Annotated in this window: 131 protein-coding genes, 1 other RNA gene and 1 riboswitch (2 of these 133 cut by a window edge); of the genes, 15 read left to right on the top strand and 117 right to left on the bottom strand. The window is 42.5% G+C overall.

Translation table 11 applies throughout. The annotated features are described in order from the left end of the window. From E4663_RS06300 to E4663_RS06200, 21 genes are all read right to left on the bottom strand, one after another. On the bottom strand, window positions 1–287 hold the 5' portion of the coding sequence (locus E4663_RS06300; protein ID WP_079480029.1) for a histidine phosphatase family protein. It extends 262 nt beyond the left edge of the window; the window shows 287 of its 549 coding nt (coding positions 1–287); it begins with the start codon at window positions 285–287; its stop codon lies off the left edge, out of view. Between the two features lie 83 nt (window positions 288–370). Further along, on the bottom strand, window positions 371–1,966 hold the full coding sequence (locus E4663_RS06295) for an amidohydrolase (RefSeq protein WP_135326977.1): 1,596 nt from the start codon (window positions 1,964–1,966) through the stop codon (window positions 371–373). Window positions 1,967–2,121: 155 nt separating this feature from the next. Further along, window positions 2,122–2,325, bottom strand: coding sequence for a DUF6501 family protein (locus E4663_RS06290; protein WP_079480027.1), 204 nt, complete (start codon window positions 2,323–2,325; stop codon window positions 2,122–2,124). A gap of 58 nt (window positions 2,326–2,383) precedes the next feature. Next, window positions 2,384–3,001, bottom strand: coding sequence for an alpha/beta hydrolase (locus E4663_RS06285; RefSeq protein WP_135326976.1), 618 nt, complete (start codon window positions 2,999–3,001; stop codon window positions 2,384–2,386). Window positions 3,002–3,070: 69 nt separating this feature from the next. Continuing rightward, window positions 3,071–4,090, bottom strand: a complete 1,020-nt coding sequence (locus tag E4663_RS06280; protein ID WP_135326975.1) for an AbrB family transcriptional regulator — start codon at window positions 4,088–4,090, stop codon at window positions 3,071–3,073. A 36-nt stretch (window positions 4,091–4,126) separates the two neighbouring features. Continuing rightward, window positions 4,127–4,708: a TetR/AcrR family transcriptional regulator gene (locus E4663_RS06275; protein WP_079480024.1), complete on the bottom strand. Its 582-nt coding sequence runs from the start codon at window positions 4,706–4,708 to the stop codon at window positions 4,127–4,129. A 96-nt stretch (window positions 4,709–4,804) separates the two neighbouring features. Continuing rightward, window positions 4,805–5,764, bottom strand: a complete 960-nt coding sequence (gene msrB / locus E4663_RS06270) for a peptide-methionine (R)-S-oxide reductase MsrB (protein WP_079480023.1) — start codon at window positions 5,762–5,764, stop codon at window positions 4,805–4,807. A gap of 128 nt (window positions 5,765–5,892) precedes the next feature. After that, on the bottom strand, window positions 5,893–6,456 hold the full coding sequence (vrrA, locus tag E4663_RS06265) for a VrrA/YqfQ family protein (RefSeq protein ID WP_079480022.1): 564 nt from the start codon (window positions 6,454–6,456) through the stop codon (window positions 5,893–5,895). A gap of 68 nt (window positions 6,457–6,524) precedes the next feature. Beyond that, complete coding sequence (locus E4663_RS06260; RefSeq protein WP_079480021.1) at window positions 6,525–7,193, bottom strand: uracil-DNA glycosylase; 669 nt, start codon at window positions 7,191–7,193, stop codon at window positions 6,525–6,527. 117 nt (window positions 7,194–7,310) lie between these two features. Next, window positions 7,311–10,427 carry an AAA family ATPase gene (locus E4663_RS06255; protein WP_135326974.1) on the bottom strand — a complete coding sequence of 1,039 codons (3,117 nt, stop codon included), beginning with the start codon at window positions 10,425–10,427 and terminating at the stop codon, window positions 7,311–7,313. A gap of 1 nt (window position 10,428) precedes the next feature. Then, entirely contained in the window at window positions 10,429–11,583 is a 1,155-nt protein-coding gene (locus E4663_RS06250; RefSeq protein ID WP_135326973.1) for an exonuclease SbcCD subunit D, read from the bottom strand. Between the two features lie 18 nt (window positions 11,584–11,601). Then, the gene (locus E4663_RS06245) at window positions 11,602–11,820 is read right to left on the bottom strand and encodes a YozE family protein (RefSeq protein ID WP_079480018.1); all 219 of its coding nucleotides are present in this window, start codon (window positions 11,818–11,820) and stop codon (window positions 11,602–11,604) included. A gap of 119 nt (window positions 11,821–11,939) precedes the next feature. Then, entirely contained in the window at window positions 11,940–12,662 is a 723-nt protein-coding gene (gene tatC / locus E4663_RS06240; protein ID WP_079480896.1) for a twin-arginine translocase subunit TatC, read from the bottom strand. Between the two features lie 110 nt (window positions 12,663–12,772). Then, window positions 12,773–12,958, bottom strand: coding sequence for a twin-arginine translocase TatA/TatE family subunit (gene tatA / locus E4663_RS06235; protein WP_079480017.1), 186 nt, complete (start codon window positions 12,956–12,958; stop codon window positions 12,773–12,775). Window positions 12,959–12,991: 33 nt separating this feature from the next. After that, window positions 12,992–13,165, bottom strand: coding sequence for a twin-arginine translocase TatA/TatE family subunit (locus tag E4663_RS06230; protein WP_079480016.1), 174 nt, complete (start codon window positions 13,163–13,165; stop codon window positions 12,992–12,994). Window positions 13,166–13,236: 71 nt separating this feature from the next. Further along, complete coding sequence (gene mobA / locus E4663_RS06225) at window positions 13,237–13,836, bottom strand: molybdenum cofactor guanylyltransferase (RefSeq protein WP_135326972.1); 600 nt, start codon at window positions 13,834–13,836, stop codon at window positions 13,237–13,239. Further along, window positions 13,833–14,327, bottom strand: coding sequence for a dihydrofolate reductase (locus tag E4663_RS06220; RefSeq protein ID WP_079480014.1), 495 nt, complete (start codon window positions 14,325–14,327; stop codon window positions 13,833–13,835). The genes mobA and E4663_RS06220 overlap by 4 nt, the downstream gene beginning before the upstream one ends. Before the next feature lie 20 nt (window positions 14,328–14,347). After that, a complete protein-coding gene (locus E4663_RS06215) occupies window positions 14,348–15,307 on the bottom strand; it encodes a thymidylate synthase (RefSeq protein WP_135326971.1) in 960 nt (319 codons plus the stop codon). An 11-nt stretch (window positions 15,308–15,318) separates the two neighbouring features. Continuing rightward, window positions 15,319–15,915, bottom strand: a complete 597-nt coding sequence (locus E4663_RS06210; RefSeq protein WP_135326970.1) for an HD domain-containing protein — start codon at window positions 15,913–15,915, stop codon at window positions 15,319–15,321. Window positions 15,916–15,924: 9 nt separating this feature from the next. After that, a complete protein-coding gene (locus E4663_RS06205) occupies window positions 15,925–16,779 on the bottom strand; it encodes a DUF72 domain-containing protein (protein WP_079480011.1) in 855 nt (284 codons plus the stop codon). 97 nt (window positions 16,780–16,876) lie between these two features. Next, window positions 16,877–18,547 carry a formate--tetrahydrofolate ligase gene (locus E4663_RS06200; protein WP_135326969.1) on the bottom strand — a complete coding sequence of 557 codons (1,671 nt, stop codon included), beginning with the start codon at window positions 18,545–18,547 and terminating at the stop codon, window positions 16,877–16,879. Window positions 18,548–18,844: 297 nt separating this feature from the next. Here E4663_RS06200 and E4663_RS06195 point away from each other — a divergent pair, with 297 nt between their 5' ends. From E4663_RS06195 to E4663_RS06185, 3 genes are all read left to right on the top strand, one after another. After that, entirely contained in the window at window positions 18,845–19,045 is a 201-nt protein-coding gene (locus E4663_RS06195) for a cold-shock protein (RefSeq protein ID WP_079480009.1), read from the top strand. A gap of 137 nt (window positions 19,046–19,182) precedes the next feature. Next, window positions 19,183–19,863, top strand: a complete 681-nt coding sequence (locus tag E4663_RS06190) for a queuosine precursor transporter (RefSeq protein WP_079480008.1) — start codon at window positions 19,183–19,185, stop codon at window positions 19,861–19,863. 14 nt (window positions 19,864–19,877) lie between these two features. Continuing rightward, on the top strand, window positions 19,878–20,282 hold the full coding sequence (locus E4663_RS06185; RefSeq protein ID WP_135326968.1) for a ribonuclease HI family protein: 405 nt from the start codon (window positions 19,878–19,880) through the stop codon (window positions 20,280–20,282). Window positions 20,283–20,304: 22 nt separating this feature from the next. On the opposite strand, the gene E4663_RS06180 is transcribed toward E4663_RS06185, so the two are convergent. From E4663_RS06180 to E4663_RS06170, 3 genes are all read right to left on the bottom strand, one after another. Continuing rightward, entirely contained in the window at window positions 20,305–20,598 is a 294-nt protein-coding gene (locus tag E4663_RS06180; protein ID WP_079480006.1) for a DUF6123 family protein, read from the bottom strand. 378 nt (window positions 20,599–20,976) lie between these two features. Continuing rightward, a complete protein-coding gene (locus E4663_RS06175; RefSeq protein WP_135326967.1) occupies window positions 20,977–21,486 on the bottom strand; it encodes an isoprenylcysteine carboxyl methyltransferase family protein in 510 nt (169 codons plus the stop codon). Beyond that, window positions 21,486–22,568 (bottom strand): type III polyketide synthase, encoded by a 1,083-nt coding sequence (locus E4663_RS06170; RefSeq protein WP_079480004.1) that lies wholly within the window; start codon window positions 22,566–22,568, stop codon window positions 21,486–21,488. Before E4663_RS06170 ends, E4663_RS06175 begins: the two co-directional genes overlap by 1 nt. 116 nt (window positions 22,569–22,684) lie before the next feature. Between E4663_RS06170 and E4663_RS06165 the strand changes: the two genes are divergently transcribed. Beyond that, entirely contained in the window at window positions 22,685–23,146 is a 462-nt protein-coding gene (locus E4663_RS06165) for a chemotaxis protein CheX (protein WP_135326966.1), read from the top strand. A gap of 30 nt (window positions 23,147–23,176) precedes the next feature. On the opposite strand, the gene E4663_RS06160 is transcribed toward E4663_RS06165, so the two are convergent. Continuing rightward, the gene (locus tag E4663_RS06160; protein ID WP_079480002.1) at window positions 23,177–23,944 is read right to left on the bottom strand and encodes an SDR family NAD(P)-dependent oxidoreductase; all 768 of its coding nucleotides are present in this window, start codon (window positions 23,942–23,944) and stop codon (window positions 23,177–23,179) included. 132 nt (window positions 23,945–24,076) lie between these two features. Between E4663_RS06160 and E4663_RS06155 the strand changes: the two genes are divergently transcribed. Then, the gene (locus E4663_RS06155; RefSeq protein ID WP_135326965.1) at window positions 24,077–24,622 is read left to right on the top strand and encodes a hypothetical protein; all 546 of its coding nucleotides are present in this window, start codon (window positions 24,077–24,079) and stop codon (window positions 24,620–24,622) included. 99 nt (window positions 24,623–24,721) lie between these two features. On the opposite strand, the gene E4663_RS06150 is transcribed toward E4663_RS06155, so the two are convergent. From E4663_RS06150 to E4663_RS06120, 7 genes are all read right to left on the bottom strand, one after another. Next, window positions 24,722–26,215, bottom strand: coding sequence for a carboxypeptidase M32 (locus E4663_RS06150; RefSeq protein WP_135326964.1), 1,494 nt, complete (start codon window positions 26,213–26,215; stop codon window positions 24,722–24,724). Between the two features lie 15 nt (window positions 26,216–26,230). After that, window positions 26,231–27,394, bottom strand: a complete 1,164-nt coding sequence (locus E4663_RS06145) for a THUMP domain-containing class I SAM-dependent RNA methyltransferase (protein WP_079479999.1) — start codon at window positions 27,392–27,394, stop codon at window positions 26,231–26,233. Window positions 27,395–27,497: 103 nt separating this feature from the next. Continuing rightward, an RNA gene (gene rnpB / locus E4663_RS06140) (RNase P RNA component class B) lies at window positions 27,498–27,871 on the bottom strand. Between the two features lie 76 nt (window positions 27,872–27,947). Continuing rightward, window positions 27,948–28,262 carry a cell division regulator GpsB gene (gpsB, locus tag E4663_RS06135; RefSeq protein ID WP_079479998.1) on the bottom strand — a complete coding sequence of 105 codons (315 nt, stop codon included), beginning with the start codon at window positions 28,260–28,262 and terminating at the stop codon, window positions 27,948–27,950. Window positions 28,263–28,339: 77 nt separating this feature from the next. Further along, window positions 28,340–28,906, bottom strand: a complete 567-nt coding sequence (locus tag E4663_RS06130; RefSeq protein ID WP_079479997.1) for an SLOG family protein — start codon at window positions 28,904–28,906, stop codon at window positions 28,340–28,342. A 69-nt stretch (window positions 28,907–28,975) separates the two neighbouring features. Continuing rightward, the gene (locus tag E4663_RS06125; protein ID WP_135326963.1) at window positions 28,976–29,431 is read right to left on the bottom strand and encodes a CotD family spore coat protein; all 456 of its coding nucleotides are present in this window, start codon (window positions 29,429–29,431) and stop codon (window positions 28,976–28,978) included. 144 nt (window positions 29,432–29,575) lie between these two features. Then, complete coding sequence (locus tag E4663_RS06120; protein ID WP_079479995.1) at window positions 29,576–29,983, bottom strand: cytidine deaminase; 408 nt, start codon at window positions 29,981–29,983, stop codon at window positions 29,576–29,578. A gap of 173 nt (window positions 29,984–30,156) precedes the next feature. Here E4663_RS06120 and E4663_RS06115 point away from each other — a divergent pair, with 173 nt between their 5' ends. Further along, window positions 30,157–33,225: an efflux RND transporter permease subunit gene (locus tag E4663_RS06115; RefSeq protein WP_135326962.1), complete on the top strand. Its 3,069-nt coding sequence runs from the start codon at window positions 30,157–30,159 to the stop codon at window positions 33,223–33,225. A gap of 34 nt (window positions 33,226–33,259) precedes the next feature. Here E4663_RS06115 and E4663_RS06110 read toward each other — a convergent pair whose 3' ends face one another. Next, on the bottom strand, window positions 33,260–33,625 hold the full coding sequence (locus E4663_RS06110; protein WP_135326961.1) for a DUF1798 family protein: 366 nt from the start codon (window positions 33,623–33,625) through the stop codon (window positions 33,260–33,262). A 55-nt stretch (window positions 33,626–33,680) separates the two neighbouring features. Beyond that, window positions 33,681–33,938 carry a hypothetical protein gene (locus E4663_RS06105; RefSeq protein ID WP_135326960.1) on the bottom strand — a complete coding sequence of 86 codons (258 nt, stop codon included), beginning with the start codon at window positions 33,936–33,938 and terminating at the stop codon, window positions 33,681–33,683. Between the two features lie 435 nt (window positions 33,939–34,373). On the opposite strand from E4663_RS06105, the gene recU reads away from it, so the two are divergent. Together recU and E4663_RS06095 are read left to right on the top strand one after the other, a co-directional pair. Continuing rightward, the gene (recU, locus tag E4663_RS06100) at window positions 34,374–34,964 is read left to right on the top strand and encodes a Holliday junction resolvase RecU (RefSeq protein WP_079479991.1); all 591 of its coding nucleotides are present in this window, start codon (window positions 34,374–34,376) and stop codon (window positions 34,962–34,964) included. A gap of 16 nt (window positions 34,965–34,980) precedes the next feature. Further along, a complete protein-coding gene (locus E4663_RS06095) occupies window positions 34,981–37,593 on the top strand; it encodes a penicillin-binding protein 1A (protein ID WP_135326959.1) in 2,613 nt (870 codons plus the stop codon). 41 nt (window positions 37,594–37,634) lie between these two features. On the opposite strand, the gene nth is transcribed toward E4663_RS06095, so the two are convergent. The 16 genes from nth to E4663_RS06015 all read right to left on the bottom strand — a co-directional run bounded on the left by nth (window position 37,635) and on the right by E4663_RS06015 (window position 52,202). Continuing rightward, window positions 37,635–38,294, bottom strand: a complete 660-nt coding sequence (nth, locus tag E4663_RS06090) for an endonuclease III (RefSeq protein ID WP_135326958.1) — start codon at window positions 38,292–38,294, stop codon at window positions 37,635–37,637. Between the two features lie 15 nt (window positions 38,295–38,309). Next, window positions 38,310–38,990, bottom strand: coding sequence for a DnaD domain-containing protein (locus E4663_RS06085; RefSeq protein ID WP_135326957.1), 681 nt, complete (start codon window positions 38,988–38,990; stop codon window positions 38,310–38,312). A 91-nt stretch (window positions 38,991–39,081) separates the two neighbouring features. Then, complete coding sequence (gene asnS, locus E4663_RS06080; protein WP_079479987.1) at window positions 39,082–40,374, bottom strand: asparagine--tRNA ligase; 1,293 nt, start codon at window positions 40,372–40,374, stop codon at window positions 39,082–39,084. Window positions 40,375–40,398: 24 nt separating this feature from the next. Continuing rightward, entirely contained in the window at window positions 40,399–41,583 is a 1,185-nt protein-coding gene (locus tag E4663_RS06075) for a pyridoxal phosphate-dependent aminotransferase (RefSeq protein WP_135326956.1), read from the bottom strand. 13 nt (window positions 41,584–41,596) lie between these two features. Next, entirely contained in the window at window positions 41,597–42,127 is a 531-nt protein-coding gene (locus tag E4663_RS06070) for a cell wall elongation regulator TseB-like domain-containing protein (protein WP_241657119.1), read from the bottom strand. After that, entirely contained in the window at window positions 42,087–42,257 is a 171-nt protein-coding gene (locus E4663_RS06065) for a YpmA family protein (protein WP_079479985.1), read from the bottom strand. Before E4663_RS06065 ends, E4663_RS06070 begins: the two co-directional genes overlap by 41 nt. A 98-nt stretch (window positions 42,258–42,355) precedes the next feature. Next, window positions 42,356–45,151: an ATP-dependent DNA helicase DinG gene (dinG, locus tag E4663_RS06060; protein WP_135326955.1), complete on the bottom strand. Its 2,796-nt coding sequence runs from the start codon at window positions 45,149–45,151 to the stop codon at window positions 42,356–42,358. An 86-nt stretch (window positions 45,152–45,237) separates the two neighbouring features. Next, complete coding sequence (gene panD / locus E4663_RS06055; protein WP_079479983.1) at window positions 45,238–45,639, bottom strand: aspartate 1-decarboxylase; 402 nt, start codon at window positions 45,637–45,639, stop codon at window positions 45,238–45,240. A gap of 20 nt (window positions 45,640–45,659) precedes the next feature. Beyond that, entirely contained in the window at window positions 45,660–46,526 is an 867-nt protein-coding gene (gene panC, locus E4663_RS06050; RefSeq protein WP_135326954.1) for a pantoate--beta-alanine ligase, read from the bottom strand. An 11-nt stretch (window positions 46,527–46,537) separates the two neighbouring features. After that, complete coding sequence (panB, locus tag E4663_RS06045) at window positions 46,538–47,359, bottom strand: 3-methyl-2-oxobutanoate hydroxymethyltransferase (protein ID WP_079479981.1); 822 nt, start codon at window positions 47,357–47,359, stop codon at window positions 46,538–46,540. After that, the gene (locus E4663_RS06040) at window positions 47,352–48,356 is read right to left on the bottom strand and encodes a biotin--[acetyl-CoA-carboxylase] ligase (RefSeq protein WP_241657118.1); all 1,005 of its coding nucleotides are present in this window, start codon (window positions 48,354–48,356) and stop codon (window positions 47,352–47,354) included. Before E4663_RS06040 ends, panB begins: the two co-directional genes overlap by 8 nt. After that, window positions 48,320–49,516 (bottom strand): CCA tRNA nucleotidyltransferase, encoded by a 1,197-nt coding sequence (locus E4663_RS06035; protein WP_135326953.1) that lies wholly within the window; start codon window positions 49,514–49,516, stop codon window positions 48,320–48,322. Before E4663_RS06035 ends, E4663_RS06040 begins: the two co-directional genes overlap by 37 nt. Continuing rightward, the gene (gene bshA, locus E4663_RS06030) at window positions 49,503–50,636 is read right to left on the bottom strand and encodes an N-acetyl-alpha-D-glucosaminyl L-malate synthase BshA (RefSeq protein ID WP_079479978.1); all 1,134 of its coding nucleotides are present in this window, start codon (window positions 50,634–50,636) and stop codon (window positions 49,503–49,505) included. Before bshA ends, E4663_RS06035 begins: the two co-directional genes overlap by 14 nt. 20 nt (window positions 50,637–50,656) lie before the next feature. Beyond that, window positions 50,657–51,055: a methylglyoxal synthase gene (gene mgsA / locus E4663_RS06025; protein ID WP_079479977.1), complete on the bottom strand. Its 399-nt coding sequence runs from the start codon at window positions 51,053–51,055 to the stop codon at window positions 50,657–50,659. A gap of 12 nt (window positions 51,056–51,067) precedes the next feature. Beyond that, complete coding sequence (gene dapB, locus E4663_RS06020) at window positions 51,068–51,868, bottom strand: 4-hydroxy-tetrahydrodipicolinate reductase (RefSeq protein ID WP_135326952.1); 801 nt, start codon at window positions 51,866–51,868, stop codon at window positions 51,068–51,070. Beyond that, window positions 51,861–52,202 carry a nucleotide pyrophosphohydrolase gene (locus E4663_RS06015; RefSeq protein ID WP_079479975.1) on the bottom strand — a complete coding sequence of 114 codons (342 nt, stop codon included), beginning with the start codon at window positions 52,200–52,202 and terminating at the stop codon, window positions 51,861–51,863. Before E4663_RS06015 ends, dapB begins: the two co-directional genes overlap by 8 nt. Before the next feature lie 157 nt (window positions 52,203–52,359). On the opposite strand from E4663_RS06015, the gene E4663_RS06010 reads away from it, so the two are divergent. Next, the gene (locus E4663_RS06010; protein WP_079479974.1) at window positions 52,360–53,235 is read left to right on the top strand and encodes a YitT family protein; all 876 of its coding nucleotides are present in this window, start codon (window positions 52,360–52,362) and stop codon (window positions 53,233–53,235) included. A gap of 57 nt (window positions 53,236–53,292) precedes the next feature. Here E4663_RS06010 and E4663_RS06005 read toward each other — a convergent pair whose 3' ends face one another. From E4663_RS06005 to prsW, 40 genes are all read right to left on the bottom strand, one after another. After that, window positions 53,293–53,967 carry a zinc metallopeptidase gene (locus E4663_RS06005; RefSeq protein ID WP_079479973.1) on the bottom strand — a complete coding sequence of 225 codons (675 nt, stop codon included), beginning with the start codon at window positions 53,965–53,967 and terminating at the stop codon, window positions 53,293–53,295. A 68-nt stretch (window positions 53,968–54,035) separates the two neighbouring features. Continuing rightward, entirely contained in the window at window positions 54,036–54,725 is a 690-nt protein-coding gene (locus E4663_RS06000; protein WP_135326951.1) for a hypothetical protein, read from the bottom strand. A gap of 28 nt (window positions 54,726–54,753) precedes the next feature. Then, on the bottom strand, window positions 54,754–55,365 hold the full coding sequence (gene lhaT / locus E4663_RS05995; RefSeq protein WP_135326950.1) for a lipoprotein heptaprenylglyceryl N-acetyltransferase LhaT: 612 nt from the start codon (window positions 55,363–55,365) through the stop codon (window positions 54,754–54,756). A gap of 81 nt (window positions 55,366–55,446) precedes the next feature. Continuing rightward, entirely contained in the window at window positions 55,447–56,301 is an 855-nt protein-coding gene (locus E4663_RS05990; protein ID WP_135326949.1) for a menaquinol-cytochrome c reductase cytochrome b/c subunit, read from the bottom strand. A 29-nt stretch (window positions 56,302–56,330) separates the two neighbouring features. Next, window positions 56,331–57,005 (bottom strand): menaquinol-cytochrome c reductase cytochrome b subunit, encoded by a 675-nt coding sequence (gene qcrB, locus E4663_RS05985; RefSeq protein ID WP_079479969.1) that lies wholly within the window; start codon window positions 57,003–57,005, stop codon window positions 56,331–56,333. A gap of 3 nt (window positions 57,006–57,008) precedes the next feature. Beyond that, a complete protein-coding gene (locus E4663_RS05980; RefSeq protein ID WP_079479968.1) occupies window positions 57,009–57,515 on the bottom strand; it encodes a QcrA and Rieske domain-containing protein in 507 nt (168 codons plus the stop codon). A 131-nt stretch (window positions 57,516–57,646) separates the two neighbouring features. After that, window positions 57,647–58,102 carry a DUF2487 family protein gene (locus E4663_RS05975; RefSeq protein ID WP_079479967.1) on the bottom strand — a complete coding sequence of 152 codons (456 nt, stop codon included), beginning with the start codon at window positions 58,100–58,102 and terminating at the stop codon, window positions 57,647–57,649. Between the two features lie 96 nt (window positions 58,103–58,198). After that, window positions 58,199–58,759 carry a ReoY family proteolytic degradation factor gene (locus tag E4663_RS05970; RefSeq protein WP_079479966.1) on the bottom strand — a complete coding sequence of 187 codons (561 nt, stop codon included), beginning with the start codon at window positions 58,757–58,759 and terminating at the stop codon, window positions 58,199–58,201. A 30-nt stretch (window positions 58,760–58,789) separates the two neighbouring features. Then, window positions 58,790–60,046 (bottom strand): tetratricopeptide repeat protein, encoded by a 1,257-nt coding sequence (locus E4663_RS05965; RefSeq protein ID WP_135326948.1) that lies wholly within the window; start codon window positions 60,044–60,046, stop codon window positions 58,790–58,792. A 17-nt stretch (window positions 60,047–60,063) separates the two neighbouring features. Beyond that, window positions 60,064–60,924 (bottom strand): hypothetical protein, encoded by an 861-nt coding sequence (locus E4663_RS05960; RefSeq protein ID WP_135326947.1) that lies wholly within the window; start codon window positions 60,922–60,924, stop codon window positions 60,064–60,066. Window positions 60,925–60,976: 52 nt separating this feature from the next. Then, on the bottom strand, window positions 60,977–62,278 hold the full coding sequence (aroA, locus tag E4663_RS05955; RefSeq protein WP_135326946.1) for a 3-phosphoshikimate 1-carboxyvinyltransferase: 1,302 nt from the start codon (window positions 62,276–62,278) through the stop codon (window positions 60,977–60,979). Window positions 62,279–62,291: 13 nt separating this feature from the next. Further along, window positions 62,292–63,392, bottom strand: a complete 1,101-nt coding sequence (locus tag E4663_RS05950) for a prephenate dehydrogenase (RefSeq protein ID WP_135326945.1) — start codon at window positions 63,390–63,392, stop codon at window positions 62,292–62,294. A 1-nt stretch (window position 63,393) separates the two neighbouring features. After that, window positions 63,394–64,488, bottom strand: a complete 1,095-nt coding sequence (gene hisC / locus E4663_RS05945; protein WP_135326944.1) for a histidinol-phosphate transaminase — start codon at window positions 64,486–64,488, stop codon at window positions 63,394–63,396. A 14-nt stretch (window positions 64,489–64,502) separates the two neighbouring features. Beyond that, complete coding sequence (aroH, locus tag E4663_RS05940) at window positions 64,503–64,865, bottom strand: chorismate mutase (RefSeq protein ID WP_135326943.1); 363 nt, start codon at window positions 64,863–64,865, stop codon at window positions 64,503–64,505. Further along, window positions 64,865–65,941 (bottom strand): 3-dehydroquinate synthase, encoded by a 1,077-nt coding sequence (gene aroB, locus E4663_RS05935; RefSeq protein ID WP_135326942.1) that lies wholly within the window; start codon window positions 65,939–65,941, stop codon window positions 64,865–64,867. Before aroB ends, aroH begins: the two co-directional genes overlap by 1 nt. Beyond that, window positions 65,941–67,107 carry a chorismate synthase gene (gene aroC, locus E4663_RS05930; protein ID WP_135326941.1) on the bottom strand — a complete coding sequence of 389 codons (1,167 nt, stop codon included), beginning with the start codon at window positions 67,105–67,107 and terminating at the stop codon, window positions 65,941–65,943. The genes aroB and aroC overlap by 1 nt, the downstream gene beginning before the upstream one ends. Window positions 67,108–67,247: 140 nt before the next feature. Further along, window positions 67,248–68,018, bottom strand: a complete 771-nt coding sequence (locus E4663_RS05925) for a CheR family methyltransferase (protein WP_135327577.1) — start codon at window positions 68,016–68,018, stop codon at window positions 67,248–67,250. A gap of 191 nt (window positions 68,019–68,209) precedes the next feature. Beyond that, a complete protein-coding gene (gene ndk, locus E4663_RS05920) occupies window positions 68,210–68,656 on the bottom strand; it encodes a nucleoside-diphosphate kinase (protein WP_135326940.1) in 447 nt (148 codons plus the stop codon). Window positions 68,657–68,746: 90 nt separating this feature from the next. Beyond that, on the bottom strand, window positions 68,747–69,718 hold the full coding sequence (hepT, locus tag E4663_RS05915) for a heptaprenyl diphosphate synthase component II (protein WP_135326939.1): 972 nt from the start codon (window positions 69,716–69,718) through the stop codon (window positions 68,747–68,749). A gap of 19 nt (window positions 69,719–69,737) precedes the next feature. Then, a complete protein-coding gene (locus tag E4663_RS05910) occupies window positions 69,738–70,442 on the bottom strand; it encodes a demethylmenaquinone methyltransferase (protein WP_079479955.1) in 705 nt (234 codons plus the stop codon). Window positions 70,443–70,444: 2 nt separating this feature from the next. Further along, the gene (locus E4663_RS05905; protein ID WP_079479954.1) at window positions 70,445–71,245 is read right to left on the bottom strand and encodes a heptaprenyl diphosphate synthase component 1; all 801 of its coding nucleotides are present in this window, start codon (window positions 71,243–71,245) and stop codon (window positions 70,445–70,447) included. A gap of 81 nt (window positions 71,246–71,326) precedes the next feature. Further along, window positions 71,327–71,554 (bottom strand): trp RNA-binding attenuation protein MtrB, encoded by a 228-nt coding sequence (gene mtrB, locus E4663_RS05900; RefSeq protein WP_079479953.1) that lies wholly within the window; start codon window positions 71,552–71,554, stop codon window positions 71,327–71,329. A 184-nt stretch (window positions 71,555–71,738) separates the two neighbouring features. Next, complete coding sequence (locus E4663_RS05895; protein WP_079479952.1) at window positions 71,739–72,011, bottom strand: HU family DNA-binding protein; 273 nt, start codon at window positions 72,009–72,011, stop codon at window positions 71,739–71,741. A 461-nt stretch (window positions 72,012–72,472) separates the two neighbouring features. Next, a complete protein-coding gene (gene spoIVA, locus E4663_RS05890; RefSeq protein WP_079479951.1) occupies window positions 72,473–73,951 on the bottom strand; it encodes a stage IV sporulation protein A in 1,479 nt (492 codons plus the stop codon). A gap of 339 nt (window positions 73,952–74,290) precedes the next feature. Further along, window positions 74,291–75,019 (bottom strand): hypothetical protein, encoded by a 729-nt coding sequence (locus E4663_RS05885; RefSeq protein ID WP_079479950.1) that lies wholly within the window; start codon window positions 75,017–75,019, stop codon window positions 74,291–74,293. Between the two features lie 16 nt (window positions 75,020–75,035). Next, complete coding sequence (locus E4663_RS05880) at window positions 75,036–75,233, bottom strand: DUF2768 domain-containing protein (RefSeq protein ID WP_079479949.1); 198 nt, start codon at window positions 75,231–75,233, stop codon at window positions 75,036–75,038. A gap of 246 nt (window positions 75,234–75,479) precedes the next feature. Beyond that, entirely contained in the window at window positions 75,480–75,737 is a 258-nt protein-coding gene (locus E4663_RS05875; RefSeq protein ID WP_079479948.1) for a stage VI sporulation protein F, read from the bottom strand. A 61-nt stretch (window positions 75,738–75,798) separates the two neighbouring features. After that, complete coding sequence (locus tag E4663_RS05870; RefSeq protein ID WP_079479947.1) at window positions 75,799–76,839, bottom strand: NAD(P)H-dependent glycerol-3-phosphate dehydrogenase; 1,041 nt, start codon at window positions 76,837–76,839, stop codon at window positions 75,799–75,801. Window positions 76,840–76,862: 23 nt separating this feature from the next. Continuing rightward, on the bottom strand, window positions 76,863–78,173 hold the full coding sequence (der, locus tag E4663_RS05865; protein WP_079479946.1) for a ribosome biogenesis GTPase Der: 1,311 nt from the start codon (window positions 78,171–78,173) through the stop codon (window positions 76,863–76,865). Window positions 78,174–78,351: 178 nt separating this feature from the next. Continuing rightward, window positions 78,352–78,537 (bottom strand): capping complex subunit for YIEGIA, encoded by a 186-nt coding sequence (locus E4663_RS05860; RefSeq protein WP_079479945.1) that lies wholly within the window; start codon window positions 78,535–78,537, stop codon window positions 78,352–78,354. A 12-nt stretch (window positions 78,538–78,549) separates the two neighbouring features. Then, a complete protein-coding gene (locus E4663_RS05855) occupies window positions 78,550–79,419 on the bottom strand; it encodes a YIEGIA family protein (protein WP_079479944.1) in 870 nt (289 codons plus the stop codon). Then, window positions 79,416–80,000, bottom strand: a complete 585-nt coding sequence (locus tag E4663_RS05850; RefSeq protein ID WP_135326938.1) for a YphA family membrane protein — start codon at window positions 79,998–80,000, stop codon at window positions 79,416–79,418. Before E4663_RS05850 ends, E4663_RS05855 begins: the two co-directional genes overlap by 4 nt. Before the next feature lie 82 nt (window positions 80,001–80,082). Continuing rightward, window positions 80,083–81,108: a type 2 isopentenyl-diphosphate Delta-isomerase gene (gene fni, locus E4663_RS05845; protein ID WP_135327576.1), complete on the bottom strand. Its 1,026-nt coding sequence runs from the start codon at window positions 81,106–81,108 to the stop codon at window positions 80,083–80,085. Between the two features lie 17 nt (window positions 81,109–81,125). Next, window positions 81,126–82,268, bottom strand: coding sequence for a 30S ribosomal protein S1 (gene rpsA / locus E4663_RS05840; protein ID WP_079479941.1), 1,143 nt, complete (start codon window positions 82,266–82,268; stop codon window positions 81,126–81,128). A gap of 101 nt (window positions 82,269–82,369) precedes the next feature. Further along, a complete protein-coding gene (locus E4663_RS05835; protein WP_135326937.1) occupies window positions 82,370–82,951 on the bottom strand; it encodes a lysophospholipid acyltransferase family protein in 582 nt (193 codons plus the stop codon). Between the two features lie 3 nt (window positions 82,952–82,954). After that, window positions 82,955–83,635 (bottom strand): (d)CMP kinase, encoded by a 681-nt coding sequence (cmk, locus tag E4663_RS05830; RefSeq protein WP_135326936.1) that lies wholly within the window; start codon window positions 83,633–83,635, stop codon window positions 82,955–82,957. Between the two features lie 112 nt (window positions 83,636–83,747). After that, window positions 83,748–84,410, bottom strand: a complete 663-nt coding sequence (locus tag E4663_RS05825) for a flagellar brake protein (RefSeq protein ID WP_079479938.1) — start codon at window positions 84,408–84,410, stop codon at window positions 83,748–83,750. A 155-nt stretch (window positions 84,411–84,565) separates the two neighbouring features. Further along, window positions 84,566–85,906, bottom strand: coding sequence for a germination protein YpeB (ypeB, locus tag E4663_RS05820; RefSeq protein ID WP_079479937.1), 1,341 nt, complete (start codon window positions 85,904–85,906; stop codon window positions 84,566–84,568). Window positions 85,907–85,918: 12 nt separating this feature from the next. Next, window positions 85,919–86,755, bottom strand: a complete 837-nt coding sequence (sleB, locus tag E4663_RS05815; protein ID WP_135326935.1) for a spore cortex-lytic enzyme — start codon at window positions 86,753–86,755, stop codon at window positions 85,919–85,921. A gap of 142 nt (window positions 86,756–86,897) precedes the next feature. Beyond that, complete coding sequence (prsW, locus tag E4663_RS05810; RefSeq protein WP_079479934.1) at window positions 86,898–87,557, bottom strand: glutamic-type intramembrane protease PrsW; 660 nt, start codon at window positions 87,555–87,557, stop codon at window positions 86,898–86,900. A gap of 95 nt (window positions 87,558–87,652) precedes the next feature. On the opposite strand from prsW, the gene E4663_RS05805 reads away from it, so the two are divergent. After that, complete coding sequence (locus E4663_RS05805; protein ID WP_135326934.1) at window positions 87,653–88,621, top strand: asparaginase; 969 nt, start codon at window positions 87,653–87,655, stop codon at window positions 88,619–88,621. Window positions 88,622–88,660: 39 nt separating this feature from the next. Here E4663_RS05805 and E4663_RS05800 read toward each other — a convergent pair whose 3' ends face one another. From E4663_RS05800 to E4663_RS05770, 7 genes are all read right to left on the bottom strand, one after another. Continuing rightward, window positions 88,661–89,638 carry a YpdA family putative bacillithiol disulfide reductase gene (locus tag E4663_RS05800; protein ID WP_079480893.1) on the bottom strand — a complete coding sequence of 326 codons (978 nt, stop codon included), beginning with the start codon at window positions 89,636–89,638 and terminating at the stop codon, window positions 88,661–88,663. Between the two features lie 107 nt (window positions 89,639–89,745). Then, window positions 89,746–91,026, bottom strand: a complete 1,281-nt coding sequence (locus E4663_RS05795) for a Glu/Leu/Phe/Val family dehydrogenase (RefSeq protein WP_079479931.1) — start codon at window positions 91,024–91,026, stop codon at window positions 89,746–89,748. Between the two features lie 129 nt (window positions 91,027–91,155). Continuing rightward, window positions 91,156–92,094, bottom strand: coding sequence for a D-alanine--D-alanine ligase (locus tag E4663_RS05790; RefSeq protein ID WP_079479930.1), 939 nt, complete (start codon window positions 92,092–92,094; stop codon window positions 91,156–91,158). A 129-nt stretch (window positions 92,095–92,223) separates the two neighbouring features. Then, entirely contained in the window at window positions 92,224–92,805 is a 582-nt protein-coding gene (locus E4663_RS05785; protein WP_135326933.1) for a genetic competence negative regulator, read from the bottom strand. A gap of 125 nt (window positions 92,806–92,930) precedes the next feature. Beyond that, window positions 92,931–93,833 carry a MerR family transcriptional regulator gene (locus E4663_RS05780; protein ID WP_079479928.1) on the bottom strand — a complete coding sequence of 301 codons (903 nt, stop codon included), beginning with the start codon at window positions 93,831–93,833 and terminating at the stop codon, window positions 92,931–92,933. An 89-nt stretch (window positions 93,834–93,922) separates the two neighbouring features. Then, window positions 93,923–94,633, bottom strand: coding sequence for a metallophosphoesterase (locus tag E4663_RS05775; RefSeq protein WP_277752108.1), 711 nt, complete (start codon window positions 94,631–94,633; stop codon window positions 93,923–93,925). A gap of 182 nt (window positions 94,634–94,815) precedes the next feature. Beyond that, a complete protein-coding gene (locus E4663_RS05770) occupies window positions 94,816–95,448 on the bottom strand; it encodes a CBS domain-containing protein (RefSeq protein WP_135326931.1) in 633 nt (210 codons plus the stop codon). A 130-nt stretch (window positions 95,449–95,578) separates the two neighbouring features. Between E4663_RS05770 and E4663_RS05765 the strand changes: the two genes are divergently transcribed. Genes E4663_RS05765 through E4663_RS05755 form a run of 3 tightly spaced genes read left to right on the top strand, consistent with a single transcriptional unit; the run spans window position 95,579 to window position 96,638 of the window. Further along, window positions 95,579–95,812 (top strand): spore coat associated protein CotJA, encoded by a 234-nt coding sequence (locus E4663_RS05765; protein WP_079479925.1) that lies wholly within the window; start codon window positions 95,579–95,581, stop codon window positions 95,810–95,812. After that, a complete protein-coding gene (locus E4663_RS05760) occupies window positions 95,790–96,053 on the top strand; it encodes a spore coat protein CotJB (RefSeq protein WP_079479924.1) in 264 nt (87 codons plus the stop codon). Before E4663_RS05765 ends, E4663_RS05760 begins: the two co-directional genes overlap by 23 nt. 15 nt (window positions 96,054–96,068) lie before the next feature. Next, window positions 96,069–96,638: a manganese catalase family protein gene (locus E4663_RS05755; protein ID WP_135326930.1), complete on the top strand. Its 570-nt coding sequence runs from the start codon at window positions 96,069–96,071 to the stop codon at window positions 96,636–96,638. A gap of 33 nt (window positions 96,639–96,671) precedes the next feature. Here E4663_RS05755 and E4663_RS05750 read toward each other — a convergent pair whose 3' ends face one another. The 4 genes from E4663_RS05750 to E4663_RS05735 are packed head-to-tail and all read right to left on the bottom strand — an operon-like array spanning window position 96,672 to window position 100,128. Further along, window positions 96,672–96,980: a hypothetical protein gene (locus E4663_RS05750; RefSeq protein ID WP_135326929.1), complete on the bottom strand. Its 309-nt coding sequence runs from the start codon at window positions 96,978–96,980 to the stop codon at window positions 96,672–96,674. After that, window positions 96,964–97,569 carry a CPBP family intramembrane glutamic endopeptidase gene (locus E4663_RS05745; protein WP_135326928.1) on the bottom strand — a complete coding sequence of 202 codons (606 nt, stop codon included), beginning with the start codon at window positions 97,567–97,569 and terminating at the stop codon, window positions 96,964–96,966. Before E4663_RS05745 ends, E4663_RS05750 begins: the two co-directional genes overlap by 17 nt. After that, entirely contained in the window at window positions 97,566–99,086 is a 1,521-nt protein-coding gene (locus E4663_RS05740) for a RecQ family ATP-dependent DNA helicase (protein ID WP_135326927.1), read from the bottom strand. The genes E4663_RS05745 and E4663_RS05740 overlap by 4 nt, the downstream gene beginning before the upstream one ends. After that, entirely contained in the window at window positions 99,070–100,128 is a 1,059-nt protein-coding gene (locus tag E4663_RS05735; protein WP_135326926.1) for a YpbB family protein, read from the bottom strand. The genes E4663_RS05740 and E4663_RS05735 overlap by 17 nt, the downstream gene beginning before the upstream one ends. A 92-nt stretch (window positions 100,129–100,220) precedes the next feature. On the opposite strand from E4663_RS05735, the gene E4663_RS05730 reads away from it, so the two are divergent. Beyond that, a complete protein-coding gene (locus tag E4663_RS05730; protein WP_079479918.1) occupies window positions 100,221–100,472 on the top strand; it encodes a ferredoxin in 252 nt (83 codons plus the stop codon). A 30-nt stretch (window positions 100,473–100,502) separates the two neighbouring features. Here the strand turns inward: E4663_RS05730 and E4663_RS05725 are convergent, their stop codons facing one another. From E4663_RS05725 to E4663_RS05650, 16 genes are all read right to left on the bottom strand, one after another. Continuing rightward, window positions 100,503–100,958, bottom strand: coding sequence for a helix-turn-helix transcriptional regulator (locus E4663_RS05725; protein ID WP_079479917.1), 456 nt, complete (start codon window positions 100,956–100,958; stop codon window positions 100,503–100,505). Window positions 100,959–101,065: 107 nt separating this feature from the next. Further along, window positions 101,066–102,205, bottom strand: coding sequence for a hypothetical protein (locus E4663_RS05720; RefSeq protein WP_135326925.1), 1,140 nt, complete (start codon window positions 102,203–102,205; stop codon window positions 101,066–101,068). Continuing rightward, window positions 102,195–102,734, bottom strand: coding sequence for an RNA polymerase sigma factor SigX (gene sigX, locus E4663_RS05715; RefSeq protein ID WP_135326924.1), 540 nt, complete (start codon window positions 102,732–102,734; stop codon window positions 102,195–102,197). Before sigX ends, E4663_RS05720 begins: the two co-directional genes overlap by 11 nt. Window positions 102,735–102,887: 153 nt before the next feature. Beyond that, window positions 102,888–103,403 carry an ECF transporter S component gene (locus E4663_RS05710; protein ID WP_241657116.1) on the bottom strand — a complete coding sequence of 172 codons (516 nt, stop codon included), beginning with the start codon at window positions 103,401–103,403 and terminating at the stop codon, window positions 102,888–102,890. After that, window positions 103,400–103,804 (bottom strand): DUF4430 domain-containing protein, encoded by a 405-nt coding sequence (locus E4663_RS05705; RefSeq protein WP_079479914.1) that lies wholly within the window; start codon window positions 103,802–103,804, stop codon window positions 103,400–103,402. The genes E4663_RS05710 and E4663_RS05705 overlap by 4 nt, the downstream gene beginning before the upstream one ends. A 169-nt stretch (window positions 103,805–103,973) precedes the next feature. Further along, window positions 103,974–104,152, bottom strand: a riboswitch (cobalamin riboswitch). Between the two features lie 39 nt (window positions 104,153–104,191). Then, on the bottom strand, window positions 104,192–105,976 hold the full coding sequence (locus E4663_RS05700) for an ATP-binding protein (RefSeq protein WP_135326923.1): 1,785 nt from the start codon (window positions 105,974–105,976) through the stop codon (window positions 104,192–104,194). Continuing rightward, on the bottom strand, window positions 105,976–106,692 hold the full coding sequence (locus E4663_RS05695; protein WP_079479912.1) for a response regulator transcription factor: 717 nt from the start codon (window positions 106,690–106,692) through the stop codon (window positions 105,976–105,978). Before E4663_RS05695 ends, E4663_RS05700 begins: the two co-directional genes overlap by 1 nt. Window positions 106,693–106,777: 85 nt before the next feature. Next, entirely contained in the window at window positions 106,778–107,965 is a 1,188-nt protein-coding gene (ccsB, locus tag E4663_RS05690) for a c-type cytochrome biogenesis protein CcsB (RefSeq protein ID WP_079479911.1), read from the bottom strand. A 30-nt stretch (window positions 107,966–107,995) separates the two neighbouring features. After that, complete coding sequence (resB, locus tag E4663_RS05685) at window positions 107,996–109,621, bottom strand: cytochrome c biogenesis protein ResB (RefSeq protein ID WP_079479910.1); 1,626 nt, start codon at window positions 109,619–109,621, stop codon at window positions 107,996–107,998. Between the two features lie 28 nt (window positions 109,622–109,649). Then, window positions 109,650–110,198 carry a thiol-disulfide oxidoreductase ResA gene (resA, locus tag E4663_RS05680; RefSeq protein ID WP_079479909.1) on the bottom strand — a complete coding sequence of 183 codons (549 nt, stop codon included), beginning with the start codon at window positions 110,196–110,198 and terminating at the stop codon, window positions 109,650–109,652. A gap of 53 nt (window positions 110,199–110,251) precedes the next feature. Then, complete coding sequence (locus tag E4663_RS05675; protein WP_135326922.1) at window positions 110,252–110,980, bottom strand: pseudouridine synthase; 729 nt, start codon at window positions 110,978–110,980, stop codon at window positions 110,252–110,254. Window positions 110,981–111,182: 202 nt separating this feature from the next. Next, window positions 111,183–111,698, bottom strand: a complete 516-nt coding sequence (locus tag E4663_RS05670; protein ID WP_079479908.1) for a spore maturation protein — start codon at window positions 111,696–111,698, stop codon at window positions 111,183–111,185. Continuing rightward, window positions 111,695–112,285, bottom strand: a complete 591-nt coding sequence (locus tag E4663_RS05665) for a nucleoside recognition domain-containing protein (RefSeq protein WP_079479907.1) — start codon at window positions 112,283–112,285, stop codon at window positions 111,695–111,697. The genes E4663_RS05670 and E4663_RS05665 overlap by 4 nt, the downstream gene beginning before the upstream one ends. Beyond that, window positions 112,279–113,349, bottom strand: a complete 1,071-nt coding sequence (locus tag E4663_RS05660) for a D-alanyl-D-alanine carboxypeptidase family protein (RefSeq protein WP_135326921.1) — start codon at window positions 113,347–113,349, stop codon at window positions 112,279–112,281. The genes E4663_RS05665 and E4663_RS05660 overlap by 7 nt, the downstream gene beginning before the upstream one ends. Window positions 113,350–113,513: 164 nt before the next feature. Further along, window positions 113,514–114,116 carry an SMC-Scp complex subunit ScpB gene (gene scpB, locus E4663_RS05655; protein ID WP_135326920.1) on the bottom strand — a complete coding sequence of 201 codons (603 nt, stop codon included), beginning with the start codon at window positions 114,114–114,116 and terminating at the stop codon, window positions 113,514–113,516. After that, window positions 114,113–114,871 (bottom strand): segregation/condensation protein A, encoded by a 759-nt coding sequence (locus E4663_RS05650; RefSeq protein ID WP_135326919.1) that lies wholly within the window; start codon window positions 114,869–114,871, stop codon window positions 114,113–114,115. The genes scpB and E4663_RS05650 overlap by 4 nt, the downstream gene beginning before the upstream one ends. Before the next feature lie 134 nt (window positions 114,872–115,005). Between E4663_RS05650 and E4663_RS05645 the strand changes: the two genes are divergently transcribed. Beyond that, window positions 115,006–115,343: the 5' portion of a DUF309 domain-containing protein gene (locus tag E4663_RS05645; protein WP_135326918.1), read on the top strand. Its footprint extends 127 nt past the window's final position; 338 of the gene's 465 nt are visible here — the first part of the coding sequence; the start codon lies at window positions 115,006–115,008; its stop codon lies off the right edge, out of view.

Genomic DNA, 115,343 nt, shown 5'->3' with positions numbered 1-115,343 from the left:
AAAGTGTCGTGAAGGACTTCTTCCCAATCATCCAACGGTTCATGACTTAAAATCCGCTCTTCCAGTCGTTCATCGGTCTCGATGGTAAGGCCTTTCATCGAAGCGTATGGTTTTATGGTTTCCACCGCTCTCAAATAGGGACTGGATACGATTCGGTCGATGTCATAACCAGACTGATCAAGAAATTGAGCCAGCGCTCTCGATTGTCTAACGCCATGCTTTGATAATGGGGAATCTTCATGCTGACCTTCTGCCTCACTATGTCGCACTAAAATAAGCTTTACCATTTACTTTCTCTCCCCTTTCCTTCACCTTATAGTTTATTATCGCCTATGGAACAAAGTCTGACAAGGAAAGCAAGGGAAAAATGTCACTTCTTATATACTTGTTTTCCTCTATGCCACGTTCTACAAACTTGTATATTGTGCAGTTGGTCCTCTTCTACTTCGAGTGGATGTTGATCTAACAAAACTAAATCAGCTTGATAACCAGCTTCTAGTCTGCCCTTCTCAGAATCTTTATATTCGAGTTCTGCTGGAAGATTCGTAAATCCTTGAAACGCGTGATCGACCGTCAGCTTCTCTTGTGGCATCCAGCCACCTTCTGGCTTCCCGTCTAAATCCATGCGTGTTACAGCTGCGTACATGCTCTCCAGAGGGTCAAGTGAACCAATCGGCAAATCAGAACTTAGAGTCATAGGGATGTGTTCTTTTCGAATGCTCTCGTAAGCGTCGCAATAAGGAACCAATTCTTTCGGTGTCCATTTATCTTTTTCGCTCCATTCACTTAGCAAAAAGGAGGGTTGAGTTTCAATATAAGGCTTGACTTCCCTTAATTTTTTAATTAAATCTGGTGCCAAAGTTTGTGCATGTATGATCCGGTGTCTTAACTGTGCCGTATGCGCTTCAGATTGTCCAAGCGCCGTCACCGCTTGCTCAACGGCGCGATCACCAATTGCGTGCATGGCTACCTGCATTCCGTTCTCACTGGCTACTTTCACCATTTCATTCAGTTGATCTTGATCATAGATTAGCGTCCCGTGTGTATTTGGATTGTCTGGGTAAGGATTACGCATTGCGGCTGTATGAAGTCGCTGCGTTCCATCAAGAAAGATTTTCACCGAACCTACTCTCACTTGATCGGTTCCATCCCCAGTTCTTTTCGTGTTCGTTTCTAAGTATTTGTGTAGATCATCAATGTTGAAGATATAGTGATGGAGATGAACATCGATCGGTAGGTTTCCTTCTTGTTCTAATTCTGTGTAGGCATGCCACAACTTATCATAAGATCCGATGAAATTGATGTCATCCGTGTGCACAGACGTGATTCCTACTTCACTTAAATATGGCGTAGCACACTTGATCGCTTCTTTAGCATCCTCTACGGACCTTCCCCAAAAGTGATGCTTGATGTAATGGACTGCAGTGTCTTTGAATCGGCCTGTCCAGTTACCTTCTTCATCCTTTTCTTTGAATTCTTCCGGTTCTTTTTCAAAATCTTTTTCTTTTTTCAATAGCTCCATTGCTTTCTCACTGATGACACACTCATGACCGTCTTGGTGCATGAAGTAAATATAGGCATTCACATGAATTTCGCTGAGGTCTTCAGGCGTGAGGAGTCGGTCCATATCCGTAAAGTTTGCATCATTGAACCCTTTACCGAAAATCCAATCATACTCTTGAATCTTGTCATAGTGATTTTCCACCAGCTCTTTCATTTCTGCCCAGCTCGTCACTTCAGTCAAATCCAATTCTTTTTTCAACAATCCGAACCTGAGCAAGTGCATGTGGCTGTCATTGAAGGCAGGTGCCAACACCTTGCCTCTTCCATCTATAACGTCTTCCTGTCCTTCATAAGGCTGATCATAGATGTGAGTGATTTTACCATCCTGGTATTCTACTGCATGTAGACCTTGTGTTTGAATTGCTTGAGCGGGTTGGTAGAGACGAACATTATTAATAATCATGGTTTCACTCCTCTTACTGTTATCTAGTTTGCCTTCCCCGAAAACGTAAACACATAAACGTTTTTTCCATAGGGCTTGTGTGGAGGAGCACCATGTTATACAGGCTAAATGATAAATAAAACCATAAAAAAAACAGAGAGGGATAACCCTCTCCGTTATACTTCTTTGAAATAATCCTTATAAAATCCACCGATTCGACCACTATTGTCGATAACAAAATAAAATTCTTCACTTTCATTCTTCACATCATATACTTTTCCAGGTGTCAGCACAGAATCAACAACGAATTTCTCTGCATCATTGTGGACACACTCAATTTGCTTGATTGTCGGGTTATTTTCCCAATTTTTATGAATCATCATTTTCCTCCTTCTGCTTACGTCTTTCTATCATACAGAAAAGAGAAAAAGGTCTCAATCATTGTTTAACATTCTCAAGGTACCAGCTGGCTCCTGCTTTCACTTCCGATTCCGTTAAGCGGTGGCCCATTTGCTCCCAGTGATCGGTTACATTGGCATTAGCACCTTCCAGAAGCTCTTTCAGATCGACGGTTTCTTGTGCCGGGCAAATGGGATCGTTCTCGCCTGCACCGATGAATACAGGAACACCGTCTTGATCAGGAAGTTGGATGCCTCTTCTTGGCACCATCGGGTGGAACAATAAAGCCGCATTCAGACTATTCTCATAGTGGAACAGAAGACTTCCCGCAATATTGGCACCATTCGAATAACCGACAGCAATCACTTTATTACGGTCGAACCCGTATGCTTTTGCTGCTTCAGACAAGAAGGAATTCAATTCTTCCGTTCTTTCGATCAAATCTTCCTCATCGAAGACACCTTCTCTTAAACGTTTGAAAAACCTTGGCATTCCGTTTTCTGATACGTTCCCTCTAACGGAAAGTACAGAGGCATCGGAGTCGATCATCTGCGCAACAGGAAGGAGATCTTGTTCTGTTCCTCCGGTCCCGTGTAATAGTAATAAGACAGGAGCGTCCTTTGACTTTCCCTCTTTGAAAATGTGATTAAGTTGCATAATACTCCTCCTCTCTAATGGAACTTGCATTGATTTTATCTTTAATTCGAGATAATGTCAATCAATCTGTCACTTCACTTTGGGTAGCCACCATTTAAAGATCATAGGTAGAATCAATACAATGGTCAATAAACGGATTGTTTGCAGCGAACTGACAACAGAAGGCTCTGCTCCTGTTTGTTGTGCTGTAAGTGCCATTTCTACTAAGCCACCTGGAGCAAGTGCCAGTAAAGCAGTTAATACCCCCATACCTGTCCATGCAGAAAGTAAAAGACCGAACAAACATCCGATCCCAATCATTAATAGAGAGAGGCCAGCGAATAGAAAACTATACTTTCCAGCAGCTTTCACATCTTCCATACTTACAGAAGTACCTAGATGAACGCCTATTAACACTTGCGCAGCGATAAATACGTAATTCGGCCATTGATACAACGACAGACCGTATGCCTGAAAGCCACCGACGACGAGCATTGGGATGATGACAAGCGCAGCGGGTATCAACGATCTCAGTTTATACGCAACGAGAAACAGCAATACATATACTAAGAGCGTCCAAATCGGTCCGTTATTCACTGCCTCATCCGCATTTACAGCGGAGAAGCCCGTGAACCAATGGGTAGCTATGAAAGGGACGACAAACAAGACAGCAACTAGCCGCAGTGTATGGAAGATTGTCACCAGGACCGTTCTCCCCTGAAAGGATTCACTGACTGCAATCATAGCAGACAGTCCACCTGGGGCAGCACCTATAAGACTTGTCGTCGTATCTAGCTTCGTTTGTCTCGCAATCCAATAGGCAACAGCCATGCTGATGGCAATCATGGTTAGACTAAGAAACGTATAAGGGAAAAAGTAAGGGCCAATGACGGAGAAAGTCTTTGAAGTGAAAGTTAAACCGATCTGAACTCCGAGCACCAGATAAGCGATATTCTTCCCACCCGACCATTGCTCCATTTCCTTATCAATGAAGATTTTGTATAGAAACAACCCGACAACAGGACCCAAAATAAACGGAAGCGGGATATGTACAAGAGCGAATAAGATTCCAAAAGTCAGTGCAATCAGATAGGTCAGGATTGTCTTCATCATCTACCTCCTTCCATTCAACAAAAGAAACCGCTCTCAATTTACAGAGCGGTTTACCATTCCTTTTTCAATCATTTCGAACAATTGCCGTGCCATTGTTTCCACGCCTAATCTGTCCCTATTCGGAAACAGAATGGAGTGGAACATAAGATCACCAATCAACGAAGAATCAATGGTAGTCTTCCAAATCCGTTGATCTTTAGCCTCCTCAATCCAGTTCGTCATAAGACTATACGTATGCATCAGATCCGCATGCAGTTGCTCCCTATAGAAATCGGCCGCATGTTTATTACTGGACTGTACATCTCGTATCATTTGATCAATTTGATGAAGCTGCGAGTGTTCAAGTAAAATCAAGAGAAGGTGATATAACTTTTCATTAGGCGGAAGGTCATCTTCTATTCCATTCACCTTATCATTCATCTCTTTCATGAGATTTTGCATATAAGCAAGCAATAAATCGTCTTTGTTGGAGAAGTATTCGTACAACGTACTTCTACCAACCTCAAGCTTCTCCGAAATATTTTTAAAATGCACCCCATGAAGTCCTTCTTCTTTCAATATGTTTTTTGTGACTTCAAAAATCTCACATTTAGTCAACACTTTTTTTCTGCCCATGGGTGTCACCTCACATCTTCTTTTATTATAGCATGTAATATAATAAACCAAGTACTGTAAGGCATTAAAAAAAGAGGGGAGTGACCCCTCTTTTGATTACTTGAACAAGTAGGATAGATACCCGTATCCTCGATCTTCCATTTCTTCTTTCGGGATAAACTCAAGCGCAGCTGAGTTTATACAGTAGCGTAGTCCTCCTTGGTCTTTCGGTCCATCCTCGAATACGTGCCCTAAATGGGAATCAGCCTGTCGACTACGTACCTCCGTGCGTATCATCCCGTGGGTAGTATCCATTTCCTCTTCCACTTGCTGTTTTTCTATCGGCTTCGTAAAGCTCGGCCATCCGCAGCCAGCGTCATACTTCTCTTTTGAACTGAATAAAGGTTCTTTGGAGACGATATCTACGTAGATTCCTTCTTCTTCATGATCATGGAACTCATTGGCGAATGGTCGCTCAGTAGCGTTCTCCTGTGTCACTTTGTACTGAATGTCAGTCAGTTGCTTTTTCAATTCTTCTTTATTCTTATTCATTTTCCAATGATCATTAATGAAATCTGCTCTTCCGGAACCTTTCTTGTAACGTTTATAGTGGAAAGCATTTTTCTTATAATAATCCTGATGTTTATCCTCTGCCGGATAAAACGTTTCGGCAGGAAGGATCGATGTCACGATTGGGGCTTTGAAAATACCGGATTCCTGCAAGCGCTTCTTGCTTTCTTCTGCAATGACACGTTGCTCTTCATTATGATAGTAAATGGCGGTTGTATAAGATTCCCCTCGATCGGCAAACTGCCCCCCGGCATCTGTAGGGTCGATCTGCTGCCAGAACAATTCCACCAGCCGTTCATAAGGAAACTTCTCAGGATCATACTCGATTTGAACAGCCTCTTTGTGACCTGTCGTTTCCGTTATCACCTGCATGTAGGTCGGGTTCTCTGTGTGTCCACCTGTGTAGCCTGAAACAACGCTTTCTATACCTGGTCGCTCATCGAATGGTTCGACCATACACCAAAAGCATCCTCCTGCAAACGTAGCAAGTTGTAATGATTTATCCATGTCTGCATTTCCTCCTCAAGTTCAATCCATCACAAATGGACGTCCTTTTGAATCAAGACTCAGCTTAAGTAGAGCCTTTCTCCTATTCTTTAGGATTCAATAAAAAAAATCAAGCCACATGCACAGCCTTAGATGTATAATCTTGGCTGTGATGTACCTTGACGTTTAACTTTCTTCTCTGCAACGCTCTCTTCCTTAGATGAGGAGGATTCCCAATTGAAAGAAGATTCCTCTTCAGTAGATGATTTACTCTCATTCTCTTCTTCATCATCATCTGGTGCATTCATGATTTTCATCATATTGATCATTGCAGGAATGTTTTTCATCATCGGCCCATACTGCTGGACCATCGGCGCTGCGCTCTGCATTGCCTTAAGTGCAGTTTGCATGTGAGAAAGCCAGCCGACTCCCCCGGTTTTTGCCGCTCCTGCTGCCGCATTCGCTACTTGAGAACCTGCATTCGCTCCGCCAGCAAGCCCCGGGATAGAAAATCCTGCTGATGGAAAGCCAGCCGGTGCAAACCCCGGTACACCGAGTGCCCTTGCACCTGTCTGAGCTGCCTGATTCATCAATGGAGAAAATGAACGCGCAAGTCCTGGGGTGAGTGCCTGTTGTATTCCTGGGTTAAACGCTTGTTGCAAACCTGGAAAAGAACCGCCGGGAGGAAAGGGTGGTTGCCCTATAGGAAACATCTAAATCCCTCCGTATATCTGGAATACTGTAGCATATGCCCTAATTTGATTCTGGTTTGGGCTGGATGTCAGTCTAGTTGCCAATCAACCGGCACTTCTCCCATTTCTTTCAAAAATTGATTGGACCTTGAAAATGGCTCACTACCAAAGAAGCCTCGATGCGCTGCTAAGGGGCTTGGGTGTGGGGACTCAATGACAAGGTGTTTTTCTGTATCAATATCTTTTCCTTTCTTCTGTGCATGCCTTCCCCAAAGAATAAATACAACAGGACGCTCTCTTCTGTTCAATGCATGAATAACAGCGTCAGTGAACCTCTCCCAACCTAACCCTTGATGGGAGTGTGCCTTATGTGCTCTGACTGTGAGTACATTGTTTAGAAGCAGCACACCTTTTTTTGCCCATGCCGTTAAATTACCATGGGCAGGTGGTGTAATACCCAAATCGCTGTTCAACTCTTTATATATATTTCTAAGCGAAGGAGGAATAGGGACATCTGTCTGCACACTAAAACTGAAACCATGCGCTTGGTGAGGCCCATGATAAGGATCTTGGCCGATGATTACAACCTTGGTTCCCTCATAGGAAGTATGATCCAAAGCTGCAAAGATTTGTTCCATTGGTGGATAAATGGTGTGGGAACTAAATTCTTTTTTCAATGATTCCCGTAACTCTTGATAGTAATCTTTTTCAAATTCAGGCTCAAGAATCTGAGCCCAGTCGTTATCGAATTGTTTCATATTTTCACTCTCCTTAGATTTCCGGTAATCCTCCACTATTTCCCGGGCAAGCGCAGGAGATGACAAGCCCACCATTTTACAGTGGTCTGTTTTTGAAATATGATGCCGGATTCTCACTTATTGAAAGGTAAATTGTACAGTTGAACCTTGTGGACCAGATTCAATTTGTAATTTGGCAGGTATTTCTTCTTTCAGTTGTGCCACGTGGGAAATAATACCGAGCATTCTATTACCATCCTGAAGACCCCTCAAACAATCGATCGCCTGTTCCAAGGAAATATCATCAAGTGTACCAAAGCCTTCATCTATAAGGAGTGTATCAAGTTGCACGCCTCCTGCATGGGCTTGAACGACGTCTGCCATTCCTAGAGCGAGGCTTAAGGAAGCTTTGAAACCTTCTCCACCGGACAATGTTCGAACAGACCGCTTCTGCCCGGTATGATGATCAATTACCTCAAGATCGAGGCCGCTTTGTGCCCCTCTCTTCGCAATTTCATCACTGCGAACCAATTGATAGCGGTGATCTGTCATTTGATCAAGTCGCATATTCGCTTGAACGAGGATCTCATCAAGAAATGCAGCCAGCACGTACCGTTCGAGTGATAAACGCAAAGTGTTGTCGCCTCTAGCAAGTGCTGCAAGTTCTGCAATGTCATAATACTTCTTAGCAAGCGTCCCCTGGTCTTCCAGCAACCCTTTAATCTGAATGTGGACCGACTCGTTTTGTTGATACATAACCGTTTGTTCGTTCAGTCGTTGCTGTAACTCTGCTAAGTTATGTTTTTCTTCCTCCAGTTTCTCAAGTAAAACCGTCAGATCAGGTCGCTCTTTTCCTTGTAATTGTTCATAAATGTCATTTAAGCGTCCCTCTATACTTGCCTGCTTCGTCCTGAAGCTATCAATTTCTTCTATGATTTGCTGCATTTCAGGCTTGGTCAGAACTGCATTTTGATAGTCTTCGTATGAAGCGAATGCAGATTGGTCAAACGTTTGATCAAATGATTCTCTTGTGCTTTTTACGGTCTCTTCTGTTTGATCTACATAGTTCTTTATTTCTTTTTCTGATGCTTGAATTTGCTGCAGTTGATCACGGAGCTGATGATAACGCGCGTAAATATCCTCCCAAAGAGAGACAGCATGTTCATAAGTCTTCTTGGCTTGGATGATTTTATTATCCAATTCCCTAGGATCTATAGTATCCATTTGACCCTGTTCAAGTAACTGATTCAACTGCGTTTCTTCACGAACAGTTGATTCTTTTAACGAGGCGAATTTGGACCTAGTATGTTCGATGCTTTCTGCTAACGACTGATCTTGTTGATCCAGTTCCTCCAGTTTTCTTTCATTTGCCTCTAAACGGTTTCTTTCCTTCTGAATCCGCTCCAATTCCCGTTCGTGCTTTTCTTTTTCCGTCATAGATTCCCGAATCCAAGTAGTTATCATACGTTCACTCAGTTCTGTATCCTTTGAAGTGATATCTTGTTTCAAGGCATCTACTAACTGACGCTGTGACTCACCTTCTGCTTTCACCTCTACAAGTTTTCCTTGTGACTTTTGGAATCGTGCATAAGCAGCTTCCATTCTACCTTTAAGCTCATCCAACTGATGGTCATCCGGCACAGTAGAAGGCTTTGCTGCAGGGGAAGGGTGATGCAAAGACCCACAGACAGGACAAGCACTGTCCGCTGATAACTCCCTTGACAAAGTATAGGCATGATGAGATCTTATCTCTTCCAATGCTTCTTCATACTGCCCTCTCATCTTCTGTTCTTCCTGTTGGATTTGTTTGTAAGAAGTCATAAAGGTGTGATAAGTCTGTCTAAGTTCTGTTAATTTATTCGACTCTTTTTGAAGACGGGTCAGTTTCTGCAGCTCTTCCTGTGTTTCGCTCAACTTGCTTTTCCATTCATATAGTCGGTTCGCTATCGCTCGCTGCTCTTTCACTTGAGAGACCAGTTGATCTTTTTCTCCCATTACTTTCTGTTTTTGTTCTTGCTGTTTTTTCAATTGCTTTTCAAGTTCATCCATTTGTTTTTGAGAGGCTTCGAACTTCTTCTTCTGTTCTATATACTCTTTCAGTCTTTCCTTCTCTAGTTGCCGCTCCTCCCACTGCTTTTTGAAGGTCTGCCGTTCATCTTCTCGGTTCTTCTCTTTTTCGAACTCTGCTTCCGCCTTCCTATAAGCAACTTGTATATCTTCTTTTTCTTTCCTCTTGGCAGAAAGGGAGTGCTGCAGACGCTCTAGTTCTTGCTTTTTCTCTTTCCACTGGTGTTCAAAAGGCTGTACCTCTTGTGCTTCCTGTGCGCTTTTCAGCTGTAATCCCTTTTCTTTGATTCGTTCTTTATCTTCGGTAAGCTCTCCATTCTCCTTCTCTAATTTCTGTTTCGTTTGAAAAAGAGAATCGAGGTGTTTAGCTTCCTGATAGGCTTCTTGCTGTTTTTCTACTTTATTAGACTGCTCTTTCACTTGTTCTTTTTGTTCTTCGATTAGAGCTTGTTGGCTATTAAGTCTTGCAGAGAGCAGTTCCAAATATTCTTCCGGTTGCAGCGAACTCGGGTCTTCTGGAAGGTCCATCCCCCAATGAGCCTTAGACAGCTCCTGATCGATTTTCCATTCGAACTGATTCATTTCAGTTTTCAATTCTGAACTCTCTTTTTTAAAATAATCGGTTAGATCCGCATAGAAATGCGTTTTGAATATCCTTTGAAGAATTTCTTCGCGCTCTTTACTGTTCTCAGATATCAATCTACGAAACTCGCCTTGAGGAATCATAATCATCTTTCTGAACTGCTCATAATCAAGCCCTAATATATCCTCAATCTGTTCATTCACTTCTTTGATCTTAGTAGCGAGCAACTTCTCTTCACCATCTGTTACCATATACAAATCACTTCTAGCAGGATCTTCTTTATAGCCTTCTCCACGTTCTTTCTTACGTCTTTGCTTGGGCATTCTTACAATCCTGTATTGTCTATTTCTCAGTTCAAATTGGAAATCAACATACGTCGTTTCATCTTCATCTGCAAAATGACTGCGCATGGAATCTTGATCACGATCACTGCCACTCGCTCTTCCATACAAAGCAAAACACATAGCATCAAAAATTGTCGTTTTCCCTGCACCGGTCGGACCAGTAATCAGAAAGATCGATTCATCTCCAAGCGCTGAAAAATCCACGACTTGTTTCTCCCGATATGGTCCGAAAGCATTCATCGTCAACGTCAAGGCTCGCATATCATTTCCCCCTTTCAGACTCCCGTAATTGTTGAATTGCTTCTTCTAGTATCTCTTTTCGATTTTCAGGCATTTCTTCACCTTTCATGTCTTCATAAAAGGATTGGAACAGCTCCTCGGGTGACCGTTTCTGCCTCTCTTTTACCTGCTCAAGCTCTTCTAAATTTGACTTGGCATGCAATTGGACTCTCTCTAAGTGGAGGACATTCGGATACACTTTTCTCAATTTCCCCATTGGGTCGAGCAGCTGACCATCGTCCAGCAGCCGAACATGCAGGTAATTGGAAGGGTTATCCGCTGCCTCTCCTCCAAGCAACTCTTCAAAATAGCCCTCGACGACTTCAAAATCTCGCTCAGGAGTAAGCGGAATTTGCTCAATTGAGGCCACACCTGAGTTATCTAGTTGAATGGCTGCTACAGATTTCTTATGGTTAGCTTCTGAAAAAGAATATTTGAGGAGAGAACCACTGTAACGAATCGTATCTTTCGTAACGCGTTGCGGCTGGTGAAGGTGGCCAAGAGCCACATAGGTGAAGTCATGATACAGTCTTGCATCCACATATGGACTACCACCGATCATAGAAAGTCGCTCTTCTGATTCAGACTCCATACCACCGGCAAGAAAGGCGTGCCCTACCCAGACGTGACGTTCATCACTAGAGTAACGCTCTCGAATATCTTCGACGATCCTTTCCGCAGCTTGCTGGTGTGTTTTTATAGAATCATCCTCGAATGCGTATGCTACCTCGGCAGGCTCTACATATGGGATCAGGTGAAAATGAACAGGGCCATGATCATCATATAACGTTACAGCTTCACGATTTTTTCTAAGTTTTGTATCCAAGAACAGCCCCTGATTTCTGAAAAGGCTCGTACCAAATTGGAGACGATCAGGGCTGTCGTGATTACCGGATATCGCAAGGACAGGAACTTGGATATCGTTGACCAATTCTGTAAAGGTATCGTTCAATAACTCTACCGCCTGTTTCGGAGGAATGGAGCGATCATAAAGATCTCCTGCGATAATAACGACATCTGGCTCTTCACGCCTTACAATTTGCATGAATTGTTCAAGCATGCCTTTTTGGTCCTCTGTCATATGAACGTTGTGCACGATTTTTCCCAAGTGCCAGTCTGCTGTATGTAATAGTTTCATAAGCCTCTTCCTTTCTATTTAGCCTTCCTCAACCTGATAAGATTCGTAGAGTCGATCAAAGGCGGATAATGCCGATGGGAACGGAGCATTCCACTCCAAATAGCGACTGATTTCATCGTACGATTTCGATTGCTTCGGAAAACTATGGTCCTTGAACATCCATTCTGCCAACTGTTTTTCATCATCCATTTCTTTATTTCCTCTAAATCTCATCATATAGTGATAAAACGAACGCATGCGATCTTCTCCTTCTCATTAGTGATACTTCTTTTTTACCACGGATCCTTCTGTCATTCAAAAGAATTGTCCGTCCTTATAAAAAAAGAATCCCCCAGCATAGAGGGATTCTTCTAGGTTCAATCTTCTTCTTCCATAAACTCTCTATGGGCCTTCAACTTCCTACGATAAACAATTCTAGATAAAACTATACTGACTTCATATAAGATAATCAAAGGCACAGCAACGACAAGCTGCAGAATAAAATCAGGTGGAGAAATGATTGTCCCGATGATCACTAATATGAAGTAGGCATACTTTCTCACCTTTACTAAGAACATCGGATTCACTATCCCTAAACTTGTCAAAAACATAACAATGATCGGAATCTCGAACAATACAGCAAATGGAATCGTCACCCGGAATAAGAATCGGAAATAGCGTTCCACCGTAAACAGTTCATTGAAGACCCCATTATTCAAGTTAAGTAAAAATGGCAGAATAAACTGAATGAATACGACATATCCGAATGTAAGCCCCAAAAGGAACAAAAAGAATATGGCGGGAATATAAGAAAGCGAAACCCGTGTTTCTTTCGGAGTTAAGGCAGGTTTCACAAATAGCCATACTTGCAGGCTCAGAACGGGTAGCGTTCCAATAATCGCGACAATACTAGCTATGGTAAATACAATCCAGATAATTTCTCCTGGACTCGTCATATTTAATTGGAACGATACATCATCAATAAAGAAACCGCTTATATCTTCATAATAGACAAGACCTACAATGAAGAATCCGATAAAAAAGACGAGTGTCCAAATTATACGTTTGCGAAGTTCTTGCAAATGATCCGTAACATTCATTTCTACATCTCTTGATACTTCATCTGACACTACTATACACCTCCAGGCACGTCTCCGCCTGACACAAAGAAGATGTAAGAGGAAGCCCCCTTACACCTTTGTTATTTATTTTATTGATTCTTATCCTTGTTATCAGCCTTGTCCTCATCTGACATAATGTCACCCGTTGCCTTCTTAAACTCTTTCAAAGAGCTGCCGAACGCCTTCCCTATTTCAGGAAGTTTAGAAGGTCCGAATATGACAAGAGCGATAATCAAAATCAAGATAAGACCTGGTACACCGATGCTTGATAACATGGTCGATCACTCCATTTTCAGTGGGGTTGTCCACTAGTTTTTCTTCTTTTCATCATGGTCTTCAGTTAAGTCACGAGCAGAGTTCTTGAACTCTTTCAACGTTTGACCAGCCGCTTTACCGATCTCTGGAAGCTTCTTAGGTCCGAATATAACGAGGGCAATCGTCAAGATAAGTATTAAGCCAGGGATGCCGATACTTGACAGCATGGTTTCACCGCCTTTATACGAAATAATCGCAAGTTAGTCTAAGTATTACATTCTCATCATATCATGTTTCCTTATAAATGTCTTCGGGCTTGGGAAGTTTTTAACATCTGTTTAGCTTCTTCGTAATCCTGAAGTGTATTCATGTTAAAGAAATGCTCTTCAAGAATGGGGGCTGGTACACTTCCATATCTCACGACGGGTTGAACCTGTACCTCGTCGAACAACCGACTCACCTTACGCTCCCCTTCTTGCAAGATTCGCTCAAGAGGAGCGAGACAGCTTTGATGAAATATAGCTGAAGTGGGTTGGTGCCTACCTTGATAATAAGGAACAACCACCTGGGTGTTCGGCCCCTTTGACTGTAGTAATACTTCATATACTTCTTTAGAGATAAACGGCGTATCGCAGGCAGAGACGACTAGCCAGTCCGCTTCTGTATGAAGGAGCCCCGCATGAATGCCTGCGAGTGGTCCGCCATCCTGAATTACATCAGACACATTTTCATAACCATTCCGCTCCACATTGCTATTTACTACCACGTGACTAGTCACTTTGTTGAGTTGCTCGTAAATTAGGCGAAGAACTGTTTTATCTCCAAGAGGCAGTCCAGCCTTATCCTGCCCCATTCGTGTGGAACCTCCACCTGCTAGTATTAGTCCGGCCGGAGTCATGATACCGGTCTTTCATAGATACGGAAATAGTAGTCGTATGGATTTTGCTCGTTCTTTTCCCCTTTCGTTTCCGAGACCATTTTCCACTGGCTCTCTTCGAATTCAGGGAAGTGTGTGTCACCTTCGAATTCATGATCGATGTATGTCAGGTACATCCGGTCCGCATAAGGCAGCATCTTCTCGAATAAAACCGTTCCACCGATGACGAACCACTCTTTGTCCGGCTGATTGTTCTCCATTTCCAGAATTTCATCAATGGAGTGGATGATGGTACATCCCTCTCTATTATATTCCTTGTTCGAAGTAATAACGATGTGCTCTCTTTCTGGCAAGGGTTTGCCGAAAGATTCAAACGTTTTCCGTCCCATAATGATCGTCTTACCGATCGTCATGTCTTTGAAAAACTTAAAGTCATTCGGAATGTGCCATGGTAAATCATTGTCTTTTCCGATCAATCGATTCTTATCCATTGCAAAAATAAACGAAATCATCTCTTCTACCTCCTAAAAATTCAGACAGCAACGGGAGCTTTAATTCCTGGGTGTGGATCGTAGCCTTCTAACTCGATATCCTCCATCTCCACATCAAACACACTTTCGACTTTCGAATCAATGTTCAGTTGTGGTAAAGGTTGCATTGTTCGTGATAATTGAGTCTTCACTTGTTCTAAGTGATTACTATAAATATGTGCATCACCTAACGTATGAATGAACTCCCCTACTTCAAGTCCACATTCGTGTGCAATAAGATGGGTCAGCAAGGCGTAGCTAGCTATGTTAAAAGGAACGCCAAGGAAAATATCAGCACTTCTTTGGTATAATTGACAAGATAGCTTGTCATCAGCAACGTAAAATTGGAACATTGTGTGACAAGGGGGAAGGGCCATGTTTGAAGGAACATCTTCTGGGTTCCAAGCAGTTACTATATGACGACGGGAGTCCGGATTCTCTTTGATAGTCTGGATGACTTGTTGCAATTGATCGATAATATCTCCCTGTGACGTCTTCCACGCTCTCCACTGTTTTCCGTAAACTGCTCCGAGATCACCATATTTAGAAGCAAAAGCATCGTCTTCTAATATGTTTTGTTTAAACAAGGACATCTGTTCATCATATATTTCTTTAAACTTTTCGTCTTTTTGGCTCCGGCGTCCGAAATCTGTCATGTCTGGTCCTTTATATTCTTCACTATTGATCCAATTCTGAAACGCCCACTCATTCCAGATGTTATTATTATGCTGTAACAAATAACGAATGTTCGTATCTCCTTTGATAAACCACAGCAGTTCACTTGCGATTAATCGAAACGGAATCCGTTTTGTTGTCAAAAGCGGGAAGCCTTCTTGTAAGGAGAACCTCATCTGATACCCGAATACAGAATACGTTCCGGTTCCTGTGCGGTCTCCTTTATAGGCACCATTCTCAAGAACATGGTGGCATAAATCTAAATACTGTTGCTCATTCTGACTCATATTAGTTCCTCCTAAACCATCGTTTCCCTTTCGAATTCTACTAGGAAACGTTCAATTGTCTTATGTCTATATTCTGCTTCTTTCCTTCCGGTATCTGTGTTCATCTTCTCTTTAATATGCAGAAGTTTTTCGTGAAAATGCGAGATGGATGTTTTTTCCCCATCATCCTTACTATGTATCTTTTGCCCTTTAGCCCCTCCGAAGGCAAATGTCCGGGCAATCCCGACGGCTCCGATCGCGTCCAATCGATCCGCATCCTGCAACACTTTACCAAGCATCGTTTGAGGAATCCTTCCCTTCTGGAACGAAACTGTTTCAATAGCATTCTCGATTCTATCACAATTTTCCTTGGATAATCCCCACGCCTGCAATTTAGCCTTCCGGTCTGCTTTTGCCCTTTGCGTATTAGAACTTAACTTCGCATCATCTAGGTCGTGAAGGAGTCCTGCAAGTTCTGCTAAAAAAGGGGATTCCTCCTCTTGTATTGCGAGTCGTTTAGCCCAAAGCGCGACTCGCTTCATATGATCGACGCCGTGACCGGTCACATCTTCTTCGAAAAAGGGTTCTATATACTCGTGCGCTTGCTTAATGACATGCTCTTGGTCCATAGCTCCTCCTCAAAATTGAAATAAGTCCATTTGCCTTGGATTTAGATCATTGTACTGGATATTTAATAGAGACTGCATCTTCTTTGCGTTAGCGGCAGCATCTCCACCGGAGTTATTATTGAATAACAGGGTGATGTGCGGGGTCTGCTTCTTTAGTTCATGGATGCGTTCTGCCCACTCCGTTAGTTCTTCTTCATTATAATTATATAGAAAGCGAACTTTCCGCCAATCTTTTCTACCATTCTTGTTCCATCCGTGAATATTTCTTCCGTGAAAACGCACTAATGTTTTTTCAGGGTGAGTCGTTTCCAATACTCTCGGAACAGAGCCAATTCCAGCTTGAGGTTCATCGCATATCGTATGAATCCATTCTTCTTCCCTCATAAACTCGATCGTCTTCTCCAGGTTCCCGTTCTGAAACCAGGTTCGGTTACGGAATTCCAGCGCCATCGGATAGTCACGCAACCATTCTCTTAAAAGCCTGAGCTTTTTAATATGCTGTTTATTCACATCAAACCATGGTGGAAACTGAAACAACAATGCGTTCAGCTTCCCTTTCTCGACAACGGGTTGAATGGATTCTTCGTAAGCTTTCACTAGATCTTTTGCTTCCTGTATCGTTCTTGACTCCCTGTCATGTCCCGTTAATCCGTTAAAAGCTTTCACTATAAAGGAAAAAGAGGACGGGGTTTGTGCCACCCATTTTTCATAATGGGTTGGAGGCTGGATGGCATAGAAAGCGGTATCTACTTCAACAACCGGAAAATGAGAAGCGTAATCGGATAACTTATCTTGTGATCTGGAACTCTCTGCATACAAATCGGCATGATCACTCCATCCCGTTAATCCAATTTGAATACTCAATGCTATGCCCCCTTTCTTTACTCAATCTTTCTGTTAGTTTACCAAACAAAATGGTTCCTGTGAAAATATAGTTCACAGGAACCTAAGAGGTAAGAACTTAGAACAGACCTTTTATGACCCCTTCTTCTGTTACATCCATATTCAATGCTGCAGGCTTCTTTGGAAGTCCAGGCATCGTCATGACATCACCCGTAAGAGCAACAAGAAAACCGGCTCCAACTGAAGCTCTCAACTCTTGAACAGTAATAGTGAAGCCTTGCGGGCGTCCTAATGCTGTCGGGTCATCAGATAATGAATATTGCGTTTTAGCCATGCATATAGGGAGCTGTCCGTAACCTAGCTCCTCGAATTGTTTCAACTGTTTTTGCGCTTTGGAAGAAAACTCTACAGCCTCTCCTCCATACACTTTCGTAACGATCTTTTCTATTTTCACTTCAATTGAATCATCTAAATCATACGTATACTGTAAGGATCCTTGTTTGGATTCACAGGCTTCCATGACTTGTTTTGCAAGATGGATTCCTCCACTTCCTCCTTCAGCAAATACTTTTACAAGAGAAACAGGTGCCCCCTCCTGTTTACACCAATCTAATAGAAACTCCGTCTCAGCCTCTGTATCTTTAGGGAATTGGTTGACTGCTACAACGTAAGGAAGGTTGAATTGCTCGATTGTCTCGATATGTTTCTTCAAATTCTCCATTCCTTTTTCTAATGCAGCAAGATTTTCTGCTTCCAATTCCTTTTTATTAACGCCTCCATGCATTTTCAATGCTCGTATCGTAGCAACTACAACGACAGCATCAGGTTCGAACCCTCCTGCTCTCGTTTTGATATCAAGGAATTTCTCAGCTCCAAGATCTGCACCGAATCCCGATTCAGTAACCACATAGTCTCCAAGCTTTGAAGCAATCTGGGTAGCCATCAAACTATTACAACCATGAGCGATATTGGCAAAAGGGCCACCGTGAATCACAGCTGGAGTGTTTTCCAAAGTCTGTACGAGATTAGGCTTCATGGCATCCTTCAATAATAAGGTCAGTGCTCCTTCATATCCCAGCTGTTCAACCGTTACTGGCTTTCTGTCGAATGTATAGGCTACCACCATACGGGAGAGGCGGCTCTTTAGATCCTGTAAGCCACTGGCAAGACACAATACAGCCATTATTTCAGAAGCTACCGTAATCGTGAATTGATCTTCCCTAGGAATTCCTTTCACGGGTCCTCCAAGTCCTACGACAACCTCTCTCAGCGCCCTATCATTTATATCCAGCGCTCTCTTCCATTCAATACGACGCGGGTCTATGTTCAATTCATTTCCTTGATGAATGTGGTTATCAATAAAAGCAGAGAGAGCGTTGTTCGCGGTCGTGATGGCATGAATGTCGCCTGTAAAGTGAAGGTTGATCTCATCCATCGGTACCACTTGCGAATAACCACCTCCACAGGCACCACCCTTGATTCCCATAGTCGGTCCAAGGGATGGCTCTCTTAAGGCAATGACCGCTTTTTGATCCAATTGATTCAAAGCTTGTCCTAGTCCGACTGTGACGGTCGACTTACCCTCACCTGCAGGCGTCGGATTGATCGATGTAGTCAAGATGATTTTCCCGCTCGGGCGATCCGATAATTTATTCAATAACTGGTCGGACAGCTTGGCTTTATAATGTCCATAAGGCTCCCAATCATCTCGGTCGAGATTCAATTGTCCTGCAATTTCTTCGATTGGCTTCATATCAGCTTCTAAAGCGATTTCAATATCCGTTTTCATCATTCCAACTCCTTTACAATTCTTTCTTTATCTATTGTACATGACATCCTCTCCCAATGCAGATAACGATGCACATATTCACCCTAGAAAAATGCCGCTCATTTGTTGACGATAGCCATAGAATACGATATTATTTGAAATAAGCAAATAAGTAGATCGGAATCATAAATGACAGTAGTTCCCATAGAAGCTCCCGGTGTTTAGATTCCGCAGCCTCTATGGGATTTTTTATGGGTTTTCCGCTACCTATTTGTAATTCACACGTTACACGTGAAAGTTTTTAGGAGGAATCATATCATGCAAAACGGTACAGTAAAATGGTTCAACGCAGAAAAAGGTTATGGCTTTATTCAAGTTGAGGGCGGAAACGATGTATTCGTACACTTCTCCGCAATCCAAGAAGAAGGTTTCAAGTCTCTTGAAGAAGGACAAGAAGTAACATTTGAAATCGTAGAAGGCGACCGTGGCCCACAAGCGGCTAACGTTGAGAAAAAATAAATGAAACCTGAAGCGGCAATCCATTAAGTTGGATTGCCGCTTTTTTTAGTTTTCTTCATCTTCCCCTATCTTGAAAAAATAGCATTTACCACTTATAATAGACTGCTGTTCATTCTACTTTGAAAGGAGGTTTGGACATGAGTAACGAATGGTTATGGATTGTTTTTGCTCTTATAAATTTCGGATTATTATTGACTATGTATCGATTGTTCGGAAAATCAGGTCTTTTTGTTTGGATCGGAATGTCTACCGTCGTAGCGAATATCCAAGTGGTAAAAACGGTAGAGATGTTCGGTCTGAATGCAACGCTTGGGAATATTTTGTACGGTACCGCCTTCTTAGCTACCGATATCCTTAATGAGAAATACGGGAAGAAGGAAGCTCGAAAAGCTGTTTGGATGGGCTTCTCAACACTCATTCTTCTAACTTTGATCATGCAGTTTGCGTTGCAGTTCACGCCAGGTGAAAATGATATAGCCCAGCCTGCATTAGAAACACTGTTCGGTATTGTACCCTCCATTGCTATTGGCAGCCTCACAGCATATATTATTAGTCAGTATTTCGATGTATGGCTTTATGCACGGCTGAAAAGGGTATTCACTTCTGACAAGACGCTATGGATTCGTAACAACGGAAGTACGATGGTAAGTCAGTTGGTTGATACCGCCATATTCTGTGGTATAGCATTCTACGGACTATACCCTGTCGACGTTTGGCTCGAAATTTTCTTCACGACTTATTTAATAAAGTTTGTAGTTGCAGCACTTGATACACCGTTCTTGTACGTAGCGAAACGGTGGAATAAGACTGTCCTCTAAAGGGGTGTTTCCAATTGATTACCGTATTTACAGATGCAGCTGCCAGTGGCGACCCGGGCCCTGCTGCCTGTGGCATCATAATAAAGGAAGGCAGTTCTTTTACTGAACATTCCTTCTATCTCGGCGAATACTCTAACCATGATGCAGAGTTTCTGGCTGTTGAGAAAGCATTAGAGTTATGTAAGGAAAAGTATTTTGGAGATATCATCTCGATTCGTTCTGATTCCAAAACAGTCGTAGAAGCTCTAGATCAAGGGTACACTAAAAACAAGTCTTTCCAATCTTATCTATACTCTATCAAAGTACTTGAGGAAAGCTTCCCAATGGTTTTCTACAAATGGATTCCGGAAAAACAGAATAAACAAGCGGACCTTCTTGCGAAAAAGAAGCTTCATCAGCCAAAAAAGCCCAAGAACTAAAGTTCTTGGGCTTTTTTGGTTATTATCTGCGCAATTTCTTTTTCGTCTTCAGTCCTCGCTCCTCCAGTGACCGGTACACTTGTCTTTTTGTTATGATGCTAGGCTTTGCAATATGCTCTAAGACCCCTATAAAGAAACTCGGATCAAATTCGTGCTGATACTTGAGTGTTACTCTCACAGCAATAATTGTTTTCCATTCTGTTGCATTCGTTGAGTTTTTACCGAAGTATATGAATCGTATATCCTCATCCTGCAGTTTGAAGCCTTTCGACCATAGATCCTCTAAAAAATATGCTAGTGCAAACTCATTCTCCATAAGACGCTCCTTATCCTCGCAAGGTTCGAACTATGCTTACATATATGTATCGTCATTATTCTACTAATCTCGACATCAACTATGTCCATAGTATAACAAAAAAACAACCAGATGAAGGTCATCTGGTTGAAATCTTCTGTTCGTATGCCTGTCTTTTTTGATATTCGGATATCCTGCCCTTCCCAGTAAAGGCTGCCACGACAGATTGAGCAGGGGCAGAACCCAATTTTGCCAAAAGGAAAACGGTCAGCACGCTATATACGAGAACGACAGTAAAGATAAGTAACATCACGTTCCTTCACCTTCTAACTGAAAATGATTTTCATTTCTAATTAGATTATAGCAAACCCCTATCCTAAGAACAAGACCCTGTGCTTCCTAAACTCTTTCCTTTAGTGCCCGATTTTCAGCAGGTATTCTTATTCTTAAAATGAGAAGGTGGAAAACAGGGAATATTACAGCGGTTATATAAGCGTGGAACAACAATGGTATTGCTATCAATTCAAAGAATACAATGGTGTAATTAGGATGACTCATAAATCGATATAAGCCTTTTTGGATAGGTTTTTCTTCAGGAATTATGATAATTCGAGTGTTCCACCTCCTGCCGAGCGTAGCTATACAGTAAATTCGCAACAACTGCAGAACCGAAAAAAAGGTTAAGGCAATCCACGTGACGTAAGACCAGCTAAAATCCGTTAAACTGAACTCGACTAAAATCGATACAAAGAATAATGTATGCAAAAGGATAAAGAGAAAGTAGTGTTCTTGACCAATTTCTCGTCCTCCTCTTTCCAGCATCCACTTCTTATTTGATTTTGCTATGGCAAGTTCGCTGAGCCGCTGAAAAATCAGAAAACTGAACAAACCGATCAATAGCCAATCCATTATACCCACTCCAAACTGACTATCTCTGAACTGAATCCAGGCCCTAAAGAAGTCATCATTGATTTTGTGCCTCGCTCTGGTCGATCGAGCATGGCATCGTGCAGAACAAAATGTACAGTTGGCGAAGACATGTTGCCATGACGTGCGAGTACGTTACGAGAATGCTTCAAAGCTTCATCTGACAGTTGAAATAGATCTTGATAGGCTTCAAGCACCTTCCTCCCTCCAGGATGTGCCACGACGAAGGCGAGATTATCTGTTGTCCAGTTTTTCTCGTTTAAGGCATCACGCATATGGTGACTCCAAAAATCCTTGACTAGGCGGGGGATACTCTTATTAAAGATGACCTCAAACCCTGTGTCTACTACTCTCCAACCCATGACATCCATACTGTCCCTTCGAATTCGTGAGCTTGTCTCCCCTAGCCTTATTGGTGCCTTAGCATTTTTCAAAAGTGGAGATTCGTCTCCAGCCATCAGTACCGCAGAAGCTCCATCTCCAAAAAGGGCAGTTCCTACAAAATTTGAAACTCTTCTATCCTCTACTTGAAAGGTCAAGCTGCATAACTCAACACATACGACCAGCACATTTTGTCCTGGGTGTCCTTTCAGCCATTCATACGCACGAGAAACACCACTCGTTCCACCTGCACAACCGAGACCGAACAATGGAGTTCTTTTTATTGAGTCCTTAAATTTCAAGTCGTTGATCAAATACGTATCTACAGTAGGTGTTGCTATGCCAGTAGAAGATACAAAGATTATATGATCTATTTCTTCTGGAGCAACGGAATGCGACATGAACGAGGAATGTGATAAACAGGACTCAACCGCAGATTTGGCATATTCCACTGCTTTTTCCATATAGATGTGGTTTCGTTCCGCCAATCCATGAGGTTTGTTGAACCAGTCCAAACCAGCTGCAAATTGGCGGCTTGTTATCTGAGCATTCTCAAAAATAGGAAGCAGTCTCTTCTTCTCATGATCTTTCAACGGGAAAAGTTTATAGACTAATTCTTGAACGGCAGGCTGGCTGAAAGAGTATTCCGCTTCTTTCACTCCAGAAGAAAGAATATAAGGCATCGTAATCCTCCTTTTTCTTTATTCTGTATAAAATCAAAGAATTTATCCCGGTTCATGTCGAATTATGTGGTATGATTAACCTAAGTCAATGGTATGCTTATTAGGAGGGTTACATAGTGTCCAATAGTCAATCTATCACAGAAGTCCTCAATGGAAGTCTTGACTCTGTCCATTCCATACTCCCATTTGAATTATCCATCGATCGGCCAAGCAGATCTGAAGAACCGATCCAACAAAATGGACTAGGCGTTCTGATTGGGATGACTGGTGATTTAACGGGAAGATTACTGATTGATGGAAGTCACACAAGCTTTGGTTACGTAGGGGAAAAAATGTTCGGAATGCCACTAGAAGGAGAGATGCTTTACTCCTTCACAGGGGAACTCGCCAATATGATTGCCGGCCATCTCTCCACAAAAGTGTCAGAGCGCAGTATTTCAATTGATATCACCCCTCCTACTGTCATTCAAGGTGAATCTAGTATCCGCGGTTTCGACCTCGCCTTTCATGTTCCTCTCACCCTACAGGATGACCATCAATTAAAATTGATATTAATGATTGACAAAAAAAGCATGTAGCCTCAAAGCTACATGCTTTTTGTATACCTATTAGAATCCGTAGATAGTCATGCCCCCGTCTACAAGTAATGTTTGACCCGTCATATAATTGCCAGCGTCCGAGGCAAGAAATACAGCCGCGCCAGTCAACTCTTGTAACGTTCCAATCCGTTTGAGTGGTGTTCTATCAAGAATGGACTGGACATATTCCTCATCTTCAAGGAGCTTTTCTGTTAAGGAAGTAGGGAAATACCATGGACCGATGGCATTTACATTAATTTGGGAAGGCCCCCACTCCAAAGCAAGGTTTTTAGTCATTTGAATGAGAGCACTTTTCGTCATGGCATAAACCACACCTGTCCTAAGCGCAACGTGGCCGCCTACAGAAGAAATATTGATGATTTTCCCTTTTCCTTTTTCTTTCATGACAGAACCGGCATATTGAGAAAGAAAAAAAGCACTCTTCATATTTGTATTGATGATCTGATCCCATTCTGCTTCCGTGACATGCTCTGCTTCACTTCGAATATTCATACCTGCATTGTTCACCCATATATCGATTCCTCTTTCGCCGCGAACCGAGTCAACTTCGCGCTTGATCTCCTCATACTCGACGATATCTTTCTCAATCGTGTAGGCATTCCTACCGAGCGCTTCAATGTCTTCCTTTACCGCTTGTAGATCTGAATGGTGTCTTGCAATAACAACCACATCTGCTCCAGCTTCAGCAAAAGCCAAACTGATAGCTCTTCCAATTCCTTTTGTGCCACCTGTCACGACAGCTAATTGATCAGTTAAAGAAAAGCTTGGTAGATACATATGTATTCCTCCTTTGAATTGTCCGATTTAAGGAAATTTTCAGCATTTTATAAATTTTCCCAGATTGATTTACATCCGGATGCGCTTACACTAGAATGATAAAGGTATGAAATTAGAAGGGGGACCATTAACATGAAAAAATGGCTATTAGCACTAGGAATCACAAGCGCTCTTGTCCTTGCTGGATGCGGCAGCGACTCATCCTCAAACGGAGACGATTCCTCAAAAACTGAAGAAAAAGAAAATGAATCAACACAAGATGAAGCAACAACAAAAAAAGAACTTCTGGCTACTCAAATGAACATTAAAGATACATTCAAAGGTCATCAAGCAAAAATCACAACGTACCAAGAGGCTGTATCTGCAGAAGAACCAGATCAAGAAGCGATTAAATCTGCAGCAGAAGAAGCAAAAACGGCTGCTAAAGAAGCAGCAGACACTGCAGCTAACTACACAGTTGAAACTGACCTACCGGATAACGTGACATCACAAGTGACGGAGTCTCTTGCTTCCCTACAAGCATACTACGAAGAAGTAGCGAATGTACTTGAAGAAACACCAGAAGAAGCAGACTTTACGAAAGCAGAAGAACAATTCACTCAATTCATTGACCAACTAGGCGCACTATATGAAGAGGTTGGCCTGCTGGCACCAGATATGATGAAAGAGTTATCATAATATCACTTAAAGTTCAGGTATAGAGAACGACACCTCTTCCTTGACTTTCTTTACAAAGACCCCCCTTAATCAACATGATTTAGGGGGGTCTTCTCTTTATTAGAATTTATAAATCGTTTGGTATTTCTCCGTTAAATAAGCAACGATGTAATCAGGATTCAACCCTTCCCCTGTTACATCCTTGACGATTTCAAGCGGTTTTTTCATCTTGCCATACTGATGAATGTGTTCTGTTAACCACGCTTTAATCGGCTGGAAATCTCCATTCTTGATATGTTCCTCTACGTCTATCTCTTTCTGCATCTGATTGGCAAACTGAGCAGCATACATATACCCAAGAGCATAGGAAGGGAAATAACCGAATGCCCCACCAGCCCAGTGAATATCCTGCAGAACGCCTTCAGCGTCAGTAGGTGGCTCTATTCCAAAGTATTCTTTCATCTTTTCATTCCATAAGGTTGGCAAGTCAGCTACTTCGATCTCGCCGCCGATCAAAGCCTTTTCCAGTTCATATCGGACCATGATATGCAGGCAATACGTCAGCTCATCTGCTTCAATACGGATGAATGATGGTTTCACTTCGTTTATCGCTCGATAAAAATCATCCAACGGAAGATTTTCAAAAGAATTCGGTGCATATGATTTGAACAGGTCATAATGGTTTTCCCAGAAAGCTTCTGTTCGTGCGATGAAGTTTTCCCAGAAAAGTGACTGAGACTCATGGATCCCCATCGACGTTCCATCTGCAAGTGGGGTGAACGCTAAACTTTCGTCTATGTTTTGCTCATACAATGCATGTCCACCTTCGTGAATCGTACCGAAGATAGCCGTGCGGAAGTCTTTTTCATCGTATTTAGTCGTTACGCGAACGTCATTTGTATTCAGCCCTATCGCAAAAGGGTGTACGGTTTCATCCAACCTACCCGCGTCGAAATCGTACCCCATACGACTGAGTATTTCTTCACTGAACCGCTCTTGCTTCTCTTTTGGAAAATGACCTTCCAAGACGGAGGGATCAGGTTGATTGGGAGCTTGTTGTACCTTTTCCAGTAGTGCGGTTAAAGATTTGCGAACTTTAGGGAATACTTCATCTAAAACTTCGACCGTTACACCGGGTTCGAAGTTATGTAATAGCGCATCATATCTATGGTTTTCATAGCCCCAATAATCAGCGAAACGACGGTTGTATTCGACAAGCTCTTCTAAGTACGGGCGGAAACTATCGAAGTCATTTTGGTTCTTCGCTTCCTCCCACATCGATTCTGCTTTAGACTGCAGGGTTACATATGCTCGGTATTCCTCTACCGGAATCTTTGCAGTTTTATCATACGTTTCTTCCGCTTCTTCGACAGAACGCTTCATCACGTCATCCAAGTCGCTGGCTTTTAACTCATCGATACAACTTTTCATCTCTTCTGAAGTCTGAATCTCGTGCACTTTTTGCGAAAGTACTCCAAGCACCTCTGAACGGTGTTCAATGCCTTTTTTCGGAGCTTTCGTACGCATATCCCACCCCATGAGGGCAATCGCCTCACTATAAGACGCCTGCTCTTTCAAAAGGGATTTAAACTGGTCTAACTTAGATTGTGACATACATAGTCCTCCTTATTAGAAACCTTTATTGTGTGTGGGGGTAGATCGTATTTTCTTCCCGAAATACTGATAATAATCTGTCTTGATAAAGCCGTTGAAAAGCTTTCTTTTCTTCGTAGCTTTCTTACCGTACAGACTTTCAAACCCTTCGTGCGATGTTAATACATATACACTCCAAGAAGGATCATCTCGCATGATGGTTCCTAAATCACGATACATTTTTTCTACTTCAGGCTTTTCATTCAATCTTTCCCCATAAGGAGGGTTCGTCACAACGTATCCGTTCTCCTTCTTCGGTTTGAAATCGGAGACTTGCATTTGTTTCCAAGTGACCAAATCACCTAGCCCTGCTTCTAGTGCGTTTCTTTCTGCCACTTTAATCATTTCCGGATCAAGATCAGAACCGGTGATATCAAGAGGTTGATCATAATTCGCATGTTCTTCCGCCTCACGGAATGCTTCGTCCCAAACCTTTTGAGGGATGAAACCCCAATTCTCAGAAGCGAATTCCCTGTTAAATCCAGGCGCGATATTTTGTCCGATCAAAGCCGCTTCAATGGCAATCGTGCCAGATCCACAGAAAGGATCTACAAACGGTTCATCCGGCTTCCAATTCGTAACCTGTACGAGCGCTGCAGCCAAAGTCTCTTTCAAAGGTGCTTCCCCTTGTCCAATTCTATAACCGCGTTTATGAAGACCAGTTCCAGATGTGTCAATAGTCAGGACCGCTTCATCTTTATGGATAGCTACTTCTACCCGGTAAAAAGCACCCGTCTCTTTTAACCAGGAAGCAATGCCGTATTTTTTCTTCAACCGTTCCACAATGGCTTTCTTCACAATAGATTGACAATCCGGCACACTGTAAAGTTTTGACTTTACAGATTTACCAACGACCGGAAATTCTCCATCTTCTGATATAAAAGCTTCCCAAGGCAATGCCTTCGTCTCTTCAAACAATTGATCAAAGCTCGTCGCCTTGAACCTTCCTACCAATAACTTCACACGATCAGCTGTTCTTAACCATAGATTGGTCCTCGGGATTGCCGAGACATCTGCCGTGAAAATGACTCTTCCGTTTTCCACTTGAAGATCTTCATAGCCGAGCGCTTTAACCTCATTCGCTACGATTGACTCAAGCCCCATGGCAGCAGTTGCAATCAATGTTACTTTATTAGACATGATAACCCTCCACCTCGATAAGATATGTATTCATAAAAAACCCTCCTAAAAAGCAAGACTTTTCAGGAGGGTATAGTTTCATTGATAAAATGACCATTGAATACTTTGTAAGCCATGTTCTGTTCCATTGTACTGCAAGCGGCGGTCAACCTCGTACTCCGGTGGTAATCATCTATCTGTCGATAAACGACCTCTTCATCGGTTCATTTCCCATAGAAGAGTGCCCCTACCTATATTTGGGTTGCTCACTCGTGGGGTTTACCTCGTTCCACCCAAAATATTTCTATTTTGGCTCCGTCACTGTGGCACTTTCAAGGTATTCATTCCATATCATGAAGACGTAGGAATTTTCCCTGCCGTTAGCTATTGCTACCCTGACTTATGGTTTCGTCAGGCACGAACACTACAAGCATCTCAGCTTGTGTGAGCATGGACTTTCCTCTGTATGATAAAGTCATACAGCGATTACCCAAGTATTCAATTTGCAAACGTTCTTTAAACGCACTCGTATAGTATAGCAGTTCTAAGATCGTTTGTCACAAAGAAAATTACGTTAATCTGCGTATTTCTTTCCAAATACGGCTTTTTCCAAATTCGATACACGTTTCAAAATATCATAGTTTACTTGATGATTGTTTGTGTTCGTATTCGTGTTTTGCGTCCTTGTAGGCATTTCTCTGGAAGTGTTTTTCCTAAGACGTTCATTTTCTTGTTGAAGTCTCTCCAATTCCTGGGTGAACCGATCATAGTCCTGAATGATCAAATCTAGGTACTCATCCACTTCTTCCTGGTTATAACCACGCATAGACGTTTTGAAATCTTTTTCTAAAATCTCTTTACTTGTCAGTTGAAAACGTTCTTCACTCATTTTCATCACCTCTGTCTGCCACATTAACTCTATTTTTTCAAAACATGCCTAAATTGTCAATTTTCTTTGTGGATCAGTTATTGGCTCCAGTAATCAGGATCAGACATCCTCATCTCCTCTACCGTCTCATCGAGATCCATCGGCGTTATGTAAAGGATGGAATAGTCCGCTTTCTCCTTTTGATCTTTCGCTTTATTCAAAAAGAATTTAGGGCTCCCATCTGTCTCTTCATCAAACAACACTAGACAACCATCGGAATGTTCTACAAGAAACTGATCCTTAGCTTTGAACTGATATGGCCCTTCATATTCTTTATTAAATACAGGTTTAAAGAAGTCTGCAGTCATGGTAAGTTCTTCATACATCATTTGCAGGTCCTCCGGCCAACGTTTCTCCTGATCCTGAAACGGCGGAATAACCCCAAGTTTGATATCATAGCCATTTTCTCTTAAATCAAGAACAACTTGAGCGGCCCACATTTCCACTCCCATTTGTCCAGAAACCAATACCCATTCAAGTCCGCCATCCAATAATCCAGCAATTCTTCGTTTGATTGTTTCTTTTACAAATTCTATTTTGGGATCATCTGGTTTAAATATCCCCATCTCAATGGGTTTATATCCCGTTATAACGATCGTTTTCATTTAATCACTTCCTAAACTATATTCTATAAAAAATAGAAGAAAGCCACAACTCAAGTTGTGGCTTGTTATTTATTCCATCATGCCGCCTTGAGGCATCATTGGCATCATCGGCATTTGACCTTGCATTGGCATTTGACCTTGCATTGGCATTTGTCCCTGCATCGGCATTTGCCCCTGCATTGGCATTTGTCCTTGCATTGGCATTTGACCTTGCATCGGCATTTGTCCTTGCATCGGCATTTGCTGCATCTCTTGAGGGTTTGCAAACTGCATCCAGTCGTAATCTGGTGAAGACCCTTGTGGATAAGCGAAGTCTTGTGTTTGGAAGAAATCCTGTTCGGACATCATATATGGGAAGTAGTGGAAGTTGTTTAGTAAGTGATTATTTTTAACAAGCACATGTGTTGGGTGGATGTAATCTTGATTTTCAACAAAGCAATTTTCCATGACACATTGCTGCATCGGGCAGACAATTGGACGACGCTGACAATTTGGTGACATTTGACCTTTCATTGAATGGTGCATGCGTGTTTCACTCCTTAGCTGTTATTCTCTATCAGCGTATGTCACGGAGACCATCATCGTACTGGGCTAAATCATCAATATCGTACTTTTTTATTCAAAAAAAGCAGCACACAAAGCTTGAGCTCTGGGTGCTACGAATTCGAATCATGATTCTTCAGATGGTAGATCAGATGCTGCAAACGAAAATGGTAGGAGCTCGTCCATAGAAAGTGACTTTGTTTCTCCACCTAGATTAGAGGTGTGAATCATCACATCTGGACCAAAGAATTCGCTCATTACCTGACGACATGATCCACACGGCGGCACGGGACGTTTAGTATCAGCCACCACCGCTAATTGTGAAAAGGAATGATGCCCATCAGAGATTGCTTTAAATATCGCTACACGCTCTGCACAACACGTAACAGGGTAGGCAGCGTTCTCTATATTACAGCCTGTGTATAACGACCCATCCTCTGTAAGTAAAGCCGCGCCTACTGGAAACTTCGAATAAGGTGTATAGGCACGTTCTCTCATTTTTGTTGCTTCTTGGATTAAATCTTGTTGCTTCATCTCGTTCCCTCCCTTTCAATTGGGAAAATCATTATATAAGAAATCCCGCAACATGTAAAGCGATTTCATAATTTCAGATGAGTAGCACATTCGGCAATCAAAATAAATGACACTCGTGTCAAAAATACTTATACTATGTGTAGTTCAACTTAAAAGATAAAGGAGGAAAACATGTGTCAAAGCTATTGGAATTCAAGAAAATTGTATGGGTATTCATTGCTCTTCTTGTTTTTACCGGAATTTTTACTTATTTACAATTACCTAAGCGTGAAATTCCCGAAATCAATGTAAATATTGCACAAATATCAACCGTTTATCCTGGTGCAACACCTCAGGAAGTCGAACGCACTGTGACAAACCCGCTAGAATCTCAATTATTGAATGTGAAAGGGATCACAGACGTCACATCCGCTTCTACAACAGGATTCGGATCATTGACCGCAACATTGGACGGTGGAGTTGACCGAGACAGCGTCAACTCGAAGATACGGCAAATCGTCTCGGATGCATCTCGTTCGTTCCCTGATGAAGTACAGGATCCCACTGTACAAACTGATTTAACAACCTCTTCTGTTGCACTATACCACTTACTTGCAGATGACAGGAAGCAGTTGAATCAACTAAGAGATGAGGTGGAAACTTGGAGAGACTCTATAACGAGTCTGTCAGGGGTTGAATCCATTCTTGTCAAAGGACTGCCTGAACAACAAGTAACTGTATCACTGGACAACGAAGCCTTAAATGAAAACCAATTAGCTCCGTTCTCCATCATTTCTACGATCCAGAAAGAGATCGCACCATCTGCCATCGGAAGTGAACAACAGGACAACACGATTTATCAACTTATTTTCAATAAATACTCTGATATCGAAGAGCTCTCGACATTAGCTGTTGGGACGACGAATGAAGGAGATGTCATTACGCTCGAAGATGTAGGAGAAATTAAGGTTGATAATAAACCTGTCGAAGACTTGATCACTTACAAAGGAAAAGCTGCTCTCTCGTTGACTGTATTCGCCAAAGAAGGTGTGAACATCTCCACTCTTCAAGAGGATCTCACATCTAAAATTGATGATTTGAAAGGAGATTTACCTGAGGGGATTACTGTTGATCGTTTCTACACTCAAAGTACCATTATCGAAGAAGTGTTCACTAATCTCATCACTTCATTAGGAATCAGCTTCTTGGCCGTTATCGTCATCATGGTGCTCGGGTTACCATTGTCATCAGCCATATTGGTCGCTCTAGCCATTCCAATATCCATCATTATCGGACTAATCCCTCTACCCTATGCAGGCGTAGACTTGAACCAGATATCGGTAATTGGCATGATCATTGCAATCGGGATTCTAGTGGATGATGCCATCGTGGTAAATGATAATATCCAACGAAGGTTCCAATTAGGAGATGGTCCGCTAGAGGGAACCATTCGAGGAGTAAAAGAGGTAGCAAAATCGATTATTACATCGACCCTTATGATTATTTTCAGCTTCCTTCCTCTTACGTTCCTCTCTGGGACAAATGGAGACTTTATACGTGCCCTACCTTCTGTGTTGATATTTACCATCGTTGCATCAACTATCATTTCTTTGACGTTGATACCGACAGTTCAATACGCACGAAAGAAACGAAGCAAGCAGAAGTCACGTGCTAAAGAAGGTCTCTTAGGTGGGGCATTCAATGGAATGGAGAGACTATACGCAAATCGAATACTTCCAAAGACAACCAAGCGACCATGGACGACTTCCATTATAGGTTTAGTACTTTGCCTGTTGCTGGCTACACTCGCGATTAGGATACCATTTGAATTTTTCCCTGCCGCTGATCGTCAGGAAGTGACGATTTCTGTAGAGTATCCACAGGGTACGCCAATAGAGGAAACTGATAATAACCTCCAAGACATTCAGCAATTTCTAACAGACCAAGAAGATAACATTACTGAATCAACAATATACACAGGCTCAGGACTACCGAACATATTCAGCTCTGGTCTAACGCGTTCCGGAGAGAACACGGGCCAAGTATTAGTAAGAGTGAATCGAGAAGAGACTAGCGCTACTGACTTCATGAATAAATGGGAAGCGCCGTTACGTGAAGAGTTCAGTGATGCTGAGATCTTCCTTGAAACAATCGTTTCTGGTCCACCGCCTTCTCCTCCGGTTCAAGTGCAGATTCAAGGACCTGAGCTTGAACCTTTAGTTTCTGAGGCAAATCAGTTAAAAGAACAATTAGAAAGTTTATCACCAACAGAGATCGTAACTTTAAATGCTACAACGCAACCGTTCCTACAATACAATCCAGACCGCGATTTGTTAGCCGAAAACAATATTCCAATCGATACGGTAACTTCACAATTACAAATTGCGAATACTGGCATTCCTTTAGGCACGTTTGATAATGGAGTAGAACGCTTACCTATTAATGTGCTATTGGATGATGGAGAAGAAAACGGTGTAAACTTGGAGGAGTTGCAAGTTGTCTCCCCTAATGCACAAGGAGCACCGAACCAGCCTCCTAGCACATTTAGTTTAGATGAAGTTATTACAACAGAAGAAAAAGAACAAATTGGCGCTATTCCTCACCTCGACGGAGAGCGTACCATTACAGTGAACGCTTATCCTAAAGAAGGTGAAAGTCAAGATTTCACATCAGAAGCAACCGATTTGATTGATTCCTTCAAAGAAGAGCTGCCTGAAGGATACACTGTTGTCGAGAGTGGTCAGACTGACGCTCAGACAGAATTCTTCATAGAAGTTTCCAAGCTGTTCGTTATCGTGTTGTTCTTGATCTATCTGACTATCGCAGTTCAGTTCAATTCTCTGCTTATGCCGCTTCTCATAACAGGAACCGTATTCCTGGCCATTACTGGAGCGATCGTAGGACTGTTTGTATCAGGAGAGCCATTAAGCTTCCTTGCTACACTGGGAATTGTTTCCTTATCGGGAATTGTAGTAAGAAACTCCGTCATTTTAGTCGAGTTTATCGAACAGAACCTCGGAGAGTATGGATCGACGGTTGAAGCCGTCATTGAAGCAGGTCGAGCGCGGATTCGTCCGATTGTGCTTACGTCCCTGACTTCTGTGGCCGCTTTGACACCGATTATCTTTACTGGAGATGTACTGTTCAAGCCACTTGCGATATCTATTGTGTCAGGACTTGTATTCTCGACTGTGCTGACATTACTACTTGTTCCAACATTTTATTTGATCATCGCCAAGTTCACAGGAAGATTAAAAGCATAAAAAAGAAGCCAGAGCATAGTTGCTCTGGCTTCTTTTATACTTCCTGATTCTTGTTTATGTCATCTAAGATCATATCTAGTACGTAGTGAACCGATTGGTACAATTCTTTAAATCGCTTGCGGTGAACGTCTAAATAATAACTGTGTAAGATGATCATTTCTATATTCTCATGCGTGGACTTCACTTGATTAGGGTGCACACTTGTGTGCCGGTTTTTCACAAAGACCTCGGCATTTTCCAACCACGAATTATTGAGATCGAACATGGGCTTTGTCTCTTCTTTTACCCGCTCGAATAATTCGCGGTCTGTTTTGTCTACAGGGCCTTCGCTATTTATAAAAAGTTTGTGGCGCTCTTCAATGATTTGTTTGAGTTGCTCTGTCTCCCGCTGTAATTCCATGTATCTCACCTTTTTCTTCTTACCATAGCACGATTTACAATCGTCATTCAATTATTCAAACTACACGACGCTGTCTTTTGATGACCCCACCAGTGAAGTTCCGTTTCTGTTCTTTGCGTACCTTTTTCAGCTCTTCTCTCAGTCGGAACACTTCATCTTTGAGCCCATCAATTTCTCTTCGGTGAGAAACCGCCATGGTGTGGACAACTTCATCCGCTTTTAAAGACAGCCGACGTTCAAGTAGTGAGAATTTCTCTTTTAATCGGACTAACTCTGCTTCAAACTCATTTTGAGCAACGGAACGATTCTTCATACGTCCATCTCCCCCTTTTATTGGTATTGCTATATTTCGCCCTGTTTTGTATAACTCCTTTGCTTCTGACAAGACTAGAAGTAAAGCAACAAAACAAGCCATAAAACTCCGGAAAGGGAGACTATAATATGCCAAAGAAAAAGCAACCGAAGAAAAAACAGCCGACTCCGGCTAAAACAGATAACCCGAAACTTGCTGGTGAAGATCGTCCGGCAACTTAACGTCGTACTGCTGCTATGTGCTCATAGCAGCAGTTTTTTATATATATCCCCCCTTAAACGATCATGAGTTGTCGAAAAAAATAATTGGAGTGCCTACCCAAATATTTGTTGAAACCTTTTAAACCCTCAAACGTCTAATATCTTGATGGTTTTAATAGGCTTGGCTTCATTTTTTTGATATGATACTCTCATGGAATCAGGGAGGGAGTATCCATTGAACTACCCAAACGGCAAACGGAAGACACAACAAAAGACAAGAACACCGCAAAAAAACAAACCTGACTTCAGTAACCGTGGGATGACTTTGGAAGAAGACATTTCCGCGACGAACCAGTTTTACCTAGAAGCAGGTATTGCTGTTGTTCACAAGAAGCCAACACCCGTTCAAATTGTCCAAGTGGATTATCCAAAACGAAGTGCAGCTGTAATCAAAGAAGCGTACTTCAAACAGGCGTCAACCACTGACTTTAATGGAGTTTATCAAGGTAAGTACATTGACTTCGAGGCGAAGGAAACGAAAAATAAAACCTCTTTCCCACTGAGCAACATCCATCAACACCAAATTGACCACATGAAGGCAATCATAGAGCACGGAGGCATAGCTTTCCTAATTGTAAAGTTCACCCCTCACGACGAGGTGTACGTTCTGCCTGCCCATTGTGTATTCGAATACTGGGATGGTCAATTTAAAGGTGGAAGGAAATCTATTCCTTACCAGGTAGTTCACGAGGAAGGCATCCTTGTCCCTTTCCACTTCCAAGCTCGAGTCGATTATGCAAAAGCATTAGATAAGCTCTATTTCTGAAATGGAGGAAGCAACAATGGCCAATGAAAGCCAATCTAGATCAGCTAGAAAAAAACAGCTGAAGCAAACGAAAAAAGGAAAGCGAAAACCACGATTTAGAAAGTTTTTGATGACGATTTTCATCTTAGGAATTCTCGCCTTGATCGGGGGCGGATCATTATTTGCCTATTATGCCTTTACTGCACCTGAGCTTAATGAAGAGCAATTATCCGTTCCCTACTCATCGAAAGTTTATGATAAGAACGACAACTTGATCGCTGATTTAGCCGGAGTGGAAACCCGTACGAAAGTAACGTACAACGATCTGCCGCAAGCCACTGTTGATGCAGTAATTGCAACAGAGGACTCCCGCTTTTTCGACCATATTGGAATTGACTTCAGAAGAATCTTAGCAGCCGTATGGGCGAACGTCACGCAAGGTTTCGGTGCTGAGGGAGCAAGTACAATCACACAGCAGGTCATCAAGCAATCATTCCTATCATTCGATAAAACGCTTGAAAGAAAAGTACAAGAACAGTACCTTGCTATTAAATTGGATCAGCAATATTCGAAAGAACAAATCCTAGAAATGTACTTGAACAAAATATATTATGGTGCGAGCGCATACGGCATTGCCGAGGCAGCAGACACATATTTTGGTAAAGAAGATTTAAAGGAACTTACTTTAGCTGAGAATGCCTTACTTGCAGGGCTTCCACAAAGACCTTCCGGGTATAATCCATATGAACACCCTGAGGCGGCCCAGAAGAGAATGGAAACCGTTCTTAGCTTAATGGTTCAACACGACAAAATCACGCAAGCAGAAGCAGATGAAGCAAGGAAGACGGATGTAAAAGACCTACTCGTACCTTCCGATTCTAGAGAGAAATCTCCATACGATGCCTTCATTGACGTTGTTGAACAAGAAGTACGTGAGAAACTAGATGGTGCAAACATTAATGAAGATGGTTTGAACATCTATACGACACTCGACCCGAACGCTCAGGAATCTGTCGAGAATATTTTGAGCGGTAACGGACCGGTTAGCTGGCCGGACGAGGAACTAAATGCGGGTGTTGCCGTAACAGACACGAAAACGGGCGCTATCCGTGCAATCGGTGGTAACCGTAACTATCAGAACGGGAATTTTAACTATGCAGCTCAACTGAGTCGTCAAGGCGGCTCTACTATGAAACCTTTACTCGCATACGGTCCCGCAATTGAGCATGAAAAGATGTCTACCTATCACCAAATTTTAGATGAACCATACGAAGTGAACGGGAAAGAAATTAGTAACTTCGACAACCGTTACAGAGGCTGGGTTTCTGCACGTTATGCACTGAGCCGATCCTTGAACATTCCGGCGATGAAAACCATTGAAGAAGTGGGAACAGATCGTGCTAAAGAGTTTGCGGAAGGTCTAGGTATCGAGTTTCCAGAAGACCAGATTTACCCTATTGAAGCGATTGGTGGAGGAAGCGCAACTGTTAACCCTATCCAAATGTCTGGAGCATATGCGGCATTCGGTAACAAAGGGGTATATAATGAACCTTACACCGTTAGGAAAGTAGAGGTTCCAGGTCAAGAAACCATTGATATGAAACCGAAACCGAAAGCAGCGATGAGCGAATATACTGCTTATATGATCTCCAATATGCTTCAAACGACGATGTCTGAAGGATCGGGTCGTGCAGCAAACATTTCTGGCTTACCCGAAGCAGGAAAAACAGGTACGACGAACCGTCCGACAGACAACGGAGACATTGCACCTGACTCCTGGTTTAACGGATACACAACCAATTATTCCATTTCCGTTTGGAGTGGCTATCAAGACAATGATAAAGGATTATCATCTGCCGCAAAGGATGTACCGAAGCAGATCTTTAAGCCGTTGATGACGGAATTGTCATCTGACGTAGATACAGCTGACTTTTCGAAACCTGACTCTGTTGTATGGGTCGATGTAGAAGAAGGTTCCCGTCCAGCGAAGCTTCCTAGTGATTTCACACCTGGCAGTCGAATCGTGACGGAGTTATTCCATGTCGACAACCAACCTTCTAAAGTTTCACAAGTGTATCAGAAACTGGACCCTGTCCAAGGCTTGACTGGTACCTACAACGAGGACACACAATCCATCGATCTTAGTTGGTCTTACGGTGAGACAGATGGTGTTACCTTCCGAGTAGATGTATCCGTCAACGGTGGTCAGCCTAGTGAACTGACTTCAACAAATGAAACGAGTCTCAACATCTCAAATATTGAATCAGATTCTAACTATTCATTTAGCGTAACAGCCATCAGTTCTGGGCAGGATGCGCAAGACAGTGATCCATCAAGTGTTCAAGTACAAACTCCGTCTCTAGATCAAGAGGAAGAAGAAGACGAAGACCAGAACAATGATGAGAATCAAGATAATAATCAAGATGACGAAAATACAGACGAGAACAATGACCAAACTGAGGATCCTAACAACGACGAAAACAACAATCCAGAACAGGATCCGAACAATGGTGAAAATACCGACCAAAATCAAGACCAAAATGACAGCGGTGATGGAAATAACAACTCAGGCGGAACTGGTGATTCCGGTTCCGATACCGGAGACAATCAGGATACACCACCTGATACCGAAGAGGAACCAGCCGCATAAAAAAAACGTACGATCAGGCAATCACCCTGATCGTACGTTTTTTATTTTTCCTTTTCTCTTTTTTTCATCCGTTTCTGCCCTTCTCTGCATAGTTCGAGAAGCTTGCACTCCTCACAGTTGGGACGCTGCGCTTTACAATGATAGCGCCCGAAGAAAATCATGCGGTGGTGGGTTACACTCCACAGATCTACGGGGACTTTACGCATTAAAGTCTTTTCTACCTCCAAAACAGAATCCTTCCACCTGCAAATGCCTAATCGCTTGGATACCCTCTCGACGTGGGTATCAACAGCTATGGCAGGTTCATCAAAAGCTACCGAAGCAACTACGTTAGCTGTTTTTCTCCCTACCCCTGCAAGACTCTCTAATTCCATTTTCGTTTGTGGTACTTGACCATCAAATTGATCGAGAAGAGTCTGGGATAGTTTTTGAATGTTCTTTGCTTTGTTTCGGTACAATCCGATTCTCTTGATGTCTTGCTGCAGTTCTTCTAAAGGTACGGAAACATAATCCTGAGGGGTCTTATACTTTGCGAATAAATCAGGTGTCACCTTATTTACAAGTGCATCTGTTGCTTGAGCGGATAACACAACTGCAACAAGAAGCTCGAAAGGGTTTCTATGATTCAGTTCACATTCTGCTTCTGGAAACATTTCTTCGAATACATCAAGGCAATAGTCGATTTGTTTTCTGTTTAACATAGAACTCCCCCTAGATTATTCTTCCTCCAACCAGTTGTAGTACAAGGAAACATCCCTCTTACCCTCTGACGATGTCTTCTTCATTTGAGAACCTTGCCTGAACTGTTTACCATGCTCACGAGCCTGCTCTACCGTTCGAACACCTTTTTTGGACCATTCTCTCAAAATGCGATCGATATACTTGAAGTTCAACTTACCCATTAGCACTGCTTCACGCAGGGCCGCTTTAATCAAGGCAGGGGATTGTTCATCTTCATCAAGCCAAATGCTGACCGTTTCAATTTCAAATGGTGACAAAGGACGTCCGAATTCTTTTTCGAATAAGGGAAAGATGTTTTCATCATAGTTCGTGTCTTGTCGAACCGTTTTTTCCTCGAATAATTTTTCCCACAATGGTTCCAAAGAGTACGTTTCATTTATAATCTGACGTTCATTCTTTTCTTGTTCGATCGTTAGGAAGTGTTTCTGAATGAGTCTTCTTAAAATTTGTGAGCATTCCTGACTAGACATCGTTACATTTCCCGCCAATTGTTCAGGGGTTGGAAAGGCATTACCTTCCCAACGGAATCTGTGAAGTTGCAATAAGACCACGAGCTCCTGTTCCTGTATACCTAGTGATACATAGTTCGTCAACAATTGGCTCGGAACAGTTAGTTGTTTGTCCATCATCTGTTGAAAGCTTTGAAATTTAGCCATGTTGTTTCACCTCGTTTCTCGTGATGTTGCACAGAGAAAAGCACCGATGACGTCAAGCGACGAAACACCGGTGCTCTTTGATCTCCGCGCATTAAGGGTAAAGGCGATTAAGCAGGCGTGGGAATGGAATCGTTTCACGAACGTGTTCTACACCTGAAATCCAAGCGACTGTTCGTTCTAGACCAAGTCCGAAACCTGAGTGTGGAACACTACCATACTCACGAAGCTGCAAATACCATTTATAAGCATCGCCAGTTAAATCGTGTTCTTCATAACGCTGTTTCATCAACTCTAGATCGTCGATTCGCTGAGAACCACCAATAATTTCTCCATATCCCTCTGGTGCAATCAAGTCCGCACAAAGTACGACTTCAGGACGCTCTGGGTCTGGTTTCATGTAGAATGCCTTGATCTCAGCTGGGTAGTTCGTAATGAAGACCGGTTTGTCGTAAGCTTCTGCGATAGCTGTTTCATGAGGAGCTCCAAAGTCTTCTCCCCACTCTATGTCATCAAAACCTTTGTCTTTTAAAAGTTGAATGGCATCATCGTAACTGATACGTGGGAATGGTGCTTGAATTTTAGCGAGCTGGTCCGTGTCACGTCCAAGTGTATCCAGTTCGATTTTGCAATTCTCTAGAACAGACTGCACGACATGAGAGACGTACTGCTCTTGCACTTCCAGGCTTTCCTCGTGATTCATAAATGCCATCTCTGGTTCAATCATCCAGAACTCAATTAAGTGCCTGCGAGTCTTAGATTTCTCAGCACGGAAGGTCGGACCGAAACTGAACACTTTGCCGAATGCCATAGCCGCTGCTTCCATGTACAGTTGACCACTTTGAGAAAGATAAGCATCTTCATCAAAATATTTTGTATGGAAGAGTTCTGTAGTACCTTCTGCAGAAGACCCTGTTAAGATTGGTGGGTCGACCTTTACATAACCTTTATCGTTGAAAAATTCGTAAGTTGCACGGATGATTTCATTACGAACTTTCATAACAGCGTGTTGACGGCTTGAACGAAGCCATAAGTGGCGGTGGTCCATCAAGAACTCTGTTCCATGCTCTTTTGGTGTGATCGGGTAATCAACAGCTTCGTGAATCAGTTCGAAATCCGTCACTTGCATCTCGAAACCAAGTGGAGAACGGGTATCTTCTACAATTTTACCGGTTACATACAAAGAAGATTCCTGAGTCAGTGCTTTGGCCTCTTGGAATTTATCCTCACCAATATCCGCTTTGACGACAATCCCTTGCATAAATCCAGTTCCATCGCGCAATTGCAAGAACGCAATCTTTCCACTTGACCGTTTATTGGCAAGCCACGCTCCAATTGTGACTTCTTCTCCTACATGTTTTGCTACTTCAGCAATCGTTGTTTTCACAATAATACCTCCAACAATGACAATTTAAGATTGATATTTTAGTACAAATTGTTTTATTCTAGATGCCGCTTCTTCCAATTGCTCTAGTGATGTGGCATAGGACAAACGGACGTTTTCCGGTGAGCCGAACCCTGAACCGGGAACAAGCGCGACTTTTTCTTCATCAAGTAATGCCTTCACCCAGCTATCCACATCTTCGAATCCACAAGCTTTTGCCGTATTCATGACGTTAGGGAACAAATAGAAAGCCCCAGACGGTTTTTCACATTCGACTCCCGGAATAGAGGTCAACCAACCATGGAGAGCATCTAATCTTTCAGAAAATGCTTTCCGCATCTCTTCTACCGCTTTTTCATCCCCAGTATAAGCAGCAAGTGCAGCGTACTGCGCAATGCTAGTCGGATTTGATGTCGAATGAGAGGCCATGTTAGACATTGCTTTTATAATGTCTTTGTGGCCAGCAGCAAAACCGATTCGCCATCCTGTCATAGAGTGTGATTTCGAAACTCCGTTGATGATGACAGTCCGGTCGTAAAGTCGGTCAGATAGCTGTGCAATAGAAACGTGCGGCTCATCTGTATAGATAAGCTTCTCATAAATCTCATCTGAAATGATGAGAAGGTCATGCTTCTCACAAACTTCACCGATAGCCGCAAGCTCTTCCTTGGAATACATCATGCCAGTCGGGTTACTAGGTGAGTTGATGATAACGGCCTTCGTCTTTTCCGTAATTGCACTTTCCAACTGTTCTGGTGTCACTTTAAAGCGATTCGCTTCTTCCGCTTGGACTATCACAGGTTTACCTTCTGCAAGCTTGATCTGTTCAGGGTAGCTCACCCAATACGGAGCAGGTACGATGACTTCATCATCCTTATTCAAGAGTACTTGAAATAAGGTGAAGAGCGCATGCTTAGCGCCTGTCGTTACGATAATTTGTTCATTCGTGTACGTCAATTCCTGATCCCGGTTCAACTTGGTTACAATGGCATTTTTAAGTTCGGGTATTCCACCAGCAGGCGTATATTTAGTAAGTCCTTCATCCATTGCACGCTTTGCTGCATCAAGAATGTATTCCGGAGTGTTAAAGTCCGGCTCTCCTGCTCCAAGACCAATTACGTCATGTCCTTCTGCTTTGAGCGCTTTGGCTTTCGCTGTTATCGCAAGTGTACTTGATGGGGTTAGAGATTGTACGCGCTTTGCTAATTCCATATCCGTCACTCCTCTAATTATTCTGTTTAAAAGCGAATCGTTGATCAAACGATTCACCAGTCAACGTGAAGTAATCAAACACATATCGATTCTGTTCATCGATGTATGTCAATTCAAAAACCGGCTCTCCCTCTTCAAAGGCATACTGAACCTTTTTGAAGTTACAGCTTTCACACGAACTTCTCCACTGACTTTTCATGCCGTCCATGGACAGGACGTCTTTAGCCTTTACATATTCTAAGACTGATTGCTGATCGGCTTGTACAAAAGCTAATCCTTCACTTCCATTCTCCTCAGTTCCTTCTACGATATGTACCGTTTCTTCACCATGGTAAACGGTGACGTTCTGAACAGTGGAAAGGGCAGTGTTCTGAATGGCTAAAGTCCTTGCTTCTTGATCTTGGCTGTTTTTATCATTTTGAGCATCGCTATAAAGCCAAACACCCATTACAGCCGTAATGAAAAACAAAATCAACAACACGATGATCGGCCATTTTAACCAATCAGGTACGGTAAATCGTGAAGACTGCTGTTTCATCGTCATCTTCATCTAACGACATTCCAAACATTAGATTTTGATCTTTTAACGTGCGGTTCAATGTATCCACTACCTTGTATAAGTCATCTGATTTTTGTATGCGGACAGTTGATAATGTTTCAAGCTTATTTGTCATGTCCGTTCCCCCCAAAACAATCGCTATTAGTTCATTGCTACGCTCTACATTATAACAGTTTCTCACCCATAAGTTTATAGAAAGAAACGGAAAATGATTTAGATCCATTCTTCCGTTTCATTCATTAATTCTCTGGTGGAACGATAAGACACCGGTATCTTCGGTATCGATGATAAAAAGTATTTGCCATACCGCGCCTCCATAATACGTTGATCACAAATGAATACAACACCTCTGTCCGTACTGGACCTGATCAATCGTCCGAACCCCTGTTTGAATCGTAAGATCGCGTGTGGCAAAGACCTCTCCATGAAAGGGTTCAAACCCGCTTCCTTCAAGTTCTGATTCTGCAAGTTCTGTAAAGGTTGATCCGGTGGTTGGAAAGGTAGGCGTACCATCATGAGACAGGATAAATCGTCTCCAGGAATATCTACCCCTTCCCAGAAAGAACTGGTTCCGAGTAGAATAGACTGATCGAAAGATTGGAAGTTCTTTTTCAACCGATCTCTACTTCCGCTTGATATGCCTTGTGCAAATATCATGAATTCTTCTGGGTCTATGAATTCTTTCAACAAGTAATAGGTATTCTTAAGCATTTCATAGGAAGTGAATAAGACCAGCATGCGACCTTTCGTCACATGTGCCATGGAATAAATAGCTTCGCTTAACGCTTCTACAAACGACTCTGGATCTTCCTTAATATTCGGGAAATCGCTCGGGACCATTAAACGGACTTGTTTATCAAATTGGTATGGAGACTCAATGACAGACTCGACCAACCTATCCATACCGAAGAGCCCCAAAGTTTTTTTGACATAGTCGAAATTACGATTTGTTGAAAGTGTAGCACTTGTAAGCACGACGCTTCTTTTCTTCTCAAATAGTTGCGTCTTCAGTAATTCCCTTACATCTAGTGGCTCGCTGAACAAGTAAACGGCATTAGAAGCTCCTTCCCCTTCTGTCTCGAGCCATTTAGCTGCTGCTGAATCATTCATGAAAAAGGCATTCAGTCGTTCAATGATTTGTTTACAGAAAGTAATTTGACTTTCCAACCTGGAAAGCAGAACTTGTAAAGAAGGTGCTTCGACGAGCTTTACTGTCAATGCAAGGTGGTTATGCATCCTTTCCATCCGGTATACCAGTTTGCGAATGGAAGATAAGAAACGATGGCACATTTCCTTTGAGGTCTGATAAAGCGGATCCTTCTCATCTAATGTGCACTGAATGCGACCTACATCACTTTTCGCTTTGTTTGACTTCCTATGCTTCCGTTTCGCCTGCTGGAACATATAGCGCGACCATTGATTCAATTCCTCTTTCGCTTCGTCCACTAAACGCTGACAGCTACCTGCATCCTTAAAGAACTCTTCCGGTAGAGAAAGTTGTTTGTATAACGATTTCTGGTAGATTTCTGTCAGTTGGCTCAGCTGTCTCTGTAATTCCCTATAATTGAACTGTACACCGAAATAACGACTTGCTACAGACTCTAAATGGTGGGCTTCATCGATAATTACCCTGTCGTATGATGGTAATCGGTCTTCTTCAGAGATCAAGTCCAAACTAAAGAGGGCATGGTTTGTAATCAATAGATCGGAATGTTCCGCTTTCTTTCTGGCGAGATCATAATAGGAGTCTTCTCCCATATCTAGATGCACCGACTTTGTCGACTGTTCAGAAGAGACTTTGTGCCAGAACTGCTTACCATTAGAAGGTAATTGTATCTCATCCATATCACCCGTTGACGTTTCGGTTAACCATACAAGAATCATTGCTTTGGTTAACGAAATGTCGTAGTTGTCACTTTCCGATTGCTCAAGTTCGTAGCGGAAATGCACGAGACTTATATAGTGGGACCTCCCTTTATACAGGACGGCCTGAATCGGTCGGTCAAAAAGTTTTTCTACTCTCGGAATCTCCTCATCAAGAAGCTGCTTCTGAAGGGAGGTTGTATGCGTCGTGATAAGGATCCTTTCCTCTTTGCAGATGGCGACGTACAACGCTGCAAGAAGATAAGCGATCGACTTTCCTGTGCCGGCTCCTGCTTCAATCAGCGCATGCTGCCCCCCCGTCAATGCCCGGTACGTGTCTTCGCTCATTGATTTTTGACCAGTTCTCCACTCGTAATTCGCCATCAGTTTCTGAAGACCTTCGCTTGATTCATAAACTTGCGTAACCCACTCCTCAAAAGGGGGAAGGTTTAGCACTTGTTTAGCTTGTGAACGGTTCACTTTCTTGACAGGAATGCCATGCCACAGCTCGTACTTCTCATCTACGGTCGTGCTATACCTATTGTCTGCAATGGCAGATTGAATAAACGGTCTCAGTTCACTCTTCAATTTCGGTTCAATCTTTAATAGGTAATCCAGCGTACGCTCTGGTAATTGTTTTAGGCGCTCCATAAGATATAGAAGCAGGTCACTTGTAGCTTGCGCATCTGATAAAGCTCTGTGAGGACGGTCATGTCCCATTCCCAGCATTTCAGATAATTGACCGAGTTTAAATGAAGGAGACATCGGCAGCATGATTCTCGATAACTCGACCGTATCAATAATTTGATTATGTATGGAGGGATATCCCGCACGTTCTAATTCATGGTTTAAAAAGCCCAGGTCGAATTCAATGTTGTGAGCCACAATACAGCTGTTCTTCACAATAGAATAGACTTCCTCTACGATTTCAGAGAACAAAGGAGCATCTAGGACATCCTCTTCTTCTATTCCCGTCAACGAAGATATGAAAGGCGGTATATCTCTTTCGGGATAAACAAGTGATGAGAACTCATCGATTACGTTACCATCTTCCTGAATAAGGACGATCCCGATCTCGATGATTCTGTCCCCTTTCGAGGCAGCATTTCCTGTTGTTTCTAAATCTACAATCGCAAATGTTGTCATGATTACCCCTCTTTCCGGACGTTACAAAGCAGATGGTTATAAAAAGGAAAGACCTTGCCCGGCTTACTAGGCAAGGATCCTATCTGCTAACTGTTAATGGTATATGGAATAGAGGTCAAAGGAGGCTCTTCCTCAATAACCTCATCGATTCTATTTCCTTCCCCCATTAATGCAATTCTTGGTTTGAAGTCTGCAAGTTCTTCTTCACTTAGCATCGCATACGATACGATGATTACAATATCATCAGGTTGGACAAGACGTGCCGCTGCACCGTTCAAGCAAACAACGCCACTACCTCGTTCTCCAGCGATGACATACGTCTCAAGACGTGCACCGTTATTGTTATTTACAATCTGAACCTTTTCATGAGGCAATATGCCGACCTCATCTAAAATATTTTGGTCAATTGTAACGCTGCCTACGTAATTCAAATTAGCTTCCGTCACGCGCGCGCGATGTATTTTTGCTTTCATCATGGTGCGAAACATTCTATTTCCTCCTTGCCTTCTTATCCTATTTCTACGGTTCCGTCACTCTTTAAAACAACATTATCTATCAGCCTTGCCTTTTCATAAAACACGGCAACAGCCAAGATGACAGGTTGGTTAATATTCGTGACAGGTTCCAATTCAGGATACGACAGTAACTCAATATAGTCTATTTTACCATGAGTTCGGCTGTCAAGAAACTTTCTGGTGGCATCTTTGACCTTTTCCGCGCTTCTTTCACCATTCTTCACAAGGGTCTGGCCATATTGAAGTGCTTCTTGGATAGCTGGTGCCTCTTCTCTTTCTGTAGGAGTTAGGTTAACGTTCCGGCTGCTTTTTGCCAGTCCATCATCTTCTCTTACCGTCGGTACCTTTACCAAACGGATCGGGAAATTGAAGTCTGTAAGGAGTGCATCGACAACCGCTACTTGCTGGGCATCTTTCATTCCGAAGTAAACCTTTGTAGGCTGGCAAATGTTAAACAATTTCGTGAGTACGGTTACAACTCCCTCAAAATGACCTGGTCGGCTCTTTCCACAAAGTACATCCGCCCTGCGTGCAACAGTGAGTTTTACAGATAACGGATCCGGGTACATCGTGTTTTCAGTTGGCAGAAAGACCATGTCGACGCCAAGACTCTCTGCTACATGCTGATCATGTTCATTATCACGAGGATATTTGTCCAAGTCCTCATTTTCCCCAAACTGAAGAGGGTTAACAAAGATACTCAATATCACTTTATCGTTTTCTTCTCTGGCTTCTTTTATTAATTGCTCATGTCCTTCATGAAGATATCCCATAGTCGGAACAAAACCTATCGATTTTCCTTCTCTGACCCATTTTGACGTCCTTTCTTGAACGGCCAGAACTGATTCTAGTACATCCATCATAAAACCCCTTATCTTTTCGGCAGTAAGCCCTCATCCATTGTAAACGTATGCTTCTCTTCTGGAAAAGCACCAGATTTCACTTCGTGGACATAGGAGGCAACCGCTTCACCGAGCAGATGATTACTATCCACGTAACTTTTCACGAACTTCGGTAACCTTTCCACTCCGTATTTCAATATGTCATGATATACGAGTACTTGTCCGTCGCACTCTGCACCTGCACCGATTCCGATTGTAGGGATGGTCAATTTCGAAGTGATCAATTCAGCAAGCTGCCTAGGTACACATTCAAGCACGATAGCCATAGCTCCTGCTGATTGAATTTGCTCCGCTTCATCTAGGAGGCGTTGGGCTTCTTCTTGGTCTTTTCCCTGAACCTTGTAGCCCCCTAGTACATTGACTGATTGCGGAGTTAGACCAATATGACCAACAACTGGAATCCCTGCTGCAACTAGTCTTTCAATGGTCTGGAGAACTTCTCCGCTCCCTTCGACTTTCAAAGCTTGTGCACCCGTTTCCTGAAATAATTTCCTAGCGTTCTTCAAAGACTCTTCCAAGGAGATGTGATAACTCATAAACGGCATATCCACTACTTTAAAAGTATCTGGAGCCCCTCTGGTGACAGCCTTCCCATGATGGATCATATCTTCTATAGTGACTGGTATCGTCGAATCATAGCCTAAGACTGTCATTCCCAAACTGTCACCCACTAGTATCATATCCGCCTCAGCAGCTTGTGCCATTTTAGCTGATGGGTAATCGTACCCTGTAATCATTGCAATCTTGATCTGTTCTTCCTTCATCTGACGAAAAGACTTCGTACTATGCATGATATCCTCCTTCTCCCCAGTGAATTTCCGCTGAGTACAACTTTTCCATTTCACCTTGCTCATCTTTTGCTAATAAAGCACCGTCTGCCTCTATCCCTAAAAGCGTTGCTTTGAAGTCCCGTCTCATTGTCGAGATGGTAACTTTCTCTCCGATTTTGTAGCCATAGCGTTCCCACTCTTGCTTTATTTCCTGGAACCCTTCTTCAATGAACGAATCATACGTCTTTTCGAACGTGCTCAGGATGGACTGGACAAACTCTTGTATATCCCATTTTTCTCCTGACTCCATTTTCAAAGAAGAAGCTTTATGAGCAATCATGGACGGTATCTCTCCATCTTCCTGATTGACATTGATACCAATACCAAGCACCACATACTGAATCCGGTCCTGTTCTGCCTGCATCTCCGTAAGGATACCTGCCACTTTCTTATGATGGACAAGTATATCATTCGGCCATTTGATGGAAGGGACCAACGCTGACCTTTTGTCCATGACATTCGCTAAGACGGTTGCAGTCAAAAGAGTCAATTGAGGTGCTTGAACAGGTGGAAGGTCTGGTCGCAATAGGATGCTCATCCATACTCCTTTTCCCTCTGGTGAGTGCCATTCCCGTGCCATACGACCTTTGCCTTTCACTTGTTCATCAGCAATTACAACGGTCCCGTGAGGCTTTCCTTCTTTAGCAAGCTGGTGAACAATATCCTGTGTGGACTCAACTTGAGGATAGTGGTACAGATGTTGTCCTATCCACTTCGTATTAAGCCCCCATTGGAGCGTATTTTTACTGACCTTGTCTGGAGAAGAGACGATCTTGTATCCTTTTCGCTGAATCGCTTCTATTTCATATCCGTCTTTTTTTAATTCATTCATATGTTTCCAAACAGCCGTTCTAGAAATATCCAACGCCTCGGACAACTGTTGTCCTGATATGTGACTGTCTTGTTCCTTTAATAGGTCGATCAATTGTTTTCTTGTTGATTCCATTGTTGTACCCATTCCTTTATTCGTTCATACTCGTTACTGACTTCTCCTTGCACAACCGCTTTCTCAATCGATTGCAATCCATCTCGGATCCATGGCCCTCTTATTCGGTTCGGGTACATTGCTATCAAATCGGAACTTTCGAAAGAAAGATCTTTTTTCGTTCGTATAGGCAGGCTTGTATGTACCCTTTGTAAGTCTTCCTGAATATTAGAATAACCGATTTCAAGTGAGAGCACCACTCGGCAAAACGAGTCATGCAATTCTTCTGGCAGCTGGTAGACTAACCACGGAGTAATGGAAGAATGTCGCTTGAAAATCTTCAGGGATTGATCCAACTTCTCACTGTCCTTACGCACTTGGTTAGACAGCTTCCACGCTTTAGTCCAAGCGTTGACCCCTGAACCAATTCCCACACCTAAGAAATAGGTGATAACTTCCGGCCATGTTAAGAGCGGTATCCCAGGAACATGGTTCTGAAAAGAAGGAAATTCCGCAAGGATAGGCAATTCTTTAATCAAGTCGGACTCTGCTATCATATCTAATGCAAGTCTGTAGGACGGACCTCCAAAGAGTTTGATCATTTCACTGGCCTTCCGTTCGACAGCGATGTGCTTTAGAAGAGATGCCTGTGTAGTCAGCGCTTCTCTAGTACACGGTTCCAACTCAAACCCAAGCTGACTGACGAACCGGACAGCACGTAACATACGCAAAGGATCTTCTTCGAAGCGTTTCAAAGGGTCACCCACTGCTTCAATGACATTGTTTTCTACAGCTTTCTGTCCGCCATAAGGATCTACCAGTTTTCCCTTTAAGTCCATTGCAACCGCATTCATTGTAAAATCGCGACGAGCTAGATCTTGTTTAATATCTTTTACAAAGGTTACTTCATCGGGGTGACGGAAATCTTCATACCCGTCTTCTGTCCGGAAAGTAGTCACTTCAAATGATTTGCCACGGTGCCTTACGATGACTGTTCCATGTTCGATTCCCACAGGAATAACCTTATCGAATAGTTCTTGAACTTCACCTGGCAAAAGAGAGGTCGCGATATCGATATCCCCGACCTCCCGCTCCATGAGAAGATCCCTTACTGCTCCCCCGACAATGTACGCTTCTCCACCGGAATCTTTGATTTTCCCAAGAACCTCAAATGCTTCTTCAAGAAAAGTCACGGACTAACACCTGCTCATAAATATCTTCGTACTGTTTCAATATGGTCTCAGAAGAGAACTTGTCCCGGACTACTTCTTTAGCCCTTTCTGACATACGGCTCATCAACTCATCATCCTTTAGCATGTGCGTTGCATAGTGAGCAATCTGTTCTACATTTCCAAGTTCCGTAATATACCCCGTTTCATCGTGGTCGATGACTTCAGGGATTCCGCCGGTGTTTGCACCGATACACGGCACTCCACATGCCATTGCTTCAAGCAAGACAAGACCGAAGCTCTCTTTTTCCGAGAGTAACAATTTCAAATCCGCAATCGAAAGAAGATCACTTACATTGTCCTGCTTCCCTAAGAAAAGCACACGATCTTCCAAGTCCAACTTTTGAACGAGCTGTCGGCATTCGGAATATTCAGGACCATCGCCTACTAGTAGTAATTTAGAAGGAACTTCTTTCTCAATAAGTGAAAAAGCGTAAATGACATCTGGCACACGTTTCACTTTTCGGAAGTTCGAAATGTGTATCAGTACTTTCTCTTCCTCTTTGATGCAATAATCACTTCGTAAAGAACCTTTATCCTTTCGATAATACTCCCGTTCATCAACGAAGTTATAAACTACATCAATTTCTTTACTTGTATCCAGCATCTCTTTTGTTTGTTTCACGAGACTGTTGGAAACTGCCGTTACGCGGTCTGATTGTTCGATTCCGAATTTAATCATCTGTTTCAAACTCGTATCGATTCCAAGTACAGTTATATCTGTTCCATGCAGTGTTGTCATTATTTTTACATCACGGTCACACATCTGCTTTGCTAAAATAGCACAAATGGCATGTGGCATCGCATAATGTACATGTAAGATGTCTAATTCTTCTCGGTTGATCACTTCAGCCATTTTATTTGCGAGAGCAAGGTCATAAGGAGGGTGTTGAAATACAGGATAGTTACTTACTTCCACCTCATGATAATAAATGTTCGGATACACCCGATTCAGCCGAAAAGGCACTTGAGCAGCTATAAAATGTATCTCATGTCCTTTTTCCGCAAGTAATTTACCAAGCTCTGTCGCAATGACACCTGACCCTCCAACTGTCGGGTAACAGGTAATTCCTATTTTAGCCATTTCCTTCACTCCTGATCTATCTATTCTTTCTGTATATTTCTCCAGTCGAAATCTCCTCTGTCCAGAGCCCGGATCACGATCTCCGCTCCAGCCAGATTCGTAGCAAGTGGTATTTGATGAACATCACATAATCTTAGTAGTGCACTAATATCTGGCTCATGAGGCTGTGCTGTCAACGGATCTCTGAAAAAGATGATAATATCCATATCATCCTCAGCAATTTTCGCACCAATTTGCTGGTCTCCACCCAGCGGACCTGATAAAAACCTGTGCACGTTTAATCCTGTTGAATCCGCAATTCTTTCACCTGTCGTTCCAGTCGCGAAAAGACTATGTTTTTCTAAGATTGCCTGATAAGCAGTGGCGAATTGTACCATATCTTTTTTCTTTTCATCATGAGCAATTAAAGCAATGTTCATCTTTTCTCCTCCTTAATCCAACAAATGTTCTAGGCCATAGACAAGTGTTTGAAGGCCCATCACTTTTTCAGATGCAAGTTTCACACCGCTCATAAAGGATTCCCTATTGTAAGAGTCATGTTTGATAGTTAGTGTTTGTCCATGCCCTCCGAAAATAACTTCTTGATGAGCTACAAGCCCTGGCAGGCGTACACTATGAATCTTCATGCCGTCTACGTCTGCGCCTCTAGCACCTTGCAGTGTCTCTTTTTCATCAGCATGCCCTTGTTGTTGCTTCTCTCTAACATCTTGGATGAGTTGGGCTGTTTTAAGAGCAGTTCCTGAAGGTGCATCCAGTTTCTGGTCGTGGTGTTTTTCAATGATCTCTACTTGCGGCATGTGTTTGGCTGCCCACTTCGAGAATTGCATCATAAGAACAGCGCCAATAGCAAAGTTCGGTGCAATCACGGCTCCGATTCCTTTGTCTTCACACATTTTCCTCAACTCATCTAACTGTTCTTGCGTAAAACCGGTCGTTCCTACGACAGGTCTAATGTTGTGCTCCAATGCCAGTCTTGTATGTACATAACCATTTTCTGGAGTTGTCAGTTCTACCAGCACATCTGCGTCCTGCTCAGACATACATTCTCTTGCGTCCGTGTAGACCTGAGCATCTAGTGAGGGTAGACCCTCTATATCCTTTAGACTTAGTCCATTGTACTTGCGATCGATACAAGCAACTAGCTCCAATTGGTTGTCACTCTCCACCATTTGAACGGCAGCCTTACCCATTTTACCTCTAGGGCCGGCTATTATGACACGAATGTTACTCATTGACGTCTGCCTCCTCTTTTTTTGTCCAGCGATCCTTGTCCCTTGTCTCAATCTTGCTCATTGATTGTTCAAATGCATCCGACAAGTCAATATCCAAAGAGTTTGCAAAACACGTCAAGACAAACAGGACGTCTCCTAGTTCTTCAGATAACGCTTTATCATTCTCCGATGTCTTCTTAGGTTTTTCACCGTACCTGTGATTGATTTCCCTTGCCATCTCCCCTACTTCTTCTGTAAGCCTAGCTTGAAGGGCTAGAGGAGAAAAATAACCCTCTTTAAATTGGGATATATAATGGTCTACCCGTTTTTGGATTTCTTGAGTGGAATAATTCATGAATGTCCGCTCCCTTAGAATAAACTTATAGTATCTCTCTAAATGGTAGCCAAAAGGACGCTGTTTGACAAATTATTTATTTGAGCCAACATGCCATTGCCGGATGAGCGTTGCTTCCCTATAATTAAAGTCGTGTATTACTTTTGGAGGTGAGACTATGAAGATCTTCGGACTTCGAGTAAAAAACATACTATTAATATTAGTTGGTTCGGCGATATTTTCATTCGGGTTGGTGCATTTCAACATACAGAACGAACTAGGTGAAGGCGGATTCACCGGCATTACATTATTGCTTTTATACTTATTTGATTGGGACCCCGCTGTTATGAATATCGTCCTGAATATACCTGTCTTATTAATTGGATGGAGAATTCTTGGCCGGAACACCTTTCTTTACTCCCTTATAGGAATCGTCTCTGTCTCTGTATTCATTCGGTTGTCACAGTTGTACATGATCGAGATCAACCTGGCAGAAGATTTGACGCTCGCATCCCTCTTCGCTGGTGTATTCATCGGTGTAGGTCTCGGAATCATCTTCCGTTATGGAGGTACGACTGGCGGAGTTGATATCATTGCGAGGCTCATGAACAAATACTTAGGCTGGAGCATGGGACGTGCGATGTTCCTTTTCGATGCTGTAGTCATCTTTGTATCAGCCATCACGTATCTGAATTCCATCAAAGGGATGTACACGCTTGTCGCTGTATTCGTCGGTGCAAAGGTCATCGATTTCATTCAGGAAGGTGCATATGCAGCGAGAGGAACGACAATCATTTCAGAAAAGAGTGACGAAATTGCTAAGCAGGTACTAGAAAATATGGACAGAGGGGTTACGGTACTCGAAGGAAGAGGATCATTCTCCGGTGCCAAGCGCGACGTACTTTATTGCGTAATCGGTAAAAACGAGATCGTCCGGTTGAAGACGCTGATCGACCGCATCGACCCTCATGCATTTGTAGCTGTCAGCCATGTCCATGATGTCATGGGAGAAGGATTTACGTTAGATGAGAATAAAAACCCTTTAAACGATTAAATTCTATAAACAAAATGAAAAAAGCCTACTTAACCTTCGTTAAGTAGGCTTTACTAATTATTCTTCGTTCATTCCTGCGAACATCAACACGAAGCGTAACAATTCAAGTAAGGCAACAAGTGCAGCGGCCACATATGTCATTGCAGCGGCATTCAACACTTTCTTCGTCTTGCGTTCTTCATCATTTCTGATAATCCCTGTGCTCACTAGTTGAGCCATAGCGCGGTTGGAAGCATCAAACTCCACCGGCAGTGTGATCAACTGAAACAACACCGCTGCAGCGAAGAATACAATACCAGCTAAAGCAAGTCCGGACATCCCTAGTAAAAATCCTCCAATGATTAAGAAGATCGAGATGTTAGAACCGAAGTTCGCAACTGGAACTAAAGCGCTTCTGAACCTCAAGAACGCATATTCCTGAGCGTCCTGAATAGCGTGCCCCACTTCGTGTGCTGCTACAGCAGTACCAGCAGCTGAGCGACCATGGTAGTTGTCCGTAGACAAACGGACGACCTTGGAGCGAGGGTCATAGTGATCGGAAAGCTTACCACGGACTTCTTCTACAGCAACATTATACAAACCGTTATCATCTAAAATCTTTCTAGCTACCTCCGCTCCACTCATTGAAGAAGAGATAGGTACATTCGAATATTTTTTATACGTCTTCTTTACTTTGGCCTGTGCCCATAGTGGGATGATAATAATCAACGCCAAGTAAATCAAAAATCCCATTGTTCATTCCTCCGTCTTGGATGATAGTGACTTACTTAGGTCAATTTTAGTCAAGGTTGTCGAAAAAATCAACTATTTTCGCTTCTCCTTGATGCTGTTTTTTTATTTGCAACGAATCTTCTGCCTGCCACATACCCAAGAGTAATGACTATTGCTCCGCCAATAATCAAGATTGTGATGAACATCGCACTTTCCTGAATAGAGAGTGGGCCATCCTCGTCCGTCATTTGACTGACAAGTTGTTGACGAGTCACTATCGTATCCGTTTGTGCAAGCTCTGTCACCAGCGCATCTAATTCGGATAGATCTTCTTCTGCCTTCTCTATTTGAAAGAATGGGAGGAGGTTGTCCCAGGTCCCTTTGATCTGTTCAGCAGGTGAATAGTCGTCCAGTACGCTTTCTTTGAGGCCGTCCCACTGTTGGTCCACCCAAATCTCTTGACTATCTGCATCCAAGTAAGCCATAAACCGTTGCAACATTTCCGCTTCTTGAATTGTTGCAGTATCATCGTGTAACGAGTCGGTTAAAGGCGCCCAAACGCTTTGCATCTCTTCTGGCAGCTCTTCCATATATGATTCCAATTCGGGAAGTCGTTTATTCATTAGCTTTAAAGCAAGCGATTGTCGTCCGTCTTGAACCAATAAGTGATATTGTTTTGCGAAGTCCTCCCAATCCGAGTAGGCATACTCAGCTTCTACATGCGGTGTGAGTGTGAAAAATAGGGAACAAATCAAACAAACTAGAAACGCTCGTCCCATTTCACTTCTCCCCTCTCGTAAAAATGTCTTACAGAGAGTCTATGTGAGAATGAAGAGAGGTAGAACGGGACTTTTGAGTCGTGACATAAGCAAGAGCAAGACATCCTATACTCAACCAGAACGTAAAGTAACCGATGCTATTCATATGCTCCATAATGGAGGGGTAGACTGGCATCTGTTCAAACACATAATCGATGACGTCATTATGCAGTGTCCAGATCCCTGCAAACGCAAGGTGTCTCAGCTTGATACGGTAGAATGGTGCATACAATACAGCCTGAAGCGCCATAGCCCCATGGGAAAAGATAAGCATATAGCCTGTTGCGGGTAAGTAGCCACCTTGATCGATAAATGTAAGGCCGTTCATCACGACAGCCCACACTCCATACTTAACAAGCGTAACGTAAGCAAGCGCCTCGATATACGGCACGTTTTTGCCAAACAAGTAAAAGCCAAGAAATATTGTAAAAAACAGACTAGCTGTCGGACTATCCGGAACAAAAATCAAATACAGAGGCTCCGTTTGAACAAGCTGTGGTGTGTACCATATGTATCCGTAAATACTACCAGCTAAGTTTACTAGGAAGAGAACCAATAAAAAAAGACGATTTTTCAGTATGTAGGAGATAAATGCCTTCATTTTCTTCCCTCCTTCTTTACAAATGAAGCCGCGCTCGATTACGAGCGCGGCAGTTAGACTTCTTACAAATATGGTTGTTTATTAATGTCCAGAAGCAGATTCTCCATCTTCGGATGAGCCTTCCTCAGAAGATTCTCCTTCAGATGAACCACCTTCTCCGCCTCCACCAGAACCAGCATTTTTAATGAAATCTGCGAGCTGTTGAAGCTCCTCATCAGAACCATTGAAAATACCAGCAGGCATTTGGCCGATACCATTCTGAGCGATGTCTTTGATTTCATCGGCTGACTTCTCAGTATCCATAAGAGATGGGTAATTTCCTTGCCCTTGTAGAGCTTCTCCGTGACAGCTCATACAGTTGGCTTCATAAACTTCCCAGCCAGGTCCGGATTTATCAATCTCAGACTCGACCGCTTCCACGTTTACACCGTATTTCTCAGCGCGGTGTGCGTAATCAGCATGCTGTACGGATTCATACGTCAACCAGAACGTAGCGAATACCCCAAGCAACATGAGACCGACCGCAATTGGTCGCTTAGTAGGACGGCGTTCCGGTCCACGATCTAAGAATGGAGCCAACAGAAGCGCTCCGAATGCTAGTCCAGGCATTACAATCGCACCTAGTACAATGAATTCCCCTCCAGCATATTGGTACTTCAGAAATTGGTATAAGAACAAGAAATACCAGTCAGGTAACGGAATGTACCCTGCGTTCGTAGGATCCGCCTGCTGCTCAAGTGGTGACGGGTGAGCTGCAGTTAAAATAAGGAACCCAATTAAGAACACAGACCCAACCAGCCACTCTTTCAACAGAAAGTTCGGCCAGAATGCTTCCGTACGTCCCGGGTACTCTGAATAGTCTTTCGGTAAATTGGCTTTTTTCTCTGCGGTAACACGCGAGTCACCGACAAATTTCATGCCTTTTCCCCTATGCACAGCTATCCCTCCTTTATTTAACTATCTTATTATAGCGGTCCAGAAATACCTTGTTTACGAATCAAAATAAAGTGAAATGCCATTAATCCGAATAAAGCAGCTGGTAGGAAGAATACGTGTATAGCGAAGAAACGAGTGAGAGTCTGCGCCCCTACGATGGAAGGGTCACCCGCTAACAATGTACGTATTCCATCACCAATTACTGGAGTTGCCGCTGCAATTTCAAGGCCTACCTGTGTTGCAAAGTATGCTTTGTTATCCCATGGTAGTAGGTATCCTGTGAAACCAAGACCAAGCATAACGAAAAACAGAAGAACTCCGATCACCCAGTTCAGTTCACGAGGCTTCTTATATGCTCCTTGGAAGAATACACGTAATGTATGTAGGAATAACATGACGATTACGAGACTCGCCCCCCAGTGGTGCATACCACGAACGATTTGTCCGTATGCAACTTCCCTTTGTAAATAGTACACAGACTTCCAAGCGTTCTCGATGTCTGGAACATAATACATCGTAAGGAACATCCCGGAAAGAATTTGAATCACGGTAACGAAAAACGTAAGTCCTCCAAAACAATAAACAAATGCTGAGAAGTGGTGTGCAGGGTTAACATGCTCAGGTACCTCGTGATCGGCGATATCACGCCACAACGGGGTAATGTCAACACGCTCATCCACCCAATCATACAGTTTTTGAAGCATGATTTACGCCCCCTTTCTTGATTTAGAATCACCTAGGTATAGCATGCCCTCTTTAACTTCGTGTTCATAAACAGGAAGCGGAGCTGTAGGAGGTGTTCCTTTGACGTTCACACCATCCTTCGTGTAGCGTCCCCCATGACAAGGACAGTAGAACTGATCCGGGTATTGATCATTTGAAGCCCAGTCTACTGTACAACCTAAATGCGTACAGATTGGCGACAACGCTAAAATGTCACCGTTTTCATCATTGTACACCCATGCCGTTTTTTGAACTTGGGACTCGTACCATGCGTCAACTTGATCTACCGTCCACTCCACACGCTGCGGCTCGTTGGTGATCTCATCGACCGAGATTACAGAGTGCATGGTGCCGCCTTCTTGCTTTTGCAAAACAGGATCAATCGCAAAGCGTACCATTGGTGCAAGCATTCCGGCAGCCATAAATCCGCCCACACCAGTCAATGTGTAGTTTAAAAATTGACGACGGGATACTCTTTTTTTATCGCTCATTCTTTTCCCCCCTCTATGCGGTAATCCATGCTTCATGGATTTATTACACACATTTTACTAGGACATTACCATGATAGCGCAATCTTTGGACGGGGTCAATATCCTATCAAACCTTGTCGGAACTTTCCCAATTACCAATAAGATTGAATGAACTCACTTATTTCATGGGCTTGTTCTTTAACAAATGATTGCGTTTCGGTTGATTGTAGATCACCGGTTTGAAGACCAGGTACCCATAACAACTCACCATTCAACTGATTCTCGTGCTTTTTCCACTTCATATCAAAAGTGAAGAGAAAAATATGTTCAAAAGGCTGTTTCTGATAATGGTCGATCCACTTGTTGATCCTTTCGACTTCTGAATCGTGGTCTCTACTCATATAATGGTAATCTGGTGACAAAAATATGCGGCCTCGATACTCTTTTTCTATAATGTTTGTAAAAATGTGATTCAGTTCTCTCAAGTACCCCTGCTTTGTCATGTCTTGGTCCGATGCTGGATCAAAAGGTACCAGAGGAATCACAACTGTATCGATGTACTCTTTCTCAGGTAAGTATTGTGCTATATCCGCCTTCGTAAAACGCATGTTTCATCCCCCTCATTTCTTTCTCTCTCTTCATTGTACTAAAACTTCACAAAAAAGAAAGCCAGGAGTACATCGAAGATGCTCCTGACTTCTCCACTATGAGTAAGCTTTTAACTCTCTTTTTACTTGATTCAATTCATCACACAACTGCTTGAATGAATCACGGTTACCGGCTATTAGTGCGTCATCAATACGAATTTCCAGTTGCCTTTGTTTATATTGTAAGAGACTGTGTGACAAGAAACGGTTTGCTTCTGTTTTATCTCTATCGTTTAGATAATAATCTTTAGGAAGATAGGGGTTCTCTTCTAACACTAAAGCATACTTAGAACAAGCATGAGCATTTTCGAAGTTCATCTGAATATAGACCGGTTCATCTTTGTTCATTCGCAGATCGTGGAAGGACTTCTCGGCGTCATTTGTCATTACTTGCCCTTTGTAAAAACGAAAAGGCGGGTCGGTAACACCTTGCGCGCTAATTTCCATTCCTCTTGGGCAAAACTTCACTTCATTGACGAAATGAACACTAGACAGCAAAGAGTCGTGGTTCATCAAGTAATTGAGAATCCAAACACTTTCTCGTTTCTTTAACTGAAAGTGATTCAAAAACCAACGGACAAAATCTTTCTTTTCATCCACTGAAATGGGTGTCTGCATATGCGCCCCTCCTGCGCTAAATTGCTAAGCTTACTCTTCTTGCATCAGTCTCTCTACAAAATCTTCAATTTCTGTATCTGAAGGATCGATCGCCAAGTATTCTTTAAATACTTGTCTGGCTTCTTTCATCCGACCTTCTTCTACTAAGAAGTAACCATAGGCTTTCAGGAAGTCCGTATCGGATTTCATTGTAGGATAGGCTTTTTGGTACATCTCGAGGGCTTCTTTGTACTGTTCTTCTTCTTCGTAAGCCTGGGCAAGCTCCCAATAGTAATTCGGGTCTTCCTCTCCGAGATGAATCAACTCATTGATTAGTTCAATCACTTTGTCATAGTTTCCGTCTTCTTTGAAGTTCTCGATAAGGAATAAGACCGCTTCCTTATACCCAGGGTCCAGCGCGACTGCCTCACGCATGTATTGGTACCCGTCCTCGCGGTACCCTTGTTTATGGGACAGAGTCGCAGCCAAGTGATAGAGTTCTTTATTGAATTCATCTTTCTCAAGACCCGTCTTCGCCATAGCTAAAGCTTCTTGTACCATTCCCTCTGACTCATAAGCTTGTGCGAGGTGTAGATAAACAGACTGATAATAAGGATCTTTATCAATCAAATTCTCCCATACTTTAATTGCTATATCGTTTCGATTTGCCTGGTAAGCTACAAAACCATAGCGGAACATGACATCCGGGTTCTCTTCTTCTACTTTCTGGAACATTTCGAGTGATTGTTCGAATTCACCGTTGGCAGCGAATGCCTCGGCCAAACGAGTTGCAACCTCTATATCACCTATAACCGGTTCGTGATGCATGGCATTCTCATAGTACGGAATACTTTTCGCGTACTCACCATTGGAGAATGCAAGCTCACCCAATGCGAAGTCGATGATGGAAGAGTTGGGTTCCACCTGCTTCGCGTCGAGCAGTTTCTGCTCCGCTACCTCATATAGCCCTTGAGCCTGATATAAGTCAGCTAACTGGACTAACGCCTGTAGGTAGTCTTCGTCCTCTGGTCCAAACTGATTCAAGATTTCGATCGCTTCATCATCTTCATCAAGGTCAATGTGAATCTCAGCCATCATTACTTTCAGTTCCTGTTCTTTCGGATAGCGTTGAATAAGCTCATGAAGCACCAATTTCGCCTCTTCAAGCATGCCCCATTGAATATAGAGCTCTGCAATAGTGAAACGTTCTTCTTCATCCGCTTCTGGTAGATAACTTGTTAAAGTTTTTATCGCTTCTTCCGTCTTATGTTCATCCATTAGACGGACGGCTTTTTGTATTTCCTCCATGATGACATCCTTTCCATTTAAACAAAATGCTTGTGTACGTTAACTCTCACGTGCTGTTTCGATCGGTGGTCGATCACTTGTTGCTGGACTTGGACTATACGACCACCTATCACCGTTACATCTGGAACAGCATTATGATATCGGAATTTATCTTGTTCATCAAACGTTGAGCCTCCGCCCTTCCGGAACAGATTATAATCTGCCTGGCCACCATATACAAAGGCTCCTCTGTTTGGATAAATACCACTGTCCTTTAAATTCTGAAAGGTCAGCCACTCATCCTCCTGAACATCTGTTAACCTAATCATACCATACTGTTCACATCGTTGAGACCACAAATCGGTATAGTTCACCGACGTATTTTCACCATCCTTGACGAAGATTGTCAAAGGGATTCTCCGGTGGGACTGAGCTTGAACTATCCACTCCCATTTGAGAGAATCCAAGTCTTCCGGACATTGGACTTCCACACATAAAAAGGGAGAGCCTTTGCGGGAAAAGTAGCGAACCATTTCGGGATTGAGAAGGTGTGCTGGAATCACCGGGGTAACCATAAACGGAACAGGGAGTGATTCCAACGTCTTCAAAAAGTGGTCATACTTCTCACGGTAGTGACGTATGCTAGTGACTAGGTGTTTCACAACTAGCAGCGTGCACCCTCTTTTTATGTAATTCTCTGCTGTTTCGTTCGGAGAACTCGCTTGTTCCAATGGTTCTTTTGTGTCCAACATGATAAATCCAGGGGTAATCGTGAAACCTTCTGTAATCATCTCTACATATCTTACACCGCCGACCCTGTCTCTTGAGAATTTGCTGCCATGCACCGTGAACTCAGGACGTCTATTAGCATCTTGATCTAAAAACCAATAAGCTCCCATACGACGAAAACCTCCATTGGGCTTTTTATATCGTATGAGAGCTCAGCTAAAACTATGAAGTTTTCTTCTTTTGCAGTGATTCCAAGTGCTTAAAAAACGGTGGATAAGAAATATTAATACAATCTTTATCCGTTATGACGACCTTCCCATCGGAAATAAGTGAAGCAATCGCTCCCATCATTCCTATTCTGTGATCTCCAAAGGAATCCAACACATTTCCACGAAGAGTTTGTCTCCCTTGAATCACCATTCCATCTTCACGCGCTTCTATTTCTGCACCCATTTTCCTCAAATTACGAACGACAGCATCGATTCTATCTGTTTCCTTCACACGAAGCTCCTTAGCATCCTTAATGACAGTGGTTCCCTCAGCCTGAGTAGCTGCAAGAGCTAGAATAGGAATTTCATCTATTATGTTCGGAATCATTTCGCCTTCTAATGTGATGCCATGAAGAGAACTAGAAGCAACTGTGACATCGCCAACCGGTTCTTCTCCAATATAGGTGTGAACTGTACTCGTGAGTTCTGCTCCCATTTTCAGAAGCGCTGTAACGATACCGTTCCTTGTTTCGTTCAATCCTACATTCTTAATCGTGATCTGACTGTTTGGTGTGATTGCTGCCGCTACCATAAAGAAGGCAGCAGATGAAATGTCACCAGGTACTTTAAGGTCGGAGGCGGTTAAATGCTGCCCACCTTCAATCGTTATGTCACTTCCGCTCACCGAAAGCTCGACACCGTATTGAGGAAGTAGTTTCTCTGTATGGTCTCTTGTTACTCCCTTTTCGACTACCGTTGTCTTTCCATTTGACAATAGTCCTGCTAAAAGTAACGCGGATTTCACTTGAGCACTCCGTACCGTCAACTCGTGACGCACCCCGGTTAGTGTTGCTTGTGAAAAAGCAATGGGAAGAAGAGAAGCTGATTCTCTACCATCAATAACTGCTCCCATTTCTTTCAATGGAACTACGACACGATCCATCGGTCTTTTTGATAACGATGCATCCCCGTAGGCCGTCGTAAAGAAAGGAAGTGCCGCTAAAACACCACTCAGCAAACGAGCCGTCGTTCCTGAGTTCCCGAAATAAATAGGCTGAGTCGGAGCTGTCAGCGCCTGGACCCCTTTACCATGAACGGTTATCCTGCTCCCATCCTCATCGATCTTGACTCCCATCTGCCGAAAAGCCTCTACCGTGCGAAAACAGTCTTCTCCAGTTAAGAAGTTATCTATAGTGGAGGTTCCCTCGGACAAAGAAGAAAAAATGACGGCACGATGTGAGATGGATTTGTCTCCTGGTACTTCTAATTCTCCGGAAAGTCCGGTTATTGCTGGTTGTAGTTCTATCTCGGACATCGAATATCTCTCCTCACTGTTGAAGCATGACTTCAAAAGAATTTTTCTCGAGCAGGGCTTTGCTTTGCACTTGATCTTCGCTAGAAGCGAAACTAATACGCAGTACGCCTGTAATCCCTTCACGGATCTCTAGTATCTCAATGTTCTTTATACTGATATCTGCTGCTGCTAATTGCCCGATCACTTGATAGATAGCACCCGGCTTATCGTGGATATCTACATACAAGTCATAAAATGCAGGTATTGCCCCTCTTTCTTTCACAGGAAGGCCGTCACGATAATGTTTAGCATCCGTTAAGTATTTCAAAGTCCCTTCGGAATCTTTTTCCGATAGGAATCCTCGCACTTTCTCCATCTCAGAAATCCAATCATCCAACATCGACAATAGCAGCTCTCGATTTTGAAAGAAGATGTCTTGCCATAACCGTGGATTGCTTGAGGCAATTCGAGTAATATCTTTGAAACCACCCGCAGCTAAGTGCTCAATGGACGGATGTGTATCCTGCCAACCCTTTGCTTGATGAACAAGAGATGACGCAATCAAGTGAGGGAAATGGGAGATGACAGCAGTCATCTCATCATGTTCCCTTGTCGTAAAGGTTAGAAAGCGTGCCCCGGTTTCTGAGAAAAGCTCTTTCAAACGATTTGCTTCTTCCCCATTTGCATGAACAGATGGTGTCAGAACATATATCGCATTTTCAAATAAATGCGGCTTTGCTGCTGGGTAACCTTGCTTATGAGACCCAGCCATTGGATGTCCCCCTACAAAAGACAGCATGGGGTGCTTCCATTGATCCGCCGCTTCAAGCACACGTTTCTTCACAGATGAAACATCCGTAACTAACAGAGGTTTGTCTAACTCTATCTTCTGCAAGGCATGCAGGTATTCGATTGTTACCGATATCGGAGTAGCGAGCACACATATATCCGCTTCTTTCACCGCTTCTTCAAAGTCCTTTGCGGCCTGGTGTATCACTCCCTGTTTCAACGCCATGTTTAATGTTTTTTCATCCTGATCAAGGCCAATGACCAAATGTCCCTCTTTCTTCGAAACATTCATGGCTAATGAGCCTCCAATCAAGCCAAGCCCTATAATAAGCACTTTCTCGGCCATATTAGTTCACTCCTGAAACGATTCTGTCTTTCATTTCCTCCTGGATGACTTTCATATCCTCTTCCTTACCTATTGTCAGTCGAATCGTATTCGGGAGTCCTAGAGCTTCACCGGAACGAACGATAAACCCTTTCGTAAGCAAGTGTTCAAACATCTCATCACCACTGATTGGCAAGTGAACGAGAACGAAATTCGCTTGCGTGTCATAGTATGAAATGCCATTTTCATCAAAGAACTTCATCAGTTGTTCCTTATTTTCCTTATTCTTCTGTACAGATTCATGAATGAATGATTGATCATCTAGAGCGATTATCGCAGCTGCTTGAGCTACTGTAGACGTATTGAAAGGCTCGCGTGCAGGCTCCAATAGATTGATAACATCCGGATGAGCAACGCCATAACCTATTCTGAGTCCTGCAAGACCGTAAGCTTTAGAGAACGTTCTTAGTACTACTAGATTAGGATGTTCTTCTAACGCCCCCAGAGCATCAAAGGCATCTTCTGCTTCTAGATATTCATAGTAAGCCTCATCAATGACGACAAGGACATGGTCTGGGCACCGGTCTAGAACAGACCGAAGACTGGCTTTGTCTATATGGACTCCAGTTGGGTTGTTGGGTGTACAGATCCATAGTACTCGCGTTTTGTCATCCACTTGATTGACCATCTCATCGAGGTCGTGGTGACCGTCCACCAAGGGTACTTCTCGAACCTCAGCCCCTTCAATCAAAGCATTGTGACGATATTGCGGGAATGTAGGAGTTGCCATTACAGTATTAGCACCAGGTTCAAGGAAGGTGCGACAGATGATTTGCACGACCTCATCAGAACCGTTCCCAAAAATCAACTGCTCCTCGCTCACATCAATGAACTGCGCCACCTTGTTCCTGATAGCAGCAGCATAACCATCAGGGTATATTTCAAGCTTCTGAATAAGAGAAGGCAACTCTTCTTGAACCTTTGGAGAAAAACCATAAGGGTTCTCGTTCGAAGCCAACTTGACGATTCGATCCAAACCATACTCTTTTTTCACTCCTTCTATACCTTTACCTGGTTTATAGGGCTTCATTGTTTTCAAGATCTCTTTTGCCTTCATTACGATTCCCCTCTCTATTTCTTCAAATCTGGACGTAATTGTTTAGCTTGATGATGATAAATATGATGAATGGCATCCTGTGGTATATCTGTCTCTACTGTAACCATAACACGAATGCACAACGGCAGGCTCCCCGGGACTGGTATTTCCTTCATACACATTACAGGGACATGTGTCCATCCTTGCAACTGTCTGAGACACTTTGCCGGGAAAGTTGCGTCCAAATCCTCTGTTACAGAGAAATATACGGAAGCGACTTGCTCGGGCAGGATCTTGTTCTTCGTTACGAGATCTTCCATTAATTCTTTCGATTTCAGCACGATTTCCTCAGCTTCATTTCGTTCTACTGTCGTTGCACCTCTTACTCCTCTTATCATCACTGAATCACCTCATTCAAAAAACGTTCCAGTTCTGCAAGCATCTCTTCATCCCCTACCGGAACAACACATGGTTCACCAATTCCCTTAAGTAATACCATGTGCACCCGGTGATCGACGGTTTTTTTATCAACTTTCATTCTCTTTAGCAATTCAACGGGCTGAAGTGTCTGGATAGAATGAATCGGATAACCACTGCGTTCCATCCAGTTCACATAACTTCCTACTGGTAACCTGGTTGCGCCGGCTTTCCGTTCACTAAGCTGCAATGAGAACAATATTCCAATCGCAACTGCTTCCCCATGAGTAATCTTCCCATATCCAAGTTCCGCTTCTATTGCATGTGCGAGTGTATGACCTAAATTCAAAAACTTTCTGATTCCCTGCTCACGCTCATCTTTTTCGACAATTCCAGCTTTAACTTGGATTCCTTTTTCTAAATCATGAATCAACCGTGCATTTCTGACATTATCAAAGGACGTCTCAAGTAAATCCTCCAACCAGGAACGGTCGCTAAGGAGTGCATGCTTGATGACTTCCCCGTATCCAGATCGAATTTCCTTAGATGGCAGAGAATGAAGTGTCTCCACATCATAAAGCACACCGACAGGATTGAAGAAACTACCGATCAGGTTCTTACCGCGTGGGTGATTGATTCCTACCTTTCCTCCTACACTACTATCATGCGAGAGTATCGTCGTAGGCATTTGGATGAAATCAATGCCTCTTAAGTAGGTAGAAGCTGTAAAGCCTGCTAAATCCCCAACCATTCCTCCACCGAGAGCGATAATCAGAGATTTACGATCAAGGTTTACTTCTATGCACTTATCCAGCAACACCTGGTACTGAGACATGCTTTTAGATGCTTCGCCTGAAGGGACAACATGAGTGTGGACAGAGCGTCCTTGTAAACTGGTGATGACATCATCTAAATAGTGCGATGCTACTTCTTGATCGGTAATGACTAAGATCTCTTTGTAATTATCAGGTACCCACTGGTTCAGATGATGCCGGATTCCAGCTTCTATCACGACATCATATGAATGAGAGTTTGCCTGAATAGTGAGTCGTGACATTAAAAAGCTTGCACTTCTTTTCTGTAGTCATCGACCGCACGCTTCAATCTTGGGAAGTAGTCAGCTGGGAACTCTTCCGTTATCGCCTTCGCCAGTTCAAATGCAACGACATGCTCCATAACGACGGATGCAGCAGGTACTGCACAGGAGTCCGAACGTTCAATACTCGCAGAAAACGTCTCCTTCGATTCAATGTCCACACTTTGCAGCGGTTTATAAAGTGTAGGGATTGGCTTCATTACACCTTTTACTACAATCGGCATACCTGTTGTCATGCCTCCTTCAAAACCTCCGAGACGATTTGTTTTACGGTAATATCCACGTTCCTCACTCCATAGGATCTCATCGTGGACTTCACTACCATTCCTTCTGGCAGCTTCAAATCCGATTCCGAATTCCACTCCTTTGAACGCATTGATACTCATCACACTCATGGCAATCTTGGCATCTAGCTTTTTGTCATATTGGACATAAGAACCAAGTCCAGCTGGCATACCTTCTACATATACTTCACAGACTCCTCCGATCGAGTCTCCTTCTTTCTTAGCTGTATCAATCGCTTCCATCATCTGTTCTGCAGCATCCTCGTCAAAAGTTCTAACAGGTGAAGCCTCAGATATATCTCGACGTTCTTGTAAAGACAGTGATTCATCTACATCACTTACAATACCGGCAATCTCTCGTACATAGCCAGCTACTTCAATGCCAAGCTCTTTCAGTAATACTTTCGCTACAGCACCTGCTGCCACTCGAGCTGCTGTTTCCCTCGCAGAGGACCGTTCCAGTACGTTTCGCATATCGCGGTGACCATATTTCATACCACCATTCAAATCAGCATGACCCGGTCTAGGCTTTGTAACAACACGTCTCAATTTCGTGTCTTCAGCAATCGGATCTTCCCCCATAATATCTGTCCAATGCTTGAAGTCATCATTATGTACAACAAGCGTAATAGGAGAACCTAGAGTGTATCCATGACGTACACCACTTACAACTTCCACCAAGTCTTTCTCGATCTGCATACGTTTTCCGCGACCATATCCCCCTTGTCTACGAATTAAGGATTCATCTATCTGTTCTCTCAATAAAGGTAAGTGCGAAGGCACTCCTTCGATAATTGTCGTCAGTTGTTTCCCGTGAGATTCTCCAGCGGTTAAGTAGCGCATCTTGACGTTCCCTCCAATAGTCTGAATGATTCAGCAATAAATTTTACGTATTACTATATCATAAGCTTGTATGTTTGTGTTCTTCAAATATTCAAATTTTTATAAAAAGAAGCCGGAAAGCGCTTCCGACTTCTTTATTCTTACCCTTTTTGGTAAAAAAACGTATCAAATACTTCAAATTGAAACTTATTCGGGGAGAAGATTTGTTCTGTACTTCCTACAAAGAATATACCTCCACGATTTAATGAACGACTGAATTTTTGATAAATGGTGTTCTTAGCTTCTTCTGTGAAATAGATCATCACATTCCGACACACAACCAAATCACAGCCTTGTTCATATTCATCTGCAAGTAAATTGTGTTTCTTGAATGTGACACAGCGTTTTATCTCTGAACTGACATGATAGAAGGCCCCTTCTCTCCTGAAAAACTTTTGTTTAATATGGGCGGGGACTTCTTTGAGCGAGCGCTCCGGATAGATGCCTTTTCGTGCTCGCTCCATAGCATTCTCATCAATATCTGATGCCATGATTTCGATCTGACTCAACGGTAGGAACTGACTTAAAATCATAGCAAGTGTATAAGGTTCTTCACCAGTTGAACATGCTGCACTCCACACTTTGATCCGCTTCTTTCCTTGTAAAAGGTGTGGAATCACTTTATTCTCCAATATGTCAAAGCGTTGCCTATTCCGATAAAACTCAGATACATTAATAGTCATTCGATCTAGCAATTCATCAAAAAGACTTGTATCAGAAGAAATCGCTTCAAAATAGCTTGAAAAAGTCTGATACCCTCTTCGGTCTCTCAAAGACGTTAATCTACGCTTCATTTGAGCTTCTTTATATAAAGATAGATCAATGCCTGTTTTTTTATGTACTCTTTTCACAAATTCTGCGTATTCTTGTATCTGCGTCATCTTCCAAGAGCTCCTTCTCATCTATTACCTCTAAGCGTACTGTATGACAAATCGATTGTAAACATAAAAGGCGCAATATTCATGATAAAGAGACAACAATCGACACAAGTATTAGATCTTAGAATATAGCGTAGAAAATAGAAAAAAGCCGTCTGTCTAGAGACGGCTTTGCATGACCCTTATTAATATACCCATGCCAGACTTTCTTTTTGATAATCGGCAATTTCATCTTGATTGAAAAAGAGGTTGATCTCTCTCTCCGCACTTTCAGGTGAATCTGATCCATGAATGACATTTTTTCCAACTGTAACACCGAAATCGCCTCGAATAGTTCCAGGAGCCGCCTCTTGAGGCTTAGTAGCACCCATCATTTGACGAGCTGTAGCAATGACTTCTTCCCCTTCCCACACCATAGCGAATACTGGTCCAGATGTAATGAAGTCAACGAGCTCCCCGAAGAAAGGTTTATCTTTATGCTCTCCATAATGTTTTTCAGCTAGAGCATTCGGAATTACCATAAGCTTAGCACCAGCTAACTTGAATCCTTTTCTTTCGAAACGTGCAACGATCTCTCCTACTAAATTCCGTTGAACACCATCAGGTTTAACCATTAAAAAAGTCTTTTCCATGTTCTACACCTCATTTTATGTATAATGTGAAAGCGCTTTTAATAAGTGCCAAGAAAAGTCTAACAAATATTGCTATGGAAGGCAATAGGGTTAGGCTCTTCTTTTACCGATATACTTTGCAATCCCTTTCAGTGTCTGTTTGGCTCTTCCTGTTGGTAGCTGGTTCAGCGATTCATACGCTTTCTGAAGGTATCGGTCACTGAGTTCTAAAGAACGCTCGATGGAGCCGTTCGTTTTGATCGTTTCAATTAAGGGTTTAATTTTATCATGGGTGAGCGATTCCTTTTCTTCAAACAGTCGATCTAACTTTTGTTTGAAAGCGTTATCCTCCATGGAATACAACACAGGCAGCGTAATATTCCCCTGCAATAAGTCACTCCCCGCAGGTTTGCCTAGTTCTTTCTCAGAAGCTGTGAAGTCTAACACATCGTCTATAATTTGATAAGACATCCCTACATAATATCCATAATCCCATAGAGCCTTCTCATAGGAAGGTTTGGCATCAGATGCAACCGCACCAAGCTTGCAGCTTGCTGCAATAAGCAAAGCTGTTTTCCGCTTGATCCGTCTTAAGTAAGATCTTAAGTTCTGGTCCGTATCGAACTTGTCTTTTATCTGCTCGATTTCACCAAGGCATAACTCTACCATCGTCTTAGCTAACGTCTTATGAGCTCTTGGGTTTTCAAGCATAGATAAATTCTCTAGAGATCTAGCGAAAATATAGTCTCCAGTGTACATCGCAATCCGATTATCCCATCTTGACTTAATAGTCGGTTCTCCTCTTCTTAACTCTGCTTCATCGATTACATCATCGTGCACCAGCGAAGCTGTATGTATGAGTTCAAGAGATACCGCAACCGCCTTCATCCGTTCGATATCATAGGTTCCGAATTTCCCTGCCAAAAGCACAAAAACAGGCCGGATTCTTTTTCCGCCCGCTTGTAATAGTTGACTAGATGCTTCTCTTAATACTGGATTATCGGATTGAATTGTTTCGTTGACTGCCTCTTCAATGACCGCCAGATCATTTTTGAGAAAAGAATATATCATAGCTAATTTCATGAAACTTCATCCTTCATTCTTACTTTTCTCCCATGTGCATTGCAGCAACGCCGCCTGTATAAGGTTTCACTACAACAGTTCGGAAGCCTGCTTTCTCGAACATAGAGGCTAACTGTTTTTGGTCGGGAAAATCTTTCGCCGATTCATGTAACCAACTGTATTCTTGATAACTTTTAGCAAAGACCTTACCGAACAGCGGCATCACATTACCGAAGTAGAAGTAGTAAATGGACTTGAAGAATGGATTTGTAGGTTGCGATGTCTCTAAGCAAACCACCTTCCCTCCAGGCTTTACTACACGGTACATCTCATTGAGTACCTGTTGGTAATCCGGAACGTTTCTAAGTCCGAACCCGATCGTCACAAAATCGAAATGGTTATCCTCATAGGGAAGCTCCATCGCGTTCCCATGTTCAAATTCCACATGGTTCCATTTCTTCTGTAGCTTCTTCTTGATACCAACGGAGAGCATATTGACACTGAAATCAAGTCCGATGACTTTCCCCTCAGGTCCTACGGCATCAGCAAGAGACATAGTCCAATCTCCTGTTCCGCAACAAACATCAAGCACTTGATCTCCACGGGAGACTGCCATACGCTTCATGACATCCCTGCGCCATAGCTTATGCTGTTGAAATGAAATGATCGAATTCATCGAGTCATATTGATTATAGATTTTTTCAAACACGTGATGGACACGCTGTTCTTTAGTTTGTGGCTCCATATTCACCCTTCTTCCGCAATCTGTGTCTGATTGAATTGATGATGGATGCTTGAATGCATATAAGATTTCAGCCAATTGAAGTGAATTGGTAGCTGCGATACAGATGTTTCCAGTCGAATCAAATGGTTCTGCAGCATTCGCTCTATGTTATTGATTACCTGTCCACTACCATGAGCCCCCTGGCGATTCATCAGCACATCTATAAGTGGTGAGAACTTTCCTTCTAAGTAGCTTCGTTTTTCCACCATTAGTTTCTTAGCAAGCAGCCAATCGCCAGCCATATCATTTATAGCTGACTTCTGCACATATGAGGCAACTCGCTGGATAAGTAATGACTCTACTTTCTTCAAACCGTTCAGAAATTCCTGAAATGACTCCACGTCTTTATAGTAAAGTTCCATTTTCAGTTCGTTGATTTCCTTGATTGCACCAGCCAAAGTGTGAATCATTGGAATATCATCAAGTTCTGACAATAAGTAATAATAAAGACCGCTATAATAATCCCCGGCAAGAACGGTCAGTTGACGGTTTCGGACGGTTTCGCGATCATCCTCTTCATCAGTCAAAGTGACAAGGTCATGAGTATCGAGAGCAATTTGAACGAGCATGGTTGTTACAATGTATTGCTCCTTTTTTACAGCGGTTAGCCTTGTGTGGTCCATGATGGAAGACAGCAACACGAGTTTATCCTCATCGATTACTGGTTCTTGAATGAACTTGACCAAAAAAGGATGGCGAATTTTTGATACGATTTTTTCTTTAAGTTGTTTGATTTGATTATCAGTAGAGTTCAACTCGATCACCTTGTCCTTCCTAATCACTTGCCACACTTAGTATATCACATTCAGGAATGGATACGCTTCCGATGCGGCTTGATGCAAAGCTTAGTCATCGGATTCGTTCGTCATCTCACCATGACTTGTCTGGATCACAGCTTTGCCGCGAACTTTAACGGCCGAAGTATGTTCGGTGAATTGGGCGATCATCACCTCTCCACGGTCTAGTTTCTCAGAGTGGTGAAAACGAGTATCTGTTCCTCTTGTTAAACCAATAACATTGACACCATCCTCCATCGCCTTGATGACGAAGAAATCGTTGTTATTTGAACTCATCAGTCTAACCTCCTTTTGTACTACTATCTCTAAGTATATAGGGATTGTCAAAGCCTATGGATGGAATTTAGTAAGTATAGAACGATAAGTCCTACTCTCCATCCTTCCCCAAAATTATAATTGTTTATACGAAAAGAAAAAAGGGTGCAATGCGCACCCTTTTTTCTCTAGCCCTATGTAGCTATTATTTAACTGCATCTTTAAGGGCTTTACCTGGTTTGAAAGCTGGAACTTTGCTTGCAGAGATTTCGATCTCTTCACCTGTTTGTGGGTTACGACCTTTACGAGCCGCACGCTCACGCACTTCAAAGTTACCGAAGCCGATTAGCTGAACTTTCTCACCATCTTTTAGTGAATCCATGATTGATTCGAATACAGAATCAACCGCTGTTGTTGCATCTTTCTTAGAAAGATCTGCTTTTTCAGATACTGCATTGATAAGATCTGTTTTGTTCATGATATTCACCTCCTCCCGAGAGGGTTAATTTCAAGCAGGTAATTACCTACTTCAAATGCTTAATTAGTAGCCATCATTGGATGACAAGCCTTATATTAAACGAGTTTCTGAGGAAATTCAATAGAGAATCCTTTAAAAATCGCGTTACAATGCGATTTCAAAGGTGAATACCACCTCAGTTCATAAGTAGAGTACCATAATTATTTTCCCAGGGCAAGCAGCCAAAACCCTTGATATGAAAGGCTTTTGAGAGAAACTTTTATTCTTTAACGTAATATACGACAGTTTGATTCATAAACCCTTTATTTTTAATGAAATTTTTTTATGAAAAGTTATTGTTTTAGGCGATTTCAAAGGAGTTCAGCTTTGTTTTCAGGGAAATTCATCTATGTTTCACAACTCAAAAAAGATATTACGTCATCTAAAAAAACAAAAAAATAATAACGGCTCATAAGGAGCCGTTATAATATAATTGCAATCATTCCACCTGAGCCTTCATTAATAATTCGCTCAAGTGTTTCTTGTAATTTGTATCTTGCATTCTCAGGCATTAATGCGAGCTTCGCTTGAATGCCTTCTCTTACAATGGAACTTAAGGAACGCCCAAAGATGTCAGAGTTCCAGATAGACAGTGGATCCTCTTCGAAGTCCTGCATTAGATATCTCACCAATTCTTCGCTCTGTTTCTCTGTTCCGATAATTGGGGAGAATTCCGACTGGACATCTACTTTCACCATATGAATAGAAGGAGCCACCGCTCTTAATCTGACACCGAACCTAGATCCTTGACGAATGATTTCTGGTTCATCTAATGCCATCTCCTCTAAACTTGGAGCAGCAATCCCGTAACCGGTTTGTTTCACCATCTGCAAGGCATCCGCAACTTGGTCGTACTCTCTCTTCGCATGAGAGAAGTCTTGCATAATCTCAAGTAAATGGTCTTTACCCCTGATTTCCTCACCCACAATTTCTTTCAACACTTGGTCATACAGCTGTTCAGGAGCGCGAAGATCAATTTCAGCTATACCTTCGCCCAGATCCATTCCAGAGATATGTGCCCCAGTTATATGCTCATATTGATCAAAGTTCCCAATCACTCGATCAACATCTCTCAAACGTTTGATATCTTTAACTGTTTCTTCTATAGCTACTTGCAAATTGTTCCTGAGCCAATGTCTAGAATCGAGAACCATCACCCAGCTAGGTAGATTCACATTCACTTCAAGAACAGGGAATTCGAACAATGCCTCTCTTAGTACGCTTTGAACATCTTTTTCACGCATACTTTCTACGGAGAGAGCAAGTACTGGAATATCATATTTCTCTGCGAGCTCCCGGCGCAGTCTTTCTGTATTGTCATGATGTGGCTGAGCTGAGTTGATTACCATGATAAATGGCTTACCTACCTCGCGCAGCTCTTCTACAACTTTCTCTTCTGCCTCTACATAGTCCCCACGTGCAATCTCTCCGATGGTACCGTCCGTAGTTACAACTATACCGATTGTAGAATGTTCTTGTATGACTTTTTGGGTCCCTATTTCAGCCGCTTCATGAAAAGGAATAGCTTCTTCATACCAAGGTGTATGAATCATACGAGGACCATGCTCATCCTCATACCCTACTGCTCCTTTTACTGCGTAGCCTACACAATCCACCATTCGTACTCGGATATCTAAATGATCATCTAAATTAATGGTAGCTGCTTGATTAGGAACAAACTTTGGTTCCGTTGTCATGATTTGCTTTCCTGCTGCGCTTTGAGGAAGCTCATCCATCGCACGTTCTCTTTCCGATTCTTCTTCCATGTTCGGCAAGACGACGAGCTCCATAAATTTCTTGATGAATGTAGACTTACCAGTACGTACTGCCCCCACCACGCCTAAATAAATATCTCCATTCGTCCGTTTGGAAATATCACTAAAGATATCTACCTTTTCCAAAGGATCCCCTCCCAAATAATATTTCACCAACATACAAGCCTAGACAATCTAAGTCTATGATGTTGTCCTATTGAAATATGACAGAAACGATAAAAATGCCCAGGCTCCTCTTCCTTCTCTATATGTATCTAACAATCTGCAATTTCATACCACCTAAAATTATTTCTGCTTTAGAGAAGCTGCTTAAGTCCTGTTCCTCAATCAACAGTTAATATAGCAGCGGGGTTCCATCGTATGGTGGTGATAAAGAATAAGATAGAAGAATGCTGAGATCCTTGCGAGAGTTAGACTAATTCTTCAAACTAAAAAACCCCCTTCCTTAGTGGAAGGGGGTACGTTCTAGGATGCTTGATATTCACTCATGAAGATAGGCTCTCCATTTTCAACGGTGTATTCTTCAGAATATCCAGGCACAAACGGAGCATGATCCGTCAGAAGGTAACGAATATCCTGCCCAGGCTGATACTGATGATCCTGTTCGTTTAAGTATGCATATAAGTCTTTTCTGTAATCGATAAGTACTTCGCCTTGTGCATTCAAGTAAACCGGAAGCATTTTATCAGAATATGGACTGTCAATAAAAGGTTCTTCTTGCAAGCCCAATTCTTCATAATCCAGCTCGTACACACCTTTTGCGATTTGATCGCCGAAAGGAGGGAATTGATGCTCATCCTGATAGAATGTCACTTTGACCTGTAAAGACCTCAACGTCTCCGTCGTGCGCAGATCCAAGACCTTGACAGTCGGGTCTGTTTCAGGATGAATAATGACATATTGATAGTATCCGCCATTTTCGAATGATGTACCTGGCAACTCTCCCATTAAGGCTTGCTGCTGCAATTTACTAAAATCCAACTGATATTTTTGGAAAATCGGTGTATCCTGCGGTTTTGTCTTAATCGGCAATAAGCCGTTCTGCTTTTCTTGGAATTGATCTACCGCATTCTGAACGGTTTCCAACTGAATTTGGTTAGGTATTTGATTCTTCTCAAGTTCCGCATTTGGATAGAGGCACCCTGATAAGAAAAATAGTATTAAGATTAAGCTAGAAAGCTTCACCCATCTCATGATGTCTCCTCCTTCGTCATGCTGTCGGTCCACTTAAAACGATATAGAAAATGATAAGGCCTCCCACTATCATGAAAGCGTAAGCAAAAAAAGCCACGATTCCAGATAAGACGCCCGTAAGCTTATGACGACTTAAGTATATAAGTCCTACAGCTAAAAATAATGAAATGATGCCTCCAAACGAGATATACATCTTCAGCATAGATTCAGACATCATCTTTCCCCCTCTTCAACCACAAATTTACTCCTGACATTATACCACAAATCGGTCTTACTGCGTAAGGAGCCTTGGATCATGGTCGAATCAGGTCGGAGGATTTCTCACAAAAATAAACCGGAACATATCTCTATGTCCCGGCTGACTAAATAATCCCCGTTCAGCTCATGTGTAATGATTGCTGCGAGTTATTCTATGCTTTTTTTCAAAGGACTGCCTCAACAGGAGCCCAGTATTTATGAATTACTTTAAAAACTTTCCGAGAGTGTTCATGTCTAACGGCATGTTCTGGTTAATGATTGCATCCACCATTCTGTCTTCCTTCTGCTTCGAAACAGGTTTGTTTGCTACTTTAGAAAGTTGACGAATCAGCTTCCGTACGGTCTTCTCATCCGTGAAGTCAGCACTTTGAACTGAATTCGCGACTTGAAACACTTCTTCGGCGTCGATATTCGCTTTCTTCTTCAGATGATCGAATATACCTTTTTGAAAATCACTCATGAATCATTGACCTCCTCGTGCGTTGGGTTCTGGATAGTATATGCACGAGGCTCGAGATGTGTCAGTCGTTCCTTTGTTCATCCAAGATATTTGTCAGATCCTCCATCTCATGCCTTCTAATTCTGGTCATAAGTTGATCGACAACGTCTCTTGGATCTTCTTGATCAAATAAAATCTTGTATATGCCTTTCGTAATAGGCATCTCGACATTTTGAGTATTGGAAAGCTGATAGGCTGCTTTCGTTGTTCTGACACCTTCGACAACCATTCCCATTTGCTCCAAGACATCTTCTAATTTATGGCCTTGGCCGAGTTTGTAGCCTGCTCTCCAGTTCCGACTGTGCGAACTGGTGCATGTAACAATTAAATCTCCGATTCCTGTCAATCCAGAGAAAGTTAAAGGGTTAGCCCCCATAGATGTACCTAAGCGCGCTATTTCAGCAAGCCCCCTGGTAATAAGAGCGGCTTTTGCATTGTCACCATAACCTAGACCATCCGAAATCCCTGCTCCGAGAGCAATGATGTTCTTCAATGCCCCTCCAAGTTCAACACCAACTACATCCGGAGATGTATAGACCCTGAACTGGCGATTGATGAACAGATCTTGTACTGCTTCAGCTTTTTCTAACTGTTCAGAAGAAACCGTAACAGTAGTCGGCTGACGGAGACTCACTTCTTCAGCATGACTTGGCCCTGAAAGAACAACAACATCATCATACAATTCAGCCTTTAATTCTTCTCGAATCATTTCAGAAACACGTTTATAAGTCTCTGGTTCTATGCCTTTTGCGGCGTGCGTGATCGTTACAGTCTGATCTAATACACCATTCAGCTCGTGACATACCTCTCTAATAGCTTTCGTCGGCACTACAAGAACTACGTGACGAACATCTTTTACTACGCTTTCAAGGTCTGTTTCCGCCTGGATATTCTCAGGGATCGTGATTCCTGAGAGGTATTTTTCGTTCGTTCGTTTGTTATTGATTTCGTCCGCTAAAGAAGATCGGTGGGTCCAAAGACGAACGTCATACCCATTGTCTGCTAGAACAATGGAAAGAGCTGTCCCCCAGCTTCCTGCTCCTAATACAGCAACTGCTTCCATCTAGATCGTCTCCTTTCCATCGATTAAGTTCGGCGTCTTGCATAAATCTTGATAGGTGTTCCCTCAAACCCGAAAGCTTCCCGGATTCGGTTTTCTAAGAATCTTTCATACGTGAAGTGCATTAGTTCTGGTTCATTCACAAAGACAACGAATGTCGGTGGCTTCACTGAAACCTGTGCAGCGTAGAAGATTTTTAACTTCTGACCCTTGATTGAAGGAGTAGGGTTCATAGCAAGTGCATCCATGATCACTTCGTTCAACACATTGGTCTGTACTCTTCTAGCATGATTTTCACTAGCTTCTACGACTTTTGGAAGCAAGGTTTGAATACGCTTCTTCGTTTTAGCAGAAAGAAACACGATAGGAGCATAGTCCAAGAACCGGAACTGGTCACGGACTTTGTCCTCGAATTCTTTCATTGTTTTTTCTTCAATTTTCATCGTGTCCCATTTGTTGACTACGATGATGACCGCTTTACCAGCCTCATGAGCGTAACCAGCTATTTTCTTATCTTGCTCCTGAATACCTGTTTCAGCATCAATGAGCGTCAGTACTACATCGGAACGCTCGATCGCTTTCAGCGCTCTCATAATACTATATCGTTCGGTTGACTCGTAAACCTTGCCTCGTTTACGCATTCCAGCTGTATCAATGATTACGAAGTCCTGGTCATCTCTTTTAAGAGGGGTATCAATCGCGTCCCTAGTTGTCCCCGGAATATCGCTTGCAATGACCCGATCTTGTCCAAGAATGCTGTTCACAAGAGAGGATTTCCCTACGTTCGGTCGGCCAATTAAGCTGAAGCGAATCGTCTCATCGTCCACTTCTTGTTGATCAAGTTCCGGAAAGTGGTTCACAACCTCATCCAATAAATCCCCCAAGCCGAGACCGTGTGTCCCTGAGATCGGGAAGGGCTCTCCGAAGCCGAGAGAATAGAACTCATAGATGTTCTCTCTCATTTCAGGATTATCCACTTTGTTAACGGCTAAAACTACGGGCTTATTAGACTTAAATAGAAGTTTAGCTACTTCTTCATCCGCTCCAGTGATACCGTCACGTCCATTTACCATGAATACGATGACATCCGCTTCATCTATAGCGATTTGCGCTTGAGCACGCATTTGGACAAGGAGCGGTTCATCGCCAAGCTCAATTCCACCTGTGTCGATAATATTAAAGTTTGTTGTCAGCCATTCGGCCTGAGAGTAGATTCTATCTCTTGTTACTCCAGGTGTATCTTCAACAATGGAAATACGTTCACCTACTAGGCGGTTGAAAATTGTTGATTTCCCTACATTTGGTCGTCCTACTATTGCAACTACTGATTTTCTCATGAAAGGATCATCCTTTCCTCTATTCTGATTTCATTATTTCATGTCCCATTCATTGTGAAAAGCTATTTAAAGCTCTGAGAAATAAAAAGTCTGCTCTCCTATCGACAACAGCCAAGTCTGATAGAACAGCAGAAGCTATTAACTTTCTTATTTTAGCAAATTTATTCACAATAGACAATCAATGCTTGACAATGATATAGAGGTGATCGCTTAGTGCGTGAGCGATTCCATCTAGAATAGCTTCTAAATTAGCTGCTACGGCTTCCATTTCCTCTTTTGTCTCACACGTAAACACCGCAGCACTACCTGCTACTTTATCAGTTTTCGTTGTCACGGCTGCTAGTATCGCCTTCTCCATTTTCATAAGGAACCACTCCTACCTTTTCTTTGATGGCATTTGGATGGCATTCTCTAAGACAGGAACCGCTGAAATGATTTCCTTCGCACGTGCTGGATCTTGAAGTTGAGGAAGTATGAATACCCCAATGCGTCCATCATTCAAGTCGCGTTTGATCAACGGTACAAGAGCCGGCGTTCCGGAATCTCGGAAAACCCCCATCGAGACAGAGACATCATGCAGAATCGCCTGTCTTTGTCCGAGGTTTGCAATCGTCGACCTGACACTGAAGGATTTCGGAGTTAAGATAAAACCCATGCCGTACTTCAGTATCTCTTCTTGTCTCTCAGGTAAACCAATGTTCATGATATAGATGTTATCTACGTACAGTCCCGCCCCATCAAAAGTAAGATCGGATTGCTCTACCGTTACAATATCGGAAAGTTTAGAGCCACTCATGAATATCATACATGCGATAAAACACAAAATGGTAGCACCCAGCGCCACCCATATATTTAGCGCCAAATAACATAAAGTAACAATAAATGATGTGAAAATCACAAGGTAATTCCTACTTTCAAAGGCGACTGCAATGCCTTCTATGTACGTATTACCTCTTGGAACAAGTTCATAGGAATCCATTTCAGAAAGTGTATTTCTCTCCATATTTCTCACTTCCCTGAATTGGGATGCCGCCAATGTTAAGAACGTTACAGCAGTGAATTCTTTTTCCATAATCGAAGGGATGGCTATAGTCCCTAATGAAGCAGCAATGAAACCTAAAGACAAATGAATGATCTTTCCGTGTAAATAGGTTGGGTACTGCCGGTAATCTGTTCGCAGCATAAATACTCGAATAGCTGTACCGACGATTATTCCAAATAGTATGGGATACGTATATTCATTCACGCATGGGCAACCCCTTTCTTAGACCGGTAATGATAACTCCACTTCTTCAACGTAAGTACTCCATAAATGACGAACAATATCAGCACCCCTTGAAGCACGGTCAACATTTTTTGGTTCAAATCTAATACGGCACCCAATTCGTATTGCCAGAAAACAATGGTGGTCCATAGTATCCCCAAACCGTTCAACAATAACCAAAATCCAATAGCACAGCATAAATTCCCCAGATAGAAAGTCATAGCAAACAAGAAAATACACACACCTATTGACTTAAGAGGGAACTCCATCCATAAAGGGGATACGATTAAAAAGAGATAAAGAGATGTACAGACTAAGCTGAAAATAAATGGCCACACATGCGACAGCCATTTCTTTGTTTTCATCAACCAAAAACGAACTCCGAATGCCACAAGCACGGCTGGGTGAATCAACTGGAGTAATGGCTCCTCTGCATTCAATGAATACAAACACATGACCACAGCAGCGAACAGTAACAGTGTCTGCTTTAACGAAGTCCCTTCTATAAAAAATATTGCAATAATAACGATCAGCCACGATAGCCAATAATAAAATGGTGCCATCTTCTCACTCCTCCTTTCTATTATGGCTAAGTGAATATTCCTTTAAACTTTTACAAATTAAAAAAGCTTACGACTGCTACAGTCATAAGCTTTTTCGTTGGTCTATCCATTCTTTTGTTAAACCATGGAGAACGTAGGGTTGGTTTTTAAATTGTGCCACTTCTTCAATATTCATAAGCATCATAGCAACTTTAATTTCCCTATGAATATGCTCTATTTCTTCCACTAATACTTCTATACCCTCTTCTACTAGAACTTTTAATAACGCACCGGCCATCCCGAATGCTTCCGCCCCGAGTGCGAGAGCTTTCACGCCATCTAAACCGTGTCTAATGCCACCTGAGCCGATGACATGGACCTTGTCATGTTGGAGGGATTCTAAGATGGATATAGGAGTAGGGATACCCCAATTATTAAAAGATGACAGAGGTTTTTCTCTACGAAGGTTTTCCACTTTTGAAAAATTGGTACCTCCTCTACCTCCTACATCAACATATGAAATCCCTAATTCAGCTAAGACCTTTATAGTCTCCCTAGACATGCCATACCCAACTTCTTTTACAATCACCGGCACATCCATGGTTTCTCTGATTTGTTCGATTTGCTTCAATCGATTGGAAAAATCCCGATCACCCTCTGGCATAATCAACTCCTGTAGCGTGTTGACATGAATTTGCAAGGCGTTTGCCTCCAACATATCAACGGCTTCTTTCGCTAGATCAGCTGTTGCTTCACTTCCTACATTGGCAAATACAACTCCATCGGGATTCATTTTCCTGACAATTTCATAAGTCTTTCGTTCCTCTGGGTTTTTAAGCGCTGACATTTGGGAGCCCACTGCCATTCCAATACCGGTTTGGCTAGCTGCAATCGCCAGGTTTCGGTTAATCTCCTCTGTTTTCTCACCGCCACCACCAGTCATAGCATTAACAAAAAGAGGGGAACTTAATGAAAGTTCCCCTACTTGAGTGTTAATATTCAATGCTTGATAGTCTAGTCGAGCCAGACTTTGGTGAACGATCGTTACATCATCGAAGTGATTGTGAACGTCACGCTCATGACCAAGCGCATGGCGGATATGGTCAATCTTCCTCTCGGATCTCGACATACCCTTCACCATCTTTATTATTTTTTATATTTGTCCAGCTTATCCCCGATCATATCGCTAAGGGAGAATCCTGAATTATCTTCTTCTTTCTCGTATTGCTCAATTTCCTGACGCTGTTCGTCTTGCTGAAGTTCTTTCATGCTTAGAGATAGACGTTTAGCATCTTCATCTACATCTAATACTTTCACTTCAACTTGTTGTCCTTCTTCAAGAACCTCATCAGGTGTACCGATGTGGCGGTTTGAAATTTGTGAAATGTGGACAAGACCTTCCACTCCAGGAAGAACCTCAACAAACGCACCAAAGCTAACTAAGCGGCGCACTGTTCCTTCTAAAGTTTCTCCTGCGTGAACTTTATTCTTGATGTCATGCCATGGTCCAGGTTGAGTCGCTTTCAAAGAAAGGGAAATTCTTTCATTGTCACGATCTACAGAAAGCACTTTCACTTTCACTTTCTGACCTTCCTCGACCACATCTGATGCTTTTTCCACGTGTTGGTGAGATAACTGGGAGATATGTACGAGACCGTCAATACCTCCGAGATTTACGAATGCGCCGAAGTCTGTAAGACGTTGAACTGTTCCTTCGATTACTTGACCTTCTTCAAGGGACTGAAGAACATCGTATTTCTTCGCAGACTCTTCTTCTTCCACTACAGCACGATGAGAGAGAATGACGCGATTTTGCTCACGATCCAATTCAACGACTTTAAGTGTAAGACTCTTACCTTTGTAATCTTCGAAATCTTCAACATAATAAGTCTCTACAAGAGAGGCTGGAATGAAACCACGTAGGCCGATATCTACAACAAGTCCACCTTTGACTACGTCCTTCACTTCTGCTTCGAACGTTTCGCCACTTTCAAACTTTTGTTCTAGATCTTCCCACGCTTTGTCAGCGTCGACAGCACGTTTAGAAAGTACAATTTCATCATCTTCGACTTTCTTCACTTGCAGGGTCAGCTCGTCTCCTTCACTTACAGCATCAGATGCTTTTTCAACATGAAGGCTGGATAGTTCACTAATAGGGACAATCCCCTCAACTTTATATCCAACATCTACGAGGACCTGTTTATCTTCGATTTTGACTACTTTACCAGTCACAATGTCCCCTGCAGAGAATTCTTTCATTCCTGATACTTCTTGATTCATTTCATCCATACCAAGCTACCTCCTTCAAATTCCGACACAACCGAAATACAGAAATGCCCTTTTGTCTAACTTCTAATATTTAGAGCTGTTTGTCAAGTGATTACCTCTGTTTATTGATGAATTTTATGCAATTGTCTGATTTCTTCCATAATCCGATCGGTGACTACTTGTGCAGAAGCTTTTTCCTGACGATACGTAGTCATATCAATCGGTTCACCATAAACAACTTTAAGAGGTCTCCACTTCTCATAAGGACCAATAATGGCGCAAGGTACAATATAGGCGTTTGAGCGGAGTGCAAAGAACCCTGCACCTGCAAGCCCTTTTCCAATTTCACCGCTTTTCTGCCTCGTACCTTCCGGGAAAAGACCAAGTGCGTGGTTATCTTTCAAAACGCCTAATCCCTGTCGCAAAGCATTACGGTCACGCATGCCCCTTTTAATAGGAAAAGCATGAACTCTTTTCAATATTCCCCCAATTACCGGGTTCTTAAACAACTCTTCTTTCGCCATGAAATAAATATTCCGGCTGCTCGTAATTCCTACAATGGGAGGGTCTAAGTTAGAGATATGGTTCGAGCAAATGATGACCGGCCCTTTTTTCGGGATGTTCTCTTTGCCGATTACGTTAATCCTGTATAAAGGGTAAAATAGTATGGTACAAATCCATTTCCCCAGTTTATACAAACTCATTTATTATACCCCCTTCTCCTCTGCCTTTCGGACAACTCCGATTATCTTTTCCACTACTTGGTCGATTGTTAAGGAAGTTGTGTCAAGTTCAATGGCATCATCCGCTTTAACAAGTGGTGATACTGACCGGTTCGAGTCAATCTCATCACGTTTTCTGATTTCCTCTTTCAACTTCTCTAAATCTGCGTCGAATCCTTTTTCTACATTTTCTTTGTAACGACGCTCAGCGCGCTCCTCTACTGATGCAATCATGAAAATCTTGACTTCTGCATCCGGTAATACATGAGTGCCGATATCGCGACCATCCATTACCACACCTTGTTCTTTAACGAGTTCCTGCTGACGCTTAACCATCTCCACTCGCACCTTTTGATGTTTCGCGACAATCGATACCTGGTTTGTTACTTCGTCAGTCCGAATTGCTTCCGAGACGTCTTGTCCATCCAACATGACAAGCTGCCCTTTCTCTGATTGCACTAATTTCAAATCTCTTTCCTTAAGAAGCGTCTCCAGCTTCTCCTCATCTTCAAGAGCGATACCCTCCTGGATTGCTTTCCAGGTCAAAGCCCGGTACATAGCTCCTGTATCCACATAAATATAGGATAATTTTTCAGCTACCATTTTTGCTACTGTACTCTTCCCAGCAGCCGCTGGTCCATCAATTGCAATTGTCATACTGTTCATAAAAAACTTCCTCCAATAATCCATTCCAAATCTAGTAAAAGGCATTGCCGATACCAGTCTTTATCATTGTAAAGAATAACATATGCCTTCAGGAAAAATCTATGTATAAATTCTATTGTAGCCGGCTTTTCCGCATATGCATTTGCTGCTCAAAGCAATACTGAATGACTTTCTGTCTGTGTTTTTCCAAAATATCATCAAATTCAACGGAAGCCTTATTCGGTTGGTTTTTCCTTTCCACAAAAACTCGAATGACCGTACCTGTTGCTTCGACGTAATGAAATTCTCCGGAATTCATACCCAGCACAAGCAGTAACCCAACCTTCTCTTGTTCTTTAAGATGCTTCTCTTTTGGTTGAACAATGGCGACTCCGCCTCCACTAATATCTGTGGTCACCGTAGGAAATGTCCCCTGTTGTCCCTCTACGGAAATGTCAATCGATGTTTCTACCCTTACATATTTTCTCCTTTGGATTCTGACTAATTTATCAATGCCAGGAAATGTAAGAACAATCACAGGAATGTTCAATTTCTTCCTCGCTACTACCTCTGTTTCAAACCAATATACGGATTGATCTTCCCCAACAAAGCTAGCCTGAAATTGAGCCCCTTCCATGAAAAAGCCGGTTTTACCCGTTCTTGAATGCACGGGATAATCAATGTAAATATACTCTCCTTGAAAATCGACAAGTTTGCATCGATACTGATCATCGTTTTCCTCTGCTCCCTTATCCATGCTCAAGTTGATTGGAGTACCGATTTTTAAATTGCCCATAGTCTTCCCCCTTTTCGCCTGCCAATACCCTCCATGTATTATCGCATCATTCCTAGGAAAATGGAAGGACTAGGCAGATGGTTTGCAACTCATTTACTGAACATAAATCCCTTCATAACAAAACCGAGCGCACTCCCGTACACTCGGTTTTCCACTTACACTTCTTGATTGTATTTCATTTCAGATTTCTTCAACGTCTCCACTTTTTCCTCTTCCCCGTTTGTAGCATTGATGAAGATGCGATAGGTCGTATTCTCCATTGTAGTTAAGAATTCATAACATAAGACTTCTTCTTTAATATCATTCTCAATAACAGACAGCCTCTGCTGTTGAATTTCCAACTGTGGATTCACTTTTTCTCTCGCCTTCTCTTCTGTTAAAACCGGTGGGTTTATCTTGCGATCGTTATGATAGTTGAAAAACTCTCTTGCTGACAAACCCATAACTTCTCCATTATCTAGTGCGACTTTTAACACCATTGCATCCGGGTAGTAACGGATATCATCCTTTGTGTAGACAAACCGAAAGACTCCTGTGTTTCCATACTGACTACTCTCTACTAACTCCACTGAGTCTACATCAAGACGCTCAACGAAAGATTTTGCTTTTTCTGAAGCTTCGTGTAAACCGATCTTTGCTTTCTTAATAGGTCTTGAGATCATCATCGTTAAAGGGTGGCCGCCTTTTTTCGTCATATCTAAATACCCATTTTTCTCACCATCCTGAAAGGATGCTGTAATGGTCGGGACTTCTGCCCCTTTTCCTGAATCCGTCATTCTCAGTTTTTTAGTGTCGATATCTTCAAGCCAACTGCTGGCCACTTTTTCGGCTTGTTCTTTAGATAAATTTTCACCACTCAAGAAACGATAATTTTCTGTAGTGTCAGACGTTCCGGATCCTGTTCCTAGCTCAGCTGTTTCAAAACCTTCTACCGTTTTTTCCACCGTTCTGAAGCCATCTACAATCGTATTATCTCCCACTTCATCATTAGTAGCTAAAGCTAGTTCTACATCCATCCAGCGGAGATTATCGCGCAATACCACGTTCTGTACCTTTCTTAGCTCATTCTTAATCTCCCTGGAGTGTTCATGCAGTTCTTCGAGTTTTTGAACCTCTTCCTCTGTCAGAGGTTTTTTCTCTAAATCCCGAACTGCCGTCCTATATGCAAAATCACCTATTTGTGACAGAAATTCCTCCGTCTTGTTGAAGGGCATCAACGTCAATGGCAGCTGCCCTACGTCTCCGTTCGCTTCTGATGTTACCTTCCAAATCTCCGCTAATTGTGGAGATAATTGCTGGCGTGAATTCATCGCGAGAGTGGACCCGATTTTATCATGCAGCAGTTCTACATTGTACGTAAGTTCATGAAATGCTCGCTGGTAATTGTTTTCTGCTTGAATTAAGACAGCATTTTTGTCTTGGTGTTCCATGTAGCCCCACACACCCGCTCCAATCGTGGATACTGCGAAAAATGCAATAAGAATTGTCCGTATCATCTAGTCCACCTCCTATTTGCAAAAAATATGCTTTCCGATTTGTTTGATTTGCGGTCGTGACCATATCCAACTCGATGTTGCAGTATTCGGGTTGAAGTAATAAAGAGCCTGACCAGATGGGTCCCAACCATTCATCGCATCAATGACTGCTTCCTTAGCTGTTTCATTTGGTGTTAACCATATCTGGCCGTCACTTACGGCTGTAAAAGCACGCGGTTCAAATATCACACCAGATACCGAGTTAGGAAAAGAAGAGCTCTGTACCCGATTGATAATCACAGACGCGACTGCCACTTGACCCACATAAGGTTCGCCACGGGCTTCCCCATAAACAGCATTGGCCATCAGTTGGATTTCATTTTGTGAATATCCCCCCGGCACATTGACTGCCGTGGGTTCATTCGGAGTAGACTGCTCAGTTTGTTTGTTTTGGTCTCTTTTGTTGTTATCTTGTTTCGTTTGCTGTTTTTTCGGAACGCCTCCATAATGTGTGAAGTCATTTCCTTTCTGGATCTGTTCTTTCACATACCCCTCGTCATATTGACTTGCCTTGTTCAACTTCGCCTTAACTTCTTCTCCTACGAGTCCGTCAATCTCTAGTCCGAATTCGCTTTGGAAATTTCGTACTGCCCAATAAGTCCCCCATCCAAACACTCCGTCTATATCCCCATTGTAAAAGCCTAAATATTGCAATCTAGATTGCAGTTCTATGACGTCATTTCCCGTTGCCCCTTGCTGGATCACTTGATTAGAGAATCCGTACACTGGTCTCCCTATCGTCCATTCTGAGAAAGGAAATATCATCAATGAGAGCCCTAAACTTATGACAATCGTTTTCTTCCACAGCATCCTAGCACACCTCTGATCGTTAGATTTTCTCGGCAATTTCACATAACGATAGTTTCCATCAAGAGGCGATAAGTTATACATCGACAGTTCAATATAACGAATGCCAATAAAAAAACAACCTGCCTTTTAAGCGGCAGGTTGTTTAAGGCTTTAATAATTCTTGATGATGCAAATTAGCCTCTTTTATTTTTCTAAAACCGATCACCCATAGAATAATCATGAAAGGTGTAATCCAATATAACCAAGATTGTTCAAAAACGGTTATAATAAAATCGTAAACGGTATGAAGACTGACAGGGATGAAGAGGGCTAGCACGAGACAACGTGTCCGGTGAGCCTCTGCGAATTTCGCCTTACCCATATAGTACCCCATAATAATACCGAAGAGTGCATGGGATGATACAGGGAACACTGCTCTCAGAATTGCGATCTCTATTCCGTTTGAGAACAAATAAATGACATTCTCTATCGTCGCAAAACCTAGACTGATGGCGACGGCGTAGATAATGCCATCATAGTGATGATCAAAGTCTGAATGCTGATAAACCACGAATAGGAGAAAGAACCATTTGAAAAATTCTTCGATCAGCCCAGCTAAGAAAAACGATCTAAGTAAAGGGGATTGAAAAACACCTTCGACCTCGAATGCATATTGGATAAACATGATCGGAAACACCATGATGACTCCGATGATAAACATTCGTACGATTAAAGGCAGAGGTTCTAATTCAATCTTTTTGCTTAAGTAAATAAATGTCATGATGGCTACTGCGGGGGAAATGGCCGCGGTAAATATGGCCATAGTCAATCAGCCCTCTCTCTTTCTTTCACCTAGGATTCATCGTATCATGAAGAAGAAGGAAAGGGAACAAATTGAATGGAAGTTGGTGTAAAACAATGAAACGAATTTTGATCTTACATACTGGTGGGACTATTTCGATGAAAGAGAACAAAGAAACAGGAGAAGTAAATACATCCGATCAGCATCCAATGGATGAACTATCTGCTATGCTGCAAGGAGAAACAGAAATCGAGGATGAGATTCTGTTCTACCTTCCCTCACCGCATGTTCGCCCTGAGGACATGCTCAAACTGGGGCGAACGATTCACGATAAATTAGCTAAAAGAAACTATGACGGTGTTGTGATCACTCATGGTACGGACACATTGGAAGAAACAGCCTATTTCCTGGATCTGTTTGTTCAAACTCGTAAGCCCGTCGTTGTAACAGGTGCGATGCGCTCCAGCAATGAAATAGGATCGGATGGTTTATATAACTTATTGAGTGCAATCAAAGTAGCAAGTTGTGATGAAGCTCAGGATAAAGGCGTCCTAGTCGTCATGAACGATGAAATTCACACAGCAAGAAATGTAACGAAGACATCGACAAGTAACGTCGCTACCTTCCAAAGTCCCCAATACGGTCCGATCGGAATTACAACGAAAAGAGATGTTTTTTTCCATCACAAAATGACTCGACACGACTCCTACCCAATCCAGCAAATTACGAAGAAAGTATCGCTAATCAAGGCATACGCCGGTATGGACGGTACGCTCATTGATGCTGTTAGGGAAAGTGGTGTGCACGGACTTGTCGTCGAAGCTTTAGGTCAAGGGAATATGCCTCCCGACACGGTAGACGCAATGAGGCGGATGCTCGAAAATGATATCCCCATCGTGCTCGTTTCGAGGTGTTACCAAGGCGTAGTCCAAGATACCTACGGATACGCAGGTGGTGGGAGACAATTAAGAGATATGGGTATCATTTTTGCAAATGGAGTTACAGGCCCAAAAGCACGCATCAAATTGATGATCGCCCTAGAGATGACAAACAACCCTACAGAACTACAACATATGTTCAGCTAATTAGCACAAAAAAGGCATGGAGTCATCCATGCCTTTTTCTTATGCTTTATTAATAATAGCTTCTGCGATTTTCCCACCGTGGTGTCGACCATTTTCAATGAAGATTTCATTGTTGTTATAGCCTGCTGCAATAACGCCAGCTATATAAATACCAGGCACGTTCGTTTCCATCGTATCTTCATGAAATTCCGGTCTTCCTGTCTCCTCGTCCAATTCCACACCCATTTTCGTAAGAAAATCATGATCCGGACGGTAACCTGTCATCGCAAATACGAAATCGTTCGGAATCCTTTTCGTTTCCCCGTTGCATTGGTAAACGACTTCCGTTTCTGTTATTTCTTGAATGTCCGCGCAAAATTCCATATCGACAAGACCTTTATTGACGAGGGATTCAAATAATGGAAGGATCCATGGCTTGATACTCTTCGAATATTCTTCTCCGCGATACAGAACGGTGACGTTTGCTCCTGCTTTTTCTAGCTCTAGCGTAGCATCTGCAGCTGAGTTTTTTCCTCCTACGACGACAACATTCTTTTTGTAGAAAGGATGAGCTTCTTTAAAGTAATGCTGCACTTTGTCGAGCTCTTCACCTTTGACACCCATGTAATTAGGCTGGTCATAATACCCTGTTGCCACAACGATGTGTTCGGCAAGATATTGACGACCATTTCCCGTCTTATCCGTTGTGGATACAACAAAACCTTCTTCTTCACGCGTGACGAGTTCAACTTTCTCAAAAGCGTGTATGTTCAACTCCTGTCGGTCCGCTACACGACGATAATAAACCAGCGCTTCGTTACGAACTGGCTTTTGACGTTCAGAGATAAATGGGATATTTCCGATTTCAAGTTTTTCACTTGAACTGAAAAAAGTCTGGTGCGTTGGATAATGATAGATTGAATTTACAATGTTTCCTTTTTCTATAATTAGTGGCTGTATCCCTTTTTGCTGCAACTCTATTGCTGCACTCATGCCGCAGGGACCTCCACCGATTACGATTACTTTTTCTTGTTGCACGTTTGTCACTCCTCTTTCCTCTCCAAGACTTTTCATTCCATTTGCGAACAGAACAAAAAGAATCTCCTACCATCACAATGATAGGAGATTCTAAAGGTCAAATCAACTCAAATCCATCCACGGAACCTTGAAGCTTCCGCCATTTTTCTCACACCGACCATGTAAGCAGCGAGTCTCATATCGACCCGTCTTGTCTCAGCGGTACGGTAGACGTTGTCAAACCCTTTTACAATCACTTTCTGTAACTTCTCTTCTACCTCATCTTCGGTCCAGTAGTACCCTTGGTTGTTTTGGACCCATTCGAAGTAGGAGACAGTTACACCACCAGAAGAAGCTAATACATCTGGCACTAGTAGAATCCCTCGCTCCGAAAGAATTCTAGTTGCATCAAGAGTTGTAGGACCGTTAGCGGCTTCTACAACAATCGTCGCTTTAACGTTATGTGCATTATCTTCTGTTATTTGATTCTCGATAGCCGCTGGCACAAGAATATCACAGTCAAGCTCCAACAATTCTTCATTGGTAATTGTGTTTTTGAACAAGTTTGTGACGGTCCCAAAGCTGTCACGTCTATCTAGTAAGTAATCAATATCGAGCCCGTCTGGGTCATGTAGCCCGCCATATGCGTCAGAAATACCGATAACTTTAGCGCCTCGGTCATGCATAAACTTAGCTAGGAAACTTCCTGCGTTACCGAAACCTTGAACGACAACGCGTGCTCCTTCTACATTGATCCCTTTCTTCTTGGCCGCTTCTTCGATGCAGATCGTTACACCCTTGGCAGTTGCGGTTTCACGACCGTGGGATCCTCCCAAGACAAGCGGTTTACCTGTGATAAAGCCAGGATTGTTGAATTCGTCAATACGACTATATTCATCCATCATCCAGGCCATGATCTGAGAGTTTGTAAATACATCAGGAGCGGGGATGTCTTTTGTTGGTCCCACGATTTGACTGATCGCTCTTACATATCCTCGGCTGACACCTTCCAGCTCTCGGAAAGACATCTCTCGTGGATCACAAACGATTCCACCTTTACCCCCACCGTAAGGAAGGTCTACAATTCCAGCTTTCAAACTCATCCAGATGGAAAGTGCTTTCACTTCTTTTTCTGATACGTTCGGGTGGAATCTGACTCCACCCTTAGTAGGGCCTACAGCATCATTATGCTGCGCGCGGTAGCCAGTGAAAATTTTAATTTTGTCATTGTCCATACGTACGGGAATTCGTACGGTCATCATTCGTACAGGTTCTTTCATCAGTTCATAAACTTCGTCTGGATAACCTAATTTATCAAGTGCTTTTTTGACCACCGTCTGAGTGGACTTCAACACGTCAAGTTTGTCATTTTGTTCGTTTGCAGTATCTGTTGGCTTATCGGCTACCATCCATTTACCTCCTATATCCATCCATTGGCATTAGGGTCATCGTTCAGTCAATAGTATACACGCTCACCCCGCTTATGGAAAGGCAGAAATCACTATTTTCTGCTTAAATCGCAAAGAAAATGTAAACGGTTACACTGTTTTTCTCTGTTCTGATGCAGAAAGTTCGACAAATTTTTGAATCAACTCATCATAACTCCAACCAATCTCTTGAGCGGAGTCTGGAAATAGACTTGTCGGAGTCATTCCCGGTAATGTATTTACTTCCAGTATAACGGGTTCATTTTGCTCGTTGATGATGAAGTCAACCCTGGAATACACTTTACAACCCAATTCTTGATGGGCAAGAATCGCTTCTTCCTGCATCCTGACTGTTAGGTCCTGATCGATTTCGGCCGGAACAATATGTTCACTGCCACCTGGTTTATATTTTGAATCAAAATCATAATACTCATTCTTCGGAATGATCTCAATTACCGGCAATGCCTGTTCTTCTCCTTGTCGACCAATAACCGGAACCGTCATCTCCCGGCCTTTTACGTACTCTTCTACAAGAATCGTAGAGTCAGATTTCACAGCAAGTTCTAAAGCATTCTCAATTTGATGGTCCTGCTTCACAATCGTAAGGCCGAGAGTCGAGCCTTCTTGATTGGGTTTCACGACAAACGGAGGAGTGAAGTGCTTCCTTACATCCTCAGCAATAGCAGTAATACCAAGGTCAGCGGAATAAGAATTACTCTTAGCGATTTGAATACCGTTCGAGGCGAAGATCTGTTTAGCCTTCGTTTTATCCATGGCCAAAGCTGATGCTAATACACCAGAACCAACATATGGAATCTCAAGCATATCCAATAAACTTTGAATTTTTCCATCTTCACCGTATTTACCGTGTAATCCGATAAAAACAAGGTCCACTTTCAGTTGAATGATTTCCTCCAGACGTTCTGGTGAGAAATCGATACCAACCACTTCGTGACCGTAATTTTCTAACGCTTGTATAATTCCCTTTCCCGTGGATAAAGAAACCTCCCGCTCTCCGGATGTTCCCCCGTATAAAACCGCAATCTTCATGATCTACACTCCATTTCTGTTCTGTTTCAAATATACGACATACTTTATTATCGTAACACGTTCCCACATGTGCTTCTACGACAAAAATAAAAAGAACGAGGCTATCGAGCTTCGTTCCTGTTTTTCAAATTATGAAAAATAATGGTGAATAGTTTTGCAGGCACATCCATCCATAATCGTCTTACCATACTCCATAAGACGATGAGAGGTAGCGGCTGAAGCCGATGCAAATTCAGACATTAAAGCTATGACTTGGTCATCGTCCAGATGCCAGACGTCCTCTTCAGTGAGTAGCATATAGTAGTCATCCTGATAATGATAGACACTGCCCCCGTCCACATTAAGACGATGTAACTGCAAACCTGCTTGAATTACATCTTCAAAACGCTCGAAGGAGAACATCATTTCAATACTCTCATCAAGAGTGACTTTCATTTCCAAGTAGTCATCTTCATCGTCCATGTCAATAGGCTCACTTCTCGTCACTATGATCAGCATGCCTTGTGCTTGCAATAAATACACTTGAACGAGAAGTACACCGGAAAGCTCTTCTCCAAGTTCCGTACCTGCATCATACATCATATCACTGAATATACGGTGAACGCGTGGCAAGTCACTCCATAGTTCGTCTCGAGATAATCCCCTCTCTGATAAATCATCAAACGTAAGGAATATCTTAAACTTCTCATTAGACATTCTCTCTACTCGCACATGATCGCCCCCCTGTCACAATGTGTTTATCTATATCTTATGATGGTTTCCTTGGATATGGTACCTTTTTTCAAATTATACCGAACCCAATTTTGTAGGGGCAAGTTTTTTTCCATAAATTTGTCCTATGCTCTCAGTTGCAGCCATTGTTCCCAGTCTTTTTTAGAGTTGCCGACGATGAACGGCTGTATTCGCTTCTTATCGAGCTCGGATAAACGATCATAAGCATACCCACCAAGTCCGATCTTTAATTCCGGAAATTGTTTGCTCAATGATTCTGCTAAACGAACCGTAATCGGAATGTTTTTCTTTAAGGTGCAGGACATGAAAACGTAAGTCGGTTCTATTTCCTCAATTACAATATCTATGTCTCCACCTGCAATGCTCTGACCTAAGTACACAACATCATAACCTTTTCGTTTTAAAAACAGAGCAAAAATCAACAAGCCTAACTCGTGTCGCTCATTAGGTCCGCACACCAGTAATGCCTTCGGAAGCATCCCGTCACTGGGAATGGACAAAAGCATCATACCGATCCTTGACCGGATGAATTGGCTGGCAAAGTGTTCGTGGGCGCTCGTTATGTGATTCTCTTCCCACAGGTCACCTATCTTCACTAGGATTGGCCCGATGATATCGATTGCTACTGTCTCAGGTGTGAAGAGCGCAAAAGCATGATCCAATTTCTGCTGTGCATCATTTTCATTGAAGGATAAAAGATCATCCAATAGTTCATCGCCTATTTTTTGTAGTTGGTTGGTATGACCTGACTCGTTTGTCTCCGTGAAGACTTCCTCGTTACTTTCCAGCAAAGAAACAGCTTGGGAAATGGTGAACCCTTTATTAACTTTCTCCATTAACCATTTTAATATCTTTATATGATCATCGGTATATAACCGGTGACCTGCTTCATTGCGGGAAGGGCGAATCATTTGATAACGTCGCTCCCAAGCACGTAAGGTACCTGGTTGGATGCCAATCATTTGTGATACGGCCTTAATATTATATTTTGGTTTCGTATTCGCCATAAGATTGCCTCCACACACTAGAATTTACATTTATTATAGCTCTACACGAATTGACGTGTAAAATTTCAATCTTCTTTACAACCTATCCTTTATGGTTTGGATACTTCAAGGATATGACACTCAGCACGTGTACCGAAACGTAACGGAAAAACAGATGTACCATACCCTTCGCTAACGAGGATGGTCTGTGATTCCATCGAACGGAACACCCCGCGTTGATAAGGTCCCATTCCGAGCACTCGGATTTGCCCTCCGTGAGTATGTCCACTTAAGACGAGGTGGAATTTCTTTTTGTCTTCTACATTCATTCGCTCAAACACATAAGGGTCGTGCACACATAGGACCTGGAAATAATCCGTGTCTTCGATCGCAGCAGACATCATTCTGCGCGGTCTCAAAAAATATGGATCGAGACCACTTAATAAGAAAGAGTTATCTTTTGCATCTAAAATTCGATCATCATTGGATAGCGTTCCAATGTTGTAATCATTTAACAAGGAAATAAGGTTCCCCTCTTGATATTCGTGATCGTTATTGCCAGGTATAAAGTAAATTGGGGCATCAAGCTTCAAAAGCTGATGTAGATTGGATTTCAGTTTGGAAGCTGAGGTCCGCTTATCTACAAGGTCGCCGCCTATAATCACTACATCAACATCTTCAACACCGTGCATAGTACTTTCTTTGATTATACGGTTATGTATGTCGGAAATAAAAAATATTCTGAGCGGGATTTGAGATGGGTACTGTGAGTCGGTGAACTTATGGAATCGAAGATGATCCCTTTGGGCCGTATAAAACATATAACAGAACGACAGAACAATGAAAGCAAGAACAATGATTATAAGGAGAAGCATCCAAACACCGCCCTCTTTTGAAAGTAACTAACATAATACCATAAAGGCACAATTTCGAGAAAGTAATATCATTCTAAATACCCGAGGGAGGAAAAAAAGCTGCTACAAAGGACTGTAGCAGCTTGTCATCATACTTCTTTTACACTCAGTATTCTAAACCCTGATTTTTCTAACTTGTTTGTGAAAGAAGCGATATTGTCTTTCTTCTCGATTTTTAATATGATTCTTCTTGCTAGTTTGTCCGTTTCATCGAATGTGGCTAGTGAAATGACATTTTCATGGTAGCTTTTAATAATGTCACCTAGTCGCTCGATTCTACCTTCAGATTCTTCTGATGTAAACGCAATTCTAATCCCGGCTTTCTTCACTCCGAATGCACTTTCAAATTGCTCAATTACATCATACCGAGTCACTAAGCCTTGGAATTTCCTCTGTTCATCCACTACAGCCAAAACCGGAAATCCTTTAAAGGAAGGGAGTGTCCTCTCGAATACCTCTTCATCATGGATACATAGGTCCTTGTGTACTGCGATGTCGCCAGCAGTTGTAGAACGTAGAAACTCTTCTTTGGACTGTTCTCCTTTAAAGAAAGAGCTATATACAGCTTCTTTCGTTACCATTCCAACAAATGTCGTTCCATCAAGTACTGGTACGCAGTCGATATCCTTCTCGTTCAACATGTCCAGTACAACATTGATCGTATCTCCTGTTTTCGCCGTGTATGATTTATGCGGCGGCTTCATAATACTTTTGACAAACATTCTCATCACCTCGTCGATTCTATTCTTTGTACTACTTCTCCACTGATCGTTTAGATTCCTCTATTATAACTCGAATACAGAATGTCTTTGTCGCATACATTGGAATCAGACGCAGAAAGGTGATGATGATATGTACACTCACTTTAAGTGTTATCAGCCCTATCACGGTCCGTTCGACCCATGCCCTCCACGCCAAATCGCTTGTTACTCAACACCTCCCAATCTATATGTAGGATTTCAACAGCCTAATCTTCCCCAATATAACCTAAAAGAAGCCCTGTATAAAGGTACATTGTGGCCGTGTTTTTACGATCCGTACCCATTTGAGGGAGGAAATAATTATGAGCGAAGCACAAAAGGTTAACAGATATGAATTAATGGAAAAGATCCAGATGGTCGATTTTGCTCTTGTGGACCTAACATTGTACTTGGATACACACCCACAAGATTCACAAGCCATCCAGCAGTTTAATCAACTAGCGGTGGAAAGCAGAGACTTGAAGCACGTCTATGAACAACACTTCGGTCCGCTAAGGCAGTACGGAGCAAGCTTTTCTGGATATCCTTGGAATTGGAAAGATACCCCTTGGCCGTGGCAATTATAGTTGGGAGGTTAAGCGATGTGGTATTACGAAAAAAAATTGCAGTATCCTGTAAAGGTAACAGAGTGTAATCCAAGACTTGCCAAGTACCTTGTCGAACAATACGGAGGAGCAGATGGAGAGTTGTCAGCTGCTTTACGATATTTGAACCAGCGCTATACGATTCCGGATAAGGTGATTGGTTTACTTACGGATATTGGTACAGAAGAATTTGCACATTTGGAAATGATAGCTACAATGATTTATAAATTGACAAAAGATGCGACTCCAGAGCAAATGAAAGAAGCTGGTCTAGGGGCGCATTACGCGAATCATGATCACGCACTATACTACAATAATGCAGCTGGCGATCCATGGACGGCCACATACATAGCGGCCAAAGGGGATCCTATTGCAGATCTTTATGAAGACATTGCAGCAGAAGAAAAAGCTAGAGCGACTTACCAGTGGATCATTAACATGTCTGACGATCCTTGCTTGAATGACAGCTTGAAGTTCTTACGCGAGCGTGAAATCATCCACTCTCAGCGTTTTAGAGAAGCAGTAGAAATCCTTAAATTTGAACGCGATCGAAAACAAATATTCTAAACCTTAATAACACCTCCTTTTCCGGGGGTGTTATTAAGGTTCTATTTGAACTTCCACTTCTTCATGAAGCTGCTGTTCTTCCACGATGACAGGAGAATCGGAACGACCAAACCACTCATCCCAATAAGAATACGTTAAGAACAGAGAAATGATTATTATAAAAATAAGAAATAAAAACCTAATCCAAAGAGTATTCAACCGCCATTTAGCTTTCTTCTGTTTCTGATTGTGGACTTCGCTTCTTGGAGGAAGGTCTAATGCGGAAACTTCCTCTTTGAAATTACCCTGTTCTGTGTAAGCTCTTAAGCTTTCTGCTTGGTCTTTCCTATCCGTCTCTTCCATTTTTTCCACCCCATTTACCCAACTTGATCCACAAACCTAAAACAAAATCGACGATGAAATGCGCCGTAATGGTAGCCGTCAAGCTCCCTGTCACCTCGAACATGTACCCTATCAAGAAACTGACAAATAATACGGACAGAAGCAGCACCGGCTTCGACAAGTACCTGATGTGAATGACAGCAAACAAGATGCTCGCAGGAATATAGCCTAGTTCATTATGCAACACCCCTCTGAACAACATTTCTTCACTGATTGCAACGAGAAGCGTAAGAAATAAGACCCCACTGAATGATCGGTTCTCAAATACTTTCTCATTGATACCGCCGTCATCATAGTACTTCTTAGGTAAAGTATACATTAGAGCTAAATCAATTAGAAGTATCAGTAAACCAGGCAGTACCCCAAACATCAACCAGTTTTCGTAAGATAGTGGAAACATACTTAGCCATTCAGACCAATAGGATTCAAATAAAAACAGACTTGTAACTAGTGCTACAGCTAGTAATATCAGTTGTGTAACCGCCAATTGTACAGCAACTTCTTTATCACTCATCTGTTTGATCAGATCCGCCTGTCGTTTTCGTTTCATTTCTTCTGTCCTCCCGCGAAAACATTAGCTAACCGTTCCTGCCAGCTAACTTCCTCAATGACGGACATTCCTTCTTGCCAGTCTAACTGGTCAATATCAAAGGAGCACATATCACAACAAGGGACTTTAGGAGGACGGATATGATTTTGGAATGGCTCATACAATGCCGTTCGCCTGCAGGTAGTAGAGTGTATCCAATGAATCATTTCTGTTAGCTTACTCTGTTTATATTTCCATCGCTGCTGCACGACTTTTGTCAGTTGAGTCTTCAACGAGGTATTATCTGCATTCTGCAGTATGGATTGACCGTTGAAAACCCCTCTCTCTTCTAATTGATAGTGAATGAAATTCCACTGAGACTCTGACAACTGCAATTCTTCCAAGATATGCTCTACATCAGGTAACTTCCCTTGATTATTAGCGTACTGATCCACTTTTTGTAATATAGTGCTTATTTCATTAGGGTCGGGCAGTTCACCTTCTATTAGCAGTTGAGGAAGATAGTGGTCTTTCGGTGAGAATAGAAGCAAACTCACACATGGATTCCCATCTCTTCCTGCCCTACCTACTTCTTGGATGAATGACTCTAGCTGTGATGGCAGATGAAAATGGATGACGAGACGTATATTTTGTTTATCGACTCCCATTCCAAAAGCACTCGTACAGCATATTACATCCAATTGATCGTTCATAAATTGTTGCTGTACGAGCATGCGATCAGTCTGTTCCATCCCACCGTGGTAGAAAGCAACACGCTGGTTGATCTTAGATTGAAGCTCGACTGCTGCCCTTTCAGCCCATTGTCTACTAGAGAAATAGATCATCGCAGGCACACGTGTTCTTTGAAGCAATTGAGTGATCTGTACTAATTTATCTTCAGGACTTCTCAACTCTTTTACTGCAAAACTTATATTCTGCTTGTCCATGGAATAGATCCGCTTCTTCATACCTTCCCGCTTCAATTTCTTAAGAATGTCATCTTGCACTTCTGGAGTTGCCGTAGCACTTAAGGCTAGCACCGTAGGATGGCGAAGTTGCTCCAGGACGACGTGCAATTTCAGATAGTCTGTCCTGAATTCATGTCCCCACTGCGAAATGCAGTGCGCCTCGTCGATTACGAACAAATCGACCTTGATTTGGGTTAGTTGATCAAGCACCCATTCGTTTTGTAACATCTCCGGGGAGATATATAGGAGTTTATACTGAGTGATATTGGTCATTATCCGTTTTCTTTCTTGATAATTGATGAAGCTGTTCATGGCTACTACGGACTTGAAACCTTGAGCTTTTAATTGCTTCACTTGATCAATCATTAGTGATATTAAAGGGGAAACGACAATAGTCATCCCCTCTTGAAGTAAGGAAGGTAGTTGATAAGTCAAAGATTTTCCTGTTCCGGTCGGCAAGATCCCTAACACGTCCTCCCCTTTAAGGACGTCCTCAATAATAGGTCTCTGTCCTTCGCGAAACGAATCGTAACCGAAGTATTGACTCAATTGTTTAGCTAATGGATCCACGAAGGCTCCCCCCTTTCTCCTGGTGCTGGTGGTGAGCAAGGGTCAACCTGATTTGAAAGTAGCTGAACCTTTGATTTAACCCCTGAAATATATCTTTTAAACGTTTCGTCTCTAGTGCCTCTGCCGTGTCCCTTATCAACGCTTGATCTTCTTTCGAAACGAAAGACTCGATAGAGAAATCAGGAACGACAAGGGCTACTTCTACGATGTGATCCTGTATGGTACTTTTTTTGAGGCGTCTTTTCTCCATGATCTCTTCGAATGTCCACCCGCGTTCTACATAATAGTACGTGCGCTTGGCAGACTCTGTTATCAACTTGGATGCATCAAGCCCTTCTATACATAATTTTAATAAAGGATATTGGTTAGTCGAACCCTTCACTATGCGTATCAAAATGTGGAATACGTGCTGAAGAAGAACATGCACATCATCTTTATGAATATTCCATTTCTCTGCCAATTGTTCGTACGTTAACCCGATGATTCCACTGCCTGTCAGTCGATAAGAGAGAAGGTTCGCTTCCACTGTTGAACAGGTGGAGAGAATTGATTCCAACTCCATATGCAACTCTTTCACAAAGTCTTTCACAACCTTACGATTTTGTGCATACACACCTCTCACCCATGCTTGCACCTTTCTGTCATCAATGATCGGTACAAATGATTTCTCGTTAGTTGAAAGACTTGTCATCGTTTGGACCAACAACATCAATCTCTTCTCAAGAACAGGCACATGTTGATGGTAAGCTAATCCGTCAAACCTAAAGGAACGCTCAGATATCAGTTGCTTCCCTTCCTCTGTCAAACTTGCATATTGTCCATTTAATACAATCAACCCTTTGCCTGAGAGACGCTCCATGTGACGAGAGAGTTCTTCCCTGGATAGTGACTTATGTATGCCAAAGAATGCTTCTACTTGATAGGCTTTGGCATCCTGCATTGTTTGAGAGGAGAGCTTACCGGTAAGCAAGTGATAGATCCCCGATATTGTACGTTCACTCCTTAATTGTTGTACACATTGTAGTAGAATCGCATCAAACATAACCTCTTCCCCCTTTTATATCATCGATCTGTTCCATTGAAATCAACCTCCCTGCCATTTACAATGAAGAAGTGGGTAAGGAGGACATCGACTTGGCTAAATTCACTATTGTTGATAAAGATACATGCATTGCCTGCGGTGCTTGTGGTGCAGCTGCCCCGGACATCTATGATTACGATGACGAAGGGCTTGCCTATGTGGTCCTGGACGATAACCAAGGGACCGAAGAAGTTCCGGAGTTATATGAAGAGGACATGGAGGATGCGCTGGAAGGTTGTCCGACCGAATCCATCAAAATCGCAGACTCCCCATTCCACGGCGATCCGTTGAAGTTCGAATCATGATAGAACCCCCTTTTTAAAAAAGGGGGTTCTTCACTTCTGATTGGACAATTCACGATACCTTTCTAGTGCATCCTTTTTCTCAAAGCTTGAATACCACCTCTGGTACTCTTGGTCGATGATACGATAGTGTTGACTAATGAGGTTTTGTTGAAGAATGAACATTTCGCTTTCTTCGATATTTTGCCACCATACTTTACCGCCCATTGTTCTGCCAGCAGGGCGATCTACTTGATCATGCGCAAGAGTTTCGACAATTTCTATAGGTGCATCACCCAGCATCCCTTTTAGAACTTCACTTCCTTGAAACAAGGAGCAAACTGCTACTACCGTAGTCCACCCTGCCAATGTTCGCCCTTTTTCAATTTGAACCAACGTCTTCTTGGACAACCCAAGACAGTCTGCCATACGGTTTTGCGTATAGCCGTATTCCACGCGAATCAACTTCATTTTCTCTGATACTTGGCTTCTTAAATCTTCTTTATCCATAGTGGATCGTCCCTTCTTACATCTCTTCCATTCTAACATGAGACGCTTTGTTAACCTATTGAAAAGTAAAGAGCCCCTCACACTCCATTTGTGCAAGGGGAACTAAGCTATGGTTGGATCGGATTAATCAATTCTGGCACTGGGATTGGTTTATCATAAGCGAATACAGAATCCTCTGTTGGAGTTATACCCTCGAGTTGAACTTCTTCAAACCCATATTGCTTTGCTGTTAAAAGGATCGACTCTATAGCTGTCACTTTCTCCTGTGGGCTCTTCCAAGAATCCTCCTCAACTCTTACATAAAGTCTTTCACTCTGTCCTTCTACTTCTATAAACGAAATGGAATCCGGTACGCTTGCAGAAGTTCCGCCAAGATTTTCTTTCAATTCCCTCACCGCCTCTTGGATCGAACCTTCGAACGGGACTGGAACTAGGAAACGTTCTCCTGTAGCACTTGTGAACAATTGATAAATATAACTTGCTTCTTGAATAGTATCGAGCTGAGTGACTTGCCCTCGATTTCCTAAGTTCACAGCATTACCGTCTTGTGTTCTAACAAAGATTTCACGGGCATCTTCGGCGTAAGCTCTCCATTGAATATCCTGAACAATACTGTTCTCGGTAGCACTTCCCTCAGCTCTGAACTCATTAGGAAATTCTACTACTAGACTATCTTCCTCGGGAGAAAATGAGTATTCACCAGTTGGAGCGATCAGGCCGTACTTCTCCTTTGCTATCTCCTTAAGATCTGCTTCTGCCACATTATCTCCAGACATCCAAGTAACAGGAACAACAATTTGTGCTTGTGTATCAAAGTAGACAGCGGCTCTCCCATCAGACTTGCTACTACTCATACGGTCAACTGCTTCTTCACCAATCTGTTGTTTCTCTACTTCCGAAGTTATGGCTTTATCCTTCGCGCTATCTTCTAAAGAAGCAGATTGATTCTCCCCTTCCGAGTCAGCACTTGAGCCTTCTTGGGTTGATTCCAATTCTTCCGTTCCGCCCAACGATTGAAATTGTCCGTTCATAGAATTCCAGACGGAAGGAATAATCATAATCATGACAACAATAACCGCTATAGATGCAAACGCCGGAACAACCCAATGAGGCTTTTCCCCTCTGGAATCATTCATCCGTTTTTCAATATTTTGGTATAACTGTTCTTTACTCTGTTTATCTTCTATGGAAGGGAGTTTTTCGACTAGCTTTTGGATCTGGTTGTCATCATAGGATTTACGCTTCACGCTGTACCCCTCCTTCATCCTGGTCTTCTAAGTTTTTCTTCAAAGCTTTCATCGCTCTATGTTGAGTAGTCTTCACTTTGCTTTCACTAAACCCTAGAACTTCTGCCGTTTCTTGTATCGACATGTTTTGGATGAAGCGAAGAATGATCACACTACTTTGGTCGACCGTACACTCATCAAGTGCACGATAGACTGCCTGCATTTCATCATTTAATACAGCAATTTCTTCGGGCATTGGACTTTTGTCTTTTATCTCTTCTCCTTTTTCTCCCCAGTCAAAGAAGTCCATGACCCGCTTCCTTTTACGGTTTTGTTTTCTGAAATAATCTATTGTTACGTGACGAGCAATGGAGAAGAGCCACGTTTTCTCGCTGCTTCGCCCATCGAAAGTGTCATAGGATTTAAACGTTTTGATATATACGTCCTGAACAAGATCTTCAGCCAAATTCCGATCTTTGACCATGTAGATAATGTATTGGAATAAATCCTGATGATATTTTTCATATAATTCATCAAAGAACGGTTTCACCACATGTACCTCCTGCTTATTTATTTAGTCGTTTTATGTATGATAAATGTTACACTTCTATCTTAATATGACAGAATTCAAAAAGAAACAACGAATGAGAGCTCGTTTGCATAGAAAAAAGCGCCCGACTAGATCGCCGAACGCTTTGTAAGCTCAACTTACAAGCCTCATATTTTGTTCATATCGTCTGAATAGCCTTGTGAAAACCGGATAAAGCAATCCGATTACTACTACATTCGATACCATATGGTTGAAATCAAAAGGTAGACCCGCCAAATAATATGGCCAGAACGCCTGACCAGCAGCGCGGTAAGTGACCGCCATGATCAGGCCATATAGCATTCCACTGCATACACCATAAACCATTAATGCCCAAACCGGCGCTGAATTCCAAACCCTTCCAACAATTCCCGCTCCAAATCCGATTACAGCCCAGGACAGTGATTGCCATAAAGTCCAGATTCCCATACCTAGCAAGATATTTGATAAGGCAGCCGTCATAATTCCAATAAGAATGCCACTAAGCGGTCCGAGCCAGAACCCACTAAGAATGATGATTCCTGTGGAGGGCAGAATACTCGGCACATTTCCGAAAATCACACGTCCAATCACGGATAGAGCAGTCAGCATCGCTATCAGGGTCAGTCTATAGACATTCATTGTCATCATTCCCAGGATTGATAGTCAAAAACGATTTCGTCTCCTTGTTCTATCTCATACTCAGCGGCTCCTACCATAGCTTCCTCACCATTGATCGTATAGATCCATGCCATCTTTTCCTCTTCGTTCATGGAAATACCTTCTAGACCATTGATGAATCCTCCACTTTCCTCAACTTCAAAGTTCGATTTCATAACTTCCATAAGGGTAGTGCCAGCTTCCACGGTGACTTCTTCCTCAGCCATTTTTTCCTCTCCGTTTTGTTTAGAAAGGATGACTGTTGCAGACACCTCTTCCACAGCTTCTGTTTGTTCTCCCTCAGCTTGACTGGAACTTGTATCTGTCCCACAACCTGCAAGAACAGCTAACGCCAATCCGAATGCAAGCATAAAAGAATACCATTTTCTCATGTTCTTCACCTTCTCCTTCTCTTTTTTTCAAGGCTTTGAACACGTAAGACAACGATCATTAGTCACAAAAAAAGCCTGCCCTTTGTAACAGGGCAAGCTTAAGACAAACCAGATAGGTGTTCTCTGACATATACCGATCGGTTGTCTCAAACGCTCAATCCCCGAAGCTTTGAAACATCGAATTCGGCAGGTCTACTGACTTGTGCTTTTTCCTACTAAGGATCCTTCCCGTGAATAATTTCACAGTGGAGCTTCCTATTCGTGAACACTTACAGTTGCGAGGACAGTTCCGGCATTTCACCGGATTCCCTTTCAAGCCCATTGGGCACCTGAATTCTACTATTTAATTCTTTTATAGCTTATCGCAACTGAACAAAAACAGCAACCTTAATTTTCAATAGATTCTAAATTCTTAGGGATTCGGAATGTGAACGTTGTCCCTTCTTCCCACTTACTTCGGACACTGATCGTACCACGATGGGCTTCAATTATATTTTTTGCGATCGCTAGTCCTAGCCCAGTTCCTTTCTTCTGTTCATTCCGTTTTCTTGATTTATCCGCTTTATAGAAGCGCTCAAACACAAATGGCAGGTCCTCTTCTTGAATCCCCTGACCAGAATCGTGTACCGAAGCAATCCACTCATCCTTGTTATCGACAACCTCTACTCTCACGACCCCTTGTTCTCGAGTATGTCGAATCGCATTATCAATCAAGTTAGTGAAAACTTGTTCAATACGATCCCCGTCAAACACCAATGACTCTATATCAGAGTCTAGGTCCAAGGAAAGGTTTACCTGTTGGTCCATTGCAAGGCCCTGGAATTTACGGATGATTTTGTTCATATATGCTGTCATATCCACTCTTCCGGTATTCAATGAAATCTGCCCAGCTTCCATGCGGGCAAGATCCAGCAATTCGTTGACCAACCTTCCAATTCTAAGAGATTCGTCGTGGATTATTTGCGCAAGTTCATTCTTTTCTTCTTTACTTGCAGCAATATCATCTACAATAGCTTCACTATACCCCTGAAGCATTGAAATTGGCGTGCGCAATTCGTGTGATACATTAGCAATGAAGTCTTTACGCAATTTATCCAATCTACGCTCTTCGGTCATGTCACGCAGGACGGCCACAGCTCCTCTGACCTTACGCTGGTCATATAACGGAGTCATAATGATGACCCAAGAGCGTCCTTGAAGGATCTCTTCTGTCATGGTCTCCTCTTCTGTTTCAATCACATTCGCAAACATCTTCTGTAATGGTTCAGGAAGAGATGTGCGATCTGCATCATTTGTAGAAGTCCCATAGGTTTCAAAATCATATGCGTCTAAATATTGTTGAGAAGGAGGGTTAGAAATAAGCATCTCCCCTTCACGGTTAACGGTGATAACACCATCTGCCATTGACCTTAAGATACTTGAGAGTTGTTCTTTCTCATGGTTCAGAGCATTGATGTGAAACTTCAGCTGTCGTCCCATACGGTTGAAAGCCATCGCAAGCTCACCTATCTCGTCATGGGTCCGAATAGGCACTTTACGTTGGAATTCACCTCTAGCGAGTTCTAGTGCGCTCTCACGCATTTGAATCAATGGGGAGGTGATTCTCGTGGAAAGGAAAAACGCAAATATCGTCGTCAGAATAATGGCGATTCCTGCACCAAGGAAGATAATCTTCGTTGTCTGCTCGGTTGTTTCCTTTACCGTGTCCAATGATTCGTAAACAAAGACAGCCCCTTCTCCATCTACCATAGGGGTACCGACTACCATTAGTCCGGTATCAGAATGATTAGGGTCTGCGACCATCTTCACATCTTCCCCGTCTGATAAGACAGCGGATAACTGCTCATCGTTTGAGAACCACTCATATTCTAAATGAGGGAGATCTTTCAATTGACTCTCAGAAATGACTACATCATCTGGACTGAAAACGATGACAGCACGGCTCTCCGGATCTTTGACGAGAGCTGTCGTCTCTAACATAAGATCTCGGTCCTCGTATCGCTCGACAACTTCAGAAATTTTATCGGCAGTTTGCAACATCTGCCGTTCTGCTTCTAATACATGGTAGTTTTGGAAGAATTCAAGAAGTAAAATGGTCAAAAGCACCAAGACTGCAGAAACAAGCAGTAAAATGGTGAACCATAACTTCCCTACAACACTGCGCCAAAACATTAGTCGCCACTGACCTCAAATTTGTAGCCAATTCCCCATACGGTGACAATCATACTTGCTGCTTCTCCAGATACCTTGCTTAATTTTTCCCGCAGTCGCTTCACATGCGTATCAACCGTACGCAGATCACCGAAGAATTCATACTGCCACACTTCTTTCAGCAACTGTTCACGGTCAAACACTTTATCAGGCGCTTGTGCCATAAAGAACAACAATTCGTATTCCTTTGGCGTTAAAGCTACTTCTTTCCCATCAGCCGTCACTCGATGGGCATCATTATCAATTGTCATATGTGGAAAAACAAGAACATTTCTAGCAGATGTATCCGTCTCTAGAAATCTTGTTGAGGAAGCCCTTCTCAGTAAAGCTTTCACTCGTAATACTACTTCTCTAGGACTGAATGGTTTGACAATGTAGTCATCTGTCCCTACTTCAAATCCTTGAACACGGTTAGCTTCTTCCCCTTTAGCGGTCAGCATAATGACAGGAGTTGCTTTCTTCTCACGCAGATGCTTACAAACTTCAATCCCATCTTTACCTGGAAGCATCAAGTCAAGAAGGATAACATCATAATCATTTTGTAAAGCCTTCGACAATGCTTCTTCACCGTCTTCAGCCTCTTCTACCACGTAATCCTCCCGTTCCAAATACATCCGAATCAACCTACGAATACGCTCTTCATCATCAACTACTAACACTCTTGCTTCTTGTTCCACTTAGCATCCTCCTTGTATAAAAAAAGGACAGGGGCTGTACCTCACCCCCTGCCCTTTTCTGCTTCTAATGTGTTTTAATCATACATCAAGCATATGAGTGCAAACCAGAAATAACAAGGTTTACAACAATCAAATTGAACATGATGATCCCGAATCCACCAACAGCTAACCAAGCAGATTTCGTTCCTTGCCACCCTCGTGACAAACGTAAGTGCAGATAAGCAGCATAGAAGAAAAACGTGATCAATGCCCATACTTCCTTAGGGTCCCAACCCCAGAAGCGATCCCAAGCCTGTTGTGCCCAAATCATAGCAAAGATTAAAGCACCGAGCGTAAAGACCGGAAATCCGATTGCAACGGAGCGGTAGGCCACTTCGTCGACAAGTTCTGGATTAACCCTTTTCAACAATGGTTGTATCGATGCAGCAATTCGTTTTCTAAGAATTAGTCTTAGCAATCCATAAAGAATCAATCCGCCAAAGAGAGACCATAGGAATGTGTTCAACTTCATGGCAGCATTCTGACCATGCATCCATTCAGGTGCATAGAACCATGGGCTCATCGCATTTTCACTTACCAATTCCCCTTCATAAGGTCCGACAATCGCAGGGAGTTCATAAGTAATTTCCGTATCTTGACCATTCACAGTCGCTTGAAACGTAGCTTCGTAATTTAGCGCACTGAAGGTTGAAGAAAGGATGATAAAGGATACGGTAGCCACCAACACATATAGGACGAATTCCAGCCAAGAAGTATGTTTAGAGCTTTTCGACTGATCGATTTGGCGTATCAGGAATATTAATCCTGCAACAAAGCTAACAGATAAAATTCCTTGTCCTAAAGAGGCAGTGGTCACATGAATATATAGCCAATGTGACTGTAAAGACGGTACAAGCGGCGACAACTCTGTCGGGAACATGCTTGCAAATGCAATCAATAGAACAGCAATCGGCAAGGCGAACAAGCCAAGCAAATCCAGCCGATAGATGAAGTATAAAATGATGAAAGCAAAAACGAGCATCATTCCGAAGAACGTTGTATATTCAAATAGATTACTTACCGGGGCATGTCCACTTGCTCCCCATCGTGTGAAGAAATAGCCCACTTGGGACAGGAACCCGATGATGGTAATGATAATCCCTATATTACCAGCTACACGGCTTCTTCCTTTTTTCTTATCTCGAATTGTTCCTCCAAAGAAGAACGTCGCAATGAGATACATAACAAATGCAGCATAGAGTAAGTTACTGCTGATCGAAAGCAAATCTCCCATGTTCCTCCTCCTTACTATTGTGAAAGCGCATTACGATTTCATTTCATGTTGATCGACGGGCTCTTCTATGTGAGTTCCCTCAATCGATTTCCCAATCTCTCTACGAAGTGCAAACCAGTTTTTATTTGTGTGTCCTGCAATCCAAACTCCATTGCTTTTAGGCTGCAGCCAAATACGTCGGTGGTTCCAATACATGCCCTGAATGACACCAATCATAAAGATTGCACCGCCTAGTGCAATAATCGGTAATGTATAATCCTTCTTAACCGTAAGGCCTGTAACATCGCGGACATCAAAGCTTACAAGACCAAGTTTATATTGATTGTCACCGCTTGCATCGATGTTCGCACCAATCCCTAAGAAGCTCGTCTCTGGTTGTGCATCACCTGGAGGATAGAGACTGAATACGAATGCCGGGTTTTTTGGGAACTTCGATACGGAAGTCGGCTCCCCGTCATTCAACTCATACTCAGGAAAGTAATTCTCAACCTCTACGCGGTACCCATTATCCAATTCGTACTCCGTTTCAGGATCCGTCAAATCGACGGTGAATTCTCCATAGTTCGTGTCTTCGTTATCTTTATCATGTATCTTAAAGGTCATCTCTTTAAATTCATTCAATTGATAACTTGCTTGATAAAGAGCAAACTGACCAAATTTGATCGGCTGGTTCATCTTAGCCGAGTCTTCTTTCACTTTCTCAAGCTCAGGTTCAGCACCTGGAATAGGTTCTCCAACTCTCTTATAAATGACAGCGTCTGTTTGGAAGTTTTTAGGTATAGGTCCGCCCTGTTTTTGAATCGCTTCCTTAAAGCGCTCGTCATTTTCATCGTACGTTTCTAAGATGAAGTCTTTGTTTTCAATATAGTATTGCCCGTCTGTACCTGATACCACAGCGGTTTCTCCTTCTCGGACCCAAACGAATTCATCAATATAGAAGGCAGGGACGAACCTTAGGAGAGCACCGATCAAGAATACGATCAAGCCGATATGATTCACATACGGTCCCCATCTTGCAAAACGGTTCTTCTCGGCAAGAATGTGCCCGTCCTGCTCAAAGATTTTAAACCTTTGATTCTTTAGATTTTGTTTGAAGCGAGTTATATCCACTTCTGAACTTTCCGTCGTACCAAAAACGCGTTGTTTTTTCATAAATGCTTCGTGCCGTTTCGGTTTCTGCTTTTTCAGCACTTTATAAAGCGGGAAAAAGCGGTCGATACTAGCTATAACAATAGAAATACCGATCATGGCAATCAGGATCATATACCACCATGAACTATACAAATTATGAAAGCCCAACTGATAGTAGATTTGACCGAGAATACCAAATTGATCACGGTAATGTGTGGCTGGATCCACGGTACTAGGTATGTACATCTCTTGAGGGAATATAGTACCGATCCCTGAAGCGATGACAGTAATGACTATCAGCCAAACACCCACTTTTACAGAAGAGAAAAAGTTCCATATCTTATCTACCACTGTGCGATTGTACGTCTGTGACCTCCTAGCAGTCCCATCATAACGCATATTGAGTAGCTGCTGTTCATCGTTCCCGTCAATGTGCTGATTCCCCTCGACAGGCTTCCCACAAGACTGACAAAGGACTGTTCCTTCCGGGTTGATGTGACCACACTCACATTTAATTTCATTCATACTAAAACCTCGCAATTATTGAATAGACTTACTCAGGCGTAATTTGTTGGAGGTATCCTTCTAATTTGCTAAGCGTTAATGCTCCTTGGACCTGTTCAACAATTTCCCCCTCAGGATTAATGAAGATTGAGGTTGGGATAGGACCTATATTATAGAGATCCATAACTTGCCCTTGTTTATCCCGAAGTACCGGGAATGTAATCTCATACTCCTTCAAGAATTTCTCTACAACGATGTCGGTTGCATCGAGATTAACAGCAAGTATTTCAACGCCCTGTTCCTTGTACTTCGAATAGAGTTCATTCATATAAGGCATTTCGTCCTTGCAAGGCTCACAATACGTTGCCCAGAAATTCAACATGACACCCTTCCCTTCTAAACCTTTCAAGGTAACGGTTTCATCATTCTTGAATTTATTCAATTGAAAATTCGGAGCATCTTCTCCTTTGGCGATGACCGCATCATCGCCTTTCAAACTGGAGAAAACCGCAAAGACGACAAGTCCTGCCATTACAACTAACATTGCAGTCCTAAAAACTAAGCGCTTTCGTTTCTTTTTAAAGGTAGATTCTTTCATGTGTGTCACTCCCACCTCATTGTACCATTATTTAACGGTGTTAAATTTGAACGTTATTCAACATTTTTCTCTGCGAGTTGACGAAGTTGCTTCACTTCATGTGGCTTAAGAGACCGATAATCTCCTGCATTCATACCGTGCAAATCAATCATCCCGTACCGTTCCCGCTTCAGTTTATCGACAGGAAACCCGAGTGCATCAAACATGCGGCGCACTTGTCTATTTTTTCCTTCGTGCAATATGACCTGAACGATTGCTGTATTCTTCTGCCTGTCTGTTGACATGACCTTTGCATGGACAGCCTTCAAATACTCGCCCTCATGAGAGATGCCTTTCTTCAACTTCTTGATATGGTCAGATGAAGGAATTCCTTTCGTCTTCACAATATATACCTTGTCCACTTCATGACTAGGATGCATAAGCTGGTTTGCAAAGTCCCCATCGTTAGTCAGGAGCAGGACTCCGGATGTGTCATAATCCAACCGGCCGATAGGAAAAATCCTCTCCTTCACTTCCGGTAAGTAATCAGTCACGACTTTTCTTCCTTTGTCGTCTTTAACACTTGAAATGACACCTCTTGGTTTATATAAGAGGTAATAGACTGGCTCTTCTTTATCTATCGGTACCCCATTAACTTCGACATCGTCATTTTGACTCACTTTCGTGCCTAGTTCGGTTACTACTTTCCCATTCACTTTTACCTTACCATCTACAATCAACTGCTCTGCTTTTCTTCTTGAAGCTACACCAGCATGGGCGATCACTTTCTGAAGTCGTTCCATGTTTGCCACAGGACCGTCACCAACCTTTTATTTCTTTATATTATCTCATACAGAAACCACGCTGTGTACCACACAACGCGGTCAAGATTCCCTTACATTATACACATTAGCACAAAAAAAGAGAACAAGTGCTACTTGTCTAGTTCTACTCTTCTTCCACCATGTCCGTTTTTAAGACTTTTAATCATAAAAAAACATCCTATCATGTAAATAGGATGAAAACAACAACGATTGCCGCTATTATACCAACTAAGTCAGCAAGTAGTCCAACTTTTAATGCATCTCCCATTCTCTTAATCCCAACCGCTCCAAAGTACACGGTGATAATGTAAAGTGTTGTGTCTGTGCTGCCCTGCATGGTGGAAGCGAGTTGTCCAATGATAGAGTCTGGCCCAAATGTCCGGATCAATTCCGTTGTCATACTCAGTGCAGCTGTTCCTGAAATTGGTCGGACGATGGCAAGAGGCAGTATTTCTTCAGGAACACCAAACACACTCATCATTGGCTCAAACACTTTTAAGATTGCATCCATAGCACCTGACGCCTGGAATATAGCAATAGAGACCATCATTCCAAGTAAAAAAGGTAGAAGTGAAACAGCAATCTGAATCCCTTCTTTACTACCTTCTACAAACACCTCATATGCCGGCACTCTTTTGACAGTGGCAACAGTCAGTACAATGAATATAACCCCTGGTATTAACCAAATACTGATCATCGATTCATCACCCTCATCCGCCTATAATAAAAAAAACGGTCTATGAGAAGAGCTGCAGTCGTTGAAATAACTGTTGCAATAATCGTAGCACTGACGATGCTAGTCGGATCGACAGAGCCATATTTCATACGAATGGCAATGACGGTGGTTGGTATAAGGGTCAGTGAGGAGGTGTTAATGGCTAAGAATGTGATCATGGAGCGGCTTGCCTCCTCTGTACCGGAGAGACGCTTCATTTCTTTCATTGCTTTTAGTCCCATTGGTGTTGCAGCATTTCCTAATCCGAACATATTTGCTGTCATATTAGATAATATATATCCAAGTGCAGGATCATCTTTTGGAATTTCAGGGAATATCCGCTGAACAACAGGACGGAACATAGCAGAAAGCCCCCGTAAGAGCCCCGCTTCTTCAGCTATTTTCATTAACCCTAACCAGAAGACAAGGACTCCTGCAAGACTAAGGGTGATCATCACTGCTTCATCTAATGTTGAAAAGATCGCTTGGTTCACTTCCTTCATCGTGCCGTTGAACGCCGCATAAACGATACCGATTCCAGCAAGTAAGACCCAGATTAAATTTACCATACAGCGACTCCTGACAGCTGTTTAATGAAAGTGAGACACTCTTTCACAAATGATTGAGGAGGTCGTTCATCCCAAATAGATGTTTCTATCAGTGGACTGTCTCCTATAGAATAACGAGCCACTCCAGCCAGGTTGTCGTTTTGTTCGGTCGAATATTTGTAAAAGTGAGCCTGCAAGTCTTCTTTCTCAGAAAGCGATAGCGGTACATAAACATCCCTTGGAATATAATAGGTTTCTCCATTTGCTTTGATAGCCCCTTGCTTTTGTAATTGAACAGACTCGAAATGATCAAATCCCCATTCATACATCCGTTGATGGTCATTCCAATCATCTGGGGCATTCAAAGTAACTGCAATTAATTCCATTCCATCTCTCTCTGCACTGCTCACAAGGGTACGCCCCGCTTTTTTTGTAAAACCGGTCTTTCCACCATTAGTAGGTTCGTAATATTTAGTGAGGAGCTTGTTTTTATTCATCCATGCATAATCTCTGTTTTCCGAGCGGTATTTGTCACTGCCAGTCACTTCTCTGAATGTATCATTCTTCATACTGTAAGCCATCAAAAGCCCAAGGTCATATGCACTCGAATAATGAGTTTCTCCATCAAGTCCATGTGGGTTCTCAAAGTGGCTGGCATTCATGCCGAGCCATTCCGCTTTCTCATTCATCATATGGGTGAAGCCTTCCACACTTCCTCCGACATGCTCTGCAATGGCGACAGCGGAATCGTTCCCTGACCTCAACATCAAGCCGAATACCAAATCTTTTAGAGGGATCTTTTCACCTTCCGTCAAATAGATCGACGAACCTTCTGTCCTCACAGCACGGCCGCTGACCTTCACTTCCTCGTCAAGCTTCCCTGATTCAATGGCTATAATAGCAGTCATGATTTTCGTTGTACTCGCAATGAGGGAAGAGTCATAGGCATCCTTCTCATAAAGCACTCTGCCGGATTCACTATCCATTAGCACAGCATGCTCTGCAGACACCCCTAGGTTAGGGTTTGCTTGTCCCTTCAACGGAAAGAAAAGGAATGTGATCAATGAAATAATTAAGCTTATCATAAAAACTATTCGCAAGAGGTGTTCCTCCCTATTCTCGTCTTTTATTCCACTTTATGCTTGAAGAGACAAGCATATGAAAGAAGAATCGAGAACAGCCTTCAAAGATTCAACAGAGATCCGAATAGATTGAATGCAGTATAAAAATAAGCTCTGATCAAATATGATCAGAGCTCATCTGTGCCGTCTTCATCTTCCAATTCGGTAAACTTCTCAAAAAATAAGTCTGCTTCACCCTCCACGTCTTGCTGCTCAATGAATTCAGCAAGAGGCGGGAGGTCTTCGATTGAAGTCAATCCAAAATATATTAGGAAATCCTTAGTCGTACCGTAGAGGATTGGCCTGCCAATGGCATCCTTCCTCCCTTTTTCTTCGATTAAACCGCGATTCACAAGCGTTCGTGCTGCATGGTCACTCTTGACTCCACGAATATCATCGATTTCGATTCTAGTTATCGGCTGTTGATATGCGATGATAGCAAGCGTTTCAAGCGAAGCTTGTGATAAACGAGTAGAACCTTGTGTTTCTAGAAGCTGCCTGTAATAAGAGGCATGCTCGGGCTTGGTTGTTAAATGTAATGTTCCGTTATCATTCATCATGGTAATGCCTCTGTGCTCTTGTTGATACTCTTCGATCATTTCTTGGACAATTTCTTCGACTTCTTTTTGATGGATTTCAAGCAAATCCCCAAGCTTCTTTATCGTCATTCCTTCTTCACCAGAAACGAAAAGTAATCCTTCAATGATCGCTCTATGTTTTATTCCATTCATGGTTGTTCCCCCATTGTCTCTTCTGCTGGATAAACGACCAATTCATCAAAGTGATCCTGTTGAACACATATGATACTTCTTGTCTTCATTAATTCCAATAAAGCGATAAACGTGACGACCACATGTGGTCTTGTTCGTTTCTCAAATAGTTGTGTGAAGGAAGTCCCTTCTCTTCTTAACTCCACACGTTGCAGAATTTCGTCCATTCTGACTTGAATTGGTATTTCATCTCGTTGGATTCTAGATTCTTGTTTTGTCTCATGCTTCGTTCTTTCTAATAGGCGGCTCATTGCCTGAATCATATCATAGACCGAAGCTTCCCCTTGTCTGATTTCTGGTTGTTCTTCCTCTCGGGGCTCCATCTCCATAACCGGCCTTGTATAGATTCGGTTCGCTTCCACTTCTTTCTCTTTGAGCTCTTGAGCAGCCTGTTTGTATTTCCGGTATTCGATTAACTTTTTCATTAGATCTTCACGCGGATCTTCTTCCAATTCTTCTTCCTCGGCATCATCCATGGATGGATTAGGTAGAAGCATTTGGCTCTTCAAAGCAAGCAGCGTAGCGGCCATTACTAAATATTCACTTGCTAGGTCAAGCTCGAGCTCTTGCATTGTATGGATGAATTCCATATATTGATCCGTAATTTGTGCTACGGGAATATCATAAATGTCAATTTCATATCGATGAATCAAATGAAGTAACAAGTCCAGCGGACCTTCAAAACCATCGACTTTAACTTGATAGCTTTTTGTCATAACCATCGTCCTTTATATCTTATACCACCATCCATCGTATCAGAAAAACCGGTGGTCGTTAATCTTTATTTAAATTTGCTTGAACTAAACTGCATCCTCTACAATTGTATCAGTAACGAACGGAGGGATTTAGTATGTATCCTCGTGCCTATATCGACTTTCTCACACACTTTCAAGGTACTAGAGATTATTTTGAATGCCATGAAGTACTTGAAGAATATTGGAAAGAAACCAATCCAGGAGATCGCTCTTCTGTATGGGTTTTTCTTATCCAGCTTTCCGTTAGTCTTTATCATCACAGGCGGGGAAACTTCAAAGGGGCTCATAAACTTATCAAGCGCTGTTCCGTTACGTTTCCAAAACATAAAGCGTCACTAGTTCAACTAGGACTTGATGTGAAGAAAATGGAGCGCTTAATAACCAAGCTTGAAAAGAGAGTTCTTGATGTAGAACCTTACAAAAGTCTGCTTCT

Origin of the sequence: Halobacillus salinus (assembly GCF_004684905.1) — a bacterium.
GTDB lineage: Bacteria > Bacillota > Bacilli > Bacillales > Halobacillaceae > Halobacillus > Halobacillus salinus.
Note: the sequence above shows the minus strand (reverse complement) of the source record. Positions and strands in the feature narration are given on the sequence as shown.

Coding starts and splice junctions, on each gene's coding strand:
- hisC (WP_135326944.1), bottom strand. CDS start 64,488: ATGAAGGCAAAAGAGATCTTGAAAACAATGAAGCCCTATAAACCAGGT.
- lhaT (WP_135326950.1), bottom strand. CDS start 55,365: ATGAAGGCATTTATCTCCTACATACTGAAAAATCGTCTTTTTTTATTG.
- E4663_RS06215 (WP_135326971.1), bottom strand. CDS start 15,307: ATGAGTCAGAATGAGCAACAGTATTTAGATTTATGCCACCATGTTCTT.
- nth (WP_135326958.1), bottom strand. CDS start 38,294: ATGTTAAACAGAAAACAAATCGACTATTGCCTTGATGTATTCGAAGAA.
- E4663_RS06280 (WP_135326975.1), bottom strand. CDS start 4,090: ATGAAGACAATCCTGACCTATCTGATTGCACTGACTTTTGGAATCTTA.
- E4663_RS06220 (WP_079480014.1), bottom strand. CDS start 14,327: ATGATTTCGTTTATTTTTGCAATGGATAAGAATCGATTGATCGGAAAA.
- E4663_RS05795 (WP_079479931.1), bottom strand. CDS start 91,026: ATGGTAGCCGATAAGCCAACAGATACTGCAAACGAACAAAATGACAAA.
- vrrA (WP_079480022.1), bottom strand. CDS start 6,456: ATGTTTCCTATAGGGCAACCACCCTTTCCTCCCGGCGGTTCTTTTCCA.
- E4663_RS05790 (WP_079479930.1), bottom strand. CDS start 92,094: ATGAAGATTGCGGTTTTATACGGGGGAACATCCGGAGAGCGGGAGGTT.
- mgsA (WP_079479977.1), bottom strand. CDS start 51,055: ATGAACATTGCTTTAATTGCTCATGATGAAAAGAAAAAAGATATGGTA.
- E4663_RS06095 (WP_135326959.1), top strand. CDS start 34,981: ATGGCCAATGAAAGCCAATCTAGATCAGCTAGAAAAAAACAGCTGAAG.
- ypeB (WP_079479937.1), bottom strand. CDS start 85,906: ATGATACGGACAATTCTTATTGCATTTTTCGCAGTATCCACGATTGGA.
- mobA (WP_135326972.1), bottom strand. CDS start 13,836: ATGACTCCGGCCGGACTAATACTAGCAGGTGGAGGTTCCACACGAATG.
- E4663_RS05975 (WP_079479967.1), bottom strand. CDS start 58,102: ATGCGTTTTACGAAGGCGGATATAGCACAATACTTACCTGAGAAAGAG.
- E4663_RS06010 (WP_079479974.1), top strand. CDS start 52,360: ATGAAGATCTTCGGACTTCGAGTAAAAAACATACTATTAATATTAGTT.
- E4663_RS06295 (WP_135326977.1), bottom strand. CDS start 1,966: ATGATTATTAATAATGTTCGTCTCTACCAACCCGCTCAAGCAATTCAA.
- E4663_RS06200 (WP_135326969.1), bottom strand. CDS start 18,547: ATGAAAACGGATATTGAAATCGCTTTAGAAGCTGATATGAAGCCAATC.
- E4663_RS06150 (WP_135326964.1), bottom strand. CDS start 26,215: ATGTCACAATCTAAGTTAGACCAGTTTAAATCCCTTTTGAAAGAGCAG.
- E4663_RS05760 (WP_079479924.1), top strand. CDS start 95,790: ATGAGCGAAGCACAAAAGGTTAACAGATATGAATTAATGGAAAAGATC.
- qcrB (WP_079479969.1), bottom strand. CDS start 57,005: ATGCTTCAAAAACTGTATGATTGGGTGGATGAGCGTGTTGACATTACC.
- E4663_RS06175 (WP_135326967.1), bottom strand. CDS start 21,486: ATGGATTGGCTATTGATCGGTTTGTTCAGTTTTCTGATTTTTCAGCGG.
- E4663_RS06245 (WP_079480018.1), bottom strand. CDS start 11,820: ATGCGTTCGTTTTATCACTATATGATGAGATTTAGAGGAAATAAAGAA.
- E4663_RS06190 (WP_079480008.1), top strand. CDS start 19,183: ATGAGTAACGAATGGTTATGGATTGTTTTTGCTCTTATAAATTTCGGA.
- resA (WP_079479909.1), bottom strand. CDS start 110,198: ATGAAAGAATCTACCTTTAAAAAGAAACGAAAGCGCTTAGTTTTTAGG.
- E4663_RS06015 (WP_079479975.1), bottom strand. CDS start 52,202: ATGAATTATTCCACTCAAGAAATCCAAAAACGGGTAGACCATTATATA.
- E4663_RS05860 (WP_079479945.1), bottom strand. CDS start 78,537: ATGAAAATGGAGAAGGCGATACTAGCAGCCGTGACAACGAAAACTGAT.
- resB (WP_079479910.1), bottom strand. CDS start 109,621: ATGAATGAAATTAAATGTGAGTGTGGTCACATCAACCCGGAAGGAACA.
- E4663_RS06230 (WP_079480016.1), bottom strand. CDS start 13,165: ATGCTGTCAAGTATCGGCATCCCTGGCTTAATACTTATCTTGACGATT.
- E4663_RS06120 (WP_079479995.1), bottom strand. CDS start 29,983: ATGAAGCAACAAGATTTAATCCAAGAAGCAACAAAAATGAGAGAACGT.
- E4663_RS06005 (WP_079479973.1), bottom strand. CDS start 53,967: ATGGGATTTTTGATTTACTTGGCGTTGATTATTATCATCCCACTATGG.
- dapB (WP_135326952.1), bottom strand. CDS start 51,868: ATGAGTAACATTCGTGTCATAATAGCCGGCCCTAGAGGTAAAATGGGT.
- E4663_RS05850 (WP_135326938.1), bottom strand. CDS start 80,000: ATGGCACCATTTTATTATTGGCTATCGTGGCTGATCGTTATTATTGCA.
- bshA (WP_079479978.1), bottom strand. CDS start 50,636: ATGGCTAAAATAGGAATTACCTGTTACCCGACAGTTGGAGGGTCAGGT.
- fni (WP_135327576.1), bottom strand. CDS start 81,108: ATGTCGAGATCCGAGAGGAAGATTGACCATATCCGCCATGCGCTTGGT.
- E4663_RS06255 (WP_135326974.1), bottom strand. CDS start 10,427: ATGCGAGCCTTGACGTTGACGATGAATGCTTTCGGACCATATCGGGAG.
- E4663_RS05700 (WP_135326923.1), bottom strand. CDS start 105,976: ATGTTTTGGCGCAGTGTTGTAGGGAAGTTATGGTTCACCATTTTACTG.
- ndk (WP_135326940.1), bottom strand. CDS start 68,656: ATGGAAAAGACTTTTTTAATGGTTAAACCTGATGGTGTTCAACGGAAT.
- E4663_RS06085 (WP_135326957.1), bottom strand. CDS start 38,990: ATGGCTAAATTTCAAAGCTTTCAACAGATGATGGACAAACAACTAACT.
- E4663_RS06125 (WP_135326963.1), bottom strand. CDS start 29,431: ATGCACCATTCAATGAAAGGTCAAATGTCACCAAATTGTCAGCGTCGT.
- E4663_RS05965 (WP_135326948.1), bottom strand. CDS start 60,046: ATGGAGGAAATACAAAAAGCCGTCCGTCTAATGGATGAACATAAGACG.
- E4663_RS05675 (WP_135326922.1), bottom strand. CDS start 110,980: ATGGAACGACTTCAGAAAGTGATCGCCCATGCTGGTGTAGCTTCAAGA.
- E4663_RS05805 (WP_135326934.1), top strand. CDS start 87,653: ATGAAACGAATTTTGATCTTACATACTGGTGGGACTATTTCGATGAAA.
- E4663_RS06075 (WP_135326956.1), bottom strand. CDS start 41,583: ATGGAATTAGCAAAGCGCGTACAATCTCTAACCCCATCAAGTACACTT.
- rpsA (WP_079479941.1), bottom strand. CDS start 82,268: ATGGATGAAATGAATCAAGAAGTATCAGGAATGAAAGAATTCTCTGCA.
- panB (WP_079479981.1), bottom strand. CDS start 47,359: ATGCATAGTACGAAGTCTTTTCGTCAGATGAAGGAAGAACAGATCAAG.
- E4663_RS05895 (WP_079479952.1), bottom strand. CDS start 72,011: ATGAACAAAACAGATCTTATCAATGCAGTATCTGAAAAAGCAGATCTT.
- E4663_RS05670 (WP_079479908.1), bottom strand. CDS start 111,698: ATGATCAGTATTTGGTTAATACCAGGGGTTATATTCATTGTACTGACT.
- E4663_RS06160 (WP_079480002.1), bottom strand. CDS start 23,944: ATGTATCTACCAAGCTTTTCTTTAACTGATCAATTAGCTGTCGTGACA.
- E4663_RS05750 (WP_135326929.1), bottom strand. CDS start 96,980: ATGGAAGAGACGGATAGGAAAGACCAAGCAGAAAGCTTAAGAGCTTAC.
- cmk (WP_135326936.1), bottom strand. CDS start 83,635: ATGAACAGTATGACAATTGCAATTGATGGACCAGCGGCTGCTGGGAAG.
- E4663_RS05960 (WP_135326947.1), bottom strand. CDS start 60,924: ATGGGAGCTTATTGGTTTTTAGATCAAGATGCTAATAGACGTCCTGAG.
- E4663_RS05765 (WP_079479925.1), top strand. CDS start 95,579: ATGTACACTCACTTTAAGTGTTATCAGCCCTATCACGGTCCGTTCGAC.
- E4663_RS06275 (WP_079480024.1), bottom strand. CDS start 4,708: ATGGGCAGAAAAAAAGTGTTGACTAAATGTGAGATTTTTGAAGTCACA.
- E4663_RS06105 (WP_135326960.1), bottom strand. CDS start 33,938: ATGAAGAATCGTTCCGTTGCTCAAAATGAGTTTGAAGCAGAGTTAGTC.
- scpB (WP_135326920.1), bottom strand. CDS start 114,116: ATGAATGGAATAAAACATAGAGCGATCATTGAAGGATTACTTTTCGTT.
- aroA (WP_135326946.1), bottom strand. CDS start 62,278: ATGTCCGAGATAGAACTACAACCAGCAATAACCGGACTTTCCGGAGAA.
- gpsB (WP_079479998.1), bottom strand. CDS start 28,262: ATGAGTGAAGAACGTTTTCAACTGACAAGTAAAGAGATTTTAGAAAAA.
- E4663_RS06155 (WP_135326965.1), top strand. CDS start 24,077: ATGAAAAAATGGCTATTAGCACTAGGAATCACAAGCGCTCTTGTCCTT.
- E4663_RS05875 (WP_079479948.1), bottom strand. CDS start 75,737: ATGAGTGATTTTCAAAAAGGTATATTCGATCATCTGAAGAAGAAAGCG.
- prsW (WP_079479934.1), bottom strand. CDS start 87,557: ATGGCCATATTTACCGCGGCCATTTCCCCCGCAGTAGCCATCATGACA.
- panD (WP_079479983.1), bottom strand. CDS start 45,639: ATGTTTCGCACCATGATGAAAGCAAAAATACATCGCGCGCGCGTGACG.
- E4663_RS06250 (WP_135326973.1), bottom strand. CDS start 11,583: ATGAAACTATTACATACAGCAGACTGGCACTTGGGAAAAATCGTGCAC.
- E4663_RS05665 (WP_079479907.1), bottom strand. CDS start 112,285: ATGGTAAATTTAATCTGGGTCTTACTTGCTGGAATCGGTATCGTTTAT.
- E4663_RS05745 (WP_135326928.1), bottom strand. CDS start 97,569: ATGAAACGAAAACGACAGGCGGATCTGATCAAACAGATGAGTGATAAA.
- E4663_RS06130 (WP_079479997.1), bottom strand. CDS start 28,906: ATGAAAACGATCGTTATAACGGGATATAAACCCATTGAGATGGGGATA.
- E4663_RS05950 (WP_135326945.1), bottom strand. CDS start 63,392: ATGGCCGAGAAAGTGCTTATTATAGGGCTTGGCTTGATTGGAGGCTCA.
- E4663_RS05660 (WP_135326921.1), bottom strand. CDS start 113,349: ATGATAAGCTTAATTATTTCATTGATCACATTCCTTTTCTTTCCGTTG.
- E4663_RS05725 (WP_079479917.1), bottom strand. CDS start 100,958: ATGGATAAAGAAGATTTAAGAAGCCAAGTATCAGAGAAAATGAAGTTG.
- sleB (WP_135326935.1), bottom strand. CDS start 86,755: ATGCTGTGGAAGAAAACGATTGTCATAAGTTTAGGGCTCTCATTGATG.
- E4663_RS05705 (WP_079479914.1), bottom strand. CDS start 103,804: ATGAGAAAATGGTATTCTTTTATGCTTGCATTCGGATTGGCGTTAGCT.
- aroB (WP_135326942.1), bottom strand. CDS start 65,941: ATGTCACGACTCACTATTCAGGCAAACTCTCATTCATATGATGTCGTG.
- E4663_RS06260 (WP_079480021.1), bottom strand. CDS start 7,193: ATGAAACAATTCGATAACGACTGGGCTCAGATTCTTGAGCCTGAATTT.
- aroH (WP_135326943.1), bottom strand. CDS start 64,865: ATGATAAGAGGAGTAAGAGGTGCAACGACAGTAGAACGAAATGAAGCT.
- E4663_RS06285 (WP_135326976.1), bottom strand. CDS start 3,001: ATGCAACTTAATCACATTTTCAAAGAGGGAAAGTCAAAGGACGCTCCT.
- E4663_RS06170 (WP_079480004.1), bottom strand. CDS start 22,568: ATGCCTTATATTCTTTCTTCTGGAGTGAAAGAAGCGGAATACTCTTTC.
- E4663_RS06145 (WP_079479999.1), bottom strand. CDS start 27,394: ATGTCTAATAAAGTAACATTGATTGCAACTGCTGCCATGGGGCTTGAG.
- E4663_RS05885 (WP_079479950.1), bottom strand. CDS start 75,019: ATGAGATGGGTGAAGCTTTCTAGCTTAATCTTAATACTATTTTTCTTA.
- dinG (WP_135326955.1), bottom strand. CDS start 45,151: ATGACAACATTTGCGATTGTAGATTTAGAAACAACAGGAAATGCTGCC.
- E4663_RS05780 (WP_079479928.1), bottom strand. CDS start 93,833: ATGGCGAATACGAAACCAAAATATAATATTAAGGCCGTATCACAAATG.
- ccsB (WP_079479911.1), bottom strand. CDS start 107,965: ATGGGAGATTTGCTTTCGATCAGCAGTAACTTACTCTATGCTGCATTT.
- E4663_RS06000 (WP_135326951.1), bottom strand. CDS start 54,725: ATGGGACGAGCGTTTCTAGTTTGTTTGATTTGTTCCCTATTTTTCACA.
- E4663_RS05825 (WP_079479938.1), bottom strand. CDS start 84,410: ATGGGCAATTTAAAAATCGGTACTCCAATCAACTTGAGCATGGATAAG.
- E4663_RS05880 (WP_079479949.1), bottom strand. CDS start 75,233: ATGTCTGAATCTATGCTGAAGATGTATATCTCGTTTGGAGGCATCATT.
- hepT (WP_135326939.1), bottom strand. CDS start 69,718: ATGAAATTAGCTATGATATATTCTTTTCTCAAAAATGATCTGGCGGTC.
- der (WP_079479946.1), bottom strand. CDS start 78,173: ATGAGAAAATCAGTAGTTGCAATAGTAGGACGACCAAATGTAGGGAAA.
- E4663_RS06210 (WP_135326970.1), bottom strand. CDS start 15,915: ATGGACCAAGAGCATGTCATTAAGCAAGCGCACGAGTATATAGAACCC.
- E4663_RS05910 (WP_079479955.1), bottom strand. CDS start 70,442: ATGGAGCCACAAACTAAAGAACAGCGTGTCCATCACGTGTTTGAAAAA.
- E4663_RS05735 (WP_135326926.1), bottom strand. CDS start 100,128: ATGTTTGATGCGATTCTACTACAATGTGTACAACAATTAAGGAGTGAA.
- E4663_RS05755 (WP_135326930.1), top strand. CDS start 96,069: ATGTGGTATTACGAAAAAAAATTGCAGTATCCTGTAAAGGTAACAGAG.
- E4663_RS06290 (WP_079480027.1), bottom strand. CDS start 2,325: ATGATTCATAAAAATTGGGAAAATAACCCGACAATCAAGCAAATTGAG.
- E4663_RS05770 (WP_135326931.1), bottom strand. CDS start 95,448: ATGTTTGTCAAAAGTATTATGAAGCCGCCGCATAAATCATACACGGCG.
- E4663_RS06070 (WP_241657119.1), bottom strand. CDS start 42,127: ATGACGATGAAACAGCAGTCTTCACGATTTACCGTACCTGATTGGTTA.
- E4663_RS05980 (WP_079479968.1), bottom strand. CDS start 57,515: ATGAGCGATAAAAAAAGAGTATCCCGTCGTCAATTTTTAAACTACACA.
- aroC (WP_135326941.1), bottom strand. CDS start 67,107: ATGCGCTACTTAACCGCTGGAGAATCTCACGGGAAACAACTGACGACA.
- E4663_RS05710 (WP_241657116.1), bottom strand. CDS start 103,403: ATGATGACAATGAATGTCTATAGACTGACCCTGATAGCGATGCTGACT.
- panC (WP_135326954.1), bottom strand. CDS start 46,526: ATGGATGTACTAGAATCAGTTCTGGCCGTTCAAGAAAGGACGTCAAAA.
- E4663_RS06065 (WP_079479985.1), bottom strand. CDS start 42,257: ATGACAAATAAGCTTGAAACATTATCAACTGTCCGCATACAAAAATCA.
- tatA (WP_079480017.1), bottom strand. CDS start 12,958: ATGTTATCAAGCATCGGTGTACCAGGTCTTATCTTGATTTTGATTATC.
- tatC (WP_079480896.1), bottom strand. CDS start 12,662: ATGAATGTTACGGATCATTTGCAAGAACTTCGCAAACGTATAATTTGG.
- E4663_RS06195 (WP_079480009.1), top strand. CDS start 18,845: ATGCAAAACGGTACAGTAAAATGGTTCAACGCAGAAAAAGGTTATGGC.
- E4663_RS06040 (WP_241657118.1), bottom strand. CDS start 48,356: ATGGGTACAACAATGGAATCAACAAGAAAACAATTGATCGACCTATTA.
- E4663_RS05650 (WP_135326919.1), bottom strand. CDS start 114,871: ATGACAAAAAGCTATCAAGTTAAAGTCGATGGTTTTGAAGGTCCGCTG.
- msrB (WP_079480023.1), bottom strand. CDS start 5,764: ATGGATAAATCATTACAACTTGCTACGTTTGCAGGAGGATGCTTTTGG.
- E4663_RS06180 (WP_079480006.1), bottom strand. CDS start 20,598: ATGGAGAATGAGTTTGCACTAGCATATTTTTTAGAGGATCTATGGTCG.
- E4663_RS05835 (WP_135326937.1), bottom strand. CDS start 82,951: ATGAGTTTGTATAAACTGGGGAAATGGATTTGTACCATACTATTTTAC.
- mtrB (WP_079479953.1), bottom strand. CDS start 71,554: ATGAGTTCAAATAACAACGATTTCTTCGTCATCAAGGCGATGGAGGAT.
- E4663_RS05775 (WP_277752108.1), bottom strand. CDS start 94,633: ATGTTTTATACGGCCCAAAGGGATCATCTTCGATTCCATAAGTTCACC.
- E4663_RS05970 (WP_079479966.1), bottom strand. CDS start 58,759: ATGCAGACACCCATTTCAGTGGATGAAAAGAAAGATTTTGTCCGTTGG.
- E4663_RS05870 (WP_079479947.1), bottom strand. CDS start 76,839: ATGGAAGCAGTTGCTGTATTAGGAGCAGGAAGCTGGGGGACAGCTCTT.
- E4663_RS06110 (WP_135326961.1), bottom strand. CDS start 33,625: ATGGAATTACAGCGGGAGACAGAGCAACTCAAACAAATCATTGAAGAG.